Origin of the sequence: Colwellia sp. BRX10-1, assembly GCF_014077545.1 — a bacterium.
Classification (GTDB): domain Bacteria; phylum Pseudomonadota; class Gammaproteobacteria; order Enterobacterales; family Alteromonadaceae; genus Colwellia_A.
The window spans coordinates 115343-201094 of record NZ_JACGWC010000005.1 but is presented as its reverse complement, the minus strand read 5'-3'; the positions used below and the strand labels follow the sequence as shown (position 1 = coordinate 201094).

At 37.8% G+C, this 85752-nt stretch carries 62 protein-coding genes and 4 tRNA genes (1 of these 66 running past the window's edge); 17 read left to right on the top strand and 49 right to left on the bottom strand.

Annotated features, from left to right (window positions below):
• Positions 1–378 precede the first annotated feature (378 nt).
• Complete coding sequence (locus H4J75_RS07060) at positions 379–1566, bottom strand: YbfB/YjiJ family MFS transporter (protein ID WP_182214254.1); 1188 nt, start codon at positions 1564–1566, stop codon at positions 379–381.
• A gap of 385 nt (positions 1567–1951) precedes the next feature.
• On the opposite strand from H4J75_RS07060, the gene H4J75_RS07055 reads away from it, so the two are divergent.
• The gene (locus tag H4J75_RS07055; protein WP_182214253.1) at positions 1952–2725 is read left to right on the top strand and encodes a sulfite exporter TauE/SafE family protein; all 774 of its coding nucleotides are present in this window, start codon (positions 1952–1954) and stop codon (positions 2723–2725) included.
• A 202-nt stretch (positions 2726–2927) separates the two neighbouring features.
• Here the strand turns inward: H4J75_RS07055 and H4J75_RS07050 are convergent, their stop codons facing one another.
• The 3 genes from H4J75_RS07050 to H4J75_RS07040 all read right to left on the bottom strand — a co-directional run bounded on the left by H4J75_RS07050 (position 2928) and on the right by H4J75_RS07040 (position 5686).
• Positions 2928–3575: a DsbA family oxidoreductase gene (locus H4J75_RS07050; protein WP_182214251.1), complete on the bottom strand. Its 648-nt coding sequence runs from the start codon at positions 3573–3575 to the stop codon at positions 2928–2930.
• Positions 3576–3708: 133 nt separating this feature from the next.
• Complete coding sequence (locus tag H4J75_RS07045) at positions 3709–4215, bottom strand: DUF6436 domain-containing protein (RefSeq protein ID WP_182214249.1); 507 nt, start codon at positions 4213–4215, stop codon at positions 3709–3711.
• 4 nt (positions 4216–4219) lie between these two features.
• A complete protein-coding gene (locus H4J75_RS07040; protein ID WP_182221724.1) occupies positions 4220–5686 on the bottom strand; it encodes a methyl-accepting chemotaxis protein in 1467 nt (488 codons plus the stop codon).
• Positions 5687–6075: 389 nt separating this feature from the next.
• Between H4J75_RS07040 and H4J75_RS07035 the strand changes: the two genes are divergently transcribed.
• Positions 6076–6549 (top strand): DUF2947 domain-containing protein, encoded by a 474-nt coding sequence (locus H4J75_RS07035; protein WP_182214246.1) that lies wholly within the window; start codon positions 6076–6078, stop codon positions 6547–6549.
• A 28-nt stretch (positions 6550–6577) separates the two neighbouring features.
• On the opposite strand, the gene H4J75_RS07030 is transcribed toward H4J75_RS07035, so the two are convergent.
• The 3 genes from H4J75_RS07030 to H4J75_RS07020 form a co-directional block, all read right to left on the bottom strand.
• Positions 6578–7627, bottom strand: coding sequence for an AI-2E family transporter (locus H4J75_RS07030; RefSeq protein WP_070377248.1), 1050 nt, complete (start codon positions 7625–7627; stop codon positions 6578–6580).
• 105 nt (positions 7628–7732) lie between these two features.
• Positions 7733–10306 (bottom strand): ABC transporter permease, encoded by a 2574-nt coding sequence (locus H4J75_RS07025; RefSeq protein ID WP_182221723.1) that lies wholly within the window; start codon positions 10304–10306, stop codon positions 7733–7735.
• A gap of 2 nt (positions 10307–10308) precedes the next feature.
• The gene (locus H4J75_RS07020) at positions 10309–11043 is read right to left on the bottom strand and encodes an ABC transporter ATP-binding protein (RefSeq protein WP_182214243.1); all 735 of its coding nucleotides are present in this window, start codon (positions 11041–11043) and stop codon (positions 10309–10311) included.
• On the opposite strand from H4J75_RS07020, the gene H4J75_RS07015 reads away from it, so the two are divergent.
• Both H4J75_RS07015 and H4J75_RS07010 read left to right on the top strand, forming a co-directional pair.
• Positions 11042–11680 (top strand): arylesterase, encoded by a 639-nt coding sequence (locus tag H4J75_RS07015; protein ID WP_182214241.1) that lies wholly within the window; start codon positions 11042–11044, stop codon positions 11678–11680. The two genes, H4J75_RS07020 and H4J75_RS07015, sit on opposite strands and share 2 nt — an antisense overlap.
• Before the next feature lies 1 nt (position 11681).
• Positions 11682–13256 carry a cation:proton antiporter family protein gene (locus tag H4J75_RS07010; protein ID WP_182214239.1) on the top strand — a complete coding sequence of 525 codons (1575 nt, stop codon included), beginning with the start codon at positions 11682–11684 and terminating at the stop codon, positions 13254–13256.
• 423 nt (positions 13257–13679) lie between these two features.
• Here H4J75_RS07010 and H4J75_RS07005 read toward each other — a convergent pair.
• The 4 genes from H4J75_RS07005 to H4J75_RS06990 all read right to left on the bottom strand — a co-directional run bounded on the left by H4J75_RS07005 (position 13680) and on the right by H4J75_RS06990 (position 14459).
• Positions 13680–13755: transfer RNA gene (locus tag H4J75_RS07005), tRNA-Glu, on the bottom strand.
• Positions 13756–13940: 185 nt separating this feature from the next.
• A tRNA-Glu gene (locus tag H4J75_RS07000) sits at positions 13941–14016 on the bottom strand.
• Positions 14017–14202: 186 nt separating this feature from the next.
• Positions 14203–14278: transfer RNA gene (locus H4J75_RS06995), tRNA-Glu, on the bottom strand.
• Positions 14279–14383: 105 nt separating this feature from the next.
• Positions 14384–14459 (bottom strand) — tRNA-Ala (locus H4J75_RS06990).
• 412 nt (positions 14460–14871) lie between these two features.
• Here H4J75_RS06990 and yvcK point away from each other — a divergent pair.
• Positions 14872–15780, top strand: a complete 909-nt coding sequence (gene yvcK / locus H4J75_RS06985) for a uridine diphosphate-N-acetylglucosamine-binding protein YvcK (RefSeq protein WP_182214237.1) — start codon at positions 14872–14874, stop codon at positions 15778–15780.
• 73 nt (positions 15781–15853) lie between these two features.
• Here yvcK and dcd read toward each other — a convergent pair whose 3' ends face one another.
• Together dcd and apbC are read right to left on the bottom strand one after the other, a co-directional pair.
• A complete protein-coding gene (gene dcd / locus H4J75_RS06980; RefSeq protein ID WP_070376602.1) occupies positions 15854–16450 on the bottom strand; it encodes a dCTP deaminase in 597 nt (198 codons plus the stop codon).
• A 51-nt stretch (positions 16451–16501) separates the two neighbouring features.
• Entirely contained in the window at positions 16502–17599 is a 1098-nt protein-coding gene (gene apbC / locus H4J75_RS06975) for an iron-sulfur cluster carrier protein ApbC (protein ID WP_182214235.1), read from the bottom strand.
• A gap of 105 nt (positions 17600–17704) precedes the next feature.
• Between apbC and metG the strand changes: the two genes are divergently transcribed.
• From metG to tsaA, 4 genes are all read left to right on the top strand, one after another.
• The gene (gene metG / locus H4J75_RS06970) at positions 17705–19822 is read left to right on the top strand and encodes a methionine--tRNA ligase (RefSeq protein WP_182214233.1); all 2118 of its coding nucleotides are present in this window, start codon (positions 17705–17707) and stop codon (positions 19820–19822) included.
• 127 nt (positions 19823–19949) lie between these two features.
• Positions 19950–22076 carry a cation:dicarboxylate symporter family transporter gene (locus tag H4J75_RS06965; RefSeq protein ID WP_182214231.1) on the top strand — a complete coding sequence of 709 codons (2127 nt, stop codon included), beginning with the start codon at positions 19950–19952 and terminating at the stop codon, positions 22074–22076.
• A 13-nt stretch (positions 22077–22089) separates the two neighbouring features.
• Positions 22090–22506: an Rcs stress response system protein RcsF gene (rcsF, locus tag H4J75_RS06960; RefSeq protein ID WP_182214230.1), complete on the top strand. Its 417-nt coding sequence runs from the start codon at positions 22090–22092 to the stop codon at positions 22504–22506.
• Positions 22506–23237 carry a tRNA (N6-threonylcarbamoyladenosine(37)-N6)-methyltransferase TrmO gene (tsaA, locus tag H4J75_RS06955; RefSeq protein ID WP_182221722.1) on the top strand — a complete coding sequence of 244 codons (732 nt, stop codon included), beginning with the start codon at positions 22506–22508 and terminating at the stop codon, positions 23235–23237. Before rcsF ends, tsaA begins: the two co-directional genes overlap by 1 nt.
• A gap of 90 nt (positions 23238–23327) precedes the next feature.
• Here the strand turns inward: tsaA and H4J75_RS06950 are convergent, their stop codons facing one another.
• Positions 23328–23819 carry a peptidylprolyl isomerase gene (locus tag H4J75_RS06950; protein ID WP_182170177.1) on the bottom strand — a complete coding sequence of 164 codons (492 nt, stop codon included), beginning with the start codon at positions 23817–23819 and terminating at the stop codon, positions 23328–23330.
• A 66-nt stretch (positions 23820–23885) separates the two neighbouring features.
• Positions 23886–24794 carry a DMT family transporter gene (locus H4J75_RS06945; RefSeq protein WP_259366380.1) on the bottom strand — a complete coding sequence of 303 codons (909 nt, stop codon included), beginning with the start codon at positions 24792–24794 and terminating at the stop codon, positions 23886–23888.
• Between the two features lie 130 nt (positions 24795–24924).
• Between H4J75_RS06945 and H4J75_RS06940 the strand changes: the two genes are divergently transcribed.
• Complete coding sequence (locus tag H4J75_RS06940; RefSeq protein ID WP_182221721.1) at positions 24925–25338, top strand: hypothetical protein; 414 nt, start codon at positions 24925–24927, stop codon at positions 25336–25338.
• A 40-nt stretch (positions 25339–25378) separates the two neighbouring features.
• Here H4J75_RS06940 and pyrD read toward each other — a convergent pair whose 3' ends face one another.
• The 20 genes from pyrD to H4J75_RS06840 form a co-directional block, all read right to left on the bottom strand.
• A complete protein-coding gene (pyrD, locus tag H4J75_RS06935; protein WP_182221720.1) occupies positions 25379–26389 on the bottom strand; it encodes a quinone-dependent dihydroorotate dehydrogenase in 1011 nt (336 codons plus the stop codon).
• A gap of 135 nt (positions 26390–26524) precedes the next feature.
• Entirely contained in the window at positions 26525–31375 is a 4851-nt protein-coding gene (locus H4J75_RS06930; RefSeq protein WP_182221719.1) for an NAD-glutamate dehydrogenase, read from the bottom strand.
• Between the two features lie 310 nt (positions 31376–31685).
• A complete protein-coding gene (locus H4J75_RS06925; RefSeq protein WP_182221718.1) occupies positions 31686–33995 on the bottom strand; it encodes an RND family transporter in 2310 nt (769 codons plus the stop codon).
• 58 nt (positions 33996–34053) lie between these two features.
• Positions 34054–35064, bottom strand: coding sequence for a YCF48-related protein (locus tag H4J75_RS06920; protein WP_182214219.1), 1011 nt, complete (start codon positions 35062–35064; stop codon positions 34054–34056).
• 134 nt (positions 35065–35198) lie between these two features.
• A complete protein-coding gene (locus H4J75_RS06915; RefSeq protein ID WP_182214217.1) occupies positions 35199–36575 on the bottom strand; it encodes a DUF1329 domain-containing protein in 1377 nt (458 codons plus the stop codon).
• Positions 36576–36598: 23 nt separating this feature from the next.
• Complete coding sequence (locus H4J75_RS06910; RefSeq protein WP_182214216.1) at positions 36599–38647, bottom strand: DUF1302 domain-containing protein; 2049 nt, start codon at positions 38645–38647, stop codon at positions 36599–36601.
• 323 nt (positions 38648–38970) lie between these two features.
• Positions 38971–39186 (bottom strand): DUF2835 family protein, encoded by a 216-nt coding sequence (locus H4J75_RS06905; protein WP_182170154.1) that lies wholly within the window; start codon positions 39184–39186, stop codon positions 38971–38973.
• A 7-nt stretch (positions 39187–39193) separates the two neighbouring features.
• Positions 39194–41758 carry an aminopeptidase N gene (pepN, locus tag H4J75_RS06900; protein WP_182214214.1) on the bottom strand — a complete coding sequence of 855 codons (2565 nt, stop codon included), beginning with the start codon at positions 41756–41758 and terminating at the stop codon, positions 39194–39196.
• A gap of 112 nt (positions 41759–41870) precedes the next feature.
• Positions 41871–43373 carry a Na+/H+ antiporter NhaC gene (gene nhaC / locus H4J75_RS06895; protein ID WP_182221717.1) on the bottom strand — a complete coding sequence of 501 codons (1503 nt, stop codon included), beginning with the start codon at positions 43371–43373 and terminating at the stop codon, positions 41871–41873.
• Positions 43374–43610: 237 nt separating this feature from the next.
• A complete protein-coding gene (gene prc / locus H4J75_RS06890) occupies positions 43611–45647 on the bottom strand; it encodes a carboxy terminal-processing peptidase (protein ID WP_182221716.1) in 2037 nt (678 codons plus the stop codon).
• Positions 45648–45664: 17 nt separating this feature from the next.
• A complete protein-coding gene (gene proQ, locus H4J75_RS06885; RefSeq protein ID WP_259366381.1) occupies positions 45665–46468 on the bottom strand; it encodes an RNA chaperone ProQ in 804 nt (267 codons plus the stop codon).
• 28 nt (positions 46469–46496) lie between these two features.
• The gene (locus H4J75_RS06880; protein ID WP_070376584.1) at positions 46497–46787 is read right to left on the bottom strand and encodes a hypothetical protein; all 291 of its coding nucleotides are present in this window, start codon (positions 46785–46787) and stop codon (positions 46497–46499) included.
• On the bottom strand, positions 46787–47263 hold the full coding sequence (locus H4J75_RS06875) for a GAF domain-containing protein (protein ID WP_182214209.1): 477 nt from the start codon (positions 47261–47263) through the stop codon (positions 46787–46789). Before H4J75_RS06875 ends, H4J75_RS06880 begins: the two co-directional genes overlap by 1 nt.
• 145 nt (positions 47264–47408) lie before the next feature.
• On the bottom strand, positions 47409–48197 hold the full coding sequence (locus tag H4J75_RS06870) for an SIMPL domain-containing protein (RefSeq protein WP_182221715.1): 789 nt from the start codon (positions 48195–48197) through the stop codon (positions 47409–47411).
• A 46-nt stretch (positions 48198–48243) separates the two neighbouring features.
• On the bottom strand, positions 48244–48873 hold the full coding sequence (locus H4J75_RS06865) for a DUF2057 family protein (RefSeq protein ID WP_182221714.1): 630 nt from the start codon (positions 48871–48873) through the stop codon (positions 48244–48246).
• A 111-nt stretch (positions 48874–48984) separates the two neighbouring features.
• The gene (locus H4J75_RS06860) at positions 48985–49881 is read right to left on the bottom strand and encodes an FAD:protein FMN transferase (RefSeq protein WP_259366382.1); all 897 of its coding nucleotides are present in this window, start codon (positions 49879–49881) and stop codon (positions 48985–48987) included.
• Between the two features lie 79 nt (positions 49882–49960).
• Positions 49961–51286, bottom strand: coding sequence for a DUF3570 domain-containing protein (locus H4J75_RS06855; RefSeq protein WP_182221713.1), 1326 nt, complete (start codon positions 51284–51286; stop codon positions 49961–49963).
• A complete protein-coding gene (locus tag H4J75_RS06850) occupies positions 51277–51501 on the bottom strand; it encodes a DUF4266 domain-containing protein (protein ID WP_070376578.1) in 225 nt (74 codons plus the stop codon). Before H4J75_RS06850 ends, H4J75_RS06855 begins: the two co-directional genes overlap by 10 nt.
• A 32-nt stretch (positions 51502–51533) precedes the next feature.
• On the bottom strand, positions 51534–52061 hold the full coding sequence (locus tag H4J75_RS06845; RefSeq protein ID WP_310733598.1) for a TlpA disulfide reductase family protein: 528 nt from the start codon (positions 52059–52061) through the stop codon (positions 51534–51536).
• Positions 52062–52154: 93 nt separating this feature from the next.
• Positions 52155–52835, bottom strand: a complete 681-nt coding sequence (locus H4J75_RS06840) for a glutathione S-transferase (RefSeq protein ID WP_182221712.1) — start codon at positions 52833–52835, stop codon at positions 52155–52157.
• A gap of 111 nt (positions 52836–52946) precedes the next feature.
• Between H4J75_RS06840 and H4J75_RS06835 the strand changes: the two genes are divergently transcribed.
• Entirely contained in the window at positions 52947–55259 is a 2313-nt protein-coding gene (locus tag H4J75_RS06835; RefSeq protein ID WP_182221711.1) for a peptidase U32 family protein, read from the top strand.
• Between the two features lie 102 nt (positions 55260–55361).
• On the opposite strand, the gene H4J75_RS06830 is transcribed toward H4J75_RS06835, so the two are convergent.
• From H4J75_RS06830 to H4J75_RS06790, 9 genes are all read right to left on the bottom strand, one after another.
• Positions 55362–56003 (bottom strand): RDD family protein, encoded by a 642-nt coding sequence (locus H4J75_RS06830; RefSeq protein ID WP_182221710.1) that lies wholly within the window; start codon positions 56001–56003, stop codon positions 55362–55364.
• Positions 56004–56021: 18 nt separating this feature from the next.
• Positions 56022–56561: a DUF924 family protein gene (locus H4J75_RS06825; protein ID WP_182221709.1), complete on the bottom strand. Its 540-nt coding sequence runs from the start codon at positions 56559–56561 to the stop codon at positions 56022–56024.
• 45 nt (positions 56562–56606) lie between these two features.
• Complete coding sequence (locus H4J75_RS06820) at positions 56607–56858, bottom strand: hypothetical protein (protein WP_182221708.1); 252 nt, start codon at positions 56856–56858, stop codon at positions 56607–56609.
• 20 nt (positions 56859–56878) lie between these two features.
• Positions 56879–57136 (bottom strand): DUF2999 family protein, encoded by a 258-nt coding sequence (locus H4J75_RS06815; protein WP_182170121.1) that lies wholly within the window; start codon positions 57134–57136, stop codon positions 56879–56881.
• Between the two features lie 167 nt (positions 57137–57303).
• On the bottom strand, positions 57304–58218 hold the full coding sequence (locus H4J75_RS06810) for a hypothetical protein (RefSeq protein ID WP_182214193.1): 915 nt from the start codon (positions 58216–58218) through the stop codon (positions 57304–57306).
• A 242-nt stretch (positions 58219–58460) separates the two neighbouring features.
• The gene (locus tag H4J75_RS06805; RefSeq protein ID WP_182221707.1) at positions 58461–58922 is read right to left on the bottom strand and encodes a nuclear transport factor 2 family protein; all 462 of its coding nucleotides are present in this window, start codon (positions 58920–58922) and stop codon (positions 58461–58463) included.
• Between the two features lie 131 nt (positions 58923–59053).
• Complete coding sequence (locus H4J75_RS06800) at positions 59054–61690, bottom strand: EAL domain-containing protein (RefSeq protein WP_259366383.1); 2637 nt, start codon at positions 61688–61690, stop codon at positions 59054–59056.
• A 427-nt stretch (positions 61691–62117) separates the two neighbouring features.
• Positions 62118–63446, bottom strand: a complete 1329-nt coding sequence (locus tag H4J75_RS06795; RefSeq protein ID WP_182214188.1) for a DEAD/DEAH box helicase — start codon at positions 63444–63446, stop codon at positions 62118–62120.
• A gap of 171 nt (positions 63447–63617) precedes the next feature.
• The gene (locus tag H4J75_RS06790; RefSeq protein WP_182214186.1) at positions 63618–64892 is read right to left on the bottom strand and encodes a S8 family serine peptidase; all 1275 of its coding nucleotides are present in this window, start codon (positions 64890–64892) and stop codon (positions 63618–63620) included.
• A gap of 543 nt (positions 64893–65435) precedes the next feature.
• Here H4J75_RS06790 and H4J75_RS06785 point away from each other — a divergent pair.
• From H4J75_RS06785 to H4J75_RS06770, 4 genes are all read left to right on the top strand, one after another.
• A complete protein-coding gene (locus tag H4J75_RS06785) occupies positions 65436–66302 on the top strand; it encodes a putative selenate ABC transporter substrate-binding protein (RefSeq protein ID WP_182221705.1) in 867 nt (288 codons plus the stop codon).
• Entirely contained in the window at positions 66302–67000 is a 699-nt protein-coding gene (locus tag H4J75_RS06780) for an ATP-binding cassette domain-containing protein (protein ID WP_182221704.1), read from the top strand. The genes H4J75_RS06785 and H4J75_RS06780 overlap by 1 nt, the downstream gene beginning before the upstream one ends.
• Positions 67001–67009: 9 nt before the next feature.
• Positions 67010–68509, top strand: coding sequence for an ABC transporter permease (locus tag H4J75_RS06775; RefSeq protein WP_182221703.1), 1500 nt, complete (start codon positions 67010–67012; stop codon positions 68507–68509).
• Between the two features lie 350 nt (positions 68510–68859).
• Positions 68860–72177 carry a DEAD/DEAH box helicase gene (locus tag H4J75_RS06770; protein ID WP_182214179.1) on the top strand — a complete coding sequence of 1106 codons (3318 nt, stop codon included), beginning with the start codon at positions 68860–68862 and terminating at the stop codon, positions 72175–72177.
• 201 nt (positions 72178–72378) lie between these two features.
• Here the strand turns inward: H4J75_RS06770 and H4J75_RS06765 are convergent, their stop codons facing one another.
• Together H4J75_RS06765 and H4J75_RS06760 are read right to left on the bottom strand one after the other, a co-directional pair.
• The gene (locus tag H4J75_RS06765; RefSeq protein WP_182214177.1) at positions 72379–73482 is read right to left on the bottom strand and encodes a GGDEF domain-containing protein; all 1104 of its coding nucleotides are present in this window, start codon (positions 73480–73482) and stop codon (positions 72379–72381) included.
• A gap of 159 nt (positions 73483–73641) precedes the next feature.
• Complete coding sequence (locus tag H4J75_RS06760) at positions 73642–75051, bottom strand: CorA family divalent cation transporter (protein ID WP_182221702.1); 1410 nt, start codon at positions 75049–75051, stop codon at positions 73642–73644.
• A gap of 402 nt (positions 75052–75453) precedes the next feature.
• On the opposite strand from H4J75_RS06760, the gene H4J75_RS06755 reads away from it, so the two are divergent.
• Entirely contained in the window at positions 75454–79824 is a 4371-nt protein-coding gene (locus H4J75_RS06755; RefSeq protein ID WP_182221701.1) for a PAS domain S-box protein, read from the top strand.
• Between the two features lie 174 nt (positions 79825–79998).
• Here H4J75_RS06755 and H4J75_RS06750 read toward each other — a convergent pair whose 3' ends face one another.
• On the bottom strand, positions 79999–81237 hold the full coding sequence (locus tag H4J75_RS06750) for a response regulator (protein ID WP_070376559.1): 1239 nt from the start codon (positions 81235–81237) through the stop codon (positions 79999–80001).
• 248 nt (positions 81238–81485) lie between these two features.
• Positions 81486–82142 carry a PilZ domain-containing protein gene (locus H4J75_RS06745; RefSeq protein WP_182221700.1) on the bottom strand — a complete coding sequence of 219 codons (657 nt, stop codon included), beginning with the start codon at positions 82140–82142 and terminating at the stop codon, positions 81486–81488.
• A gap of 423 nt (positions 82143–82565) precedes the next feature.
• Here H4J75_RS06745 and H4J75_RS06740 point away from each other — a divergent pair, with 423 nt between their 5' ends.
• On the top strand, positions 82566–84146 hold the full coding sequence (locus H4J75_RS06740) for an MCP four helix bundle domain-containing protein (RefSeq protein ID WP_182221699.1): 1581 nt from the start codon (positions 82566–82568) through the stop codon (positions 84144–84146).
• A gap of 98 nt (positions 84147–84244) precedes the next feature.
• On the opposite strand, the gene H4J75_RS06735 is transcribed toward H4J75_RS06740, so the two are convergent.
• On the bottom strand, positions 84245–85752 hold the 3' portion of the coding sequence (locus tag H4J75_RS06735) for a diguanylate cyclase domain-containing protein (RefSeq protein ID WP_182221698.1). It continues 94 nt past the right edge of the window; 1508 of the gene's 1602 nt are visible here — the last part of the coding sequence; the start codon falls outside the window, past its right edge — the gene reads right to left on this strand; it ends in the stop codon at positions 84245–84247.

Sequence of the window (85752 nt, the reverse complement as noted above, 5' to 3'; positions counted from 1 at the left end):
AATACATCGAAAGTAAAGCGGTAACCATCGAAATGATATCGTATCAATATTCGTATGAAATAGGCACATGATCTGAACATCCTAATTATAGGTTTATTCAGACTTAAAGGACTATATTCGTATCTAAGAAGACATTAAGTTTTTCAACTCGTTATGTAAAGCGCACAAAGTGATCCTAAATATTCTGGTTGAATCTCAAGTATTATGACTGAAAAGTCGTTTTTTCAAAAAAGCCACCTTAACTGCATCCCTTTAAAAAACCACCAACCGTAAATGAGACTAATATCAATCGTTATGCGCAGTCATACTTGATAATAAACTTACCATTAACCTACAGTGCGCTTTATCTGTGCCTGCAGATAAAGCATAAACTAAAATCTACAGCATGGTTTGATTGGCTTCTTTGAAGTTTAGCTTGGCATAAGTCAATAACAAAATACCACCCGCAACGATAATAGCCGTTAAATATAAGGCATAGTTATAAGTAGTAAATTGTTCAATAAGTGCCACACAATACAAGGGGGCAATAATTTGGCCAAGGCCGTAAGCTGATGTGATTGCGCCCATGATAAAAACTGGGTTTTTATTGGACAGTTGGCCAGCAAAATTCATAAACAAAGCAACTAAACCTATAAATGTTGCGCCAAAAAACAAACCACTAATAAGGTTCATAATAATATTATTCGAAAAAGTAGGAATTAAAATACCAACAATCTGCAACAACATAGCGGCCATCATAATATTAATACTGCCAAAGCGATGTGCTAAACGCATCCATATAATGCAAGAAGGGATGCCAGCAACACCAACGGCTAACCATACATAGCCGCCATATCCTGCTAATCCGTCTAATGAATTGACGATATCAGGCAGAAATGTTGCTTGTACCACCATACCGATACCTTCGGTAAAGTAAGCCAAAATTAAGACAATAACCATAGGTGAAAAAAGCGTTTTATCAAACTTGTGTTTCACCACTTCACTGCTTGGTTGCCTATCAAACCTTAAGATATAAGCCGAATAGCAAGATAAAAAAGCGCCAAGGATAGCGAGTACTAGCCATGCATCTTTCCAATCGCCACCAAAATAAAATACCGCTCTCATAACTAAATCAGTAATGACAATTGAAAAACCTAAACCGCTAAAGTGGATACCCATCGCCTTAGTCTTATTGGTGTCTTTTAGCTTTAACATAACAACAGCAGAGCCAACAACGAGCGCCATTGCCGCACCAAATCCCGCCAATAATCGCGCAATAATCCATAGAGTATTATTTTCGGTAATGCCTAAAACAAAAGAAGAAAGCACACAAAGGCACAAACCAAATCTAAAATACCTAACCTTGGCATGTATATCTTTAATAAAAATAGAAAAAACAGAGCCCATCAAATAGCCAAGATAATTGATTGAGGCAAGTACACCAGCGAAGGCGATGCTGATTGACTCCTCTAGCATAGTCGGTAACAGCGACGTAAAAACAAAACGAGCGACACCTACCCCAACCACAAGGGCTAAGATACCTGCTAATAAAATTGAGTAGTTACTGTCTCGGTGAAATTGTGGCATATTTGTCCAAAAAACATTTCTTCGCTATATCTTACACTGTATAACTAAAGGGGTAGATAGGTAAATCACCAATAATGATAAATGCTATACAAGATAGTCATATAAATAATAATGACCAGAGACTTTATCTTTATAGATTATTTGGCACAAAAAAAATGAGTGCCAAGGCAATGATAATATTTAGTGCAATGAACAATTTTTCACGTAGGTAAATATTATCTCAATGTGCAACGTAATAGCCCCTTTTTATATAGCTTTACAGCGCTCCCGCCCCTTTATAACCCCCTTTAACTTTTAGATTATCAGTAAACTATATGTTGCTATTGGACTCAATTTAAATATGTTATCGTCTAGCTAATTTAATCGCTCAGGTTTATTATTTTTAATGTCATTTGAATTGATTTTTCTGTTCTTTGCCGGTTTTTTTGGTGGTGTGCTTAACTCAGTTGCTGGTGGCGGGAGCTTTATTACCTTCCCCGCACTTATTTTTGTTGGCCTTCCTCCCATTATCGCAAATGCGACCAACACTTTTGCCTCATGTGCCGGCTATATGAGCGGTACTTATGCTTTTCGAAAAGAGATTGCTGCTAATAAAGCTCAACTGCCACTTATTATAACAATCAGCGTGATCGGCGGTATTATCGGTGCATGGTTATTACTAAAAACACCTGAAGTGTTGTTTCGTGAGGCTATCCCTTGGTTACTGTTATTTGCGAGTGTATTGTTTGTTTTTGGCGGCAAGATTAATGCTGGACTTAAAAAATTGGCAGTCAATCACCAACATGCCTCATCAATAGGTAGTTTATTACTGGTCATTGTTCTGTTAGGTATCGCTATTTATGGTGGTTTTTTTAATGCCGGTTTAGGCATAATTACCCTTAGCTATCTGGCATTAGCTGGTCACACTAATATCAATACAATGAATGGCTTAAAGCTATTGATATCCTCAGCAGTATCAATAATTGCTATCACAGTGTTTATTTACAATGATGTGATTGCCTGGTATCAAGGAACTATTGTGCTATGTGGCACATTAGCTGGAGGTTATATTGCTGCAAATGTTTCACGCAAATTGCCACAAGCTAAGGTCAGGTATTTTGTTATTTTCGCGAGTATTATAACCACTCTGTATTTCTTTTATGATAGTTATGCGAGCTAACGTTTAGATAAGCTTTCGCCCCGCAACAGCCGGTGATATCAATGAGATGGTAAGTTAAGTGGCAGCGTTTATTGGTTAAAAATGTAACCAAAGCGCATTCGAATAAGAACCTTGTAAAACTAATAGCAGTTTATGTAAGGCCGATTAAATCCACTTAAATACCATTTGAACGTTTATTTATAAAGGGTTGTTAGGCCGTTTCTTAACTTTCTTTAGCTATTTCACGTAATGCTTGTTCAAAAACATCCGCTGGCTGACCACCACTAATCAAATGCTTATCATTGACTATCACGGCAGGCACTGAGCTTATGCCCATTGATTGATAATGGCGTTGCAAAGTACGCACCTCTTCTTCGTATTCATCAGACGCTAATATTTGTTGAGCCTTTTCTTTATCTAAACCAACACTTTGCGCTACATCGAGTAGCTTTTGATGATCACTGGGATCGCCACTCTCTTTAAAATACAGATCAAACAAGGCGAGTTTAAGTTCAGTCTGCTTATTATATTCTTTTGCCCAATGAAGCAGCCGATGTGCGTCAAATGTATTATATATTCGACCACCACCACGGTTACCAAATTCATAACCAAGCGCTAAACCTCGTTGCTTGATCATCAGTCTATTTTGCTCACTTTGTTCAACACTAATGCCGTATTTTTCGGTAATGTGTTCGGTAATATCCTGACCTTCTTTTGGCATATCAGGATTGAGCTCAAACGGTTGCCAGGTGATATCAACTGAAATATCATCCGCAAGTTTGGTTAATGCTTGATTTAAAGACTGGTAACCAATAATACACCAAGGGCAGGAAACGTCGGAGACAATGTCTAATTTAAGGTGTTTACTCATATTTTTTCACTTGAAATTTGTTGGTAAAATAACTTAAATTATTTGCAGCGTTTAAGCCGAGTAAAAAATAAGCTAAGTAAAGAAAACTAACCATGACAGTAAATGGTTAGCGATAGATTAACATAAAGTAGTTTTATACATTGCAATAACAACCTTTCGCTTCTTTAACAACAAGATTAGCGGCATAACCTTTTAAGTAGTTATTTAACATAGTCTGGGCATAGCCTGACGTTTGCGAGCAAGCTAAACCTTGCCCATAAGGACCAAAATAGACAACCTCTCCTGATTCATCTATTAGTGCTACAGAGGGCGTGGAGGGAATAACATTGTGCTCATTAATGACAACATTCTTTATTAAAAAATCATTAGCACCCGCCAGTTTATTGAGATCTTTAATATGTTTTTCACTGTACTGTTGGCATTTACAACTCGGTGTAGAGAAATGGAGTAGTGTTTTTTGACCCGTCATATTGGCCGGCTTGGCATAAGGTAACAAATAACCAGATAGCTCCTGATTTCCTACACCCGCTAACTTATTACTCTCATCAAACTCGACAAGCCTATCTTTTATCAGGTAACCAAATGCAGATAGCGTAAAAGCTATCCACACGGTAAGTACTCCCCACTGAAGTTTCGACATTAGTTTATTTAAAACGAGAAATATTAAGTGCCATTGCATTCGAGGTAACACTAACACTATCGGCCTCTGAAGCTAATGCTTGGACTCTTTCTCTGTCGACTAAAGCTGTATCTCTTAACGTTTCGGCACTTTTTGCTATATCTGCAGTGGTTACTGATTGTTGCTCAACCGCTGCGGCGACATTAATCGATATAGCACTGGCATGCTCCACGAGTGCTGACGCTTGAGCTATTTGTTTTTGAGCTTTATCAGCACTTTCAATGACCGATTGAACAATCCCAATACTATGGGTCATTGAATCTGTTGTTAACTTAGAGTAACTTTTTAACAGGGAAAGCGTTTGACCTATTTTGTCAGTACTTTCTTTAGTGCGAGTTGCTAACGCACGGACTTCATCGGCAACAACAGCAAACCCTCGACCTTGCTCTCCTGCTCTCGCTGCTTCTATTGCCGCGTTTAACGCTAATAAATTTGTTTGCTCAGCAATACCACTTATTTCAGATAATACCTTCGAAATAGCTTCTGTAGAGTTAGCGAGATCGTTCACTTGTTCGCTGGTCTTTTCAAGTGCAGATGTTAAGTTTTTGTTTTGATTATTAATGCTAATAATTTCTTCATTGGATGCCTTCGTAAAGTCAGTAGCTTCTTTCATCTGATCACTTAACTGAGTCGTTTCTTGCGCGATAGATGCTACTGTTACTGCCATTTCTTCTGCCGATGTCGCAATCACTTCAGTTTCTTGTTGACGCTGTGCTGTCGAGCTTTCAAGTTCTTCTTTGGTTCTATTTAAATTTTGTGAGTTAGCATTTAATTCGACAACTTGCTCTTTTACCCCTTGAATAACCTTTGATAATAAGTCTAATAATTCATTAAAAGACAATAAGGTTGTATTATTATTTGCTCTTGCCTTGATGCTCAAGTCAATCGCATTGACATCAACCGTTAATGAAGTCGCCACTAACGATAATTCTTTACCTGCTTCACTTTCTACTTTCATGGAATGTGCTATGTAGCCAGCAATAATAGACTCAGTAATAGCATAAACAGCATGTATTATAACGGTTGAGAAGAGCAATCTATCTTCGTCAAAGATATAAACACCCGTATCATTTACCTGCAAGTAGTAAAAAGAAAAATGGTGTACGGCAACAACAAGAATAGCCGTAATGAATACCCGCCAATCTTGAAAAATAATTAAAAACGCTAAAAGGATAAAAATTTCGAAATGAACTTCAATTAAGCCCTGTGCTTGATGAATATGCAAGGCTGCAAATATCATGACTGCGAGCGCTGAAACATGACCTGAAATAGCACCATCTCCGGCTGTTTTGTAGAAGTATATCGGCACAAGTAATGCAGGTAGGCCAATAATAAGTACTGATAGGTATGAATCATAGATGAAAGCCAAGAGCAAACTTTCAGCAAATAAAATACATAAAAGGTATGTAAATAGTGTGTTATTTTTATTCATTTTTATCCCGTTATACAGACATAATTAACATCAATTTCACTATGGTTAAAGTTCGACATATTAGGGTTCAATTGCTACCATCGCAAATAAAACCTAGCCCTGTAAATCTCTGAAATCCCTGTAAATCGCGCTTTAAATCAAGATACCATAACTTTAGTTCAATAAAATTGACAAATCAATATCATAAGTATTTAAGTCAGTTAATTTAATAGCTATTGGCTTAGTTAGATAATACCTAAGCGGTTAAATATTTATAAAAATATGTTTTATTTAGCTTGGCTATACAGGCGATATAAAAAATAACCCAGGTTCAAGATAAAAAACTCAATCATAATGGTGTATCATCTGCCTACTTCTGCTTATAACATTAAACCAATACTAGTGAATTCATGAATTATATTCCTTTAGATGACCTTAAAAATGCTTGGATTTTTAGACATAAAAGCCTGCCGATCAATGATAAAGATAAAACAAAAATAAAACCTATGGTTCAAGCACGAGCACAAGTTGTTTGGGATACCTTTATTAGTCGACAAGTCGACCATCCTGATTTTTTCAAAAAGGGTGATTGGCCATTTGAAGAAACAACTTGGCAGAAAACATTGGCATGGGAAAGTATTTGGGATAGTGAACAAGCAGAATTGCCTGCAGAAGTTGTTGCTCATTTAGCGTGGGACAATAATACCGTGGTTTATTTTTGTAGTGCAAAAAACAATGTTATTGAAACAACTTGGGCTGTTTTCCAGCGTTGTTGGAAGAACTTTCTTTTTATGGATGATGGACCACTTCTTATCGGCAAAAAGCGTAAAGAAGCGGTGCAATTTTTATCTAATGGTCAATGTAAGCTTGGTTTAAAAAAGTAAAGACAGATACAGCCAATTAAATTTAGGCTTAGCGCTTAACATGTTCAAGTTCGTTAATATCGTCTTCACCTGACAATAGCACAGCAAACCAACGACCTTCTTCTGCGTTCTCTAAGCCTATTTTAATGATCATGGTTAATGGCACCGAAAGTAACATCCCTACTGAGCCGAGTAACCATCCCCAAAAGATTAATGACAGAAAAATCACTAAGGTTGACAACCCTAAGCCTTTTCCTAAATAACGAGGTTCAACAATATTTCCCATCACCATATTAATAGTGATATAGCCTAAACCGATAAGACCGGCCTCAGGCAAACTCAATTGTAATACGGCCAGTGACATCGCCGGAACCGCTGCGATAATAGAGCCAATATTAGGAATATAATTAAGCAGAAAAGCAAGCACACCCCAAAGCAAGTAAAAGTCTAAACCAAACGCCCAGAGCATTATTGACACTATAATACCGGTAGCAATACTCACTAAGGTTTTAATCGCTAAATAGTTATTTACCGAGGTAAGAAAACGGTCTATTTGCTTTAAGCGCATTTCGGGATCCGCTAAAGCAAAATGTAACTTTTTAGGTAAAGACGAGGCTTCAAAAAGCATAAATATAACCGTGATGATAATAAGAAATAAATTGGCCATCACACTGCCTAATCCGCTAAGCATATCGGCTGCTAAGCCCATGGCTGCAGCGGGGTCAAAATATTCCATTAATAACGCTGACGATATAATAATATTTTTATCGGCTAACTGCTCAGTTATCCAAATAAACTGTACTCTTAATTGCTCGCGATATTCAGGTAATTTAAGGGATAGTTCGGTGAGTGATTTTCCAACTAACCCCGCAAGAGATAAAGCAACAATAACGAACAAGGCTATGACTAAAAGTACCGCTATTACTTTTGGTATTTTATAACGGCTAGCGCGGGCAATAAGCGGGTTACAAATAATAGCGATGAAAACAGAAAGTAAAAAAGGTACTAAAATATTAGCAGCCGTTTTTATCCCTGCAAAAACAATAAACAGTGCTGCGGTTACTACTAGCATTTTTACTGCACCGCCTGATTTTTCCATTAATCCCATAGTGTTAACTTTATCATTTAAAAAACCTTACTATACCCGAAACTTAAATCTAGTGTTAATAAACTTAAGTTTCGATTGTTAACAAGCAAGCGCGGTTTACATTGTTCGACGGATCAAGGTCAAACTTGACATATTCAATAATCGCCAACAACTTAGCATGCCCATGATACCAACAAATCCAGCGCCAGCAGCGATACCCACTAACCAGTAATTGAAATGAAAGCTCGCCGACATTTCAAAGACTTGCGTTTGCAAGAAAAACACCGCTATTTCCATCGCAATACTCGCCATTAACCCCGCAACAGCGCCAAGTGCAACAAACTCAAACAATACGCTATTTCGCAGTAGTGAACCTTTCGCGCCTAAGGTACGCAATATCGCTAACTCTCGCTCACGCTCTTCCATACTTGCTTGCACTTGTGCAACCAACACTAAACTACCCGCTAAAATAACTAACACTAAAATAAGTTCAATCGCGATTGAAACTTGCTCTATCATGCTGGTCAGTTGTTTCATAATTGCACCAAAATCCATAATTGAGATGGTAGGATATTGGCTTAAAAAGCGATAAACTTCATTTTTTTGTTGATCTGATATCATCCACGCCGAAATAGAAGTGGACTCTATATCGATAACGGCAGCTTCATTGAAAATCATAATAAAATTTAACTGTCGACTCTTCCAGTTAACGTCGCGAATACTAGTAACCGGCACAGTGAATTCGTCAGTACCAATAGTAAAAGTGAGCTCATCGCCAAGTTTAACATCTAAACGTTCAGCCATACCTTTTTCCATAGAGACTTGTGGTAAAGTATCCTCTATTTGCCACCATTGCCCTTCGATAACTTCATTGGTCAAAGGTAATTGCTCTTGCCATGTTAAGCTTAATTCACGGCCAGCACCTTTTCGCTCTTTTGGCTTTTCTTTATCCTCTACCTTGGGTTTGTCTGTGTCGGTCGTTGCTGAATCTTTATTCTCATCCTCGTCAATTTTGACTGTTTTTTCACCATTAATCGCTGATAAACGTCCTCGAAAAATAGGATAAAACCCCTGATTATCGAGATTGAGCTGCTCGGTAAAAGCTTGCAGTGGTGCAACTTCTTCATTGGCAATATTAAGTAAATAATGATTAGGCGTGTTTTCCGGGAACTGTGCTTGCCACTCATCAATAATTGAACTTTTCATTACCGTTATTAGTAGTAATAACTGAATAGCGATAGTAAAACTGACTAATTGCACACTATTTTCATTGGCGCGGCGCTTTAAGTTTGCTAAAGCCAGATGCCAAGCTTTACCGGCTTTAGCACCAGCACTTCGCCCTGCCCCCATGATTAATCGCCCTAAAAGCAATAAAACACCAGAAACTAATATACCACCTAACAACAATGACAAACTCATAACGAGATCGCGACTAAATAACATCAGTAGCGCAAAGAGTGCCAGTAGTGGGATCACTTGATGCCAACCAAACCTTGGTAATTCATTTTTGCTAAAACCGCGAATAACATCGAGTGGTTTCGTTGAAATTAATTCAGTAATAGGATGAATGGCAAAGGCAACCGCACAAAGCACTCCCGTTATCACAGCAGTGATAAATGGTTTAAACGTTAGTTGGCTTTCATCTAATGACAAGTAGCTTTCTATAGCACTCACACCGGCGAGCATCAGCATATAACCAACAACAAGCCCTACTATGATACTTATTAAGCTAAGTAAGCCCCAGTGCAGCATATACAATTTTTTTACATGAGACGTTGAAGCGCCTAACGCTTTAAATACTGCAACCATAGGTTGATGACGTTGCCCATACCGTCGACTGGCAACCGCAACAGCAACAGCAGCAAGCACAATACCTAACATACTGGCTAACGATAAAAACTTCTCTGAGCTGTCTAAGACCTTTGATAGACGGTTTTTTGCTGATTTAGCATCGTACCAATTTTGAGTTTCATTGAGTTGTGGCTTTATCCAGGTTTCAAATGTTTCAATATCGTCACGCTCCCCCGCAAACATATATTGATAATAAACGCGACTGCCGGGCTTTATCAACTGGGTTTTCTCAATATCTTTAATATTAAGAAATATAGTGGGTCCGGCAACAAACATACGGTATGAACGGTCAGGAATTTCTACAATAACACCGGCAACAGTCAGCGGGAGAACCCCGACCTCTATTGTGCCACCGATTTTAACATCAAGACGGCTAAGAATACTTTCTTCTACATAAGCCGTTCCTTGTTGTGGCGCGCCAACCGAGCTGGGTATTTCTTGATCTAGCGACGTTTTAACAAGAAGCTCGCCGCGCAAAGGATATTTTTCTGAAACAACATCAAGTTCAGATAACAGCATGTTATCACCTGAAAAAACCATAGAATCGAGTAATATTTTCGAGGCGACATTGAGCGATAAACTATCACTTTTATCAAGGTATTCGGTCGGTATTACTCGGTTAGAGCCCAGCACCCGATCGGCTGCTATGGTGTTAGCGCTGTTGGTGATGATAGCTTGCTTAATTTGCTCTGAAAAACCCGTTAATGAAAATACTGTGCCGACTGCGAGAACAATCGCTAAAAATATAATGGTTAAGTCACCGCGGCGAAACTCATGATGTAACAGTCGTAATGATTGTTTAACCCAAGTCTTTGATGGTTTTACCCTTAATTCAGTCATCGTTAACCTACTTTCATATGAGCAGGAAGTTCATCTTGATTGGCGTTGTTGAGATTAACCTCTTGTAAAACGCCGCTGTCCATTTCAACTTGACGTTGACAGCGCTGGGCTAATTTTGGATCGTGAGTAACCAATATTAAGGTGGTGCCATGTTTTTCATTTAATTGAAAAAGTAAATCGGCGATATGAACGCCTGTTTTGGTATCTAAATTGCCCGTAGGTTCATCGGCGAATAATACGTCGGGCTTGGTAATAAAAGCGCGAGCAATAGCGACCCGTTGTTGTTCACCACCCGATAATTGTGACGGATAGTGTTCAGCACGTTCACCAAGGCCTACAGCATCAAGTAACGCCAGTCCTTGTTGTTTTGCATCAGGTAAATTTGCTAATTCAGCCGGCAACATAACATTTTCAAGTGCAGTTAAACTGCTAATTAATAAAAATTGCTGGAAGATAAATCCAACGTGATCTGCTCGTACTTGACTACGTTGCTCTTCATTAAACTGGTGCAATGGGTGGTTTTTAAGATAAACTTCACCTGACGTAGGTAAATCTAAGCCCGCTAAAATAGCTAACAAGGTTGTTTTTCCTGAGCCTGATGAACCTACTATTGCTAATGTTTCACCTGTATTGACCGTTAGGTGAACAGGTTGAAGTAGATCAAGAGTTTTCTCTTCTAACTGCACAGACTTAGTTAACGCACTTACTTTTAATATGGCTTCGGAATTTGACTTCATGAATAAACATCCCATTTATATTTTGTTTTTAAGCTTAATAGCTTTAATTTCTATATCTTTTTCGACATTGGCTAACCCTTCAGCCAAGCATTCTATTTTACTACTAGGTGATAGTGTTAGTGCAAGCTATGGAATGAAAGAAAACCAAGGCTGGGTTCACCTGCTAAATACACAATTAACTACGCAAAAAAGTCCTTATAAGATCACTAATGCTAGCATTAGTGGTGAGACTACAACAGGCGGTTTATCAAGGTTACCTGGGATATTAGCCAAAGAAAAAGTTGACCATTTAGTGATAGAACTTGGTGGCAATGATGGTCTTAGAGGCTACTCACCAAAGAAAATTAAAAATAATTTGTTACAAATGATAAAGCTCGCTCAAGATAAAAACATTCCAGTGTCACTCTATCAAATCAAAATCACCCCAAATTATGGGCCTCGTTATAATAAAATGTTTGAACAAGTATTTATTGATGTTGCCGCTGAAACTAACATTAACTTGTTACCTTTTTTTGTTGAGCCATTAGTCACCGACGCCAGTTTAATGCAAAAAGATGGCATTCATCCCAATGTTAAAGCTCAGCCAATTATTGCTGAATTTGTTGCTAGTCAGTTTACAGAAATCATGGAAGAATAATATGGATTTTATTTGGATTCTATTTGCCTTTGGTTGTGGGATGGCAGCAAAGTCATTTTCATTACCACCATCAATTGGTTATCTCTTTGCAGGGTTTTTACTAAATTTTCTCGGTTTTCAAGCCGACGACAGTATCAATACATTAGCAAACCTAGGCATCACCTTAATGTTATTTACTATTGGTTTAAAACTCAATGTTAAAGACTTATTAAAAAAAGAAGTCTGGTTAGGTAGTTTGTCTCATAGTGTCACTTGGGTGTTAATCGGTGCTTTGCTGCTAAAATTACTTGCCCTTGCTGCTATTAGTTACTTTGCTGACTTGTCTTTTTACACCTTAGGGTTAATTATTTTTGCCTTGAGCTTTAGTAGTACGGTTTGTGTCGTTAAGCTGATGGAAGATCACGGCGAAATGCGCACGCGCCACGGTAAATTAGCCGTGGGAATTTTAGTGATACAAGATATTGTCGCGGTAATATTTTTAGTGGTGGCGACCGGTAAGTCTCCAACATTATGGGCTTTACTGTTGTTGAGTGCCTTTTTTATAAAGCCGTTAATCAATAAACTTATTGACCAAGTAGGTCACGGTGAACTTATTCCGCTAACCGGATTTTTCTTAGCCTTTGGTGCCTATGAACTTTTCGAGTTAGTGAGCATTAAAGGTGATTTAGGCGCCCTGCTCGTCGGGATGTATTTGGCTTCGCACAGTAAAGCCAGTGAAATTAATAAATCATTGATGGGCTTTAAAGATCTCTTTTTAATTGGTTTTTTCTTATCTATTGGTTTTACCGCATTACCCACAGTAGAAATGCTTGCGATGGCAGGCTTACTAACTTTACTTATCCCTGTAAAATTTTTCTTATTCTTTTTCTTATTCACACAATTTAAATTACGTGGCAGAACCTCTTATTTAACAGCACTAGCATTAAGCAATTTTAGTGAGTTTGGTTTGATCATCGCTTCGCTATCAACAAAAAATGGCTGGTTAACAAATGATTGGTTGGTCATTTTGTCCTTGGCTGTTTCCTTATCGTTTATTATTACTAATATCACTTATAACTTTGCTCATCGGATTTTCACCCGACATAAATTGTTTATTTGTAAATACGAAAGAAAAAGTAAACTCAGTGAAGATAACTTTATACAACCTTGTGATGCACCGATTGTTGTAATTGGTATGGGTCGCGTTGGTATGGGCGCTTATAAAGCTTTAGACAGCCAGGCTACGGGTCAAGTATGGGGATTAGATGCCGACCAAGGTAAGATCGCTTGGTTGAATGATAATGACGTGCAAGCATTTTGTGGTGACGCGGAAAATATTGATTTTTGGGAAAATATAGAAATAGAGAAACTAGAGTTAATCTTGCTCGCCCTGCCAAAAATTCAAGATATTAAAAATATAACCTTACAATTAAGACATGCAAATTATCAAGGTCAAATAGCGGCTATTGCTCGGTTTGATGATGAGCGCCAAGAAATTGAAACCTTTGGCGTAGATAAAGTGTTTAACTTCTATACTGAGGCTGGCGTTGGTTTTGCTGAGGAAAGCTTAGCGATGATCAAACCGAATAAGCAGTAATATAACGACTTGAACCAGTACTCTGGCCACTAAAGATTGATTGCTAATAAGTAACAGATCATCCTGTTACTTTGCTTTTACTATCGCCTTTAGGCTGCTCAGTAAACTCATAAGACTGTCAGATGGTGAACCCAGCGACTAAAGATCACTGGGTTTGATCGACGATGTTCGATAAAATAGTGGTACCACGACGTAAAAGCTAAAGCATCTTAGCAGACAAACTCGAAAAAGGTGATCCTACGTCACTTTGTATGTTACAAGCTTAGCAATGTAACACAGGATTGCTTAAATGCTTAAAATAGGCTTAAGGTAATATTCTTATTGAAACATCAAATTTCAGGCATAAAAAAACCGACAATAAGTCGGTTTTTTTATATCACTTATAGCACTGACTCTTTAGTAACTGGTTACATAAAAAATAAGTGGCATCCCTAAGGGGATTCGAACCCCTGTTACCGCCGTGAAAGGGCGGTGTCCTAGGCCTCTAGACGATAGGGACACTAAAACTATTGAGTAAGTAAACATTGAATAAACAAGGTTTAGCTACTTAGAAAAGCATCAAACAAGATTTTCATCTCGCTTTTATGATTGAAACATTCTTCAATCAAAGGAAACAACAAGACCTAGTTTGTTATACCCTTTTTACCTATTCATTAACTTCCAATAAAGGAAATAAAAAATAAGTGGCATCCCTAAGGGGATTCGAACCCCTGTTACCGCCGTGAAAGGGCGGTGTCCTAGGCCTCTAGACGATAGGGACACTAAAACTATTGAGTAACTGAATATTGAATAAACAATTTTCAATTACTTAGAAAAGCATCGGACAAGATTTACATCTTGTTTTTATCATTGAAAACATTCTTCAATCAAAGGAGATAACAAGACCTAGTTTGTTATACCCTGTTTACTTATTTAATTACGGCCAATATGGCGATAAAAAAATAAGTGGCATCCCTAAGGGGATTCGAACCCCTGTTACCGCCGTGAAAGGGCGGTGTCCTAGGCCTCTAGACGATAGGGACACAAATACTATCGTGAAAAGTAAACTTTTCTATTTTAAGTGATAAAAAACACTTAAAACCAATATTATTTAAATAAAGATTAACTTAATTAAATAACTTAAAACTTGGTGGAGCTATGCGGGATCGAACCGCAGACCTCTTCGCTGCCAGCGAAGCGCTCTCCCAGCTGAGCTATAGCCCCGCTACAAATTAATAACATGGCCTAATATGCTATAAATTCATTGCCTAACAAATGATTAATCACTCGTTGAAAGCGAGGCGCATTCTAAGCACCCGTCCTAAAACTGTCAACTATTATTTTAGATAAAAAGGTGTTTTTTGCAAAGTTTTTAGTTAAGTGTTTACTTAAACATCAACTTGACTATTTTTTGTTTAATCAGTGATTTATCAATATCAACTTTTCGAAAGCGCTTTTATTTATCTGCAATTAAGCGATGTCACTAATGTTAAACGATTATTTATCTACAAGGTGCTATTTTTTCCTTAATTTCAAAAAATACATCTAGGCAAGCTCAATGAAATAAGGGTTTATAGTTTCTTTATGACAAAATTGGGGTTAAAGTTGTACTAAGATATAATAATAAGAATTTTTCATGCAGCTAGAAAAGCTAAATGTTGTCGCTATTGGTGGCGGACACGGTTTAGGTCGTGTGTTATCTACTCTCTCTTTTTTAAAAAAGCAGTTAACGGGTATAGTAACCACAACCGATAATGGAGGCTCTACTGGCCGTTTACGCAGGCGCAGTAGTTCTATTGCTTGGGGTGATTTACGTAATTGCTTAACATTGCTTGTTGATGAGGACTCTGTTGGCAGCCAGTTATTTGACTTTAGATTTGATGGGCAAGATGAACTCGGTGGTCACAATCTAGGTAATCTTATTTTATATGCCTTGGGGAAATTGCAATCTCGGCCACTTGATTCGATAAAACTTGTCAGACGTTTATTAGGGGTTAGAACGCCTTTATATCCGATGTCAGAGACACCAACCGATCTAATGGCCTTCTACCCTAAGGGACGTTGTAAAATAGGTGAACTCTCGGTTGATAAAATGCCGATAATGCCAGAAAAATTATTATTGGCCCCGTTGGTTAAAACCTTGCCTTTGTGTATTGAGTCAATAAGGTCTGCTGATTTGATTATTTTAGGCCCTGGGAGCTTTCTTACCAGCGTTATTCCACCCTTGTTAGTGCGAGATATTACTAAAGCGATTCAGGCAAGCTCAGCTCATTGTGTGTTTATTGAGAACTTAGCTCCAGAAGACAGTCCTGCCGCAGCATTATCATTAGATGAGAAACTTAATTGGATCAAAGAAAATATTGGCTGCTTACCTATTGATAGTGTTATTTGTCAAAATGAAACGGTTACATCTACCATTTTGCCCGTTATTCATTGCGACCTTTCTAATGGTTCAGACAGTCATAACCATGATAAAGAGAAACTGTTACAGGCATTAAAACTTTGCATAAGTGGTATTGATAAACAAAATAGTATTTCTGCCTAGTTTCTAGACTGCTGATAAAAAGCCGTAAAATGATCATTCATTTTACGGCTTTTTAGTTTTTAGTTTTTAGTTTTTAGTTTTTAGAAGCTTCGTCTTGACTAATACGGCTAGCAACAGCACCTGTTTGATTTTTATATTTTGCATCTTCACGTTTATTATAAGGACGTGCAGCGCTTGAAGACATAGTTTCAAAGTTTAGTGCCGCTATCTTCATTTTAGGGCGAAGTGCCAAGGGAAGCTTACCACTATTATAAAACTCTAAAACAATCTGCCCAGACCAACCAGGATCGATGCGATGTGCGGTAACATGGACCATTAAGCCCAAGCGCGCTAATGATGAACGACCATCCAACCAACCAACGATATTATCAGGTAGAGTGACCGACTCATAGGTAACCGCTAGCGCTAATTCACCTGGATGTAAAAAGAAAGCCTCACCATCAGCGATAACAATTTCATCACTCATCACTGAGTCCATCGCTTTTTGCATTTCAGCTTTGGGACCACTTAAGTCGATATAAGGTGCGGTATGATCTTGAAAAACGCGAAATTCGTTACCTAAACGAATATCAACACTTACCCCTGAAATCATACTGCTATCGGGTGCAGGGGTAATAATAATTTCACCTCTTTCAAGCGATGTTTCTATGTCTTTGTCGGACAATCTCATGTTAGTTCTTCTTACGTTATTACTTTAAGGTTAGGGAATTAGCTATAAAGGCTAATCTTCAATCAATAGTTTTGCGGTATTTGGACTGCGTGAATCCAACTGCAGATATAACTGTGCAGCGATAGTTCGCGCTATCTTACGGTATTGCTCACTGATGTTACTAGTGTTATCTGTTAATAATGGCGAAACCCCTTGGTCTGCATCGCGACGAATACTGACATCAAGCGGCAGTTGTCCTAAAAGTTGCGTATCATATTTATTGGCAACCCGTTGACCTCCACCTTCACCAAACAAGTGTGATTGATGACCACAATTTTCGCATTGGTGATAACTCATATTTTCAATAATACCGAGCACAGGTACTTTTACTTGTTCAAACATCGCAATACCCTTTATCGCATCAGCCAGTGCTATATCTTGTGGTGTGGTAATAACCACAGAAGCTGCCACGGGTACTTGTTGTGATAACGTTAATTGAATATCACCGGTGCCTGGGGGCATATCAACAATTAAATAATCTATACCTTGCCAATCAGTTTCGTTGAGTAATTGACTAAAAGCTCTGCTTGCCATTGGGCCTCGCCAAACAGTTGCATCATCTTCATCGACTAAAAAACCCAGCGACATTGCGCTTAAACCATTAGCATTTATTGGCGTGAGTAACTTACCATCATCAGAGCTAGGCTTTGCTCCTTTTAAACCCAGTAATGTAGGAACTGATGGGCCATAAATGTCAGCGTCTAAAATGCCAACCGAGGCTCCTTCTGCGATTAACGCATAAGCAAGATTAACTGCTGTCGTCGACTTCCCTACTCCACCTTTTCCAGAGGCAATAGCAATAATATTCTTTATACCTAAGAGTTCATGGCGGCGAACCGGCTTAACATTGTACTTAACATCAAAACGAACGGTCTGCTTAACTTCTTTAGTAAGCATTTCAGTTAATAATTGTATTTCACTATTGCAAGGGAAAGGTAAAGACAATTTAATGACAATATCATTACCTTTTTCTAAGGTAATTTCAGGGTCAATATCAGGATATAGAATTCCTTGAGGAAAATTTTCACTTCGATAACGATTTAAGCTATCAACAAGCGTTTGTTTAGCGTCACTGGGGAGTGTTTTTGACGAAAATATCTTTGAGAACATTTTAAAAGGCACTTTATCGCGTTTAGGCAATAATTATTAATGAAAAGTAATTACAAATTCTGTACCATTCCCCTCATAATTACCACCAATAAATGTAAACTTTATATGTCGTTATCAGAGTCATCATCAACTGCTAAAAATAAACGTAAAATTCTTGTAACTTGTGCGCTGCCTTATGCCAATGGCTCTATTCATTTAGGTCATTTACTCGAACATATTCAGACCGATATTTGGGTGCGTTTTCAACGTATGCGCGGCCATGAAACTTATTTTGTTTGTGCTGATGATGCCCATGGCACGCCTATTATGCTTAAAGCGCATGAGTTAGGGGTAACACCTGAAGAAATGATCAATGGTGTCCGTGAAGAGCATATGAGCGACTTTGCAGACTTTCATATTAGTTTCGATAACTATCATTCAACGCATAGTCCAGAGAATGAAGCGTTTGCTCACGAAATTTATAATCGTTTGCATGCTAAAGGTCATATTAAAACTAGAGTCATCTCTCAACTATACGATCCAGAAAAAGGGATGTTCTTACCTGACCGCTTTGTAAAGGGCACTTGTCCTAAGTGTCAGGCAGCCGATCAAAACGGCGATAGCTGTGACGAGTGTGGCGCGACGTATTCGCCCACTGAAGTGCTAAACCCGCGTTCAGTTGTTTCTGGCGCAACACCAGTATTAAAAGATTCAGAGCACTACTTCTTTGACTTGCCTGCTTTTAGTGAGATGTTGCAAGATTGGACACGAAGTGGCGCATTGCAAGATGAAATGGCTAATAAGTTAGCTGAATGGTTTGAGTCTGGTTTACAACAATGGGATATTAGCCGCGACGCTCCTTATTTTGGCTTTGAAATACCCAATGCTCCGGGCAAATACTTTTATGTCTGGCTAGACGCTCCTATTGGTTACATGGGCAGTTTCAAAAACTTATGTGATAAAACCGGTATCGATTTTGATGCATTTTGGGCGCTTGACTCGGAAGCTGAGCTCTACCATTTTATTGGTAAAGACATTATATATTTTCATAGTTTATTCTGGCCAGCTATGCTCGAAGGTGCAGGTTTTAGAAAACCAACGGCAGTGCATGCTCATGGTTTTGTTACTGTTAATGGCGCAAAAATGTCTAAGTCTAAAGGTACCTTTATTAAAGGTCGTACATATTTAGATCATTTAAACCCTGAATATTTACGTTATTACTATGCCGCTAAATTAACCCATAAAATTGATGATTTAGACTTAAATCTTGAAGATTTTGCCCAACGAGTCAATTCAGACTTAGTGGGTAAAGTGGTTAATATTGCCTCACGTTGTGCCAGTTTTATCACTAAACGCTTTGATGGTATGTTGTCAGAAAACATTGACAACCCAGCTCTCGCTGAAGAGGTCATGGCGGCAGGTGACTCTATTGCAGCTCACTATGAAGCGCGTGATTTTGCCCGTGGTATGCGTGAAATAATGGCATTGGCCGACAAAGTTAACGAATATATAGCCGTAAAAGAACCATGGCAGTTAGTGAAAGATGAAACTAAGCAGCAAGAAGTGCAAGACATCTGTTCGCTAGGTATCAATATGTTTCGTACCTTAATGATTTATTTAAAGCCGGTATTACCCGTATTAGCCGATAGCACAGCGACGTTTTTAAATGATGAATTAACCTGGGAAGGACATAAAAAATTATTGACGAGCCACAAGATCAATAAATTTAAAGCCTTACTACAGCGTGTCGACATGGATAAAGTTAACGCAATGACAGATGCATCGAAAGACAATTTACTTGTTAAAGATGACGCTGAAAAACCGGTAAAAAAAGCGAAAAAAGAAAAAATCGTCGATAATAGTGCGGCTCTTAATGATCCATTAGGGTGTGATCCTATTAGCGAAGAAATTCAATTTGACGATTTTGCTAAAATTGATTTGCGTATAGTAAAAATCATTAATGCCGAGCATGTAGAAAAAGCTGATAAACTGTTACGTTTGACCCTTGCTCTTGATTCAAAAGAAGAAGGTGGTGAAACACGCCAAGTGTTTGCCGGTATTAAGTCAGCGTATCAACCAGAAGATTTAATTGGTAAACATACCGTGATGGTTGCTAATTTGGCGCCAAGAAAAATGCGTTTTGGTATGTCTGAAGGCATGGTGCTTGCGGCAGGCCCTGGTGGTAAAGATTTATGGATATTAAATCCTGACGACGGTGCACAACCGGGTATGCGGGTGAAATAACAACCCTCAGTTAGCTGTTAATACCAAAGAAATAAAAGCAGTGAACGTTCACTGCTTTTTTGTATTATAATTTTCAAATAGTTCGTTACAATCATTATGGCAAAATACTTATGAGTACAATATTTTAATGTTGTTTGTTAAACCACCGTTATTAGTACAAATTATCTTAGCGATGTTTCTTGGGTTGTTGATGGGGTATTACTTTTCAACCGAATATTCAGTGATTGATAACACCGCCAATGCTTTTGTTACTGCCCTGCAAATGACCGTACTGCCTTATATTGTGCTATCACTGGTTGTTGGTATAGGTGGGCTTACCCCGAGTAAAGCCAAAAAGGTCTCTAAACAAAGTTTATTGATTATCTTAATGATGATAGCGGTCGTACTATTTTTTATTTTTAGCACCCCTTTGTCCTTTCCTCAATGGCAACATGCCGAGTTTTATTCTAATAACACTATACAATCTGTGCCAGAATTTAGCTTGGTTGACTTATTTATCTCGGCAAACCCTTTTAATGCCTTAGCAAATACTTTAATCCCTGCGGTAGTTTTTTTTAGTATCTGTATGGGGCTTGGTTTAATGAAGATAAAATCTAAAAGACAAACCTTGTTAATGCTTTCAAACTTACAACAAGCAACCGCAAACATTAATGGTTTTATTATGAAATTTGCCCCCTTGGGTATATTTTGTATCGGTTGGCGTGCCGCTGTTACTCTTGATGCAAGCCAACTCGATGGTTTAGTTGTTTACATGCTTAGTGCAATAGTTTTGGTAACTCTGCTTTGTTTTGTGGTATTCCCCGCCATTGTTGCAACGGTCACCCCTTTTGGTTATCGAGAAATAGTTAGTGTGTCTCGCGAGCCAATGATCACTGCTTTCGCTACGGGCAGCTTCTTTTCAGTATTGCCCGTGATTGTTGAAAACACTAAAAAATTACTTAAGCAAAAATATCCTCAAGATAGCGATCTTGAAAAAATATCAGAGATTATTGTGCCAATATCTTTTAGTTTACCCGTCGGTGGTAAGCTACTTGCTTTACTTTTTGTGCTCTTTGCCGCTTGGTTCTCTGGTGCCCATATTTCTTTTACTGATCATATCAATCTAGTCGTTGCTGGCTTGCCACAGTTATTTGGTAGCACAACATTAGCGATGCAAAATTTACTAGAATTGTTTAATGTTTCCGGTGCTATGTTCGACTTTTATTTAGTGGCAGAGAACCTTATTGGCGCTCGGTTAAGTGCTATTTTTTCAGTGGTATTTTCTAGCTGTTTACCGCTATTAATTGCCACGGCAATGTTAAAGCGCTTTACTATAAAATGGCGTGTACTGCTGCGTAACTTAGCGATAATTCCGCTTGTTTCTGTATTGGCATTTATCTCCTTACGTTTCAGTTTTGACACTATAAGTCACCAGTATCAAGGCTATACCAAATTTATAGAGCGAGACTTTTTGTTCACTGGTGTTGAAAGCAACTACCTCGAAAACAGCCCTGCGAATGTTGTTACCAAACCTACATTTTCTCCTGTGCTAAAACGAATTCAACAACGTGGTTTTATTAGGGTTGGCTATTTCAGAGATGACTTACCTTACGCCTTTCATAACAATAACGGTAAGTTGGTCGGTTTTGATATTGAAATAATGAATCAACTCGCCATTGACCTCAACGTAAATGTTGAATTTGTAAAAATATTTCATCATCAAGCGGAAGCACTCTTACAATCAGGCTATTTGGATATCACGACAGGTATTCCAGTTATCCCAGATAATATGACTAAGTTCACCCTTACGGTGCCTTATTCTCAGCAATCACTAGCCTTTATTGTAAAAGATGAAAGACGTGTAGAGTTTAAGCAATGGTCTAAAATTATTGAAAATAAAGCGCTGATTATCGGTATACCTGAAACTTTCTTTTACCAAACAGCTGTTGAACGCAACTTTATTCATAATAAGGCCTGGAAAATATCAACACCCAGATTATTCTTTAAAGAAAAGCACCAACATTTTGATGGTATGCTATTTGGTGCTGCAGCAGCTTCTGCCTGGACATTATTATATCCTGAGTACACAGTTATTGTGCCTAAACCTGTCTTAGCACCTATATCTATGGCATTCCCGATTAATCATAACGATCAAGCTTTTGAACTGTTTATGCGTAATTGGATAAATATGAAACAACAAAGTAACGTTATTGATAAATTATTTAATTATTGGATCAGTAATAAAGCCCCTGTTAAAGCAAATATAAGTAAGTAACCTAGTGATAAAAATGAAGACAATAAGTAAAACCAACAATAAATTAATACTAATGCTGACGTTAATCGGATTATCAGCATGCTCATCTCAATATACTGTTTCAACAAATTTGGACAAAGAAAATTTTCAAACATACTTTAGCCATGCACAGGTAAAAGTTTTTCAAGATGAAAGTGAATTTCCTGGCCGCTACAAACTTATTGGCTTAGTTGAGGGTGAAGATTGCCAGGCAAAAAGTCATCATGCCTTACCAGATAAAATAGCGGCAAGAACTGAAGCACGTAGACAAGCAGCTCAACAACAAGCGAATGCGATAATTTTTAGTGGTTGTGCGTTGATTGATGACGACCAAGCAAATAAGCAATGTATTGCAACGCTTGTCTGCTATGGTATGTCTTATCAAGTTGAACCGCTTAAAAAGATTAACTAATGACTGTATCACCTGAAAACCAGGTAACCTTCAACTATATTGGTCGCGTTAATTCTCCCTACAAAGAAAAATTCGCTATTCCTCGTCAACCGGGTCTAGTGAGTGCAGCACAAGGCTCAATTTTATTACTTGATGATGCCAATAACCAAGAGTTGCTTCGTGGCATTGAGCAATTTAGCCACCTGTGGGTATTGTTTATATTTCATGGGACGCAGCGCCAAGGTTGGAAACCGCTCGTGAGACCACCTCGCTTGGGAGGAAATAAAAAACTGGGGGTATTAGCCACTCGCTCTACATTCAGACCTAATCCGATTGGTATGTCGGTAGTAAAGTTAGAGGGTATTACGCAAAACAACAAACAAACTGTTATTAATATTTCTGGACTAGACCTGCTTGATCAAACGCCCGTTGTTGATATTAAACCTTATATTCCCTACTCTGATAGTATTGATGGTGCACAGGCCGGCTTTGCACAACAACAACCCTTGCACGCGTTAACCACCAAGTTTTCTCAGCAAGCACAAGATGATATGCAAAAGTATCAACGAGAGTATCCAGAGCTAGCACTGTTTATTGAACAAGTCTTAGCGCAGGACCCTAGGCCCGCTTATAAAAAGCGACAAGACGATGATAAAATCTATGGCATGAAACTCTATAATTTAAATATATGCTGGCAAGCAAATTTAAATAATGAGATGTATGTGCTTTCAATAAATAAAGTTGATGATTAACTTTAAAATACACTCAGCAACTCAATATAAAAAAGGTCAGCAGAGCTGACCTTTAACATTCAAATAAATGACCACTTTAACTAAGAAAATTTAGTGGTGATGACCGCCAGCGCCATGTGCGTGACCATGTTCAATTTCTTCATCTGTAGCAGCACGTACATCAATGACGTCTAAGTCAAAGGTTAATACCATACCAGCAAGGGGTGGGTTAATATCAACAGTGACCATAAACTTACCTGCTTTAACAATAGTCACTTGACGTTGACCTTGCTCGGTTTCAACAGAAGCTGTCATGCCAGCTTGCCATTTAGTGGTCCCTTGACCGTCTTGTAGATGTTTTGCTGGAACACGTTGGATCATATCTTCTTTACGCTCACCGTAAGTATCTTCTGGTTGTAGCGTGACTGAAAATTTGTTGCCTACTTCTTTACCCACTAAGGCATTTTCAACACCGACTAACATATTTTTATAGCCATGAAGATAGGCTAAAGGATCACCCGCGTATGATGATTCAATTTCATTGCCAGCTTCATCTTTTAAGGTGTAGTGAAATTGAACAACGGTTTTATCTGCAATTTTCATTTTTAATCCAATTTAATTAATACAATAATAATTTTCTGCGAGTGTAGCAAAAACAGACGCTAGCCACTATGCCCAGAGTAATAAAATAACCACACTAACAATAATTAATAACATACCTAGGTATTCAATTCGACTAATACGTTCCTTAAAAATTCGGTAAGTTAATAATAAAGTAATAAAAAACTCTACTTGTCCTAGTGCCTTCACATGGGCTGCATTTTGAAAACTAGCGGCAGTAAACCAACCAATTGAACCAATAACGCTGGTTATGCCAACAAATAAACACATACGCCAATGTTTAGCCATTAAGGTAAGTTGCTTTCTATCTTTTAAACTAAGATAAATAATTGATATGACGGACTGTACGCCAACCATAAACAACAAAGTAACAGCGGCACTAACCATTAAATCTGTGTTTAGGGCCAAGCTTGATTCTCTAATTAATAAGGTCGTAATGGCTAAGGCTAAGCCTGAAGATAAGCCAAAACCAGCGCCAGGGTTTTTAAAAATATCAGTAACCGTAAATTTTACTTTTGAGACAATTAACACGCCTATTACACCAATAAAAACAGATAACCACGCTAGCAATGATAAGGAAACTGAAAAGAACAAGGCTCCCACGACAGCAACTTGAATAGCTTCAGTTTTAGCTAAACTTGTCGCTACCGCAAAATTACGATATTTAAAGGCCGCAACCAAACAAAAAGTCCCAATAATCTGCATCAGACAAGCGATAAGCGCGTACATAAGAAAATGACTGTTAAGCACAGGTAAAGTCACTGCTCGCTGTTCGGTAATAAAGAGCAAATATATAAAAGCAAAAGGCAGCGCATAGATATAGCGCACACCTGTCGTCGCCATCGCACTTAAATGTCCCGATAGCTTCTTTTGTCCAGCGGTGCGAATAGCCTGCATAACAGCGGCAAGTAAAGTGAAATAAACCCAGAGGTCTAAAGAGAAGAAAGAAATGTCCAAAATCAATCCTAATGATGAAAACGACCAGCAAAATAATGTTAGGCAAAGGCAATAAAAAGCCTTTTATGCTTTATGTTACTAATTAATATTGATAATGTTTAAATTTGAAATTCAAAGCAACCTTAAAACTATGACAGAACAGCTACCAATCGCTATTATGCCGGGTAACGATTTAATAGAACAGTTTACTCAGATAAAGTCAGTGTGTAATAAGCTTGAAGCACAATTTAATTTTCAAACATTGACCGCAAATTGGTATGGTGATGAAAAAAATATTTTATTAATCAATCTCTATCTAGAAACCCAGCAATTTGTTGATGAAGAGATAACTAAAGATCATCAGGGAGAGATTAGCTATTTTGCTGATGATGTTTTCAGTGTTTACCAAAAAGAACATCAGCAGGTAAAATGTTTTATTGCGATAACGCCAGCTGAGTTAACTCTGTTAGCGCAAGAGAAAAAATTATTACCTCGCTATATTCAAGTAAAACTGCACAAGGTACTGAATTTAATTGCCAGTGAGTTAACGCTACCCCATATATAAACAAGTGTAAGAAATAGCGTTAAACCATTGAACTCGTCAGTTAAAGACTATTCACTATGTCTTTAACCAATTCAGGACCTTGGTATATAAAGCCAGTATAAACTTGTACTAATTTAGCACCCGCCGCTATTTTCTCTTGTGCATCACGGCCACTCGAAATACCGCCAACACCGATTATAGGTAATTTATTATCTAGGGCTATTGCTAATAAACGAATAACCTCGGTACTTTTGTCTTTTACTGGCTCACCACTGAGACCACCCTGTTCTTCTCCATGCTCTAAGCCAATCACACCTTCACGTGAAAGTGTGGTATTAGTGGCAATAACGCCATCAATATTATTGCTGATCAAACACTGGGCAATCGATTCAATCTCTTCTTTGCTTAAATCTGGTGCTATTTTTACGGCTAACGGTACATATTTACTATGCAGTTCGGTCAGTACTTTTTGTTCCGCTTTAAGCGCGGCTAATAGCTCATTTAATGCATCACCATATTGTAATGAACGTAAACCTGGCGTATTTGGTGATGAGATATTTATGGTGATGTAGGTTGCGTAGTTATAAACTTTACGCATACAAATAAGATAATCGTCTTTAGCTTGATCATCTGGGGTATCTTTATTTTTACCAATATTAATACCCAGCACGCCTTTAAAATTTGCTTTACGTACTTGATCAATTAAGTAATCAACGCCTTTGTTATTAAAGCCCATGCGGTTTATAACTGCATTTACTGTCGGTAAACGGAAAATACGCGGTTTTGGGTTACCCGGTTGTGGCTTAGGTGTCACAGTTCCTATCTCAACAAAGCCAAATCCCATGGCATCAAACGCGTTAATGCATTCGCCATTTTTGTCTAATCCAGCCGCTAACCCAACAGGATTAGGAAAGGTAATACCCATGGCTTCGACTGGTTTATCAGTAATGTTTTGTTTATAAAGTAAATTTAATGGTGTTGAACCCGAGGCTTTAAAGCCTTTTATTGTCAGCTCATGAATAGCTTCAGGATCAAACTTGAATAATACTTTACGAATTGCGGAATAAAACATATTGCCTCTGGACGGATAAGTTAACGCGAAAAAACTTTAATCAAAATCGACAACGACCTAAAAAAAATCCCCACTTAGTAGTGAGGATTTTATCAGTTAAATCAATCTCGTTAAAGCTTGATTAATGGCTTTGACTTATTTTGCTGGATCGCAATTTAAACTCAGTAACATTAACTCTCTTAGCGCAACAGAGAACTTTGCAAACTCATGCGTGCGACCAATTCTAAAGTCAGCTAAGATTTGGTTCCAACGTTCAAGTGGTTGAGCATTCGTCTCAATCCAGTTATTAAGTAAGGCTTCGACTTCAGGTTGTTCAACACCACAATCGCAGCGTAAAACGACTTGTGCTAATGAACGTTGCTGCCAATCAAGTTCCTCTCTAAATGAAGCTCTAGCAAGCGCTTGCCAGTGATTAGATACCGGTTGGCTAGTGATTTGATCTAAGAACCAATGCAAGTCTAAACGAACACCTAGCTTGAAGTATAAGTCAGCAACTAATTCAATTGGACGATTATCCGCTATTGAAATATCAGCAATATCCATTACCGGGAATAATGAACTTAACTGTGAAATACGTTTTGCGATTTTCACTGGAACGCCTGTTCCAACTAGATCTGTTTCAACACGTTGTAGTTGTTCAACTTCTGCGGTTACCAATAACTTATCTAAATTGTTGGCTAAATTTTCAAACGTTGGGCGATACATAGCGATTGTTTCAGCAATACCTAACGCTTTATTACGATGGCGTAAGAACCAACGTGTTGCTCGTCGTACCGTACGGCGCATTTGAAATAACATTTCAGTTTGAATAGAAGTCGAAATTTTATTATCTAATTCGGTAATTTCGTTCCAAATGGTTGATAACTCGAAAACTTCACTGGCCATAACATAACAATTGGCGATTTCAGCAACCGTTGCACCTGTTTCTTCATGCATGCGATTAACAAAATTGAAACCCATATCGTTACCAATATCATTGGCTAATTTTGTCGCTATAATTTCAGCACGCAGTGGATGCAGTTGCATTTGTTCTTGATACTTAACCTGTAATTGTGGAGGGAAAGCTTCAAGTAATAAACGATTGTGATAAGGGTTGTCCGTGATACCTGGACAAACCAAATCTTCTTTTAAGACCATTTTACCATAGGCAAGTAGCACTGAAAGTTCTGGGCGAGTTAAGCCTTGACCTTTAGATAAACGCTCAGAGATTTCATCATCCGTTGGAATAAATTCTAAAGCACGATCTAATTTACCCGCTTTTTCTAAGCCATGGATAAAACGCTCTTGCTCTTTTAATTGTTTAACGCCACGCATTGCCGTAATAGACAATGAATGGGTTTGGCGATAACAATCTTCTATAACAATTTTACCGACATCATCAGTCATATCATAAAGTAACTGATTACGTTGTTTAACGGTTAAGTCACCATTTTGTACTAAACTGTTTAATAATATTTTAATGTTGACTTCATTATCAGAACAATCAACACCGCCGGCATTATCAACAGCATCAGTATTAATTCGTCCACCACGTAAACCAAACTCAACACGACCCAGTTGGGTAAAACCTAAGTTACCACCCTCGCCAACAACTTTGGCTTGTAATTCTTTGCCATTGATACGCAATGAGTCGTTCGCTCTGTCGCCAACGTCAAGATGGCTTTCTTTTGAACTTTTAACATACGTGCCGATACCGCCATTCCACAATAAATCCACTTTCATTTTCAAAATGGCTTGCATTAGATCAATCGGTGACATGGTTTGTTTTTGCGTACCGAGCATTCTCTTAATTTGTGGTGTTAACTTGATAGATTTCACATGACGGCTGAAAATCGCACCACCTTCAGAAATTAATTCTTTGTTGTAATCTTCCCAAGTACAGCCCGGCATATTAAATAAACGTTCACGCTCTACATAAGAGCTTGCTGCGTCGGGATTAGGGTCAATAAAAATATGCATATGGTTAAATGCTGCTTGTAAACGGATGTGCTTTGACAACAACATACCATTACCAAATACATCACCCGCCATATCACCAATAGCAATACAGGTGAAATCAGTTGTTTGACAATCAATATCCATTTCGCGGAAATGACGTTTAACAGATTCCCAAGCGCCTTTAGCCGTAATTCCCATCGCTTTATGGTCATAGCCAACACTACCACCAGAAGCGAACGCATCGCCCATCCAGAAGTTATATTCGTCGGAAATCGCATTAGCAGTATCTGAGAAGGTTGCCGTGCCTTTATCGGCAGCAACAACCAAATAAGCGTCATCGTCATCAAGACGAACAACATTCAATGGTGGCACAATTACGCCATCAATAATGTTGTCGGTAAGATCTAACAAACCACGAATGAAGGTACGGTAACATTCTTTACCTGCTTCAAATATTTCTTGTCTAGTACCGCCTACTGGGAGTTGTTTACAAACAAAACCACCTTTAGCGCCAACAGGAACAATAACCGTATTTTTAACTTGTTGAGCTTTTACTAAGCCTAAAACCTCAGTGCGGAAATCTTCTTGTCTGTCTGACCAACGTAAACCACCACGGGCGACTTTGCCACCGCGTAAATGAACACCTTCAAGTTGTGGTGAATAAACAAATATTTCGAATTCAGGAAGCGGTAGTGGTACATCACTTATCTGGCGAGGTAAAATCTTAAATGAAATGTAAGATTTTTGACCTGTTATCGGATGAGGTTGAAAATAGTTAGTACGAATGGTGGCACTGATCATTTCAACAAAACGGCGGATAATACGGTCATCATCTAAGTTAGCGACATTATCGAGAGATTTTTCAATATCAGCACTGACTTTATTCAACGCTTTTTCTGAAATTTTCGTCGTTGGATCAAAGCGGAAAATAAAGAATTTAATCAATAACTCAGCAATATTAGGGTAACGAGCAAAAGTATCTTCGATATAACTTTGGCTAAAGGTACCACCGATTTGACGCTCATATCGTGCATAAGCACGGATAATAGAAACTTCGCGACCACCAAGCTCGGCACCTAAAATTAAACGGTTAAAACCATCATCTTCTAAATCACCCGCCCAAACTTTTGCAAAGGCGTCTTGGAACAAGTTTTGTACTATTTCAAGGGTGAACTTACCTTGTCCGGTCAGTAACATCGAAAAGTCTAAGATCCAACAATGTTCACCCGTTAATGTTTTAACTAAATAAGGGCTTTCACCAATAACACGTAAACCGAAGTTTTCAAGGATAGGTAAAATATCTGACAAGTGGATGGGGTCGCCCGTATGGAACAATTTTAATTTTACGTGACGGCTGTTAGCACTTTCTTCTTGTGGTTGATAAAATAACATTTCCAGTGGGTTTTCTGCTGATAACGACTCAAGTTTTTCAATATCAACGATTGCCGTACCCGGTAACACTTCATCTTTGTAAGATTGTGGAAAACTACAGTATTTACGACTTAATGTTTTACCTTTAGCTTCACCTTTGTGAGAGTTCAGAGATGCTGCGAGTTTATCATCCCAGCTTCTTGCTGCTTCATTTAAGTTCTTTTCAATTTGTTTCACGTTGATATCTGCTTTAGTTGATTTAACACGAACAATATAGTGGGTACGCGCTTGTGCTGATTCAGAAAAGTAAGTGGTAAACTCGACTTCTTGACCGCTACCAAATGCTTCTTTGAGTAACTTTTGAGTATTAACACGTAATTCAGTGTTATAACGTTCTCTGGGTACATAGACCATACAAGAGTAGAAACGATCAAAGGCATCACGGCGAACAAAGAGTCCAGAGTAATCACGCTCTTGCATTTGGAAAATGCCTAAAACATTTTTTAATAATTCATCTGTGCTACTTTGTAATATTTCGTCACGTGGGTAGGTTTCTAAAATATTAATCATCGCTTTATATGCGTGAGTACCACGAGCAAAACCAGAGCTTTCACAAACGGTGGTTACTCTAGACTTTATTAACGGTAAATCTAAGGCACTATTGGTATAATAAGCAGAGCCAAATAAACCAACAAAGCGTTCCTCACCAATAACATTACCTTTAGCATCGAAACGTTTTACGCCAATATAATCTAGGTGGGCAGGACGATGTACGCGTGACCGAGAATTGGTTTTGGTCAAAATTAACGGGTTAACCCCTAAAGCAAGCTCACGAGCAGAACTAGATAATGTTGAAATTAAGCGTTCTACTGTGCCATCAGAGCGCTTCATTAATCCTAAACTTGATTCAACATTGGCCGAGAGTGCCATATCACCTGTTAACGTTTTAACATTGTATGAACGATAGCCTAATAAAGTGAAATTATCGTTTAACATCCACTTTAAGAACTCTAATGCGTCATCATGATCATTGATTGAACAAGGTAATTTTGCTTCGGCTGTTTCGGTGATCACTTCACCAAGACGTGCACGCATTGCTTGCCAATCGTCAACCGTTATCGCAATGTCATTAACCACTGAATGAAGCTCTTTGGTTATTTTATCAAGGACTTTTTGATCGGTTTGACGGTCAACTTCAATAAAGAAAACAGCGACAGCCGTTGCCGATTTTAACGATTTATTAGCGGCTGCCGATAAACGTGTAATTTGATTTTTGTCATCACGAATAATATTAATAGGACTATTTAACATTAAATGCGGTGATAAGCCTAAACGGTTAAGGGCAATTCGCAATGAATCAACAAGAAATGGCATATCGGCGATAATGACTTCGATAATAGTATGACTTGATTTCCAGCCATGCTTAGAAACTTGAGGATTAAAAACTTTAATCACCGGTGCATTATTTTGGTGACCATTTAACGAATTCCACAGACTTAACGTCGCACCGTACATATCACTATCGTTACGATGCTCTAAATCAAGCGTAGAAATATTGCTATAAAGGAGCTCTGCAAACTGCTCAACGAGCGGAGCTGTCTTAGCGGGAACTTTTTGCTGAATTAACTGTGCTACATTCGAGAGTATCACTGAGGGTAAACCGTCTACTAACGCCATGCCGTTTTCCTTTTTGGATAAAACGCTGTTGTACTGAATCATTTCAAAATTGATTATTTAAAACAATTAACAGGGTAATTTGTATAATTTTTTATATAAATATTTATTATTGTCTAAAAGAATAGACTATATATGCGATTTTATTAAGAATTTTAGGCTATTGCGAGGAATATTTTACTATTTATGGTGATTAATTATTTACAGCGGCTTGTCAAAATTACTGAGAGTAATTGTTTATTCACTTGTTATAAATAGAAAATGACCTTTCGGTCATTTTCTTGTTTATTTATGCAGGTTTAACGTATTAACCTTATTTCTTATTAGGCCATAAAAAAGCAGCAATAGCAGGTAGGACCAGTACTGCAGCGATCATATTCACCAAAAACATGAAGGTTAAGAGTATTCCCATATCGACTTGAAATTTCAAATCTGACCAAAACCAGGTTGAAACGCCAATCGCTAAAGTAACACCCGTTATTAAGACTGCACTGCCTCGCTCTTTCAAAGCGAGTAAATAAGCTTCTTGAACTTGGTAACCCTCACGTAATTTTATACTCATCGTTGATAAGATATAAATACCGTAATCAACACCAATACCAACACCTAAAGCAATAACCGGAAGTGTAGAAACCGTTAGGCCAATATCAAGTGCGGTCATTAACCATTGCGCTAACGTTGACACGACATAAAGCGGCACGATAACGACAATCGTGGCACGCACACTTCTAAAGCTAATGAAACACAATAAAGTTACCGCGCCGTAAACGTAAAGCATCATCGGCGTTTGTGCTTCAGCAACAGCTTCATTAGTCGCTGCCATAACACCAACAGGGCCAGAGGCAAGTTTAAACTTAACCTCGTCTGTTTCTAATGCCTGAGTAACAACTTTTACTTTATCAACAACTCGATTAATAGTTTCAGCTTTGTGATCTTCTAAGAAAAGAATCACGGGCATAACGCTACAATCACTGTTCAATAGACCACTTGTTGAAGGTATTCGGGCAATTGATTGCACTAATGTTTGTTGGTTGCGAGATAGAACACGCCATCTAGCATTACCTTCGTTATAACCAGCATTAACAATTTTAGCTACTGACGCTAAACTGATTGCTGATTGCACACCAACCGTATTTTCCATCTGCCATTGAAAGGTATCTATTAAATCCATTGTCTCGTAAAAAGTACATGAATCAGCAGGGCTTTCAACGATCACTGACATATAATCAACACTGATGGCATAACGGTCAGTAATTAAAAAAGTGTCTTGATTATAACGTGATGTCTCATGCAAAGATGGAGCGCCCGCATGAAGCTCTCCTATTTTCATGTCTTGTGAGTAATAGTATCCAGCAGCATATAAAACAGCGGTTATAACAAGTATAACTGTTGCAATTCGCTTGGTAGCAAACGAAGACATTACATCCCAAACAGTGACTTTGTTCTTATCTGCAATTTCAGGCTCAACTTTAGGGACATGAATAAAAGAAACCAATAAAGGGAGTAAAATTAAATTGGTTAAAATAATCATAGCAACACCCAGAGATGCAGTAATAGCCAATTCACGAATAATACCGATATCAATAGAAAGTAACGTTAAGAAACCGACCGTATCAGACAGCAAGGCGATACCGCCTGGTATCAACAACAAGCGAAAGCTCATTTGTGCGGCTTCTTTGGATGTTGCTCCCTTACTAACCAGTTTGGAGACCGAGTTAATCATTTGTACACCATGGCTGACACCAATGGCAAACACTAAAAACGGCACTAGAATCGACATCGGATCGAGTCCAAACCCTAAGGTAGATAACATACCTAACTGCCAAACAACGGCAACCAGCGAACATGCTATCGGTAAAAGGGTTAGAGAAATAGAACGACAAAACCAAAAAACCATCAGCGTGGTAATAACAATCGCAATGGCAAAGAAAGCAACAACGCCTTTAGCGCCCTCAGCAACATCGCCAACCATCTTACTAAAACCAATAATATGGATGCTGATATTATCTTTTTCGAATTTTCCTCTAATTTGTTGCTCAAGTTGCTCAGCAATAACAAGTGTATCTAAGCGTGCCCCTGTTTGTGGGTCTGTATCCATTAAGGACGCTTTAACCATGGCACAACTGTAATCGTCGGCAACAATACTACCAACGATACCTGCTTTCTCAATATTGGCTTTAACAATAGCTAAACCTTGTGAATCAGGCTGAAAATTTGCCGGGATAACCGGACCACCAGCAAAACCGTCTTCAACAATTTCAACAAAACGGGTGCTCGGTGAATATAATGATTTAACTTGAATACGGTCAACACCAGGAATGAAAAATAACTGATCATGAACACCTTTTAGCGCGCCAAAGAAAGATTCATTAAAAATATCTCCTTCTGTGTCACAAACTGAGATAAGCACGTTATTAGCGCCACCAAAGTTTTCTCGATATTCAAGATAGGTTTTCATGTAGGTATGATTAAGGGGAATGTGCTTTTCAAAAGCCGCATCAAGCTTTATTTGGCTCGCTTGAAAAACAAGAAAAATACTGGCTAGTACGAAAGCAACAAGCACCATGACTCTTTTACGGAACATAGTGGCTTCGATAACATTAATAAGGGATTCTATTTTCATTTAATTTACTTCATCTGCTTCAGTGGAATTGGCGGTAAGCGTATTTATCGATTTACTTTTATTTTAACTTAGTCAGTGCAATGACTTTAAGACCAACTTCAGAAACGATGACTAACTGGTTATTAAACCAAACACCGCTAATTAACGCTTTGCCGTCAGCTTGAATATTTAAAGAGAAGCTAGCGCCATCATCGTCACTTTTTAAAATAACACCATTATTTCCTAAGACAAAAATACTACCGTTATCACCGAGCACTATCGAATTTAATAAGGCTTGGGTATTGGAATTAATATGTTGCCAAGGCGTGCCACTTTTTAAACTGCGAAAAATATTACCGCGCAAACCAACAACTAATAAATTTCCTTGTTGAGTGCGAGCAATATCATTAAATGAACCTTGATATATTTTGTCAAACGGCAACCATTTTTCGGCAAAATCATTGCTTTTAGCAATTAAACCTACTTCACCCACCATATAAAGCGTACGACCGTCTTTAAAGATGCTATTGAAGTGAGCAAGTATACTGCCTTGTTCATCTAAATAAGCCTCTTCATCTTGTTCTTTTAATTCTTCTAAGTAAGCGAGGTCTTCAGGGAATAGAAACTCACCATGAAATTCAAATGTCCAATTTTCACCGCCATCACTGGTGCGGTATTGCTGACCGTATGCGCCTATCGCTATGCCTTCATTTTTATCTTTGAAAATAATATCGAGTAAAGGTTTTTGCTTAACGGGTAAGTATTGTTGTACTTGCCAATTTTCGCCGCCATCACTAGAAAACAATATAGTGGCGTCATGTCCAACAGCCCAACCATGAGTAGCATCAATAAAATATACTGCCGTTAGGGTTGAACGAACGGGAACGTTAGCTTGACGCCATGTAATTGCGTCGTTTGAAAGTAAAATATGACCACGTTCACCTACAGCGACAAGCTGCTTATCGTTGATTTTAAAAATATCAAGCATAAGTGATTTACTGGCTAAAGGTGCTTGCATAGCAGGAAGTTGCTGTGAAAAAGCATTAAGGAAGAATAAAGTGCTAAAAAGGAAAGCCAACAGACGTTGCATAAAGAAGAATTCTCATTCGTTAATAATTAAAGTGTTACTTTTATCATATCATCCATGACATTGTTAAAGTTTCTTATCTTTTAAAGTATAACGGCTGACAGTTGTCAGCCGTTATAAATGTTTAAACCTAGCGGTTATCTGCGCCCTTCACGTCTTAATGCAGAAGAAGTAAATGATATATCATCTAACTCAGCTGAAAAGTCATACATTTTAGCTTCATTATCTAAGCCCATTGCTATGTAGCGACGAGACTGTAAATCATGGAACACTTCAAGTGTAGACCATTGTGTAGGAACTTCGTAATAATTCAAACCATGGGCAACACCAACACGATATAACTCGTCACGGTTATCGTAAATATCGGTTACCGCAATTTGCCAGCTATCTTCATCAATAAAGAAAACACGTTTTTTGTAAGTATGGCGTGTATCTGATTTTAAGTTAGCTTCGACAACCCATACACGATGTTTTTCATAACGAACATGTTCTGGGTTAATGTGGCCTGGCATTAAAATATCCGCATATTTTAATGAGTCGCTGTGTAAACGATAATCATTGTAAGGGATCAATAATTCCTGTTTCCCTTTTAATGTCCAGTTGTAACGGTTTGGTGCGCCGTTAAACATGTCGAAATCATCTGTGGTACGTAATCCATCAGACGCTGTACCTGGCGTGTCATAAGCAACATTTGGTGCACGGCGAACACGACGTTGTCCGGTGTTGTATGTCCAAGCTTGGCGTGGTGTTTGTATTTGGTTCATTGTTTCATGAACTAATAATGCGGTACCCGCTAAACGTGCTGGTTCAGTTACTTTTTGCTTAAACTTAAACAAAATATTTGTTTCTTTAAGTTTATCTGCTGAAGCACCTTTAACCCCATATGGGATCATAAGCTGATCGTCAAAACCTAAATAAGTATAATCACCAGAAGCGGTCGGAGCTGCTTGACCCCCTTCTCGTGTTAAAGATTCACCACGATAACGTAAAATGTGATTCCAAATAGCTTCTAAGCCATCTTTTGGTACCGGAAATGGGATACCAACAGCCGCGTTAACAATACCATTACCGCCTTCAACTAATTCTGTACGTCCGGCATTATCAATACTTGCTTGATAAACATGCTCAGGGTAAGAAGCTGAACGTCTTGATTGGTAAACATTCATTTTATAAGTATCAGGATATGTTTCAAATAACTTGACCTGACCCGGCGTTAACATGGCTTTATATTCACCCACGTTAGCGGCAGTGATCGTGTATTTTACTTTGTCGGTAGAAAATGGGTCTATATGGTGATCACCAACGGTATAGCCAGCAGGAACAGAAGTAATACCACCGTTCCATGCAGGAATAGAACCGTCTTTATTGGCCGCACGTACTGCGCCAATTGGTGTTAGTTCTTTACTTAACTTTGCGACCTCAGTCGATGAAACTTTAGCTAAAGTTGCTGTTGACACAATAGCCAAACTTACTGCAACTGAGGCTAATGTTAATTTTTTTAGTGAATTTTTCATAATATTGCTCATTAACTTAGCCCTTATATAGAATATTTAATGCTGAATGAAATGTAATCGCGGTCTGCTATTTGATTGGTTGTACCTACGCCATCCCAAAAACCGTTATAGTTAATGTCTGCTGACCAGCGACTTTGGTAATTAAAGTTAATACCTAAGGCGACAGACTTACGTTTTTCAACAAATAAGAATAATGGATCTGGTGTGGTACCTTTAACATCATGAGAGAAAACCACACGTGGTGAAATGTTAATACCAGCGATAACGTTATTAAAGTCTAACTTAGCAATTGCACGGTAACCCCAAGCAAATGCGTCTGGGAACGGGTTAGTTTCAACACCGTCCTGAACTGCCATTTCTAAACCTTCTTTACCGGCAATGCCACCGTTACGTGCAGTACCTGGACCATTTAATCGTAATACGTCTTGGTCAGGCATGTCTTGCAGGTTAATACCACCCACTTCAACTAATGTTGTTAACTGGCTGGCGCCAAATGAAGGACCCCAAAGATGCGTTAGCGTTGTTTGTGCTTGTAAAGTATCTGATAGAACAAAACCATCAGCATGTTCGCCGCCCTGGAATATTGGCATTTGAGAAATACCATCAAGCTCAGTGCGACCTTGATCATTCGCTAGTTGCTGTGGCATCGCCGCAAACAATAACTCAACATCATCAATTTGCAACGGTTCATCTTGGCGGTAAGTAATTTCACCGGCAACAGAAGTTGTGCCTAAAACGGTGTTAAAGCTCATTGCATAAACTTTAATGTCTTCTACGTAATCAAGTTCTACACGAGAGAAGGCTTTCAAATTTGTATAATTTTCTTCAGTAATAGCGCCTGAAAGTAACATACCAATATCATGACCAATAGCTTCATTACTAAAATCAGCAGTAACACCAGCAAATATTGGGCGACGGCTATGGTAATTCATGTGGTAAAGACTGATTTCGGTGTCGTTGAATTCAGGTAAAAACCATGATAAACGAAGACCATACTGGCCACCATCTTCAGGTTCATTTTCTGCATCAGCTTGACGAAGTGTAACCTTCGTTGGAAAAGCGCCTAAATAAGCTGCGCCGATACTTTCAGCAGGAACAGCGCCAGCAGCAATAGCACCACTAAGGGTATTTAGACCTTCAATAAGATAATCTAAGTCCATATCAGGGTTACTACCAAAGCCTAACTGAACATTATTAAACTGACCACCGTCACCAGCAAAGTCATTAGTTGAGAAGTAGCTACCCGGTGCTGGTAACACTGTTTTTTCCCAGTTGTACTGGTAGAAGGCTTCAATATTGAAATTCTCAGAAACACCAAGTGAACCCCAAATTGCACCGAAAGGAATAAAGGCTTCTTTCAATTCTGAACCAGGAGCACGAAGACGAGCGATATCAACAGGGTTTAACTCACTAATACCGTGAGAGATTAAAGTACTTTCACCCCAGCTGATCACTTGTTGGCCGACACGAACAGAAAGCGGCATGTCACCTACAACGAAATCACCATAAACGAAAGCATCAAGTAATCTTACGTCATTACATATTTGATCACTTGCTTCACCGTCACGACAAGGATCGTTTCTAACCTCTGATAAAGGATTAGTCCACGCTCGGTCGCCGTCACTCATTTCAAAATCATAGAAATACATGCCACGAACGAACAAACCAAAGTTTTCATAACGAACTTCTAGTTCGTGTGAACCTTTGATTATCTGAGAAAAGCTATCACCGGCGTTATAGTTAAGGTTAGCGTTATCACCATTGGTTGAATAACCGCCTTTTCCATTCCATACCGTTGCAGGATCAGGATTTGGATTTAATGATGGATGATAATTACTAAAATCAAAACCATTATTTAAATTGTTTGACTTACCAACATTATCATTCCAGTTGCGATCTTCTACACGCCAACTTTGACCGTAACTAAACGTTGAATCAAAAGTAACGTCGAAGTTGCCTAATGTAAAATTCTCTGCTTGTGCTTGGCTTACTGTCGCTAAACAAACAAGCGCAGCGGTTATACTGGCAGCTAAAGGTTTTTTATAAAACCGATTGCGAGGGCTATATTTCATTTATTCTCTCCCCAGAGCGTGTAGATTATATTTTATTTTTATCATCGCTACTTACTATTTGAAATAAGTGGTCTAAAACAATAATTGCATCATTTTATCAATGGTGCAAGAGGTAAAAACAATTGATAATACCCTGTGTTTTAATGACTTCTAATCAATAAAAAGCGAATCAGACACTAGCGTTTTAAACAAGCGTTTAAAACAAAAAATTCTTCATATAGATTTTAACAAGTAGTTACTTGTATTAAGTGTTACAGCGAAACAGGCCAATAGCCTTCAAACACATCAAATGGTCCGACCACTGTTTAAAGCTAATACTCTAATCATGCCATTTTTGTCACAGATAAAAATTTATTATTTTCAGTTTCTAGACAAAAAAGCCCCTTAATACCTGTAGATAATAAATATTTTCGCATATGCATTGCCGGAAATTGTACCCGCACTCCTTGAGTTGTAGTAACAACCATCTGCTGAGCTTTACCTTCATAATAAGGGAAAAACTCAGCAGTGGTCATATTTATTGAAAAGAAATATTTCATAAAAGAGTTAGCTCGCTAAGGCCGCATCAAGTTTTTCTTTTAAGTCTTTTGATAAGTTTTTAAGTGTAGTCAACTTCTCTAATTCTGCGCGCATCAATTCCTGTCTAGATAAATCAAAAGATCTAAATTGAATTAAAGGCGTAATGAGCCTTGAAGCCACCTGTGGGTTTATTTCATTCAACAAAGCGATTTGCTCTGCGAGAAACTGATAACCCTGGCCTGACTGACAGTGAAAATAACGCGGATTATTAACGCTGAAGCTACCCACTAATGAACGTGCCCGATTTGGATTCTTTAAGCTAAATAACGGGTGAGTTAATAAGTTACCCAATGAAGTAAAAATATCTTCGCTACATTGTTGAGCCGCAAGACTAAACCACTTATCCATGACTAATGCTGTACTCTGCCATTTTTTTTCAAAATGCTGTAACTGCCCTGCTAAGTCAGCTGAGTTGTTTTCAGCTGAGCAGACTAATGCTGCCAAAGTATCAGTCATGTTATCTGACGATTGATATTGTTCTACTACCTTGCTCTTTTGATGCTCAAGTAAAGAGAGGTAAGACAAACAAACATTTTTTAGTGCGCGTTGGCCAACTTCTTCACCGTCATATTTATAGGCAAAAGATTTATTGGCAGTAAAGGCTTTCTCAAAACTAGCGGTTAAGCCGGTCACTAAAAATAACTTCACTGCGGCAATAGCATTAACTACTTTGATGGGATCAACCTGTGCTATTTCTGCGACAACTTCGTCAAAACTAGGCAGTGATAATTGTTCGGCTTTAAAGGAATTATCGGTATTTGCGTCAAAAATAGCTTGATAAGTCGTTAATAAACTCTGTGGCAGAACAAAGCTACTGTCATCGACTAACGCTTTAATATAATTCAACATCAATTGCTGACCAGCGTCCCAACGACAAAACTCATCATCGGCAAAAGCCATAATGGTTGCCAGCTCTTTATCTGTTTGCTTAATCGTAAGCTTCACCGGCGCTGAAAAATCTGCCAATATCGCTAGCACAGGTTTAACAGCAAGATTGTCAAAGGTCCATGTTTGCTGCTCAGTGGTTAACTCAAGTAACTCACGTCCGATCACCTTATTGTTTTCGATAAGCTCAATAGCAACAGGGATATGTAATGCTTTACCCTCGCTACCGTCTTTTTGATTTGGATTTTTCTGGGTCAAGGTTAATTGATACTGTCCCTTTGAAAAAATCTCATTTACAGATAATGTCGGCGTACCCGACTGATAGTACCAGCCTTTAAATAAATCAAGGTCAACACCCGAGGCATCTGACATCGCATTAATAAAGTCATCACAGGTCACGGCCATACCATCGAAGCGAGCAAAATATAAGTCCATGCCTTTTCTAAACTTAACTTCTCCTAACAAGGTGTTAATCATGCGGATGACTTCAGCACCTTTTTCATAAACGGTTAAGGTGTAAAAATTATTCATCTCTAGTACTTTTTCAGGACGAATAGGATGAGCCATAGGTCCGGCATCTTCAGCGAACTGTTTTGAACGCAGCAATCTCACATTTTTAATACGGTTTACTGCAGCACTGTGCATATCAGCGCTAAACTGCTGATCGCGAAATACTGTTAAACCTTCTTTTAGACTTAACTGGAACCAATCGCGGCAAGTTACCCGATTACCCGTCCAGTTGTGAAAGTATTCATGACCGATCACAGCTTCAATATTAAAGAAATCAGTATCGGTGGCACTCTCATTATCTGCTAAAACAAATTTCGAATTAAAAACATTTAAGCCTTTATTTTCCATCGCTCCCATATTGAAGAAGTCGACGGCTACAATCATGTAGATATCGAGGTCATAAACTAAACCAAAGGTTTCTTCATCCCAAAGCATCGATTTTTTTAGTGATGCCATCGCATGGTGAGCTTTAGGTAAGTTACCTTTATCAACAAATATCTCTATTGCCACATCGCGTTTATCTTGGGTGGTAAATGTATCAACAAGTAAGTCAAAATCACCAGCAACCAGAGCAAATAAATAACAAGGTTTTGGATGAGGGTCATGCCAACAAGTAAAATGTTTCCCTTGCGGTAAATCACCCGCTGCAGTTTTATTGCCATTTGATAACAAATAAGGGTAACGCTTTTTATCAGCAATGACTTTGGTTGAAAAGGTCGACATCACATCAGGACGATCTAGGTAATAGGTTATACGTCTAAAGCCCTCGGCCTCACATTGTGTACAAAAAGCGCCGCCCGACTTAAATAAGCCTTCGAGTGAGGTGTTATTAAGTGGGTCAATTTCAGTCACTATAGTTAGTGTAAATTCATCAGCGCTAATATCTAGGGTTAACTGTGTGTCACTGACCTGATAATAACTTTCAGGCAAGTCTTGATGATCAATTTGCAGTGAAATAAGTTTCAATTGCTCGCCATCAAGCACTAATTGCTTAGCCTCTTTATTTTCACGTTTAATCGCCATAGTGCTGGTTACTATGGTTGCCGTGTCAGCAAGTTCAAAGGTCAGATCGACGGTGGTAATAGAAAAATTTGAAACTTGGTAATCAGATAAATAGCGCGCGGTAAAGTCAGTCATGAGCGTTTCCTTTTTGAAAATATAAAGCCTGTAAAAACAGGCTTTATATTAAGTCGATATGAAGCGTAAATAAAGGATGAATATCCTCTTTTTATCGCAATGTTCTTTGATGTTAGCTCTTTATCGCTTCGTCACTGTTTGTTGCTAACATTTTAATTTTAAAACCGGTGTAACCATAAACGATGGCAAGCACCGGGTTAATTAAATTAAAAAAGCAATAAAAAATATAATCGTATGATGTTAATGCCAACGCGCCAAACATAAAGGCACCACAAGTGTTCCATGGAATTAACGGTGAAGTAATAGTGCCTGAATCTTCTAACGTACGACTTAATAGTGTTGGATGAAAACCTCGGCGTTTAAATTCAGCTTTAAACATACGACCAGGCATAACTATCGCCATATATTGATCTGCTGTTATTAAGTTAGTACCAATACAAGTTGCAACAGTGCTGGCGATTAAGCTTCCCGTTGATTTAGCTGTTGAGAGAATGGCTTTAACAAATTTATTTAGCATACCTAAATGCTCTAACACGGCACCAAAACTTAAGGCACACATTACCAACCAAATCGTGTTTAGCATACTCGACATACCGCCACGACTAAGCAATTCATCAATTTGTTTGTTGCCAGTGTTAACCACTACGCCATCAAAAAATGCTGTCCAAACCACGGTTATATAAGCTTTAACGCCACTAACGCCTTCTGCAGCCATGTTTAAAATAAGCTCTTGCTGAAAAACTAACGCCCAAACAGCGCCAATTAAAGCACCAATCGCCACAGCAGGAAATGCTGGTACTTTTTTAAAGGCTAAATAAAGTAAGATAAAAAGTGGGATAAGATTAAGTATAGAAATATTATAAGTTGCATCTAGTGTGGTCAGCAAGGCGTCAATACTTGCGGTGTCTCCAGTTACATTTGAGGAGTGATCAAAGCCAATAATAAGAAACAGCACCAAGGCTATGCTAATAGAAGGTATGGTGGTCCATAACATATATCGAATATGTTCAAATAATTCACTACCTGCTACTGCAGGAGCAAGGTTAGTCGTTTCAGATAACGGCGATAATTTATCACCAAAATAAGCACCTGAAATAACAGCTCCCGCAGTAACCGCGGTCGACATTTCAAAACCGTTAGCAATGCCAATAAAGGCAACACCAACCGTTGCCGCTGTAGTCCAAGAACTGCCAATACTCATTGCGACAATACCACAAACTAAACAGGCAGCGGCGTAGAACCAACTAGGGTCAATAATTTGTAAGCCATAATAAACCATCGTAGGCACAGTACCAGACAGTAGCCAAGTACCTATTAATGAGCCAACCGCTAACAGTATTAAAATTGCCCCCAAAGAAATAGAAATACCACCGACAATTGACTTCTCAATCGACTGCCACGTATAACCATTCTTGATACCAATCACAATCGCTATACCCATAGCGAGTAATAAAGCAATTTGATTAGGACCATAAGATGAGTTGTCAGCAAAATACCAAACAGCAGTTGTTAACATAACAACTAATGCAAAAATAGGAATTAACGCATCTAGCATGCTTGGTTCTTTGTGGGTGTTGATTACTACGGGTTGATTGTCTTTTTCTGGCTCTGTCATGTGCGATGCTGACCTTAAGTTTTTTATAGTTATAATTTTTAATGTTTATATCGTTTTTATTAACGCGTAATATTATTTTTCATTAGGAAAAATAGTACAAGGCTAATCAAGCTGATATTAATCACAAACCCCTAAAAGTCAGGGTAACGCATATAGGCTAATCTATAGAAGAAATTGAGTTTAGCTTTTTTCTTACATAAAAGCCGCAATTAAGCGGCTTTTATGAGTGGGTAATCATTATTTTTTAGCGACTTTACCCAGCGATATTAAATCAAAAGTTATCTTAGCCGTTTCATCTAAAAATGGATCTAATTCTTCTAACTCATCGGGTAAGTCTTCAAGTGATTTTACTTTTTCTTTACCCATAACAACTAATCGTTCATTAACACGAATAAGTTGCTTCGCTTTTCGTTCTTCACGTTTTGTTTTACGTTCATCTAACTTAAGTGAAATAGTTTTATCATCTTTCTCTTTTTGATAAACCGCAATATCATCAAGTAAATAGTTAAATTCACGATTACCTTTAACACGCTCACTATGCAGTGAAGTGAGGTACGTTAAGTCAGCCGATAAGTTACCTAAAGCTTGATATTTTGCCTTAGGGATTTGATCCCAAGGTAGTGCATTTTTCTCTCGACTTTCTCCCCAGTCTTCTGGGTCAACAGCCGTTGGAAAAGAAATATCGGGTAAAACACCTCTATGCTGAGTACTACCACCATTGATACGGTAAAACTTAGCGATGGTAAATTGAATACTACCTAATGGATTATCATAAAGGTCATAAACTCGCCCTAGTCCACGATGTTGCTGAACAGTACCTTTACCAAAGGTATGTTCGCCTACGATTACCCCACGACCATAATCTTGAATCGCTGCGGCAAAAATTTCAGAAGCAGAAGCACTGTATCTGTCAACCATCACGGTTAATGAGCCATCATAAGAACTGACTCCATCATCATCACTATTAACTTGTACTCGGTTTGCACCATCACGTATCTGGACAACGGGGCCTTTATCAATAAATAAACCCGTTAATAATGTTGCTTCACGTAATGAACCACCGCCATTACCACGTAAATCAATAATAATACCAGCGACTTGTTCGGCTTTAAGTTTATCGAGTTCTTTGTTCACATCGCGCGATAAATTATTATAAAAACTAGGTATAGTGATAATGCCTAATTTTTTAGACTTTTCATCACCTTTAGTTTCAAAATACACTTCAGACTTTGCCGCTCTGTCTTCAAGGACTATTTTATCACGAACAATCGTAACAACTTTAATAACGGCATCATCTTCCGCTTCCGCTGGCAAAATTTGCAAACGAACTTTGGTGCCCTTAGGTCCTTTAATGAGATCTACAACATCATCTAAACGCCAACCGATAACATCTTCAAATTTATCATCGTCTTGCGCAACACCGACGATTCGGTCTTTAGGTTTTACTTCGTTTGATTTGTCTGCCGGTCCACCGGGAACAACGCTATTGATAACCGTATAGTCTTCTTCAGCTCTAAGTACCGCACCAATCCCTTCAAGAGACAGATTCATGTCCATTTGAAATTTTTCAGCATTTCTTGGTGATAAATAAGAGGTGTGAGGTTCAACAACGCGAGCAAAGCTATTCATGACGACTTGAAAAACATCTTCACTTTCACTTTGTTTTAATCTTTTAATCGCATAACGATAGCGTTTGCCTAAAACTTCTTGCACTTTAGGCCATTCTTTACCCGCTAAGGTTAAATTTAGGGCGTCGTACTTAACTTTTAAGCGCCATAACTCATTTAATTCTGCACTATCTTTTGGCCAATCAGCTTCTTCACGGTCGAAGTTATAAACTTCGTTTACAGTAAAATCAAAAGGTTCTTTTTCTAAAAGGCTTAATGCATATTCATAACGCTCGGCACGTCTTTGAAGGTTTAAGTTAAATATGTCATAGGCTATATCTAACTTACCACGAGCGATTATTTGATCAAACTCAAGACGATGCTTTTGAAAGTCTTCTATATCGGTCGCTAAAAAAACATTTCGAGCATAATCAAGTTGTTTTATATAACGGTCAAATATTTTTTCAGAGAGCGCATCATCCATGTCAACTTTCGAGTAATGGGCTCGAGTAAACTGCGCAGTAACGCGTTTACTCGATGCAGCATGCTGGCTTTCAGGAGCCAATATGGGTAGCGATTCTACCTTATCAAGATTTTCGACAGCAAAGATGTTCATTGCTGATAGCGACAAAGAAACGGCAATTGCGATACGACAAATTTTTAGCATGCCCAAAACACTCCAATTTATTCAGTAAATATATTTTTAATTTGTGTCTTAACAACCATTCCTGAATTTAATTGTACACTCACATCTTTACCAGCAACTTCAGTGATAACAGCGTTCATAGGCGAGTTGCCTAATTTAACTTTAACGCTTTTACCAACAACGACTGCGCTGTCTTCAACAGGAACAAGTTTAACTTCTGCTTTAGTATGCGTCGATTTAGTTGATTTTACCGACTTAAACTTAGCTTGTTTTTCTTGCTTTGCTTCTAGGTTGTGAGCAGACGGTTTTGCTTCAGTAGGATTGTCTGACTTATTAAGCTTAGATCCTTTATAAGGCTTTTTGCTTGCTTTGTCGTGTTTGTTTTTGTTACCAAATTTGTCTTGGCTTTCTTTTAGTGTCTTACTGGCATAGTCAGCTTGCTCTTGATCTATCTCAGCAGAGTCATTGCCATCGATATCAACACGAAAGTTACCCAACTTAACCGCTTTCAAATAACGCCAGCTGCTAGTGTAATGTCTTAATGCTTGGCGTAAGCGAGTTTTACTTACAGTGCCATCTTCCGCTAAATTTGCAGACAAATCTTGAAAGATGCCGATTTTAAGCGCTTTAGCTGGACCATCAACCGAGAAACACTTTGGAAATTTATCCGCTAAATAAGCAATAATTTCTTTTGTGCTTAACCGTTTAACTTCAGTTTCTTGCTCTGCTGCTACTGGTGTTTGTTGTGCAACGTCAGTATCAACTGCAACGTCAGTAGTTACTTCAGTTTCAGTATTACTCATTTCTGTTTTGCTCACTTCGTTTACTATTTTAGTGTCCATAAATACAACTTTTTAAAAATTCTTAAATCTAAGAGGTTAAATCTTGAAGGTACTGTTCACGGTTATCCAACAAATGTTGGCACCAGTCATAAATATCTTCACTATCTATGTCAGGTAGTGATTCTTGGCAAATCCAAGTGTCCCAAACCAAAGATAATAATTGCGCTAATATCTCTGGTTCAATATCTTCTTCGGCTAAATCATAAATCAGATGATAAATTTCATTTATTCGTTCGGCAACGAATTCTTCTTGGCCATCCCAGTCACCGACAATACTTTCGCTAACGAGATAATCATGAATAACGATAATTTCTTTCATTAGTTTAACACGCCATGCTTGATGATCATATTTTCAAATAAATTAATTATTGCTTCCAAACCTTGTTGATCAATTTCATCAAAATGATCATAGGCTGTGCTATCTATATCAAGGACAGCAATAATATTGTTACCGACTTTTACCGGAATAACAATTTCTGAATTACTACTTGCATCGCAAGCAATGTGACCATCAAAAGAATGAACATCGGCAATACGCTGTGTGGTGCTTTGGCTAACTGCTGTGCCACAGACCCCTGTGCCAACAGGAATACGAATACAAGCCACTTTACCCTGAAAAGGCCCTAAAACTAGTTCATTATCAATTAAACGATAAAATCCAACCCAGTTTACTTGTGACAAGTGCTCAAAAAGTAAGGCGCTGATATTTGCCATGTTAGCAATAATATCAGGTTCATCGCTGATTAAGGCATCAACTTGTTGGTAAAGTTCTTGATATAAATCATTTTTATTCATAAATACCGGTATTCTTATGTTTATCAAAGATAAGTGATGGTCAAAAAACGCATAACATAACCCGATAACCCGCGAAGTTAAAGCAATTATTACAGATTTTATGCACTTTTAACTTATATTGCTGCAAATTAGCTTAACTGCCGCTTTATTTCTCGGTTTTTATAGCAAAAGTAACATTCACTTGAGCAACAACATTACTTTCTGCTACTCGTGAATTAAAACCGCCGTTACTTCTACCTGTCACACCATAAGTGTTTGGTGTGTGATAAGCAGACTCAGTCAAATTTGAAATTTTACCTAAGGTAACGCCCATTTGCTTGGCAATAGTGATGGCTTTTTGGTGCGCATTTTTTAAGGCATTGATCAGCGCTTGTTGATACAAAGCTTCATCGTTTATTATTGAAGTTTGCAAAGCAGAAATGCGATTAACACCGATTTTTACAACATTATCGAGTAATTGGTCATAGTGCGAAAAATCGGTAAAAGTCACTTTTATGGTACGAGAGACTTCAAAGTAAACTTTTTCTTGCTCAGCCGCTGAGTTATCTGCTAATTGATGACTATTAATAACCGCTTTCGTGTTGCTTTTTTCGAACTCTCCTTGATTAGGCAACTTCTGATGAACGATTATCGCTGGCACATCAGCCGGTATTTCATAGCGGGGAATTAATTCTAATCGAGCGGATTCAATAGCAGACTCAGCAATGCCCATTGATAAATACATCTGGGTCACTAACTGGCTTTTGTGGTCAACCAAGGCTTTGGCTTTGCTGGCAATATTGCCGCGTTGGCTAACCGTCACCGTAAAAGTAAACTTGTCAGGCTTTGCACTAACCGACCCTTTACCAATGACTTCAATACCCTGAGTCGTGTATTGCTCTGCTGTGATTGATAATGAAAATAAACTGATCATAATAACGAGTAGGTATTTCATCTTATCCCGAATAGTGAGTTGTTTGTAAAAAGGTACATTAACTATTTTACTTCTGTTGAATAGATTCAACAAATCGTTTTTGTTGTTCTTTATTTGCTTTATGCCACCAAAACTTTAATTTATTTAAAGCATCGTCTGATTTTTTAATATCGCTACTTTGTTTATTATTTTCAGGCGTTTTAGCCAGCTGTTTTTGATGTTCAGCTATTTTTTTAAAGGCTAAACCCGCTTCAAATTCAGTTAAACTTTGATTAAGCACAAATATAGCGTCTTGTTGAACTGAGTTTTCATTAAAAGACTTTATTTCAATGGTCGGGGATTGGGCAAATTCACGTGCGTTAAAGCTGTCAGATATAACGGGGGTCACCATAATGTACTTCTGGTGGACGGTTTCTTTTAAAGTAAATAAAATAACTTGGGGAGCAGACTTTATCGTTACGTGGTCGTCGTCATCATAATTTTCAAAAAGCTCGCTATATTGCACGATTAAAATATTTTCACCGCGCTTTATATCAACGACAGTATTTCGGCTAAAAAAATCACTACTTGCCTTTTCACCATTAACTTTTATCAATTTATAAACATCAGGCACCACCAATTGTGCAGCGACAACATCGTTGACATTTATAAAACAAAAAAATAAACAAGCTAATAAATTAAAAGACCAAGGTGTCATCAGTAAAACCTACACAAAAAGAATTAACGAAAGCTTAGCTTATCGTTAATTCTTACTATTTGCGATTTAACTTATGATAAATTCTGTTATTAATAAGCGTATTTGAAGTAACTAACGAATAGCCCAGTGCTTGATGTCTTGTTCGGTTAAAAACTGTTCTGCATTTTCGCCCTGCATTTGAGCTAACGTCGCCAATATACCCGCTTGAATGCATTGTGGTGCTGAAACAGTCATTGACCGCGGTGCATGCTCAATTGGCCAACCCGTTTTAGCATTTAGAATATGGCTGTAACGTTGACCGTTTTTCTCTAAAAAGCGCTTTGCATCGCCACTCGTTGCCAGTGCACCTTTAAATAATGAGACGACTATGGTTTTTTTGTCGACAAAACCAGGGTGCTCTACTCCAACTTGCCACGGTTGACCATTTTTTCTTGATGAATTTGTCGCTAAATCGCCACCTAAATTCACCAATACGGGTTGTTGTGTTAATAAATTTATTAAGACTATGGCGCGATCAACCGCATACTCTTTACCAATACCACCGAAATCAATTTCCATATTTATCGGTAAAGTCACTTGGCGATTATCGTATTTTATTTTATGCCAACCCACATTCTCCATAGCCTTTTTAACCGCCAGCGAAGTAGGAATATTGTCAGAGCAATCAAAACACCAGACTTTTCTTAGCACGCCTGAGGTTATATCAAATATCCCATCGCTAAGTTGGTAACAAGTATCGGCAAAGTTTAATAAAGCAAAAGTCTCATCATCAATAGCGATGGGCTTACCCTGACTTTGATTTATCTGGCTACAAAGGCTATCGGAGTTGTAACGGCTATACTTGTCTTCAATGCGCCAAACTTCTGTACTGACTTGTTCACCAAGCTGTTTGGCAAGCGCGGGGTCCGAGGTTTCAATAATCACCTCACACAGACTGGCCATAGCATCAAATTGAATACAGAATCCGTCTGAGCGTTTGGCCAGTTTTATTTCTCTAAGTTTATTCAATTGTCACCTTGATAAAAAGATAAAGCCCCTATTTATGTAATTAAATAAGGGCTTGTATTATTTAGATTATTACTACACTTTAGAACGAATAGCTAACCTGCGCAATTATTGCATCAATGCTTTCATATATATCTATGTTAGCTAAAGCACTAGGCACTTTATGTCCGGCACTTTTTGGGTCTTGGCGATAATATTCAAGTCTAAAAGACAAATCATTACCATCTGCTAACTTCATACCATATTTTAAACCAACCGTATAAGCGGTCATTTCACCAATACGGTAATCGGCACTGGCAAACTCAGGTGTTGCATCATCTTCCATTAAGAAAGGTTGATAAAATTGGGCTGCGCCTTGTTGATAAAAACGTAAATGAGGCTCTAAATAGCTACCGTTACCTAACGGAATATAAAAGCGAGTATCTACCGTATGAGACTTTATATCCCAGTCATCCCACATATACCGATATGACACATCTAAAATAGTTTCATCAAAATGATATTTTGTTTGTGCAAAAACACTTTGTTTGGTCCGTTCATTTGGGCGATTCTCATATAAATAGTCTTGTGCAAGACCTTCGTTATTTAACAAACTTAAGACTTTAAAGGGGTCCGTCAAATAGCCATCAACAACCGAATAGGAATAATTAAACTGTGTGACCATACGTCTATTAATGACTTGGGTAAAACCTACCATAATATCCGAGGTGGTTTTATCATCATCTCTGCCCATTCGAGTAGCATCATGAGCACTTTCGTCTTCGCTGTCATTATAAGCTGACGCCATAGAAGCAAAAGGTTTAGGTAAGCCCCCTTCTGGTGTAAAGGTGTCTTGAAAATGACTTAAACCAAAAGAAATAGTCGAGTTCTTCTTATTAAAGTCATAAGCAATATTGCCATTTACCCCTAAAGACAAGTAATCATATTCTTTTGATAGATGCCCACCGACACTGCCTGTAAAATTAGGTGCTAGTGCTTGCGTCCACTGAGCATTCAGCTGTACACGCGTATCATGAAAAGTGTCATCAAGGGGTGTTTCACCTGCTTTAACTTGATAATCTCCTTTACCAGAGGGTCTTGTAAACGTTTGAACATCGGGCTGAGCAACGGCGCCATTGGCTGAAGCCCCCGTTAATGCATCAACCGTTAACTTCAAATTTAAAATACTATCGTCGCTGTAAGTTTTTTTAGCATTAAAAACAGCTTCTGCTGCTGAAACACGATCAGCCTCACTGTAATATAAAAACGCGGAGTCAAAAGACCAAGTATCTTTATCTGCTGCTACTGATGTTGGGGCAGCACTAACTTGAACACTGCCTAACAAAGCGGTAGTTGCTAAAGTTAACGCAGCCTTGAGGTTCTTTTTATTGATGGTTTTTTTCGATTTACTCTCGTTAATTAATTGCATCCACAACCTCCTCCACCGAAGCTTTTACCGCCGCTTGACGCTTCTTTGCTGAAATAAATATGATCATCAAGTGCCGAATCAATTGGCGAAGATGTTAAGGCCATTTGCTCTTTTGCTAACAGATCACGTTCCCAAGGTTCGACACCTAAACTTGAGCAACCTGATGCCAAAGTTACCGCAGCAAAAACCAGTGAATATTTAAATTTATTGTTCATTGAAAACCTCATTATTCTCTTTATATTATTCGTTAGAGAGCAAGTAACTGTTGAATTTCTTGTTCGTATTGTGAAACTTTGTTGGTAAAAAAACCACTATGTGCGTATTTAATCTCACCTAACTTGTTGATGATCAAACTACTGGGCATCCCCTGAATTTTAAAAAAGCGCGCGAGCTCACCGTTAGGATCATAAATTACCGAAAAGTTTGCTGGGTTCTCTCGTAAAAATTCAGTGGCTAATCTTTGTTCCGTATCGAGGTTAATACTAATAACAGTAAAGCCTTGTGCTTGATGCTCATTCTGCATTTTATTCATCCACGGGAATGATTTACGACAAGGACCGCACCAAGATGACCAAAAATCTACATAAATAACATCACCATGGTGTTGAGCTATTAGGGTATCTAATTGCATTTTAGCTGAACTTTCAGATAGATTATTCGCTTGGGCATGACTCAGTAATGCTAAAGACGTTAGCATCAAAAAGAAAAAAAATTGCAATCTTTTAATAGCCACTCTTGCTGTTAGATAAGGATGTTGTACGTTAAGTATGTTCACTGAAATACCATCAAGAAATATAATTGACGCTATCTTAGTTAAGTTTTCTTAAGGAAAGCTTAAGAAAAATTAAACAAACTTAATAATGACTTTTTAACGGTCGTCGCCAAAAGTTATCACCGCTTTATTTTCCAACCACAAGGGGTATTGGGTCATCACTTTACTGAACATCCGGCTTTGTAAATAGTTATTTAGCCATGCCCTAAGTTTCGGATACGGTGAATGTAAATACCATTGCCGCTCGACTTTTGAAAACTTACGAATAAAAGGCAATAAAGCGATATCGGCCAAACTGTTTTTGTCTGACATAAGAAATTCAGTGAGTTGTAGACGTTGCTCTAAATCGGCTATGTATTTTTCACACGCAGCTCTGTCACTGGCCAGTGAAGTTTCATGATAACGTTTTGCACACTGATATTTATCAAAACATTGTTTAAATTCATCATCAAATGTTGAAATTAACGATAACATTTCCGGTAATAAATCAGGTGTATCACTATGCAGAAGATTATCGGGATCGCTTTTATCTAATGCCCACAGCATAACCTCCAGACTTTCTTCAATAACCCGTGGCTCTCCCGTATCAAGTTCGGTGACTAAAACTGGGACCGTGCCTTTTGGTGATACCGCAATCATTTCATCGGGTTTATCGGTTAATACCAGGTCACGTAATGCAACTGTCTGTTTTGCATAATATATTGCGATTCTTGCGCGCATTGCATAAGGACAGTTTCTTAAGGAATAGAGTACAGGTAACGACGAGTTTGGCTTCATGGGCGTTTATTTATAGAAAATATAAAATAATAAGTTACTTTAACGGTATTCATTAAGGAAATATATCGGTAAAATCGCCACCTTTAAATTTAAGTGAAAATAAGTGACCCCATGGATCAAAAAATAGAGTTATTAGCACCCGGCGGTGATGTCGAAGCAATTAAAGCAGCGATTATTGCTGGAGCCGATGCCGTTTACTGTGGCCTAGATACTTTTAACGCCCGTAATCGTGCGACTAATATCTCCTTTGATCAACTTGTTGGCGTTATTCGTTTAGCTCATCAGTATCAATGTGAAATATTTTTAACCTTGAATGTGGTGATCTTAGAGCGTGAATTTGCTTCACTGGCTAAATTATTAACTAAACTTGCCAACACCACACTTGATGGTGTTATCGTGCAAGATATTGGCATGTTCTATCTGCTTACCCAGCATTTTCCAACCTTAGATATTCACGCATCAACGCAATTAACCACCCATAACGTGGGTCAAATACCTTTTTTGAAAAAACTCGGTGCATCACGAGTGAATTTATCAAGAGAGCTAGATTTACGTGAAATTACCGCAATGGCAGCAGCAGGCAAAGCACACGATACCTTAACAGAAGTTTTTGTGCATGGTTCACTCTGTGTGGCTTTCTCTGGTCTTTGTTATTCAACCTCAGCAAGTGTTGGCAATTCAGGAAATCGTGGTCGTTGTAGCCAAGCTTGTCGTGAAGAATATGAACCAACAGCAACCGGTAATAAATTCCCGTTAAATATAAAAGATAACTCGGCCTTTTTTGATTTACCTGCGCTTATCGAAGCGGGTGTGCATTCCTTTAAAATTGAAGGACGTATAAAAGGTGCAAGCTACGTTCATACTGTTGTTGATAGCTTTCGCAAACAAATTGATGGTTTCCTTAAAACGGGTGAATTACTCGAAGATGGTGAACGCCTTTATAAAGTTTTTAACCGCGACTTCTCCAACGCCTTTTTACGTGGTGATTTAAATCAGTCAATGTTTATTGAAAACCCACGGGATAACTCTAAATACCACGCTGTCGATAAAAGTAATGCAATATCAGTTGTACAAATTCAAGAAGTTGAACAAAAACTTAATGATGAAAAACAGCTGATCAATGCCTCTGTTGACGATAAAATAAAACATTTAACCATTGGAAAAATACCGCTAACACTGGCTATTTCCGGTACATTAGATAAACCACTTACCTTGACCGTAACGACAAAAGAACTTTCTCAACAGCAAGCTTTTGTTGATGCTAAAGACAGCGAGAAAGGGCTTGAGGTTAAAAGTTACGCGCTTAAGTCACAAAGCAACTTAGTAAAAAGTGGCAAACTGAGTATTGACAGAGAAACCCTTGAAAAGCGTTTTAAAAGCTTTAACAATGCCCATTTCGATTTGATTGAAATAATAACCGATGACTTAGAAGATGGCTTAAGCATTCCTTTTAAAGAATTAACGGTATTAAAAAATGAAGCCGCCTTTTTGTTGAATAACTCTAAAGCTGTGTTACCTGAGGTTCAATTACCTAAGTTAGCCAATCACCCTAAACATACCCCGACTGGTGATGCAAAAGCCGAGCTATCAATTCTTATTTGTGATGAAAGTGATGTTGAATTAGCAAAATTAACTTCGGCAGATATTTACTTTAAATTACCCGATGCATATAAACGCGGTTGTACTAAGTATGTCGGTTTTCTTAAAGAAAACCCTCGCTTGATCCCTTGGTTTCCTTCAGTATTAATTGGCAAAGATTACGACGTTGCGGTCAATATTTTACAACAAGTAAAACCACAACTGATTGTAACCAATAACACGGGTATCGCTTATGAAGCGAACCGTTTGGGGATTCAGTGGATAGCAGGGCCTTTCTTAAATACGACTAACTCTTACGCTTTACTTGCAATGCAAGAAGGTTTTGATTGTAAAGGTGCGTTTATTTCTAACGAAATAAACCGTCAACAAATTAGAAATATTGCTCGTCCGGAAAACTTCAAACTTTTCTACAGTATTTACCACCCTATTTTATTGATGGCCAGCCGACAATGTTTCTTCCAACAAAGTGTTGGCTGTGAAAAGCCACGCATTGATAACGGCTGTATGCTGTCGTGTGATAAATCTACCAGTATCACTAACTTGAAAGGTGTTTCGTTTGCTATCGATAAACAAAAAGCCGGCTATCCAAGTATTTATAATCAAGACCAGTTTTTAAATACTGAAATTATTGAAGACCTAAGTGATTTATTTGATGGCTTTATGATTGATCTGACTAACATTGGCTCAGGTGATAAAGAAACACCAGACAAAGCGTTATTAATTAGTCAATTTGAAGCATTACTTAACGGTAATATTAACGTACCTGAGACACTTAATATCATGGTACCTGAATCAACGAACAGCCAATATCATAACGGCTTATAAGATAATCGCGAGCAAATAATACCAAAACGATGCTTATAAAATAACTGCATGTTTATCACCAGACTAAGTCAGTAAACATGCAGGTTTTATCATTAAATAAGTTTAGTTGTTGGTATAACAGACTTTTGTTTTTGCGACATAATCATGCAAACAACGCTTTTCTTTACCAAAGATAAAGAGTGGATTAACCAGGCCTGAAATAATTTGACCACCAAAAGGAACAAGAGAAAGTAGTTGCATCGGTATCATCCGCTTAACGTAAATTGTCGTTAAACTTGCCTTACTGTCATCTAAATTTTCAATTCGAATAGACATGAAATTCTTGCCTATGGTTTGTCCATAATGGTAAAGCAGGTAACCATGTAAGACAAGGCCAGCAATAAGTCCATAAGCGAGTAACATCACTGTTAAAGAAAAAGTGGGTTCCGCTAATTTATCAAAACCGACAGTGATAAAAATAGGTACAGCAGCAAATATACCAATAAGACCATCAATTAATGCCGCATAAAAACGGTCTAAACGTGTTGCTTTTTCACCCACTCTTTTCACATTTTGTTCTATCGCCGGTTCAGCGACAGTTTGCTCGACTGTTACAGCTACAGGTGCGGGTTCAACAACTGTTTTCTCAACTATTAACTTATTAATTTCTGCAGCTCGTTCTGGGTATTGCTCACTGTCGATTTGTTCTGCTGCTGAGTATAATTCTTCTAAGGTATATGACGTAAAATCGATTATTGGATCCATGTAGACTATGCTTCCTTTTTAAAAAGGTGAATTGGCTTGTGTTAAGAACTCACGTTCTTCTTGACTAGACTTCCTGTTAAGGATTTTATTGCGATGCGGATAACGGCCAAATTTTTCAATGATTATTTTATGTTTATTTTCAAAATCGATACTTGAAGCAACGCCATTATCGACAAAGAGCTTAACAGCGATATCATGTATCATTAATGACTCACTATGCATAAACGGCATATACAAAAAATTTCTTTCTAAATGATTTAACTCTTGATCAGCGCCAACGGCTATCGCTTCTTGAGCAAGCGCTAAAGCTAAAGGGTCACAGGCAAAAGCACCTGGCGTATCACGATACATATTTCTAGAGAACTGATCTAGAATAATAATTTCAGCAAGTCGCCCTTTAGCTGTAAGTCGCCATTTGAATAACTCACCACTATTTGCCGCCAGATGCACAGCCGAAAACTTGCTAATAATACACTGATCAAACGCGAGGTCTTTTAGCCACCACTGTGATTGATCAATTTCTTTAAACCAAAAATTTAAAACGTCATCTGCATTCATTTACCCAACCTCCATCGCTGTAATCAATCTATCGGCTAAGCACTTTTATTTATACGTCACTTTGCCACCAATCATTTTAAAGGCTGGCATACCCCGAATTAACGTCTCCCGAGCAAAGACACTGGCACAGCTTGGGCACACACAGGGTGTCATGGTAAAATTTTTAACTATCCGAGCTTTAAAACATTTAACTAATGCCCCTTTACCGCCTTTTTTGTATTTATACAGAGGTGCTCGACACTTACTGCAATAAATATCAACAGACTTTTCAGGGGCTTTTTTATTGGGCTTAGCCATCAATAACAGTTACTAAACTATTATTTATTTTCTTTAAGTTTAGCTTTAGCCGCTTCAACTTTAGCAAAATCTAAACCTAGCTCTTCTACCGCTTCTTTAATTAGTTCTGGGCTAGACATGACCATCATCATAATTGATTGCAACTTCTCCGGTGGTAAACCCAATGACTGAATATTCATCATCGCCATCATTGGGTTTTCGGTGAGTACTTGAAAAAGTTCTTTAATTTTTTCTTCACTTACATTTAATTCTTTTAGTGCCTGAATAATAGGATTCATTACCTTTCCTTAAAACATAAAACTTAGCTAAACAGCATTGTCGCTATTTCAACTGACATTTACCAATCTAATTTTCTCATTCATTGGCACTATTTTCAGTAAATGTTATTTACCTAGTGACTAGATGATTAAAAAATAGCAAGAATTGATAACAATATTTAAATGGCTCACTCTTGGAGTGAGTGAACGGGAATTTTTCTTTGTTTATCAAGTTTAATTAAGTAAGCATTTCTGCCAATACCCATAAATTCTTCGTCCGTATAAACAACGGTATTATCATCAAAAAAAGTCACTGACTCTTTTTGGGTAATAGTCCCTAGATTAATTTCATAAGCATCGCCTGAAAAAAAGTCATCCCCTTGCCAATTTTCAAATAGCCACAACCTTTGTGAGTCTAATAACACCAGTTTCTTTTTATTGGGGCTTAACGCCGCAGAAGTTATCCAACAGAGTTTTTCATGATGCGTACAAGTCGTGAAAGAGCTGAGCTTTGTCGCCTGATGATTAGCCGCATAAGCCCCTATTCGGTACAAATTAGTTTCGCCGTCAAATGGCACGGATCTGTTCTTTGTAAACAAGTACAATTTCTTTTTGTAAAAAACAAAAGCTTCTAAATCATATTTTTTCTGATGTTCTTTTGGCGGATAACTATTTTGCTCTGGATACATAAATTTAATTATCTCAGCGCTAGTGCTATCGCCCTTAATATCAATGGGATTTTCTATTTTATAGATGGTTAGCCATTTTCGCTTATTGTCGTTATTACCAAAATCACCTAAAAAGAAATGGCCAAAATCGTCTTGGGTCATATCTTCCCAATCAATATTTTTAGCATTAGTGATCAACACCGTTTTACTTATTTTACCATCGGCTTCAACCCGGTATAAATTCGGCTTATCACCACCATCATTTATTGCCCAAAGTTTACCTTTTTTATCAAATTCAATACCCGAAACTTCCGTGAGCCTCTCATCCATTGAAACCAGTTTATTGTTATAATGATGTTTAATTGATGAACCCAGCGCAATAAAAATAAACAATGATAAAAATGTAGTTAACCAACGTAGGTTTTTCTTGAGCATAGGGTTTTTAATTTTCCGAAAATACTAATCAAGGAATTAAAATAAAGACTTATTTTAATTCAATAGAAAATGGATAAAGTTTAAGGAGATCACTTTGAATGTTCAAGATCAGCTGCCAGTCGAATTTTTCGACGCTATTATAAACTGTTTTAGCGCTTTTAGGAAAAGACAGTTTGTCGCGACTGCAGGTCATTATTTTTCAATTTAAATACTTAGTCACATCTGAATCTGTTGTTCGCAGGTTAATCAACATATTCAGACAATAAAATATCTTTAGGAATACTCTCAGCTTTTATTCGCGTTGAATGCAGCATTTGCATTTTCCATTGCCCCGCCACTTTCACCATGACGGCACTTTCTAACCAAGCTACAGTACTTTCTTCCTTGCCATTATTGAAAGTTGCTTTATTCCAATAACTCACCCATGCAACATCACTATAAACCCTTGTTTTAATGACACTAAAATAGTTTCTTCTCTTATACTCTGAGGGTTTAACAACGTTAATCAGGTCGGTTAAGCTCCAATCTTCGCCGGCTTCTAACAACTGAAAATCGTCAGTGACCACGGCTTTCATTTTAAGATGGTCTGCTGCTGACATCGCAGAAAATAGTGCTTCAACCGGTCTAAAAACGGCTTCATTGGCCAATGAATTAACGCTTACTGATAAAGTAAGAATAAGAATAAGTAAATTTTTATTGTTCATGGTTTTCCCTAGTAATCAGTTATTTTATAATTATGCCTAGCTAAATTGATAGACACTTTGTTAATAAACTTTATAGCAAAAACCTAAACTCTGATTATCTTTGAGTAATAGTTTTTAATAAAAATTAACCGTTACGTACCAAGATAAGTTTTTATTACCATTACCTTGCACGTTCGATTGCTAAATATTGTCGTTGAGATACGCAATAAAGGCGTGCTCTTCGAGTGGGCGACTAAAAAATATCCTTGAATATAATCGCATTGATGCTTAGTTAGTAATTGGCACTGAGCAAGATCTTCACCCCCTTCGGCAACCACTTTTAAACCTAAACTTTTTGCCATCGACAAGATAGCGCAAGCCAAAGCTTCATCTTCAGCATTAAAGGTAATATCTTTAATAAAAGCGCGGTCTATTTTTAATATGCTAATAGGAAACCGCTTTAAGTAGCTAAGTGACGAATAACCGGTACCAAAGTCATCAATCGACAGTTCTATACCCATAGCTCTTATAGCTGATAACTGAATTAGGGTTTGATCATCTTGTTGAATTAATAAACTTTCAGTCATTTCAAGGATCAGTGAATCTGGAGCAAGTTGTGTTTTTGCTAAGATAGTTTCAAGTTTACTGATAAAATCCTGACGTTGGAACTGCACACTCGAGATATTAACTGATATCTTTGGCGCAAGGTCAAATTGGCTTTGCCAGCATTTAGCTTGTTTACAAGCTTCTTCTAAGACCCAATCTCCAATTTCAGTAATAAAACCAATATCTTCTGCCAATGCAATAAAGTCAGCCGGTGGAACCAAGCCTTTTATCGGGTGTAGCCATCTAACTAAGGCCTCAGCAGAAACAACTTTATTACTACTAACTTGATGGATAGGTTGATAATGTAAAATCAACTCCTTGTTAACAATAACCTTGCGTAGTTCAACTTCTAGATGCCTTCGTTGTTGGGCTTTAATATCCATTTCTTTGGTAAAAAATTGCACATTATTTTTACCCTTTTCTTTGGCTTTATACATAGCGCTATCGGCTTTACTCAATAGCTCTTCATAGGTACTGCCATCATCTGGAAATATTGATATACCTATGCTTGCGGTAACATAAGCTTCTATTTCTATTAAATGAAATGGCTTAGCTATTTTATCAAGTATCTGGCTGGCAATTTTTTCAAAACTAAAGACATCATTGTCGCCCGACAAAATTATTGCAAATTCATCACCACTCAAACGACTGACCGTATCGGCCTTTCTTACCGACTCTTTGATACGCTCTGTGGTTAATTTTAACAGCATATCTCCCTTAGCGTGGCCAAAGGTATCATTAACATTCTTAAAGCCATCTAAATCAATAAAAAATATAGCAACTCTATTATTGTCCCGTTGGGCAAGTTCCAAAGTATGCTCAAATCTGTCGACAAACAGATTTCTATTGGCGAGTCCGGTCAATGAATCGTAATTAGCTTGGCGATAAATTTTATCTTCGGCCTTTTTACGTTTAGTAATATCACTAAATAATGAAACATAAGACTCTAATTGCCCAAACTCATCTCTCAAAGCAGTAACAGATAACCATTCATAAAACACCTCACCATTTTTACGTCGATTGCAGATTTCACCTTGCCACTGCCCCAAGCTTTCCAAATCTGCCGCCATGCGCTGATAAAATTCTGTGTCATGATGCCCAGAGCTTAATAATGTGGGATTTTTACCTAAGACTTCTTTTTCCTCATAGCCAGTAATTAATATAAACGCTTGATTAACCGCAACAATATTATTATCAATATCGGTAACCATTACAGCCTCTGTTGCGGTTTTAAATACCGTTGAAGCGAGTCTCAACTGTTTTTCATCTTGCTTAATTTGGGTAATATCTTCTTTAATCCCTACATAACTGGTGATTCTATTTTTAGCATCTTTGAGGGGATATACATTGGCTTTCTCCCAAAAATTATCACCATTTTTTCGCTGATTATAAAACTCCCCGACCCAGTGTTTACCTGATGTTATTGTTGCCCATAAATTCTCATAGAGCGGAGATTGATGAAAACCAGATTTAAGAATATTTGTTTTTTGACCGATCACTTCTGTTGCTTGAAACCCAGAACTTTTAACAAATTCTTTATTAACATAAGTGATAATACCATTAAGGTCTGTGGTTTGAATTGAGACTGGGCTTTGCTCTACAATTTGAGCAATTAATGAACGCTGAGCTTCAGCTTCATTTTTTCGTTTTAACATAAAAAGTAAAAACAGACTCAAGGTCGATAATAACAAGAGACCTATCACTAATAGTTGTATTAAGTTTTTTTTAGTTTTATCGATTTCATTAACTTGCTTGTCGACCAAGTTCTCTAAATTACTTTGATAATGCCAAAGCGCTTGCTGATATTCCCTTTCTGGTGTCACATCTTGGATAATAGAAAAGAGCACAGCTTTATTATTATAAGTTATCGGAATAGAATGTGACGACACGGTTTTGATGTCACCATTACTGGTTTTATGTCTAAAAATAAAATAATTTCTATCTTCTGATTTAGCTAAGGCTCTTTCTGAAGCGACTTGCTCTGCACTCAACAGGTTAATATCTTGAATAGTTAGTGACTCAAGTTTTTTTTCTGCGAACCCATAGAAGTGTTGAGCGGCTGAATTAGCCTGAAGAATATTACCAGTTTTAGGTTCAATGATTAACATAACTGCGCTATGTCTTTCAAAAATAGCGCTAAAATCACTCTTTGAAAAAGTATCATTTGAAAATAATAACAGCATAACAAAAGCGCAAAGATACCGATATTTTTTGAACGAAACCTTGATCGCCTTTAGCAGGCAGAAGCGCTTAACATTGAACATATGATCCTATTATACTTAAAAAGAAGGTTAAATTTTATTCAAGTAAAAACTGCATTAAGATAGTTCGTTAAATTAACTTAATTCCATTTAATACTAAGATAGTAACATAGGGTGAGATTAATAACAGGAAGTCAAAAAGAGTATAGAAGATTAGAAGTTACACTTTATAATTTAGCGATTATTGACTGTCAATAAAAGTGCATTAGCACTTATTCTATTGGGCTAAATATTGCTAAAACACCATAAAAAAAACACCAAGCCAATAAATGACTGATGTTTTTATTTGCTAAGTAAGACATTAGCTCATTAGGCTGAATATACATTCAGCCGCTTAGTTTAATCACTGTTATTCTGTGTCGCTATAACCGGCCCAAATATCAGCGTTTATGGTATTCACCGCCCCTTTCTTTTTACGCTTTTTCTTTCCTGTGCCTTCAGGCTTTGCCATGGGTTTTTCTGCGGCAGTAATTGAATCATTACTGACTTCATCGGCTTCAAAACCTTTGACTTGCTCACGTTCAAGACGAATTTTATTTTTCTTTTCGATGATACTAAAGTGATGAAAGTCTTCATGGTCAATCAATGATAAAGCTAAACCTACTTCACCAGCACGGCCACTTCGACCAATACGATGCATGTAGTCTGACGGACTTCTCGGTAAGTTGAAATTAATAACCACCGGCAGTTTTTCAATGTCTAGTCCGCGAGCGGCTATATCTGTGGCAATGAGCACGTCAATCTCGCCAGCTTTAAAACCATCAAGCACCCTACTTCGTTCGCCTTGACCTTTATCACCATGAAACACTGCCGCGGTAATACCACGTTTAGCAAGTTTTTCAGCTAAATGCTCACAGTGGTGTTTAGCATTAACAAAGATGAGCGCTTGTCGCCATTCATTTTCTGCAATTAAATGTGCTAACACTGCGGTTTTTTCGCCTTTATTAACGCTAAAGACACGCTGGACTAGCGTACTTGCATCAGCACTTTGAACTTGTATCTCGATCGGGTTGTTAAGTAATTCTTGGGTTAACGTTTTTACTTGTTCAGGAAAGGTTGCTGAAAATAATAATATTTGTTTTTTCTTAGGTAATAAAGCTAACAGCGCAGATAACTCTTCGGTAAAACCTAAGCTTAACATCCTATCGGCTTCATCAAGGACTAAGGTCTTAACCAAATCAAGCTTAATGGCATTACTTGAAATTAAATCGAGTAATCGACCCGGGGTTGCCACCAGAATATCGGCGCCACCTCGTAATGCCAACATTTGTGTATTCACAGATACACCACCAAAAACAGCAACCGTTTTTATCGCACCATTGAAATGCACGGCATAAGATTTAATGCTCTCTGCTACTTGTTTAGCAAGTTCACGCGTAGGTACTAAAATAAGCCCAGTAACATAATTCCCCTTGTTACTCTTGTTACTCTTGCTATTTGAGGCTGTATCAGCAGACAGTTGTAAAAAAATGTGCTGCAAAAGTGGTAATGCAAAGGTGGCTGTTTTACCTGAACCGGTATTTGCCCCTGCAATTAAGTCACGTCCTGCTAAAACACTTGGAATAGCTTGTGCCTGAATAGGCGTCGGCTGCAAATATTTGAGCTCAGTTAATCGAGCTAATAGGGGGGGAATAAGACCAAGTTCTGTAAACTGGGCTGGGGTTGAAATAGAGGTCATTAAGATAAAGGGCTCAAGGCTAAAATAAGTAAGTATATTTTAGCCTATTTTTGCCCCAGTAAGTTAATAAAATTGACTAACCCTAGCAGAAAGCCCTTAACGTGAATTAAATTCAGGTTAAGGGAACACCCTGACAAGATAGTTAAATTTTACTAATAACTCTTTACTTCTTTATTTAGATATTTCGGCGTTAAGAAAATCTTCTTGGTGAGGCTGACCCGTTGTATTAGTTAAATTAGCATTAGACTCACTGTTGTAAAGTAACCAATCTCTTGCTGCGCCAAAAGCGCTGCCATCAGGGTTTAGTGATATAGACTCCAAGTAAAGCGCTAAAACACCCGCAACATGTGGAGCGGCCATTGATGTGCCGCTCATCGTTGTTGTGCCACCGCCACTTTTAGTCGATAAAATATTAGCTCCAGGGGCTGCAATAGCTACTGGCGCAGATTGATGACTAGTCCAGCTAGCTGAGCCATTACCCCAGTTAGAAAAGCCAGCCCAATCATCATTTATATCGGTTGCACTAACGGTTATCACCGCATCGTCATAAGCTGCTGGCGTTGAACCATAAGCATCTGCGCTGTCATTTCCTGCCGCCACAGCAAAAATAACCCCTTGATTTTTCGCATTACAGATAGCGCGATGAAAGTTATCATTACCAATAAAACCGTCATTGGTACAGGTACCTGTTTTAGAGCCATCACCGCCCAAGCTCATGTTAGCAACAACCGCTACGCCTAAAGATTCAGCCTGCTGTGTTACCCAATCAATACCAGCAATAACCCCAGAATTAGAGCCACTGCCAGCAGCATTTAATACTTTAACGGCATGTAAAGTAACGGCTGGTGCTACGCCAATAACATCAAGGTTATTATCTAATGCACCAATGGTGCCCGCAACATGGGTGCCATGGCCTTGATCATCATCCCAGTTATTTGAACAATCTAAACCAAGACACATTTCAACACTATAACCATTAGCGACATTACTAGCTAAATCTGGGTGATCAGAATCTATACCCGTATCAATAACATAAACATGAACCCCCTGACCGGTGTTTTCATCAGTATTTGCCCCTATGCGACTAATTCCCCAAGGAGTTTCTTGCTGGCTAGTCTGGCAACCAAATAAGAAACTGCATGCTGCCACTTGATTGGAAGTACTTTTTGTTGCGTGAACTCTGCCATCTTTTGAAACACTCAAAACACGTTGATCTTGACTTAGCTGGGCAAGTACTTTTGACGGAACCGTCGCAGAAAAACCAGTAAAAACATGGCTGTAAGTATATTTACTTGCTATAGCGTAATCGTCGATAAAGTCTGCAACACTGGCGATTTGATTAGCATCTAGGCTAACGATAATATTGCTAAGTGCGTTGTCTTCTGCAGCAATAGCTGGCAGTGCAATACAAGATGAAATCATTAAGCTTATTAATTTCTTTTTCATTTTTGGCTCCACATAGTATTAAGTTTCTCAAGTTACTCTAGGATAGAGCACTTAATTATTGTTTTTGGTACACATCTAAAAGTAAACGTGTTGTTACCAATGTAGAGTCTTGATACTGGTATGACCATCAGGGGAAACCCCTACTTTAATAATATTAACCCCTCACTGGAGGCATTGTCTTGTTAACAAACAAGTTAATATCGAAAAAAACCGAGCAAATAAACACGGCTGTTAAAACGCCGCTAATAGTAAATGTTTAAGATTTAGCTGAGGAGCGTAAAAAGGTAGGATTTAATTATGATTTCAGTATTATTGATGTGTGTATTGAGTTTCAAGTAAACAGAAACAGCTAGATATGTTAAATAATAAATATGGCTAAACGGTATTTTATGCAGAGTATCGATTAAATTGCGCAAAAGCGTGTGAATCATTATTTTTTAAGTAATAATACGCCATCAAACTTCCATAATTTTCCTGCATCAATATAACATCGATTATCATCATATTGACGTTACTATTGGGTTAAAAATAACTAGAGATACCATGAAAATACTGACCACTTTAATCACATCATTAACGTTAATACTAAGCACCTTAGTAAGTGTCAACGCTATCGCCACAACCTTTACTTTTACCGCGATCCCTGATGAAGACGAATCTCAATTAAGAACTCGTTTCGAAAAAGTAGCCTTGTATTTAGAAAAGGAACTTGGCGTCAAGGTTAAATACGTACCGGTAAAGTCATACTCTGCCGCCGTAACAGCCTTTAGAAACAACCAAGTTCAACTCGCTTGGTTCGGTGGTTTATCTGGCGTACAAGCCCGACTTTTAGTGCCTGGATCACAAGCGATTGCTCAAGGCTATGAAGATCAGTTTTTTAAGAGCTATTTTATCGCTCACCACAGTACGGGGTTAAAGATGAACGACAATTTCCCTGATATAAATGATAAAACCTTCACCTTCGGCTCAAAAGGTTCAACATCAGGTCGATTAATGCCACAATATTTTATTGAGCAACATTTAGCTAAAAAGCCACAACAAGCGTTTAAACGCGTAGGGTTTTCTGGTGACCATAGCCGTACTATTGCTCAAGTTCAAGCGGGCGCTTACCAAGTTGGTGCTGTTAATTATAAAGTATGGGAAAGTGCAGTTAGCGCAGGAAAAATAGACACCAATAAAGTCAGTGTTATTTGGGAAACCCCCACCTACCCTGATTACCAATGGACGATACGCGCCAATGTTGATGCTGAATTTGGCAAAGGCTTTACGAATAAAGTACAGGCGGCACTTCTTAATATGAATAACCCGGAGCTACTTAGTAGCTTTCCACGTTCTTCTTTTGTCAATGCTAAAAATAAAGATTTTGAGCCAATATTAACGGTAGCTAAAAAGATAGGACTTATCGATTAATGATAACCCTCGACAACCTAAACCTTTATCATCATAAAACAGCCAGCAATAATACAGGTAAGCGCAAAGGGGCTACTCAAGTCATCTTTGATCTAAGCCTGACGATAAATAAAGGTGAAAAAGTTGCGATTATTGGTCCCTCTGGTGCAGGAAAAACCTCACTACTGCATCATTTATATCAGTGTTTACAAACCAGCGCAGCGCTTTGTTCTCAGCGCCAAGGCTTAGTCGATAACTTAAGCATCTTCCACAATATATTTATGGGTGCTTTAGCTCGCCACCATTGGTTATTTAATCTTATTAACTTAATGAGACCTTTTAAACAAGACTTACACGATATTGGCCTACTTTGTCAGCAGTTAGAACTAGATGAGCCCTTAGCCAAGTCAGTAGATAAACTTTCAGGTGGGCAAAGACAACGAGTCGCATTAGCAAGAGCTTTATATCAGCAGCAAGATATATTTCTTGGCGATGAACCTTTTTCAGCACTTGACCCATTAATGGCGTCAAGATTACTTGAAATAATATTAGCTCGCCACAAAACTGTCATTATGGTTGTACACGACCGTACCTTGGCAATGAACGCTTTCGATCGTGTTATCGCCTTAGATAAAGGTCGGTTGGTTCTCGACAGCAAAAAACAGTCCATTAACCAACAGCAGATCAGCAAACTTTATCAAACTGACGCAGTCGCGTAGGTTTATTTTATGGCGTTGCGACAAAATACAGTTTACCCATTAGGATATTGGCAAAAAGTCACCTTATCAATAGGGTTTATCGCCTTAGTTATTATTCCTTTTGCTGATATAGAAATTGTTACTTTCGACCCTTTACTTGAGTTATCGCTTATGGCTCAAGGTTTTATTCACGCTGACTTTTTCGCCACTGAATACCTGTTTCAAGCGATAATTCAAACCCTTAACTTTGCCATTATTGGTGTATCTTTAGGACTGCTGCTCGGCGCTCCTCTCGCACTCATCTACCCACACCCTTTAGTATCTGGCTGCTGCGCTTTTTTACGCGCAATTCATGAGATTTTTTGGGCGCTGTTATTTTTACAAGTTTTTGGTCTTTCTCCAATAACAGGCATTTTAGCGATCACTATTCCCTTTGCCGCCACTTTTGCTCGGGTATTTCACGATATAATCAATCAATCGTCAGACAATCCATTAGAGAGTATTGACAGCAGAGCAGATATTATTAGCCGCTATACCTATGGCAAAATAGCTCAAGTTTTACCGCAACTTATCACCTACACACGCTACCGTTTTGAATGTGCGCTGCGCAGTAGCGCTGTACTAGGATTTATTGGTATGCCTACGCTAGGCTATTATTTAGAAAGCGCTTTTAAACAAGGAAACTATAGCGAAGGCGCTGCATTACTGATGATATTTATTGCGCTTATTGGCACGATTCGTTATTGGTGCCCTCCTAAGTTATTAGGGGTTTACCTTATTATTGCTTGTATAACATTGGTAGAAATTCCTACGCTAGATAGCAGTTTACTGATACGCTTTATTAGCCAAGATATTATTCCTCCTGCGTTAGTAAATACCTTAAGTTTTGCCGACGTGCAATGGTCATTACTTTATACTTGGTTTAGCGATATTGTTACGCTACAGGCTTTCCCTGGGGCGATATCGACCCTAACTTTAGCCTTATTAGCATTAGCGGCTAGCCACTTTGTTAGCTTAAATGCCCATGCCATTGCAAGTAAGCATTTATGGCCTGCCCCGCTTGCGTATTTTGGTCAGTTCATTTTACTTATTGGTCGTTCAGTACCTGAATACATATTAGCGTTTATTTTTTTAATATTACTTGGCCCGTCGATGTTACCTGCTATTCTTGCCCTAGCCATACATAATGGTAGTGTTATCGCCTACTTAACGGTTCGACAAAGTAACGCCATAGCGCCCCCCTTGATGCAGATAAGCACGTTAAATAAGTTTAACTACTACATAATGCCAAGCATTTATCCCAATATGATGGCTTTATTGTTTTATCGATTCGAGATTATCGTCCGTGAAACTGCCGTGTTTGGTATTTTAGGTATTATGACATTAGGTTTTTATATCGACAGTAATTTCAGTGAAATACGCTACAGTAGTGCATTAATTCTTATCATCTGTACCGCTTTACTTAATGTCGCCATCGATCATATTTCAATGCGGCTACTTAACTCCCACAAACAATCGTTAACGACATAAGTTAAAACCAACACTTATCGATTTTGCCATTTTATTACAAATAATTAGCTATTCAATAGTTCTTAAGAAAAATGATACCTGTGTTTAAATTGAACCTTGGTGCTTAAGATGAGCTTCCATTAAAAATATTACCCTTTAATTACAAGTATTAAGACAAATTGAAGGTTTTAATTCTCAGTGATACTATTGAGATGATATAATAAATGATTAACGATTAGCAGTAAGTCCTGAAAGTGCTGTTGAATTAATGTATATTTATCATCCTCTTGATATTTTTATTCTATTGAGAAGTGATATCAAACTAATTTATCCATTCACAACCTATTTGAATTCTTAATAATTAAAAACTTATGGCTACAAACACTTTTACACCTGAATTACTTGAAAAACACTTTGCCAAAAATGAATGGAAAAAAGGAACACGTATTTTTCAGGCGAATGGCATTAAAACCTGCGCCCTTGATGGTGAAATAATTCGTGGTGTCGTTTACAGTGAACGCTCTCGCCAAAGCACTTATTTGACTCGTTTAGTGCTAAATATTAAGAATGATGGTATTGCCAGTTATTGCGATTGTTATATTGGTCGAGATTGTAAGCATGGCGCAGCGTTAGCGCAGTGTTTTATTCACGAACATTTTGACCAAAACAGTATTGCGACTTCTGAAAAGGTCATTGATAAATGGCTTAGTCGCTTTCAAGCACAGCCCAGTAGATATCAGCCCAATAGCCAACAAAAATCGCTATTGTACTTTTTAAAGCCTAACAGTTATAACGAAGATGACTATTTCACTTTAGGTATAAAATCAGCTCGCCCCAAAAATAGTGGTGGATGGAGTAGTTCACTTGGCAGCGAGTTTTCTGCCAGCTCGTTAATAAATAGTGCTTATGCTAATAACGATGATGTTGCTGTACTTACCGAACTTATCCGTACTAATCAGTATGGCGATAACATCAAGTATTTTGATTTGTTCGAACGTATTATCAAAACTAATCGCTGTTTTTGGCAAACAAGTTACGACTTAAATGAAGCGATCACTTTGGGTGATCCCATAGAAGCCCAGTGGCAGTGGTTAGCCCTTGATAACAAGTTACACACCTTAAAACTTGTTTTCATGGAACCCTCGACCAATATTCTTATCATCAAAGCACAACCGCTTTGTTATTATGATGAAAAGAATAATTGTTTTGGGAAAATTAATACCAATACACAATGTAATTTTGAGGCAGACTTACTCAATTCACCTATTTTCGAAGAAGACAAATTACCTTGGGTCATGAATAAGTTATCTATGTCGTTAGGTGATGCTGTGCAGCGCTTGCCTAAACCCAAAACAGAATACTCACAAGAGTTGACCAAACCAGAAGTACATTTGCACTTTTCAACCCCCCGTGAAGCAGATCCACAATCAGGTTTTGTAAAGGTTAACTTTTCCTACCAAGGAAATTTAGTCAACCCACATAATGAGAGTGTTACGGTTACCCCAAAAAACTCAAGTGAAAATGATAACGAAACTGAAACTGATAAAAAAATAAAACTGTATCGAGATTTAACGTTTGAACAAGCGGTTATCGATAAGTTAACGACGTTAAAATTTACCGTTCAGCCCAAAGCTAAGCGTTATACTTTCACCAATGAAGACTATTTAAATAAAGATAAAACGCCTAAATTTTCGATGCTAATGCAAGGGCGCTACCTTTGGCATCACTTTTTGCATCAAGAAGTACAACCACTTAAGAATTTAGGCTGGCATATAACTTTTACCGATGATTTTTATTATAAAGCGCTCGCTACCGACAGTGTTTTTGATGCTGAAGTTATTCAAACCGATGACCATGACTTTTTCTCATTAGGGTTAAACTTAACCATTGATGGTAAAAAAATGCCGGCATTTCCAATTTTGCTTGGCGCGATTGAACAACTTCCTAAATCGGCGTTAGTTGACCGCGAAAAAGAAAAACTTATTTCGCCTGATTCACCTATTTACGTTGACTTAGATAATGGTGACTTCGTTGCCTTGCGTTATCAAAGCGTACAACCGATATTGAAACAGTTTATTGAGCTGTTTATGCCCAATGCTTTAAATAAAAATGGCACTATGGAGCTATCACGTTTTCAAGGACATCAAACATTATCAATGTTAGATGACCAAGGAATGATAGCCACGGGTACCAGTAAGTTAAGAAGCTTAGCTGACAAACTCAGAGACTTCCAACAAGTGACCACGGTTCCTGTGCCAGAAGGATTGAATGCGACCTTAAGAACATATCAGCATCAAGGGCTAAATTGGTTGCAGTTTTTACGCGAGTATCAATTAAATGGTATTTTGGCTGACGATATGGGTTTAGGTAAAACGATTCAAACCTTAGCGCACCTATTAATTGAAAAACAACAAGGCCGCCTTACTAAGCCCGTGCTCATTGTGGCACCAACCAGTGTTATTTTTAACTGGGCAAATGAAATAGAGAAATTTACCCCACAACTTTCTTATCGCGTTTTACACGGCAGTAAACGCCAGCAGCATTTTGATTGTTTTGAAGGACTTGAGAATCAAGTTGATATTATCATCACCAGCTATGCATTGATTACTAAAGATTTAGCGCTTTATAGCCAGCAAAAATTTTATTATCTAGTGCTCGATGAAGCTCACTATATAAAGAACACTAAAACAAAATTATACCAAGCCTTTTTGACCCTCAAAGCGCAACATAAATTATGCTTGACCGGTACACCGATGGAGAATCATTTAGGTGAGTTTTGGGCACAATTTAATTTCTTATTACCGGGCTTTCTTGGTGGCCAAAGACAATTTACTAAACTCTTTAGAACACCGATAGAGAAGCATGGTGAGCAAGAGCGTAAGCAGTTATTAAACCAACGCATCAAGCCATTTATTTTACGCAGAACGAAAGATAAAATAGCCACTGAGTTGCCGCCAAAGACTGAAATCATTCAAAAATTGCGTATTGAAGGTCAGCAAGCTGAGCTTTATGAATCAGTGCGTTTAGCGATGGACAGTCGTTTAAAAGATATCATTGCTGACAAAGGCTTAAAGCGCAGTCAGATAGAAGTATTGGATGCATTATTAAAACTAAGACAGGTTTGTAATCACCCTAAATTATTATCGCTTGAAGGCGCTAAAAAAGTAAACCAATCAGCCAAGCTTGACTACTTAATGGAAACGCTACCTGAGCAAATTGCTGAAGGTCGCAAAATATTAATTTTTTCTCAGTTCACCAGTATGCTTGCTTTAATAGAAGATGAGTTGGTGGCAGAAGGTATTGATTTTGTTAAACTAACTGGTTCAACGACCAACAGACAGGCCGTGGTAGACAAATTCCAAGAAGGTGAAGTGCCGGTATTTTTGATTAGCTTACGTGCTGGTGGTGTTGGCTTAAACTTAACCGCTGCCGATACCGTGATTCATTTTGACCCTTGGTGGAATCCTGCCGTAGAGAATCAAGCAACTGACAGAGCGTATCGAATTGGACAAGACAAACCTGTTTTTGTTTATAAATATATTATAGAAAATTCAATAGAAGAGAAAATCCAAAAAATACAGCAAAATAAAGCAGAACTTGCTAAAGCTTTATTGTCTGAAGAAGTCAGTGATAATAAGCTGAGTTTAACAGATGATATTTTAGGCTCGTTGCTAGCACCGCTAAGCTAATTTGAAATAATAGCCATTACATTGCATAGAGTTGATGAGAATAAGTAGAGTCATCAACTCGCTTTTAATGACACGTCATTGCTTTGAATACCGCTAACTTGCTATCTTACTTATCGGGGTAAACTACTCTGTCTCTTGATATTACGGGTTTGGTTACATATTGAGCAGGGGTTACTCAGGTATTAAAAAAGCGCCTCAAAATTAAATATCATTAGACTGTCTGAGGGTAGCGTCTAATTCAATCACACTTGAAACTTGGTTTCTTCCTGCTTTTTTTACGCTATACATGGCTTTGTCAGCAGCTTCTAGTAGAATTATTCTATTAGATTGACTATCGGGAATAGTTGAAGCTAAACCAATACTTATCGTGACATTAAATGTATTACCCTCATAATCTAAAGGAGTACTTTCAATTGAAAGTCTCATTTTTTCTGCCAGTTCCTTGGCATCTTTAGCGCTATATCCTGAAAGTAATACCACAAACTCCTCACCTCCAAAGCGCGCAACGAGATCTGTCGACCGCTTAATATTTTCTTTAATCACTTTAGCCACATGTATTAAGCAAGCGTCTCCACATAAATGCCCATGGTTATCATTAAATACTTTGAAGTGATCAACATCTATCAGCATTAATGCTGTTGATATTTTATGTCGGCTACCCATTTGCCATTGGCGTTCAAATTCACTGTTAAAATATCCCCTATTAAAAATATTTGTCAGTGAGTCAATTTTGTTGAGTTGTTCTAAAATTTTGTTCTGTCCATCCAGTTGAGTTTCAATTTCAAAAGAGCGGTTATATTCACCTGAAGAGCGAATGCCCATTAAACCAATGAAGGTTACATAGACGAGGATCATAATCGCATAAGGGAGTTTATCCTCAATGATAAAACCCGCTATTATTGATGGAACTAGAAGTATCCCTAAATTCAATAAAGCTAAAGGTATTCTTGGTGTCAGTGCAACAATGGCACTGCTGGCAATACCACCGATAGCCAACATAGTGACATGTAAAATAGGGGTGAAACGCGGGTCATATATCGCTAAACCAAAGAATAGGCTTAATACACTTGCCTGTAACAATGATAAAAAAGTAAAGCAATTGCGCCACACGTTAGGAGAATAATTATAAATAGCATCGCTAAAAAACCAGTGAGCAAGGCGCACTATACTAATTGCCAGCATGCTTAACGCAAAAGCTAAGGTCAAAGCAGGCTCTTCGGTGTGAAAATCAAATGGCCAAAATACAGCCGGTAACATCACCGCATAAACAAGGATGCCTGTCATCGAACGACGTCTAAGATCCATATCAATACGTTGTTGAATGTCTGGCAGTTTTTTGATGTTTAGCTCCTGTCGATAATTAGCTTTATATGTAATCGTCTATTAATAAAAAGCTAATAGTTATTTTTTGTTAATAAATTTAAGTGTATACGCTAGGATAATAATGGCGAAACTTTTTATCATTTAACGAAACCAGCCCTTACTGGCAAAAATATAAATACCACAAGACATCGCCACACCAACAAAGAAAGTCACTTCATAAAGGGTAAAATTCCACGGGCTGTCAATTAAGTTCATTCCCATTAGACCACCAACCATGGTGGGGATTAAGGTTATGGTGGTGATAACAGCCAGTAACCGCATTACCTTATTCATTTGAAATGAAGACATATTAATGCGCAGTTCAACTAATGCTGCCAGTGTTGTTACTAAGTCATCGGCACTATCAAATAATCCATCAACGTCATCGGCTAATACCGTCAGGATAGGTCGAGGCATCAATTCAAAACTTTTAATTGCAAGAGGCTTTTCTGCAAGTTGGTGAACCACTGACGCTAAATGCTTAAGGTTACCCCTAACATTGGTAATTTCATTACGCAGTCGAAACGTTTGGTCTAAAAAGCTTTTATCACCTAATTGTTTTTGATGCTTATCTAGGTATAAAAGCGTCTGTTCTAATGTGCCAATAACATCGGTGTATTGTGCGACAAGAACACGAATAAGCGCACTTGTCGCTTGCATCAGAGGCGGTGCAGGTATTCTTACCTCCATTAAATCAACTGTTATTTCATCTACTAACGATGATTCTGTCCCAGACAAGGTAATAATATTATTATTCGCGCCCAATAAAAGAATAGGACTTCGTTCTATGGTCGGCACACTATCATCGGACTGTTTTACCACCTTGGGACTCCAGAGAAAAATGGCGGTGTATTCATCCATTCGCTCTATTCTTGGGTACAACGAATGTTTAAAGAGCATATCTAAGGCAGACTTAGGGGCTTGAAGAATCTCCGCAACCTCTGTGAGTTGCTCAGAGTTGAGCCCTACAGCAAATAACCAGTCATTACTTGACGACTTTAATCGCTTTACAACATTACCCCAAGTTAATTCAGTGTAGCCACAAATATTTTTATCTACTAACGAATAGGCGCTAAAAGACTGTATTGGTGGTGACGATACTGTCGAAACTTTATTGTTATCTAAGGACATAGCAAATTTCATTCGAACACCAAATAAAGCCATTCGGATGAATTTAAGCAGTCTTAAAGCAGGAATATTACGTAAATGTTCATTAGGCATAGGGATCAAAGATAACAAGCCCGTACAGATGATGAATAAATCTAAGATACGCCACGGATCCAGTAAAAACACACGGCGACTTGATGCTAAAACAAAGTTAACGCCGTATTCAACGATGAAAAGGGCCAGGATCCCCCATTCCAAAAAAACTTTCGCTTGAGAAAAGCGCTCATTAGTCGCAACGACTGTTGGCGCAAGAGCAATGAAAAGTGAAATAAGCGCTAAAAAGCCCATGACACGTTCATTGAGCAACAAGCGAATTTTTGATGTTATAAAGATACTCTCATCCACCTTAGAATTAATTAAGTGTTAATTGTATTATTAAGGCTAAAATGTGTAAACACATTTCAAAACAGAACAGTAAGTGCATTTCAAGTTCCCTCTTTTCGTTGTGATTTTCACAGCAAAGTTATCAGTAATAATTTAAATTATGGGCATCTATTTATCTTGAAATAACCTATAGTCATAGTCTTAAGGATAAAATAATGTTTATTAATTAATTGGTTAACATACATTAACCGTTTCATTAATAAATATATAACAACATCATAAGCAATTAACTAAACGATAAAGAGTGTTTAAAAGTTTTTCATCACAAAGTGGTATAAACGCTAACAAAGCTCACTATTTAAAAGAAAGTATCACGGGTGAAAGACTGCCAAAATAAAGATTATAATAATGGATTAAGTAATTATGTCACGATACGCAAATTTATATAAATCTCCTCTATATCTAATCACTGCAGCCGTAGTGCTATTTTTAATTGGCTCAACAATAATAGCTTGGTATAGCCTTAACAAAGTTGAAAATACCCTAAAAACACAAGCAATAGAAATTTTAAAGGCCAGAGTGAATGTCAGTAATGACTTACTAGAGAATGGCTGGGTTAGGTCTCATTTTAACAAGGTAAAAGCTTGGTCAACCTCACCGATTGTTGTCAAACAAGTCAAACAGTTAGTTGCGGCCCAAGCAATTGGCGACTCTGCTGCGGTGACAAAAGCCACTGGTAATTTAACTGCTTTTTTAGAACCTTATCTTCTGGCTGAGGAAAATGAAGGGTTTTATGTTATTTCCCCTGACTATAATAACCTCACTGCCAAGGTTGCTGGCTTAATTGGGCAACCCAACATAATCGCTAAACAATACCCCAAAAAGCTTGTTGAAGTTTTCAATGGTCAGCTCGTTTTTATTCCTCCGCTTTTATCAGAAACCCCTTTAGTCAACATTCAGGGAAAACTACAGCAAAAATATCCAACAACTTTTATTATTGCGCCAATACTTGATAATGAACAACAAGTTATTGCTGCGCTCGCCATACGTTTAAATCCGTTTGGCGCTTTTTCTTCGACAGTACAGCAGCACAGTTTTTGGAAATCAGAGCAAACATACTTCTTTGACACCAAAGCTCGTTTATTAACCGCCAGTCAATTTGAGCCAGAACTTAGGTCCGAGGGAAGACTAACGAAAGAGCAATCTAGCGTCTTAGCGATATCATTAACGCTTCCGTTGAAACCAACGACTAGTGAACAAACGCAAGCCCCCATTTATACAAAATTGGCTCAGTCGGCATTAGAAGGCAACACAGGTTACAGCGAAGAAAGCTATTTAGATTATCGTGGCCAGCCCGTATTAGGCGCTTGGTTGTGGAACAGTACTTTAGGCTTAGGTATCGGCGCAGAAGTCAGTGAAGTGGATGTATTGCAATCTCAACAGAAAATAGTACATGGCTTTTTCTGGCAGCTATTGCAAACGGTGTTATTGAGTTTGTTTATTTTAGTTATTGCTTTTTATTGGCAAAAACGCAGCGCAGCTGCCATCTTCGATTCAGAGCAGTACCTTTATTCTATGCTTAATAACGCTCCTGATGCCATTATATCCTTTAACGCAAAAGGGGAAATAATACGCTTTAATAAAGTCGCTGGCTTACTGTTTTTGGTTGATAGGAAAGGCGCGGAGTCGATGTTTTTCAATGACTTTTTTATGAAAAACGAACAAGAAAACTTGCAGGAATGGATCAAAAACATCATTAATGATAGCAGTGTATGTGACAGCTTCAGAATTATGCGGGCTAAGGCTAGTGACAGTCGGGAATTTTCAGCTCGTGTTGCGATAAGCAGTCATAAAACTACTCAAGATAATATTTTTACTGCCATTATTTCTGATTTAAGCACAATACAACAATTAGAAGGAAGACTGCTGGTACTAGAAAGTGCTGTTGAACAAAGTCATTCAGCGATATTGATCACCAATTTGATTGGTAAAATTGTCTACGTCAATAAAGCCTTTAGCGAAACTACCGGCTATTCAAAAACAGAAGTTTTAGGGAGAAATGCCAACCTGCTAGATTCTGGACACAAAAACACCGATAAATATCAGCAGCTCTGGCAAAAAATTATTGAAGGCCAGCATTGGAGTGGTCAATTATACAATAAGAAAAAAGACGGTAGCTGTTATTGGGGCACTACCGACATTACCCCCATTAGAGACCGTAATGGTAAAATAGATCATTTTCTTGCGATAAATCAAGATATAACAAGGCAAAAGGCCAATGAAGATAAGCTACTAAAACAGCAGCTTTTTTTAAAAGAGGCTGAACGTATTGCTCATTTGGGGTGTTGGGAGAAAGATCTTAAAAACGATATCATTTACTGGTCAGACGGCATGCACAGATTAATAGGTATTGAGAAAAATTCTACGCCTTTGACTTCAGAGCTTATTGTAAACCTTGTCCATCCAGAAGACCGTTATCAATTTAGAATACACCAACTAAAAGCCTTAAATAAGTTAGAAGTTTATAACTATGAATGCCGAATAATATTAGCTGATAAGCAATTAAGGTATATCAATACATCAACTGAGGTTACCCGTGATGAAAGTGGCGAACCATTAAGTATGCTAGGTATTGTCAGAGATATAACCAACATTAAACAGAATGAAATAGAGCGTGAAATACTTGATGCTGAAAAAGAACAATCTCGTCAAGCGACACTCAATGTGCTGCTTGATGTTAAATACCAACGTAACAGAACAGAAAAGACATTAGCTGACTTAAAAGAATCTCAGCAAGAATTAGAACAAGCACGTTTAACAGCAGAAGCGGCAAGCGACTCTAAGTCGCAGTTTTTAGCAACAATGAGCCATGAAATTAGAACACCGATGAATGGTGTTGTTGGTATGTTAGAGCTACTGCAGCAATCAGAACTAGATGATGATCAATACCATTTAGCCAATGTTGCCAAAGATTCAGCATGGGCGTTATTACAAATCATTAATGACGTGCTCGACTTTTCAAAAATAGAAGCGGGGAAAATGACTTTAGAGTCAATACCGTTCACCTGGACAGAGATTATTGAAGGCGCTGCAGAGTTACTATCATCGCAATTACAAAGCAAAAGATTATTGTTGGTTTGTTCATCTAATCATCATATGACTGAGTCAATGCTAGGCGATCCCATTAGGTTAAGGCAAATTGTACTTAATTTATTAGGTAATGCGATTAAATTTACTCACAACAATGAACAGCCGCAAAGCCTTATTGAGGTTAAGCTTGATTATTTAGATAATAGCCAAAACAAAAAATTATTTCGATTAACGGTTAAAGATAATGGTATTGGTATTAGTGAGGATCAACAAGTTCATTTATTCGATGCTTTCACACAGGCAGACAGTAGCACTCATCGTCAGTTTGGTGGCACAGGACTCGGCTTATCTATTTGCTCAAAGTTAACCACTATGATGGGAGGACAAATAAGTTGTCAAAGCGTGATAGGTGATGGTACAGAATTTCATGTCGATTTACCTTTAATAGCAACTGAAAATAAAAAGACATCGACCCTGAGCGTAAAACTCTATCATTTAAATATTTTACTCATTGCTTACGATGGAATTACCGATAATATCTTGCACAAAGGTCTAACAGAGCTTGGCGCACATTGTCATTTAGCACCAAGTTCGCCAACAGAATTAAGCAAGCTTATTTCTGCTGAAAATTATGATCTTATTATTATTTCAGCAGAACAAGTTATTAGCCTTTGGCCAGAAGTTAAAATGCAGTTACCCAACAACAGTGATGAGGATATTAATATACTGATCCTTGAAAGGTGGCATGACTTCGACTTACCCTTTTACCCTGAACACGCGACAACTATTGCCAGTAATCCGTTTTTACCACAAAAAATATACTGGGCCATTGCCCGTATTATGGATCAAAAAAATCCACTTATAAGTTGTCTAAAGCAAGATATTAAGACGTTATCTATACCCAGTGTTACTGAAGCACAAGCCAGTAATAAACTAATTTTGATTGTTGAAGATAATGTCTTTAATCAACAGGTATTAGAGCGTCAGCTAAATCTATTTGGTTATGCTGTGATCATTGCCAATCATGGTGAAGAAGCCTTAACTAAAATGACGCAATATTCATTTTCCCTGATCATGACAGATTGTCAAATGCCGATCATGGATGGTTTCGAATTTGCCCAAAAGGTGCGAGAGAATGAACAAGGCGGCACAACACAGATACCTATTATAGCAATCACCGCTAACGCGATGCGAAATGAAGCCGAACACTGCATTAAACTTGGCATGAATGACTACGTGACTAAGCCAATGAAGCTAGATAGCTTAAAAGCTTTACTCAGTAAATGGTTAGTTGAAGAAGAACTCGAAGATGAATTTAAAATAGAATCACCACCTGAATTGACCGATGAACAAGTCACTGAAATGATAGCAAAACCGGCAATAAACATCTCAGCATTGGTTGAATGTTTTGGTGATGATAAAGAAGCGCAACAAAGCTTTTTACAATTTTATCAACAGCATAGTAAACCATTACTCGCTGAATTAGCCGTGCACATTACCGATAAAGATTGGCAGAGTGTAATGGAACTGGCACACAAGCTAAAATCTTCAACCCGTGGCGCTGGAGCGATATTACTAGGTCATTATTGCGAGCAATTGGAACAACTCGCTAAAGAAGAAAATACACAAGAAATTATAACGTTAAGCCATAAACTTTATGCTGAGTTTATTCGAGTGTCTGACGAGATAGCGGCAAACTTTTAAGCCATGTTATGGCGTTTGTCAGTGATTATCTATAGCGGTGACTGAAAATATTGTTATAAACGTTTTCATCAATCACACGTCGCTACTGAATACTCTTATTATTTAGCGTATTAATTGATGAAATCGTCGGCCACTTACCCACGGCACGAATAGTTAACGGAGGGTTGTGATTGTTTATCTTTTTTCAATTAAAGGAATGTTATTTTCCTTAAATAGCTTAGCAACAACGCCTTGCGTTAAAGGTTTAATGAGATAACCTTTTGCGCCTAGTTCAATAGCTTTTTTTACTATTTGTTTATTTTTATTACCGGTTAACATAATAAGTGGCGTATCTACATTTTTGCCGTTGCCCTGTTTCATTTGTCCTAAAATATATAAACCATTGGTATCGGGTAGACTTACGTCGAGTAAAACGATATCAAAACGTATATTATTAAGACAAATCAAGGCCGTTCTACCGGTACTAGCGGTTTGAACGTTGAGTTTATACTTGTGCAACAGTGTATTGGTTAAATGTATGCTAATGGGATCATCTTCAACCAATAGAATATTAATAGCGGCTGCTTTATTATCCCCTTGTACCTTATCTAATTCTTTTACCGCATCAGCGTTACTTGCATTATAAAGCTTATTAAAAGAAGCTGGCGGATGTACTTGCTCGTTTTTATCAGATTGAGCCGCTTCATTACTTTCTTGTGCTATATTTTCCACGTCACTGATTAATCCGCTGAGCAAGTCTAATGCTTTACTTTGCAGTTCCACCAGCCTAGGTCGAATTTCGTTTGAACGTATCGACGCTAAAATATTCTTGACCACATCAAGATTAATATTAACATTGTGTTTGAGTTTAATTTGCTCTGTTGCTTTACTGATAGAGTGTTCAACGTCGGTAATACTCTCTTCAAAAGACAACCTAAGTCTTTCTTTCAGCTCTAGGCCGTGCAGTACCGTTTCTCTAATTTCTTTTGCATATGACTCTTTGTTATAAATATAGTCTAAGGCAGCATTTTTTTTGAGACCAATGCCCAGCTTAGTCAGTAAATTAGAACAAACAACAACTGCACGTTTTTTCTCATAAAGCGGATTGGTAATTATATAGTCATCAATAATATCGTTATCATAAGCTTCATAAGCTTCGTTTTCTTCCCTTGCAGAAACAACAGAAACAATAAAATGTTCGCACGTTTGTCCTACTAAAACTGATTTTAGCGAGCTGTAATAGATCATTAAAGATCGTTGAAAAGAGGTTGCGTCGATTAAAATTATTTTAGGCGTTTCATCTTTAAGCTGTTTCTCAAGCTCCGGCAAAGCAGTAACAACAAGTACTTTATCAAAATGTTCAATCAACACCTTAATTAACAGCTCGCTATCTTCACGTTCGGTCGTGTATAAAATAATATTATGATGCTGCACTATAACTCCTTGACTCAACTATCTAATGCTAACCTTGTAAGTGTGTAAAACTTGCTTAGCAATATTGGCCACTCGACTTTATCAAAGTATAAGTGAGTATGTAAATTTCCCTGCTCAGGTCAATACAATCTAACACTGTTGAGCATGCTTTGGATACATTTCATCTTATCAATTAGATTAATATATAAATAAGCTAAATCAAGGATATAAAAGCAGCAAAAGTGTGATTAACAGCTAAGGTGTACGGATTAATTTGAAAACATCACTTTCATCAGCAAATTTTTAATAACATCATAAGATTCATCTTCAAATTTAACGCCAAAATAATCAATCGTCGGCGATGACTTAATATTGCAAACAATACCTTTTATTGATGTGATGTCACTTAGGGCCTTGTCAGTAATAGCGAAGGTAATGGTATCGTCTTTGGTGATAACAACATTTTCTTCCTTCTTGGCACTTAATAAACAGCCTTCTAATGAAAGATTAACCATAATACCTTTTAATAACGAATTATTGACCGAAGCTTCAATATTTAATTGCGTATCAATTCGCGTTTCTTTTCGTAGCGGTCGAACGGCTACCTGTTGCGGAATGTTCAAGACAATCATTTTTGCTGGAACAGTTATCGTGCGCTCTATACTGGTAACAAAAGCAACAACCGCGCCTTCATGCTTTTCTACGATACTTCTAACGGTGCAGGCTACCCCTTGATTAATATTGCCAGTAAGCTCAACATGACGATTTAAATCGGGTAATTGGATCAATATAAATTGCTTGGGTAAAAAACCAACAAAAACACTTTTAAATTTTATTTTTTTACTGGGGGGAATTGAGACTTCGACAATAATGGCAGAGCCAGGGGTTAGCATTGATAATGACTTTGTTACATCTTCTCGAATCATTGATAGTTCTCCTAATAAGCCATGCCCTGTAGAGTCTTAAATTGATAAGTTACCTTATCAACTCATTCATTGCAGGTTATTAAATGTGTTAAAATTAAATATATCATCGATTTTCATACTATCAATATTTATTAGCCACAAAGCGAAAAAGTTTTAATAAAAATGTAATTGGCTGCAAGTTTTTAACACTATTAAGCGCAGCAACAGGTTAAAAATAGGCTTCATAGCCTATTGTAACCGCTGATAGCTTTTAAACTATCGGCAAAAGGTTATTTACTGATGTTTTTAACCTTCATATTAAGCTATTGTTAAAAGGTAATCAGCACACCACTATCGGCTTTTAATAAGCTAATTAGTTAATATTTATTAGTATTTTTATTAGCTAAACCGTGAAACATGTAAATTTTATAAAGAGTCTTATTGATGATTGAACTTTTTCGCAACATGAAAATTTCACAAAAAATCCCATTATCTATTAGTGTTTTTATTATATTACCTTTAATCATCTCCCTTATTGCAATAAATTCAACGAACACCATTAACAAAAACGGTCAAGATATTTATGATAATTATTTTGTCAGTTTTGTTAATCTTACCGACGCTCGAAAATATTTATATGAAGAGTTTGTACTAATAAAAAGTCATATTATTTCTCCTAACGATAAGTCTATGAGAGACACTGAGCAAAAAATTAGTAATGCATCCTCCAACTTCCGTGCTTCACTGACTAAATTTGAACAAACATTAGACAGTGGCGAAGAAACCAAGCTTCTCTATAAATTCAAAACTCAATTAACAACGTTTGAGTTGTTAACCGAGCGAATTATCACTTTAAGTAAAAGCAACCAAGATATTGCTGCAGATAGACTAGCTAATGAAGAATATGGTGTGCTTTTTAATGACATGCAACTCAATATGGCGGGCATGTTAGAAACTAATATTGATGGAGCTCAAGCCCTATACAACAGTAATCATCAACATCATCAAACTACGCGATCTCTTATTATTTTGGTTACCGCTATTATTATTGCCATTGGCTTATTTATTGGTTGGCTATTGATCAGCACAATATTAGAGCCACTGCTTAAAATACAGTGCCATATAGCAAGTCTGACTCATTCAGGTGATCTTCTCCTTCAACTCGACATTGAAGGTAAAGATGAAATTAGCGAATTAGCTGAGTCATTTAATACTATGCTTGAGTCATTATTTCATGCACACAACAAGCTCATCCAAACAGAGAAATTGACCGCTTTAGGTTCTCTAGTTGCAGGAGTTTCTCATGAAATTAATACGCCATTAGGCATAGCTGTCACGATAGGCAGTACAATCAAAGATAACTTTCAAAAGTTTTCAATTCGTTTTAAAGAAAAAAAAGTAAAACGTTCTGACTTGGAAAGTTTCGAAATAGAAGTCAATGAATGCTTAGATATTTTACTGAATTCTTTAGACCGAGCTGTTGTCCTCATTCAGAGTTTTAAGCAAGTGGCTGTTGACCAAACGAGTGAGGCAAGACGTATATTTTTCTTATCTGATGTCGCAGACGAAGTGATCCGTATACATCACCATAAAATAAAACGCCTAGGGATAACCTTCGACTGCGTAATTGATAAAAATATAGAGATGGACAGTTTTCCAGGTCCTTTGGGGCAAGTGATGACTAATTTATTTAATAACGCCATTATTCATGGTTTTGAAAGTACAGACTCTGGCATTATCGCTATATCAGCTTATCTGAATAATTCAATTGTCATTATCAAAATAGAAGATAATGGTAAAGGCATACCAAAAGCGTTTATTGACAAAATTTTTGAACCTTTTTTTACTACTAAGCTTGGTGAAGGGGGTTCAGGTTTAGGCCTGAGCATCATCTTTAATATTGTCGTCAATTTACTCGGTGGTAAAATTAGCGTGGCCAGTACGTTAGGAAAAAACACCTGCTTTACCTTAGAGTTACCCTTGGTTTCGCCCCAAAAGATAACAAAAATTAATGATAATTATTAACAGTACTCGTTATAATCTTAAACACGTTTAAAACAATCAGCTAATTTTTTCTCTATCTAAAACAGGTTAACCGCACAAGATTATCAATGGCACGCTAATTATGGTTTTTGATAGAATGCTACTTGGCCTCGTCCTGATGCTTTAACTTGGTACATCATGTCGTCTGCCTTAACCATCAATTCGTGGAGTACCTTAGCGTCTTTAGGGGCAACAACAATACCAATACTTGCGCCTACCTGGCATTGCATGTTATCTGAAATATGAATGGGCTGTTCTATCTCAGCAAGAATATTATTAGCTTGTTCAAGCATTAACTCTTGGTCAAAGTTCGTCAACTGACGGGCAACAATAAATTCATCCCCTCCCCATCGAATACAGAGGTCTGTTGCCAAGTTAAAATGTGCTTTAAGACGTTTTGCTATTGCTATTAATACCTTATCCCCCGCTTCATGGCCATAACTGTCGTTAACAGGTTTAAACTTGTCTAAATCAATCATCATCAACACTAAGCTTTGTTGATTTTCTAAACAATAAAGTAAGGCATTATCTAATTTTTTGTCGCCGGAGCGTCGATTAAGTAGATGGGTTAAAGGGTCATGATCCGCTTCAAAACGTGTTTGAAATTCCCGTTCTGCTCGTTCAGTAACGTCATGTATTATTACTTCAACTAAATTACCTTGATCACTACTGCGTTCATTGCTGCGCTGCTCCGTTAATTTTGCGAATAAACAGTGCAGCCACAGCGTTTTATTGCCGATGCGGCATTCTATGTCTAGAGTGACTTGTGGACGATTCTTGTCGGCGCGAATACTCAATAACAACTCTTCGAGTTTGTCGACATTATTTAATAAGGTTGGAAAGTGTAAAGAGACCAAGTCTGTCTGTCCTGCAACACTGAAGTATTGTAAAAATGCCGGGTTGAAAGTGGTAATGGTGTTTTTTTCATCGAGCAAACAAATTCCAGCACTCGCTTGTTCAAAAATAAGCCTGAATTTACGCTCTAACTCTTGAGTTTTTTCGCGCAATGCTCGCTCATTACTAATAGTAAGGTGTAACTCATGCATCAAAGAGTTTATGCCTTTTGTTAATTTACCAATTTCATTTTTGGCACCTTGCTTCACCAACAACATCCGCATTGTTTTAGGTATACTAGGATTGATGGTAGTAAAGCTATCGGTTAACTTTTGAATCGGCTTAGTTAGCCATCTGTGCACGATCAAAGAGACAAAAAAAGCAATAATGATAGATTGTATTAGTATCAATGCCACTTCTTTTTTAAGTGAGTTTTCTACCTGTTGTTGAATATAATTATTGTCTGGATAAACAGTAAGTGTGCCAACAAGGGTATCATCAATAAAAGGATGGATTAATTGGATAACTATGCCATCTTGTGGTTTGTTAAGAGCACCACTGGAAATGCTCATTTCGCCCTCGCCGGAGAGTCTAGCCCCTTGAACTAAATCATTACTCAACAAACCACTAATAATTTCCTGTCCGAGCTCGCGATCATTTAAATAGGCAGATATCGTCGCAGTTTTTGCCATCGTTTGGGCTAATTGTTTAACAAGCAAATAGTTAGTATCTTTCTTTTCTTGAAGGCCAGCAT

What these genes read in the sequence shown, in the direction of transcription:
- H4J75_RS07060 (WP_182214254.1), bottom strand. Translation starts at nt 1,566, where the DNA reads ATGCCACAATTTCACCGAGACAGTAACTACTCAATTTTATTAGCAGGT.
- H4J75_RS07055 (WP_182214253.1), top strand. Translation starts at nt 1,952, where the DNA reads ATGTCATTTGAATTGATTTTTCTGTTCTTTGCCGGTTTTTTTGGTGGT.
- H4J75_RS07050 (WP_182214251.1), bottom strand. Translation starts at nt 3,575, where the DNA reads ATGAGTAAACACCTTAAATTAGACATTGTCTCCGACGTTTCCTGCCCT.
- H4J75_RS07045 (WP_182214249.1), bottom strand. Translation starts at nt 4,215, where the DNA reads ATGTCGAAACTTCAGTGGGGAGTACTTACCGTGTGGATAGCTTTTACG.
- H4J75_RS07040 (WP_182221724.1), bottom strand. Translation starts at nt 5,686, where the DNA reads ATGAATAAAAATAACACACTATTTACATACCTTTTATGTATTTTATTT.
- H4J75_RS07035 (WP_182214246.1), top strand. Translation starts at nt 6,076, where the DNA reads ATGAATTATATTCCTTTAGATGACCTTAAAAATGCTTGGATTTTTAGA.
- H4J75_RS07030 (WP_070377248.1), bottom strand. Translation starts at nt 7,627, where the DNA reads ATGGAAAAATCAGGCGGTGCAGTAAAAATGCTAGTAGTAACCGCAGCA.
- H4J75_RS07025 (WP_182221723.1), bottom strand. Translation starts at nt 10,306, where the DNA reads ATGACTGAATTAAGGGTAAAACCATCAAAGACTTGGGTTAAACAATCA.
- H4J75_RS07015 (WP_182214241.1), top strand. Translation starts at nt 11,042, where the DNA reads ATGAATAAACATCCCATTTATATTTTGTTTTTAAGCTTAATAGCTTTA.
- H4J75_RS07020 (WP_182214243.1), bottom strand. Translation starts at nt 11,043, where the DNA reads ATGAAGTCAAATTCCGAAGCCATATTAAAAGTAAGTGCGTTAACTAAG.
- H4J75_RS07010 (WP_182214239.1), top strand. Translation starts at nt 11,682, where the DNA reads ATGGATTTTATTTGGATTCTATTTGCCTTTGGTTGTGGGATGGCAGCA.
- yvcK (WP_182214237.1), top strand. Translation starts at nt 14,872, where the DNA reads ATGCAGCTAGAAAAGCTAAATGTTGTCGCTATTGGTGGCGGACACGGT.
- dcd (WP_070376602.1), bottom strand. Translation starts at nt 16,450, where the DNA reads ATGAGATTGTCCGACAAAGACATAGAAACATCGCTTGAAAGAGGTGAA.
- apbC (WP_182214235.1), bottom strand. Translation starts at nt 17,599, where the DNA reads ATGTTCTCAAAGATATTTTCGTCAAAAACACTCCCCAGTGACGCTAAA.
- metG (WP_182214233.1), top strand. Translation starts at nt 17,705, where the DNA reads ATGTCGTTATCAGAGTCATCATCAACTGCTAAAAATAAACGTAAAATT.
- H4J75_RS06965 (WP_182214231.1), top strand. Translation starts at nt 19,950, where the DNA reads ATGTTGTTTGTTAAACCACCGTTATTAGTACAAATTATCTTAGCGATG.
- rcsF (WP_182214230.1), top strand. Translation starts at nt 22,090, where the DNA reads ATGAAGACAATAAGTAAAACCAACAATAAATTAATACTAATGCTGACG.
- tsaA (WP_182221722.1), top strand. Translation starts at nt 22,506, where the DNA reads ATGACTGTATCACCTGAAAACCAGGTAACCTTCAACTATATTGGTCGC.
- H4J75_RS06950 (WP_182170177.1), bottom strand. Translation starts at nt 23,819, where the DNA reads ATGAAAATTGCAGATAAAACCGTTGTTCAATTTCACTACACCTTAAAA.
- H4J75_RS06940 (WP_182221721.1), top strand. Translation starts at nt 24,925, where the DNA reads ATGACAGAACAGCTACCAATCGCTATTATGCCGGGTAACGATTTAATA.
- pyrD (WP_182221720.1), bottom strand. Translation starts at nt 26,389, where the DNA reads ATGTTTTATTCCGCAATTCGTAAAGTATTATTCAAGTTTGATCCTGAA.
- H4J75_RS06930 (WP_182221719.1), bottom strand. Translation starts at nt 31,375, where the DNA reads ATGGCGTTAGTAGACGGTTTACCCTCAGTGATACTCTCGAATGTAGCA.
- H4J75_RS06925 (WP_182221718.1), bottom strand. Translation starts at nt 33,995, where the DNA reads ATGAAAATAGAATCCCTTATTAATGTTATCGAAGCCACTATGTTCCGT.
- H4J75_RS06920 (WP_182214219.1), bottom strand. Translation starts at nt 35,064, where the DNA reads ATGCAACGTCTGTTGGCTTTCCTTTTTAGCACTTTATTCTTCCTTAAT.
- H4J75_RS06915 (WP_182214217.1), bottom strand. Translation starts at nt 36,575, where the DNA reads ATGAAAAATTCACTAAAAAAATTAACATTAGCCTCAGTTGCAGTAAGT.
- H4J75_RS06910 (WP_182214216.1), bottom strand. Translation starts at nt 38,647, where the DNA reads ATGAAATATAGCCCTCGCAATCGGTTTTATAAAAAACCTTTAGCTGCC.
- H4J75_RS06905 (WP_182170154.1), bottom strand. Translation starts at nt 39,186, where the DNA reads ATGAAATATTTCTTTTCAATAAATATGACCACTGCTGAGTTTTTCCCT.
- pepN (WP_182214214.1), bottom strand. Translation starts at nt 41,758, where the DNA reads ATGACTGACTTTACCGCGCGCTATTTATCTGATTACCAAGTTTCAAAT.
- nhaC (WP_182221717.1), bottom strand. Translation starts at nt 43,373, where the DNA reads ATGACAGAGCCAGAAAAAGACAATCAACCCGTAGTAATCAACACCCAC.
- prc (WP_182221716.1), bottom strand. Translation starts at nt 45,647, where the DNA reads ATGCTAAAAATTTGTCGTATCGCAATTGCCGTTTCTTTGTCGCTATCA.
- proQ (WP_259366381.1), bottom strand. Translation starts at nt 46,468, where the DNA reads ATGGACACTAAAATAGTAAACGAAGTGAGCAAAACAGAAATGAGTAAT.
- H4J75_RS06880 (WP_070376584.1), bottom strand. Translation starts at nt 46,787, where the DNA reads ATGAAAGAAATTATCGTTATTCATGATTATCTCGTTAGCGAAAGTATT.
- H4J75_RS06875 (WP_182214209.1), bottom strand. Translation starts at nt 47,263, where the DNA reads ATGAATAAAAATGATTTATATCAAGAACTTTACCAACAAGTTGATGCC.
- H4J75_RS06870 (WP_182221715.1), bottom strand. Translation starts at nt 48,197, where the DNA reads ATGAAATACCTACTCGTTATTATGATCAGTTTATTTTCATTATCAATC.
- H4J75_RS06865 (WP_182221714.1), bottom strand. Translation starts at nt 48,873, where the DNA reads ATGACACCTTGGTCTTTTAATTTATTAGCTTGTTTATTTTTTTGTTTT.
- H4J75_RS06855 (WP_182221713.1), bottom strand. Translation starts at nt 51,286, where the DNA reads ATGCAATTAATTAACGAGAGTAAATCGAAAAAAACCATCAATAAAAAG.
- H4J75_RS06850 (WP_070376578.1), bottom strand. Translation starts at nt 51,501, where the DNA reads ATGAACAATAAATTTAAATATTCACTGGTTTTTGCTGCGGTAACTTTG.
- H4J75_RS06840 (WP_182221712.1), bottom strand. Translation starts at nt 52,835, where the DNA reads ATGAAGCCAAACTCGTCGTTACCTGTACTCTATTCCTTAAGAAACTGT.
- H4J75_RS06835 (WP_182221711.1), top strand. Translation starts at nt 52,947, where the DNA reads ATGGATCAAAAAATAGAGTTATTAGCACCCGGCGGTGATGTCGAAGCA.
- H4J75_RS06830 (WP_182221710.1), bottom strand. Translation starts at nt 56,003, where the DNA reads ATGGATCCAATAATCGATTTTACGTCATATACCTTAGAAGAATTATAC.
- H4J75_RS06825 (WP_182221709.1), bottom strand. Translation starts at nt 56,561, where the DNA reads ATGAATGCAGATGACGTTTTAAATTTTTGGTTTAAAGAAATTGATCAA.
- H4J75_RS06820 (WP_182221708.1), bottom strand. Translation starts at nt 56,858, where the DNA reads ATGGCTAAGCCCAATAAAAAAGCCCCTGAAAAGTCTGTTGATATTTAT.
- H4J75_RS06815 (WP_182170121.1), bottom strand. Translation starts at nt 57,136, where the DNA reads ATGAATCCTATTATTCAGGCACTAAAAGAATTAAATGTAAGTGAAGAA.
- H4J75_RS06810 (WP_182214193.1), bottom strand. Translation starts at nt 58,218, where the DNA reads ATGCTCAAGAAAAACCTACGTTGGTTAACTACATTTTTATCATTGTTT.
- H4J75_RS06805 (WP_182221707.1), bottom strand. Translation starts at nt 58,922, where the DNA reads ATGAACAATAAAAATTTACTTATTCTTATTCTTACTTTATCAGTAAGC.
- H4J75_RS06800 (WP_259366383.1), bottom strand. Translation starts at nt 61,690, where the DNA reads ATGCTGTTATTATTTTCAAATGATACTTTTTCAAAGAGTGATTTTAGC.
- H4J75_RS06795 (WP_182214188.1), bottom strand. Translation starts at nt 63,446, where the DNA reads ATGACCTCTATTTCAACCCCAGCCCAGTTTACAGAACTTGGTCTTATT.
- H4J75_RS06790 (WP_182214186.1), bottom strand. Translation starts at nt 64,892, where the DNA reads ATGAAAAAGAAATTAATAAGCTTAATGATTTCATCTTGTATTGCACTG.
- H4J75_RS06785 (WP_182221705.1), top strand. Translation starts at nt 65,436, where the DNA reads ATGAAAATACTGACCACTTTAATCACATCATTAACGTTAATACTAAGC.
- H4J75_RS06780 (WP_182221704.1), top strand. Translation starts at nt 66,302, where the DNA reads ATGATAACCCTCGACAACCTAAACCTTTATCATCATAAAACAGCCAGC.
- H4J75_RS06775 (WP_182221703.1), top strand. Translation starts at nt 67,010, where the DNA reads ATGGCGTTGCGACAAAATACAGTTTACCCATTAGGATATTGGCAAAAA.
- H4J75_RS06770 (WP_182214179.1), top strand. Translation starts at nt 68,860, where the DNA reads ATGGCTACAAACACTTTTACACCTGAATTACTTGAAAAACACTTTGCC.
- H4J75_RS06765 (WP_182214177.1), bottom strand. Translation starts at nt 73,482, where the DNA reads ATGGATCTTAGACGTCGTTCGATGACAGGCATCCTTGTTTATGCGGTG.
- H4J75_RS06755 (WP_182221701.1), top strand. Translation starts at nt 75,454, where the DNA reads ATGTCACGATACGCAAATTTATATAAATCTCCTCTATATCTAATCACT.
- H4J75_RS06745 (WP_182221700.1), bottom strand. Translation starts at nt 82,142, where the DNA reads ATGATTCGAGAAGATGTAACAAAGTCATTATCAATGCTAACCCCTGGC.
- H4J75_RS06740 (WP_182221699.1), top strand. Translation starts at nt 82,566, where the DNA reads ATGATTGAACTTTTTCGCAACATGAAAATTTCACAAAAAATCCCATTA.